General features: G+C 71.2%; 106 protein-coding genes (1 of these 106 cut by a window edge). 83 read left to right on the plus strand and 23 right to left on the minus strand.

Annotation, left to right across the window (positions count from 1 at the left end; translation table 11 throughout):
- Positions 1-320: 320 nt before the first annotated feature.
- Positions 321-992 (minus strand): ATP-binding cassette domain-containing protein, encoded by a 672-nt coding sequence (locus ABH920_RS39580; RefSeq protein ID WP_370354445.1) that lies wholly within the window; start codon positions 990-992, stop codon positions 321-323.
- Positions 989-1,774 (minus strand): GNAT family N-acetyltransferase, encoded by a 786-nt coding sequence (locus tag ABH920_RS39585; RefSeq protein ID WP_370354446.1) that lies wholly within the window; start codon positions 1,772-1,774, stop codon positions 989-991. Before ABH920_RS39585 ends, ABH920_RS39580 begins: the two co-directional genes overlap by 4 nt.
- A 65-nt stretch (positions 1,775-1,839) precedes the next feature.
- On the opposite strand from ABH920_RS39585, the gene ABH920_RS39590 reads away from it, so the two are divergent.
- The 7 genes from ABH920_RS39590 to ABH920_RS39620 all read left to right on the plus strand — a co-directional run bounded on the left by ABH920_RS39590 (position 1,840) and on the right by ABH920_RS39620 (position 10,525).
- The gene (locus ABH920_RS39590; RefSeq protein WP_370354447.1) at positions 1,840-3,231 is read left to right on the plus strand and encodes a replication-associated recombination protein A; all 1,392 of its coding nucleotides are present in this window, start codon (positions 1,840-1,842) and stop codon (positions 3,229-3,231) included.
- A gap of 121 nt (positions 3,232-3,352) precedes the next feature.
- On the plus strand, positions 3,353-3,778 hold the full coding sequence (locus ABH920_RS39595; RefSeq protein ID WP_194907910.1) for a DUF948 domain-containing protein: 426 nt from the start codon (positions 3,353-3,355) through the stop codon (positions 3,776-3,778).
- 7 nt (positions 3,779-3,785) lie between these two features.
- On the plus strand, positions 3,786-4,085 hold the full coding sequence (locus ABH920_RS39600) for a hypothetical protein (protein ID WP_370354448.1): 300 nt from the start codon (positions 3,786-3,788) through the stop codon (positions 4,083-4,085).
- A gap of 114 nt (positions 4,086-4,199) precedes the next feature.
- The gene (alaS, locus tag ABH920_RS39605; RefSeq protein WP_370354449.1) at positions 4,200-6,869 is read left to right on the plus strand and encodes an alanine--tRNA ligase; all 2,670 of its coding nucleotides are present in this window, start codon (positions 4,200-4,202) and stop codon (positions 6,867-6,869) included.
- Between the two features lie 245 nt (positions 6,870-7,114).
- Positions 7,115-7,588, plus strand: a complete 474-nt coding sequence (gene ruvX, locus ABH920_RS39610) for a Holliday junction resolvase RuvX (RefSeq protein ID WP_370354591.1) — start codon at positions 7,115-7,117, stop codon at positions 7,586-7,588.
- Positions 7,588-9,678 carry an endolytic transglycosylase MltG gene (mltG, locus tag ABH920_RS39615; RefSeq protein ID WP_370354450.1) on the plus strand — a complete coding sequence of 697 codons (2,091 nt, stop codon included), beginning with the start codon at positions 7,588-7,590 and terminating at the stop codon, positions 9,676-9,678. Before ruvX ends, mltG begins: the two co-directional genes overlap by 1 nt.
- Complete coding sequence (locus ABH920_RS39620) at positions 9,650-10,525, plus strand: shikimate dehydrogenase (RefSeq protein WP_370354451.1); 876 nt, start codon at positions 9,650-9,652, stop codon at positions 10,523-10,525. Before mltG ends, ABH920_RS39620 begins: the two co-directional genes overlap by 29 nt.
- Positions 10,526-10,642: 117 nt before the next feature.
- On the opposite strand, the gene ABH920_RS39625 is transcribed toward ABH920_RS39620, so the two are convergent.
- On the minus strand, positions 10,643-11,452 hold the full coding sequence (locus ABH920_RS39625; protein WP_370354452.1) for a class I SAM-dependent methyltransferase: 810 nt from the start codon (positions 11,450-11,452) through the stop codon (positions 10,643-10,645).
- A 49-nt stretch (positions 11,453-11,501) separates the two neighbouring features.
- Here ABH920_RS39625 and ABH920_RS39630 point away from each other — a divergent pair, with 49 nt between their 5' ends.
- A complete protein-coding gene (locus ABH920_RS39630) occupies positions 11,502-12,083 on the plus strand; it encodes a TetR/AcrR family transcriptional regulator (RefSeq protein WP_370354453.1) in 582 nt (193 codons plus the stop codon).
- A gap of 8 nt (positions 12,084-12,091) precedes the next feature.
- On the opposite strand, the gene ABH920_RS39635 is transcribed toward ABH920_RS39630, so the two are convergent.
- The 4 genes from ABH920_RS39635 to ABH920_RS39650 form a co-directional block, all read right to left on the minus strand.
- A complete protein-coding gene (locus ABH920_RS39635; protein WP_370354454.1) occupies positions 12,092-13,990 on the minus strand; it encodes a serine/threonine-protein kinase in 1,899 nt (632 codons plus the stop codon).
- Between the two features lie 62 nt (positions 13,991-14,052).
- The gene (locus ABH920_RS39640; RefSeq protein WP_370354455.1) at positions 14,053-15,015 is read right to left on the minus strand and encodes an ATP-binding cassette domain-containing protein; all 963 of its coding nucleotides are present in this window, start codon (positions 15,013-15,015) and stop codon (positions 14,053-14,055) included.
- A gap of 5 nt (positions 15,016-15,020) precedes the next feature.
- Positions 15,021-15,917, minus strand: a complete 897-nt coding sequence (locus ABH920_RS39645) for an ABC transporter permease (RefSeq protein WP_370354456.1) — start codon at positions 15,915-15,917, stop codon at positions 15,021-15,023.
- On the minus strand, positions 15,910-16,704 hold the full coding sequence (locus ABH920_RS39650) for an ABC transporter permease (protein ID WP_370354457.1): 795 nt from the start codon (positions 16,702-16,704) through the stop codon (positions 15,910-15,912). Before ABH920_RS39650 ends, ABH920_RS39645 begins: the two co-directional genes overlap by 8 nt.
- A gap of 1,065 nt (positions 16,705-17,769) precedes the next feature.
- Between ABH920_RS39650 and aroC the strand changes: the two genes are divergently transcribed.
- From aroC to nusB, 7 genes are all read left to right on the plus strand, one after another.
- Complete coding sequence (gene aroC / locus ABH920_RS39655; protein WP_370354458.1) at positions 17,770-18,999, plus strand: chorismate synthase; 1,230 nt, start codon at positions 17,770-17,772, stop codon at positions 18,997-18,999.
- Positions 18,996-19,511, plus strand: coding sequence for a shikimate kinase (locus ABH920_RS39660; protein WP_370354459.1), 516 nt, complete (start codon positions 18,996-18,998; stop codon positions 19,509-19,511). Before aroC ends, ABH920_RS39660 begins: the two co-directional genes overlap by 4 nt.
- Positions 19,508-20,635, plus strand: a complete 1,128-nt coding sequence (gene aroB / locus ABH920_RS39665; RefSeq protein WP_370354460.1) for a 3-dehydroquinate synthase — start codon at positions 19,508-19,510, stop codon at positions 20,633-20,635. Before ABH920_RS39660 ends, aroB begins: the two co-directional genes overlap by 4 nt.
- On the plus strand, positions 20,632-21,111 hold the full coding sequence (aroQ, locus tag ABH920_RS39670) for a type II 3-dehydroquinate dehydratase (RefSeq protein WP_370354461.1): 480 nt from the start codon (positions 20,632-20,634) through the stop codon (positions 21,109-21,111). The genes aroB and aroQ overlap by 4 nt, the downstream gene beginning before the upstream one ends.
- 24 nt (positions 21,112-21,135) lie before the next feature.
- Entirely contained in the window at positions 21,136-22,275 is a 1,140-nt protein-coding gene (locus ABH920_RS39675; RefSeq protein ID WP_194907958.1) for an aminopeptidase P family protein, read from the plus strand.
- Between the two features lie 61 nt (positions 22,276-22,336).
- Positions 22,337-22,900, plus strand: a complete 564-nt coding sequence (gene efp, locus ABH920_RS39680) for an elongation factor P (protein ID WP_370354462.1) — start codon at positions 22,337-22,339, stop codon at positions 22,898-22,900.
- Positions 22,900-23,337 carry a transcription antitermination factor NusB gene (nusB, locus tag ABH920_RS39685; RefSeq protein WP_370354463.1) on the plus strand — a complete coding sequence of 146 codons (438 nt, stop codon included), beginning with the start codon at positions 22,900-22,902 and terminating at the stop codon, positions 23,335-23,337. Before efp ends, nusB begins: the two co-directional genes overlap by 1 nt.
- A gap of 76 nt (positions 23,338-23,413) precedes the next feature.
- Here the strand turns inward: nusB and ABH920_RS39690 are convergent, their stop codons facing one another.
- Both ABH920_RS39690 and ABH920_RS39695 read right to left on the minus strand, forming a co-directional pair.
- Positions 23,414-24,337, minus strand: coding sequence for a phosphotriesterase (locus tag ABH920_RS39690; protein WP_370354464.1), 924 nt, complete (start codon positions 24,335-24,337; stop codon positions 23,414-23,416).
- Entirely contained in the window at positions 24,334-24,726 is a 393-nt protein-coding gene (locus ABH920_RS39695; RefSeq protein ID WP_370354465.1) for a carboxymuconolactone decarboxylase family protein, read from the minus strand. The genes ABH920_RS39690 and ABH920_RS39695 overlap by 4 nt, the downstream gene beginning before the upstream one ends.
- 87 nt (positions 24,727-24,813) lie before the next feature.
- Between ABH920_RS39695 and ABH920_RS39700 the strand changes: the two genes are divergently transcribed.
- Together ABH920_RS39700 and ABH920_RS39705 are read left to right on the plus strand one after the other, a co-directional pair.
- Positions 24,814-25,380 (plus strand): ABATE domain-containing protein, encoded by a 567-nt coding sequence (locus ABH920_RS39700; protein ID WP_370354466.1) that lies wholly within the window; start codon positions 24,814-24,816, stop codon positions 25,378-25,380.
- Between the two features lie 118 nt (positions 25,381-25,498).
- Positions 25,499-26,350, plus strand: coding sequence for an alpha/beta fold hydrolase (locus ABH920_RS39705; protein WP_370354467.1), 852 nt, complete (start codon positions 25,499-25,501; stop codon positions 26,348-26,350).
- 135 nt (positions 26,351-26,485) lie between these two features.
- On the opposite strand, the gene ABH920_RS39710 is transcribed toward ABH920_RS39705, so the two are convergent.
- On the minus strand, positions 26,486-27,040 hold the full coding sequence (locus ABH920_RS39710; RefSeq protein WP_370354468.1) for a transcriptional regulator: 555 nt from the start codon (positions 27,038-27,040) through the stop codon (positions 26,486-26,488).
- 332 nt (positions 27,041-27,372) lie between these two features.
- Between ABH920_RS39710 and pyrR the strand changes: the two genes are divergently transcribed.
- From pyrR to pyrF, 8 genes are all read left to right on the plus strand, one after another.
- Complete coding sequence (pyrR, locus tag ABH920_RS39715) at positions 27,373-27,942, plus strand: bifunctional pyr operon transcriptional regulator/uracil phosphoribosyltransferase PyrR (RefSeq protein WP_194916489.1); 570 nt, start codon at positions 27,373-27,375, stop codon at positions 27,940-27,942.
- A complete protein-coding gene (locus ABH920_RS39720) occupies positions 27,939-28,949 on the plus strand; it encodes an aspartate carbamoyltransferase catalytic subunit (RefSeq protein ID WP_370354469.1) in 1,011 nt (336 codons plus the stop codon). The genes pyrR and ABH920_RS39720 overlap by 4 nt, the downstream gene beginning before the upstream one ends.
- A complete protein-coding gene (locus ABH920_RS39725) occupies positions 28,946-30,238 on the plus strand; it encodes a dihydroorotase (protein ID WP_370354470.1) in 1,293 nt (430 codons plus the stop codon). Before ABH920_RS39720 ends, ABH920_RS39725 begins: the two co-directional genes overlap by 4 nt.
- A complete protein-coding gene (locus tag ABH920_RS39730; protein ID WP_370354471.1) occupies positions 30,235-30,789 on the plus strand; it encodes a hypothetical protein in 555 nt (184 codons plus the stop codon). Before ABH920_RS39725 ends, ABH920_RS39730 begins: the two co-directional genes overlap by 4 nt.
- Entirely contained in the window at positions 30,786-31,934 is a 1,149-nt protein-coding gene (carA, locus tag ABH920_RS39735; protein WP_370354472.1) for a glutamine-hydrolyzing carbamoyl-phosphate synthase small subunit, read from the plus strand. The genes ABH920_RS39730 and carA overlap by 4 nt, the downstream gene beginning before the upstream one ends.
- A gap of 1 nt (position 31,935) precedes the next feature.
- Complete coding sequence (carB, locus tag ABH920_RS39740) at positions 31,936-35,235, plus strand: carbamoyl-phosphate synthase large subunit (protein ID WP_370354473.1); 3,300 nt, start codon at positions 31,936-31,938, stop codon at positions 35,233-35,235.
- A 153-nt stretch (positions 35,236-35,388) separates the two neighbouring features.
- Positions 35,389-36,519, plus strand: a complete 1,131-nt coding sequence (locus ABH920_RS39745) for a quinone-dependent dihydroorotate dehydrogenase (protein ID WP_370354474.1) — start codon at positions 35,389-35,391, stop codon at positions 36,517-36,519.
- 24 nt (positions 36,520-36,543) lie between these two features.
- Entirely contained in the window at positions 36,544-37,389 is an 846-nt protein-coding gene (pyrF, locus tag ABH920_RS39750) for an orotidine-5'-phosphate decarboxylase (protein ID WP_370354475.1), read from the plus strand.
- 18 nt (positions 37,390-37,407) lie between these two features.
- On the opposite strand, the gene ABH920_RS39755 is transcribed toward pyrF, so the two are convergent.
- Positions 37,408-38,553 (minus strand): serine hydrolase domain-containing protein, encoded by a 1,146-nt coding sequence (locus ABH920_RS39755; protein WP_370354476.1) that lies wholly within the window; start codon positions 38,551-38,553, stop codon positions 37,408-37,410.
- A 172-nt stretch (positions 38,554-38,725) separates the two neighbouring features.
- Here ABH920_RS39755 and ABH920_RS39760 point away from each other — a divergent pair, with 172 nt between their 5' ends.
- Complete coding sequence (locus tag ABH920_RS39760) at positions 38,726-39,910, plus strand: sensor histidine kinase (protein WP_370354477.1); 1,185 nt, start codon at positions 38,726-38,728, stop codon at positions 39,908-39,910.
- Complete coding sequence (locus tag ABH920_RS39765) at positions 39,907-40,602, plus strand: response regulator (RefSeq protein WP_370354478.1); 696 nt, start codon at positions 39,907-39,909, stop codon at positions 40,600-40,602. Before ABH920_RS39760 ends, ABH920_RS39765 begins: the two co-directional genes overlap by 4 nt.
- Positions 40,603-40,604: 2 nt before the next feature.
- Here ABH920_RS39765 and ABH920_RS39770 read toward each other — a convergent pair whose 3' ends face one another.
- Together ABH920_RS39770 and ABH920_RS39775 are read right to left on the minus strand one after the other, a co-directional pair.
- On the minus strand, positions 40,605-41,036 hold the full coding sequence (locus ABH920_RS39770) for an SRPBCC family protein (protein ID WP_370354479.1): 432 nt from the start codon (positions 41,034-41,036) through the stop codon (positions 40,605-40,607).
- On the minus strand, positions 41,029-41,394 hold the full coding sequence (locus ABH920_RS39775) for an MmcQ/YjbR family DNA-binding protein (RefSeq protein ID WP_370354592.1): 366 nt from the start codon (positions 41,392-41,394) through the stop codon (positions 41,029-41,031). The genes ABH920_RS39770 and ABH920_RS39775 overlap by 8 nt, the downstream gene beginning before the upstream one ends.
- A gap of 158 nt (positions 41,395-41,552) precedes the next feature.
- Here ABH920_RS39775 and ABH920_RS39780 point away from each other — a divergent pair, with 158 nt between their 5' ends.
- Positions 41,553-42,197, plus strand: a complete 645-nt coding sequence (locus tag ABH920_RS39780; RefSeq protein ID WP_370354480.1) for a TetR/AcrR family transcriptional regulator — start codon at positions 41,553-41,555, stop codon at positions 42,195-42,197.
- Positions 42,198-42,316: 119 nt separating this feature from the next.
- On the opposite strand, the gene ABH920_RS39785 is transcribed toward ABH920_RS39780, so the two are convergent.
- Positions 42,317-42,826, minus strand: coding sequence for a dCMP deaminase (locus ABH920_RS39785; RefSeq protein ID WP_370354481.1), 510 nt, complete (start codon positions 42,824-42,826; stop codon positions 42,317-42,319).
- Positions 42,827-43,152: 326 nt separating this feature from the next.
- On the opposite strand from ABH920_RS39785, the gene ABH920_RS39790 reads away from it, so the two are divergent.
- Positions 43,153-43,818, plus strand: a complete 666-nt coding sequence (locus ABH920_RS39790; RefSeq protein ID WP_370354482.1) for an HAD family hydrolase — start codon at positions 43,153-43,155, stop codon at positions 43,816-43,818.
- A 566-nt stretch (positions 43,819-44,384) separates the two neighbouring features.
- Here ABH920_RS39790 and ABH920_RS39795 read toward each other — a convergent pair.
- Positions 44,385-45,335, minus strand: coding sequence for a RecB family exonuclease (locus tag ABH920_RS39795; protein WP_370354593.1), 951 nt, complete (start codon positions 45,333-45,335; stop codon positions 44,385-44,387).
- A gap of 144 nt (positions 45,336-45,479) precedes the next feature.
- Between ABH920_RS39795 and ABH920_RS39800 the strand changes: the two genes are divergently transcribed.
- From ABH920_RS39800 to ABH920_RS39830, 7 genes are all read left to right on the plus strand, one after another.
- Positions 45,480-46,757, plus strand: a complete 1,278-nt coding sequence (locus ABH920_RS39800) for a site-2 protease family protein (RefSeq protein WP_370354483.1) — start codon at positions 45,480-45,482, stop codon at positions 46,755-46,757.
- Positions 46,758-46,798: 41 nt separating this feature from the next.
- A complete protein-coding gene (locus tag ABH920_RS39805) occupies positions 46,799-47,875 on the plus strand; it encodes a tRNA (adenine-N1)-methyltransferase (protein WP_370354484.1) in 1,077 nt (358 codons plus the stop codon).
- Between the two features lie 201 nt (positions 47,876-48,076).
- Positions 48,077-49,033, plus strand: coding sequence for a carbohydrate ABC transporter permease (locus tag ABH920_RS39810; protein ID WP_370354485.1), 957 nt, complete (start codon positions 48,077-48,079; stop codon positions 49,031-49,033).
- Between the two features lie 87 nt (positions 49,034-49,120).
- Positions 49,121-50,464: an extracellular solute-binding protein gene (locus tag ABH920_RS39815; RefSeq protein ID WP_370354486.1), complete on the plus strand. Its 1,344-nt coding sequence runs from the start codon at positions 49,121-49,123 to the stop codon at positions 50,462-50,464.
- Entirely contained in the window at positions 50,461-51,333 is an 873-nt protein-coding gene (locus ABH920_RS39820) for a carbohydrate ABC transporter permease (RefSeq protein WP_370354487.1), read from the plus strand. The genes ABH920_RS39815 and ABH920_RS39820 overlap by 4 nt, the downstream gene beginning before the upstream one ends.
- Entirely contained in the window at positions 51,326-52,090 is a 765-nt protein-coding gene (locus tag ABH920_RS39825; RefSeq protein WP_370354488.1) for an HAD family hydrolase, read from the plus strand. The genes ABH920_RS39820 and ABH920_RS39825 overlap by 8 nt, the downstream gene beginning before the upstream one ends.
- Positions 52,091-52,109: 19 nt before the next feature.
- Entirely contained in the window at positions 52,110-53,402 is a 1,293-nt protein-coding gene (locus tag ABH920_RS39830; protein ID WP_370354489.1) for an MBL fold metallo-hydrolase, read from the plus strand.
- A gap of 138 nt (positions 53,403-53,540) precedes the next feature.
- On the opposite strand, the gene ABH920_RS39835 is transcribed toward ABH920_RS39830, so the two are convergent.
- Positions 53,541-53,843 (minus strand): ferredoxin, encoded by a 303-nt coding sequence (locus tag ABH920_RS39835; protein WP_370354490.1) that lies wholly within the window; start codon positions 53,841-53,843, stop codon positions 53,541-53,543.
- A 334-nt stretch (positions 53,844-54,177) separates the two neighbouring features.
- On the opposite strand from ABH920_RS39835, the gene arc reads away from it, so the two are divergent.
- The 9 genes from arc (at position 54,178) to ABH920_RS39880 (ending at position 63,891) form a co-directional block, all read left to right on the plus strand.
- A complete protein-coding gene (arc, locus tag ABH920_RS39840; protein ID WP_370354491.1) occupies positions 54,178-55,962 on the plus strand; it encodes a proteasome ATPase in 1,785 nt (594 codons plus the stop codon).
- A gap of 208 nt (positions 55,963-56,170) precedes the next feature.
- Entirely contained in the window at positions 56,171-57,682 is a 1,512-nt protein-coding gene (gene dop, locus ABH920_RS39845; protein WP_370354492.1) for a depupylase/deamidase Dop, read from the plus strand.
- A gap of 172 nt (positions 57,683-57,854) precedes the next feature.
- Complete coding sequence (locus tag ABH920_RS39850) at positions 57,855-58,064, plus strand: ubiquitin-like protein Pup (protein WP_370354493.1); 210 nt, start codon at positions 57,855-57,857, stop codon at positions 58,062-58,064.
- 75 nt (positions 58,065-58,139) lie between these two features.
- Positions 58,140-59,006: a proteasome subunit beta gene (gene prcB, locus ABH920_RS39855; protein WP_370354494.1), complete on the plus strand. Its 867-nt coding sequence runs from the start codon at positions 58,140-58,142 to the stop codon at positions 59,004-59,006.
- Between the two features lie 67 nt (positions 59,007-59,073).
- Positions 59,074-59,934, plus strand: a complete 861-nt coding sequence (prcA, locus tag ABH920_RS39860; RefSeq protein ID WP_370354495.1) for a proteasome subunit alpha — start codon at positions 59,074-59,076, stop codon at positions 59,932-59,934.
- A gap of 72 nt (positions 59,935-60,006) precedes the next feature.
- A complete protein-coding gene (gene pafA, locus ABH920_RS39865) occupies positions 60,007-61,368 on the plus strand; it encodes a Pup--protein ligase (protein ID WP_370354496.1) in 1,362 nt (453 codons plus the stop codon).
- 260 nt (positions 61,369-61,628) lie between these two features.
- Positions 61,629-62,645, plus strand: coding sequence for an FKBP-type peptidyl-prolyl cis-trans isomerase (locus ABH920_RS39870; protein ID WP_370354497.1), 1,017 nt, complete (start codon positions 61,629-61,631; stop codon positions 62,643-62,645).
- 78 nt (positions 62,646-62,723) lie between these two features.
- Positions 62,724-63,098 carry an FKBP-type peptidyl-prolyl cis-trans isomerase gene (locus ABH920_RS39875; protein WP_370354498.1) on the plus strand — a complete coding sequence of 125 codons (375 nt, stop codon included), beginning with the start codon at positions 62,724-62,726 and terminating at the stop codon, positions 63,096-63,098.
- 163 nt (positions 63,099-63,261) lie between these two features.
- Positions 63,262-63,891, plus strand: a complete 630-nt coding sequence (locus tag ABH920_RS39880) for a LysE family transporter (protein WP_194915876.1) — start codon at positions 63,262-63,264, stop codon at positions 63,889-63,891.
- 47 nt (positions 63,892-63,938) lie between these two features.
- Here the strand turns inward: ABH920_RS39880 and ABH920_RS39885 are convergent, their stop codons facing one another.
- A complete protein-coding gene (locus ABH920_RS39885; RefSeq protein ID WP_370354499.1) occupies positions 63,939-64,538 on the minus strand; it encodes an anti-sigma factor domain-containing protein in 600 nt (199 codons plus the stop codon).
- 73 nt (positions 64,539-64,611) lie between these two features.
- Entirely contained in the window at positions 64,612-65,661 is a 1,050-nt protein-coding gene (locus ABH920_RS39890; protein WP_370354500.1) for a DUF3866 family protein, read from the minus strand.
- A 201-nt stretch (positions 65,662-65,862) separates the two neighbouring features.
- On the opposite strand from ABH920_RS39890, the gene ABH920_RS39895 reads away from it, so the two are divergent.
- From ABH920_RS39895 to ABH920_RS39935, 9 genes are all read left to right on the plus strand, one after another.
- Positions 65,863-66,978 (plus strand): helix-turn-helix transcriptional regulator, encoded by a 1,116-nt coding sequence (locus ABH920_RS39895; RefSeq protein ID WP_370354501.1) that lies wholly within the window; start codon positions 65,863-65,865, stop codon positions 66,976-66,978.
- Entirely contained in the window at positions 66,975-67,946 is a 972-nt protein-coding gene (locus ABH920_RS39900) for a helix-turn-helix transcriptional regulator (protein ID WP_370354502.1), read from the plus strand. Before ABH920_RS39895 ends, ABH920_RS39900 begins: the two co-directional genes overlap by 4 nt.
- Positions 67,943-68,644 (plus strand): hypothetical protein, encoded by a 702-nt coding sequence (locus tag ABH920_RS39905; protein WP_370354503.1) that lies wholly within the window; start codon positions 67,943-67,945, stop codon positions 68,642-68,644. Before ABH920_RS39900 ends, ABH920_RS39905 begins: the two co-directional genes overlap by 4 nt.
- Positions 68,645-68,653: 9 nt before the next feature.
- Positions 68,654-68,863 carry a hypothetical protein gene (locus tag ABH920_RS39910; protein ID WP_370354504.1) on the plus strand — a complete coding sequence of 70 codons (210 nt, stop codon included), beginning with the start codon at positions 68,654-68,656 and terminating at the stop codon, positions 68,861-68,863.
- A 75-nt stretch (positions 68,864-68,938) separates the two neighbouring features.
- Entirely contained in the window at positions 68,939-69,163 is a 225-nt protein-coding gene (locus tag ABH920_RS39915) for a translocase (RefSeq protein WP_370354505.1), read from the plus strand.
- Between the two features lie 15 nt (positions 69,164-69,178).
- The gene (gene tatC / locus ABH920_RS39920) at positions 69,179-70,144 is read left to right on the plus strand and encodes a twin-arginine translocase subunit TatC (RefSeq protein WP_370354506.1); all 966 of its coding nucleotides are present in this window, start codon (positions 69,179-69,181) and stop codon (positions 70,142-70,144) included.
- A 90-nt stretch (positions 70,145-70,234) separates the two neighbouring features.
- Positions 70,235-71,191 (plus strand): diacylglycerol kinase, encoded by a 957-nt coding sequence (locus ABH920_RS39925; RefSeq protein WP_370354507.1) that lies wholly within the window; start codon positions 70,235-70,237, stop codon positions 71,189-71,191.
- Between the two features lie 64 nt (positions 71,192-71,255).
- Positions 71,256-74,129 (plus strand): DEAD/DEAH box helicase, encoded by a 2,874-nt coding sequence (locus ABH920_RS39930; RefSeq protein WP_370354508.1) that lies wholly within the window; start codon positions 71,256-71,258, stop codon positions 74,127-74,129.
- A 29-nt stretch (positions 74,130-74,158) separates the two neighbouring features.
- On the plus strand, positions 74,159-74,986 hold the full coding sequence (locus ABH920_RS39935) for an alpha/beta fold hydrolase (protein WP_370354509.1): 828 nt from the start codon (positions 74,159-74,161) through the stop codon (positions 74,984-74,986).
- Between the two features lie 1,403 nt (positions 74,987-76,389).
- On the opposite strand, the gene ABH920_RS39940 is transcribed toward ABH920_RS39935, so the two are convergent.
- Positions 76,390-77,313 carry a 5'-3' exonuclease H3TH domain-containing protein gene (locus ABH920_RS39940; protein ID WP_370354594.1) on the minus strand — a complete coding sequence of 308 codons (924 nt, stop codon included), beginning with the start codon at positions 77,311-77,313 and terminating at the stop codon, positions 76,390-76,392.
- A gap of 191 nt (positions 77,314-77,504) precedes the next feature.
- Here ABH920_RS39940 and ABH920_RS39945 point away from each other — a divergent pair, with 191 nt between their 5' ends.
- The 9 genes from ABH920_RS39945 to ald all read left to right on the plus strand — a co-directional run bounded on the left by ABH920_RS39945 (position 77,505) and on the right by ald (position 88,519).
- Entirely contained in the window at positions 77,505-78,938 is a 1,434-nt protein-coding gene (locus ABH920_RS39945) for an alanine/glycine:cation symporter family protein (protein ID WP_370354510.1), read from the plus strand.
- A gap of 171 nt (positions 78,939-79,109) precedes the next feature.
- On the plus strand, positions 79,110-80,297 hold the full coding sequence (locus ABH920_RS39950; protein ID WP_370354511.1) for an ABC transporter substrate-binding protein: 1,188 nt from the start codon (positions 79,110-79,112) through the stop codon (positions 80,295-80,297).
- Positions 80,294-83,818 carry an ATP-binding protein gene (locus tag ABH920_RS39955; protein WP_370354512.1) on the plus strand — a complete coding sequence of 1,175 codons (3,525 nt, stop codon included), beginning with the start codon at positions 80,294-80,296 and terminating at the stop codon, positions 83,816-83,818. The genes ABH920_RS39950 and ABH920_RS39955 overlap by 4 nt, the downstream gene beginning before the upstream one ends.
- A 13-nt stretch (positions 83,819-83,831) precedes the next feature.
- Positions 83,832-84,329, plus strand: a complete 498-nt coding sequence (locus ABH920_RS39960) for a roadblock/LC7 domain-containing protein (RefSeq protein WP_370354513.1) — start codon at positions 83,832-83,834, stop codon at positions 84,327-84,329.
- Positions 84,326-84,751 carry a DUF742 domain-containing protein gene (locus ABH920_RS39965; protein ID WP_370354514.1) on the plus strand — a complete coding sequence of 142 codons (426 nt, stop codon included), beginning with the start codon at positions 84,326-84,328 and terminating at the stop codon, positions 84,749-84,751. The genes ABH920_RS39960 and ABH920_RS39965 overlap by 4 nt, the downstream gene beginning before the upstream one ends.
- Positions 84,744-85,328, plus strand: a complete 585-nt coding sequence (locus ABH920_RS39970) for an ATP/GTP-binding protein (RefSeq protein ID WP_370354515.1) — start codon at positions 84,744-84,746, stop codon at positions 85,326-85,328. Before ABH920_RS39965 ends, ABH920_RS39970 begins: the two co-directional genes overlap by 8 nt.
- Positions 85,329-85,560: 232 nt before the next feature.
- Entirely contained in the window at positions 85,561-85,686 is a 126-nt protein-coding gene (locus ABH920_RS39975; protein WP_370354516.1) for a hypothetical protein, read from the plus strand.
- A 200-nt stretch (positions 85,687-85,886) separates the two neighbouring features.
- Positions 85,887-87,095 carry an RtcB family protein gene (locus tag ABH920_RS39980; RefSeq protein WP_370354517.1) on the plus strand — a complete coding sequence of 403 codons (1,209 nt, stop codon included), beginning with the start codon at positions 85,887-85,889 and terminating at the stop codon, positions 87,093-87,095.
- A 308-nt stretch (positions 87,096-87,403) separates the two neighbouring features.
- Positions 87,404-88,519: an alanine dehydrogenase gene (gene ald, locus ABH920_RS39985; RefSeq protein WP_370354518.1), complete on the plus strand. Its 1,116-nt coding sequence runs from the start codon at positions 87,404-87,406 to the stop codon at positions 88,517-88,519.
- A 91-nt stretch (positions 88,520-88,610) separates the two neighbouring features.
- Here ald and ABH920_RS39990 read toward each other — a convergent pair whose 3' ends face one another.
- A complete protein-coding gene (locus tag ABH920_RS39990) occupies positions 88,611-89,276 on the minus strand; it encodes a hypothetical protein (RefSeq protein ID WP_370354519.1) in 666 nt (221 codons plus the stop codon).
- A 194-nt stretch (positions 89,277-89,470) separates the two neighbouring features.
- On the opposite strand from ABH920_RS39990, the gene xerD reads away from it, so the two are divergent.
- The 7 genes from xerD to ABH920_RS40025 all read left to right on the plus strand — a co-directional run bounded on the left by xerD (position 89,471) and on the right by ABH920_RS40025 (position 96,337).
- Positions 89,471-90,382: a site-specific tyrosine recombinase XerD gene (gene xerD / locus ABH920_RS39995; protein ID WP_370354520.1), complete on the plus strand. Its 912-nt coding sequence runs from the start codon at positions 89,471-89,473 to the stop codon at positions 90,380-90,382.
- Positions 90,383-90,789: 407 nt separating this feature from the next.
- Positions 90,790-91,809 (plus strand): ParA family protein, encoded by a 1,020-nt coding sequence (locus tag ABH920_RS40000; protein ID WP_370354595.1) that lies wholly within the window; start codon positions 90,790-90,792, stop codon positions 91,807-91,809.
- Positions 91,810-91,811: 2 nt separating this feature from the next.
- The gene (locus ABH920_RS40005) at positions 91,812-92,402 is read left to right on the plus strand and encodes a hypothetical protein (RefSeq protein WP_370354521.1); all 591 of its coding nucleotides are present in this window, start codon (positions 91,812-91,814) and stop codon (positions 92,400-92,402) included.
- Positions 92,403-92,418: 16 nt separating this feature from the next.
- Positions 92,419-93,432: a ScpA family protein gene (locus ABH920_RS40010; protein ID WP_370354522.1), complete on the plus strand. Its 1,014-nt coding sequence runs from the start codon at positions 92,419-92,421 to the stop codon at positions 93,430-93,432.
- A 368-nt stretch (positions 93,433-93,800) separates the two neighbouring features.
- Entirely contained in the window at positions 93,801-94,355 is a 555-nt protein-coding gene (gene scpB / locus ABH920_RS40015) for an SMC-Scp complex subunit ScpB (protein ID WP_370354596.1), read from the plus strand.
- A 127-nt stretch (positions 94,356-94,482) separates the two neighbouring features.
- Positions 94,483-95,196, plus strand: a complete 714-nt coding sequence (locus ABH920_RS40020; RefSeq protein ID WP_370354523.1) for a septum formation family protein — start codon at positions 94,483-94,485, stop codon at positions 95,194-95,196.
- 130 nt (positions 95,197-95,326) lie between these two features.
- A complete protein-coding gene (locus ABH920_RS40025) occupies positions 95,327-96,337 on the plus strand; it encodes a pseudouridine synthase (RefSeq protein WP_370354524.1) in 1,011 nt (336 codons plus the stop codon).
- Between the two features lie 100 nt (positions 96,338-96,437).
- Here the strand turns inward: ABH920_RS40025 and ABH920_RS40030 are convergent, their stop codons facing one another.
- Positions 96,438-97,994: an MFS transporter gene (locus tag ABH920_RS40030; RefSeq protein ID WP_370354525.1), complete on the minus strand. Its 1,557-nt coding sequence runs from the start codon at positions 97,992-97,994 to the stop codon at positions 96,438-96,440.
- A 101-nt stretch (positions 97,995-98,095) separates the two neighbouring features.
- On the opposite strand from ABH920_RS40030, the gene ABH920_RS40035 reads away from it, so the two are divergent.
- The 8 genes from ABH920_RS40035 (at position 98,096) to ABH920_RS40070 (ending at position 108,381) form a co-directional block, all read left to right on the plus strand.
- Positions 98,096-99,025: a helix-turn-helix transcriptional regulator gene (locus ABH920_RS40035; RefSeq protein ID WP_370354526.1), complete on the plus strand. Its 930-nt coding sequence runs from the start codon at positions 98,096-98,098 to the stop codon at positions 99,023-99,025.
- Positions 99,026-99,083: 58 nt separating this feature from the next.
- Positions 99,084-99,446 (plus strand): chorismate mutase, encoded by a 363-nt coding sequence (gene aroH, locus ABH920_RS40040; RefSeq protein ID WP_370354527.1) that lies wholly within the window; start codon positions 99,084-99,086, stop codon positions 99,444-99,446.
- 30 nt (positions 99,447-99,476) lie between these two features.
- On the plus strand, positions 99,477-100,562 hold the full coding sequence (locus ABH920_RS40045) for a prephenate dehydrogenase (RefSeq protein ID WP_370354528.1): 1,086 nt from the start codon (positions 99,477-99,479) through the stop codon (positions 100,560-100,562).
- Between the two features lie 51 nt (positions 100,563-100,613).
- On the plus strand, positions 100,614-101,804 hold the full coding sequence (locus ABH920_RS40050) for an exonuclease SbcCD subunit D (protein ID WP_370354529.1): 1,191 nt from the start codon (positions 100,614-100,616) through the stop codon (positions 101,802-101,804).
- Positions 101,801-104,707 carry an AAA family ATPase gene (locus ABH920_RS40055; protein ID WP_370354530.1) on the plus strand — a complete coding sequence of 969 codons (2,907 nt, stop codon included), beginning with the start codon at positions 101,801-101,803 and terminating at the stop codon, positions 104,705-104,707. Before ABH920_RS40050 ends, ABH920_RS40055 begins: the two co-directional genes overlap by 4 nt.
- The gene (locus tag ABH920_RS40060) at positions 104,685-105,962 is read left to right on the plus strand and encodes a DUF445 domain-containing protein (protein ID WP_370354531.1); all 1,278 of its coding nucleotides are present in this window, start codon (positions 104,685-104,687) and stop codon (positions 105,960-105,962) included. The genes ABH920_RS40055 and ABH920_RS40060 overlap by 23 nt, the downstream gene beginning before the upstream one ends.
- An 81-nt stretch (positions 105,963-106,043) precedes the next feature.
- Positions 106,044-107,075, plus strand: a complete 1,032-nt coding sequence (locus ABH920_RS40065; protein WP_370354532.1) for an NAD-dependent epimerase/dehydratase family protein — start codon at positions 106,044-106,046, stop codon at positions 107,073-107,075.
- Positions 107,076-107,181: 106 nt separating this feature from the next.
- Positions 107,182-108,381 carry a DUF6183 family protein gene (locus ABH920_RS40070; protein WP_370354533.1) on the plus strand — a complete coding sequence of 400 codons (1,200 nt, stop codon included), beginning with the start codon at positions 107,182-107,184 and terminating at the stop codon, positions 108,379-108,381.
- Between the two features lie 164 nt (positions 108,382-108,545).
- Here ABH920_RS40070 and ABH920_RS40075 read toward each other — a convergent pair whose 3' ends face one another.
- Together ABH920_RS40075 and ABH920_RS40080 are read right to left on the minus strand one after the other, a co-directional pair.
- Complete coding sequence (locus tag ABH920_RS40075; RefSeq protein WP_370354534.1) at positions 108,546-109,601, minus strand: lactonase family protein; 1,056 nt, start codon at positions 109,599-109,601, stop codon at positions 108,546-108,548.
- Between the two features lie 36 nt (positions 109,602-109,637).
- The gene (locus ABH920_RS40080) at positions 109,638-110,846 is read right to left on the minus strand and encodes a permease (RefSeq protein WP_370354535.1); all 1,209 of its coding nucleotides are present in this window, start codon (positions 110,844-110,846) and stop codon (positions 109,638-109,640) included.
- 60 nt (positions 110,847-110,906) lie between these two features.
- Here ABH920_RS40080 and ABH920_RS40085 point away from each other — a divergent pair, with 60 nt between their 5' ends.
- From ABH920_RS40085 to ABH920_RS40105, 5 genes are all read left to right on the plus strand, one after another.
- Positions 110,907-111,299, plus strand: a complete 393-nt coding sequence (locus tag ABH920_RS40085) for a DUF6153 family protein (protein WP_370354536.1) — start codon at positions 110,907-110,909, stop codon at positions 111,297-111,299.
- 54 nt (positions 111,300-111,353) lie between these two features.
- Positions 111,354-112,211, plus strand: coding sequence for a hypothetical protein (locus ABH920_RS40090; RefSeq protein WP_370354537.1), 858 nt, complete (start codon positions 111,354-111,356; stop codon positions 112,209-112,211).
- 92 nt (positions 112,212-112,303) lie between these two features.
- On the plus strand, positions 112,304-112,630 hold the full coding sequence (locus ABH920_RS40095) for a heavy-metal-associated domain-containing protein (RefSeq protein ID WP_370354538.1): 327 nt from the start codon (positions 112,304-112,306) through the stop codon (positions 112,628-112,630).
- 139 nt (positions 112,631-112,769) lie between these two features.
- Complete coding sequence (locus ABH920_RS40100; RefSeq protein ID WP_370354539.1) at positions 112,770-113,549, plus strand: electron transfer flavoprotein subunit beta; 780 nt, start codon at positions 112,770-112,772, stop codon at positions 113,547-113,549.
- 32 nt (positions 113,550-113,581) lie between these two features.
- Positions 113,582-114,490: the 5' portion of an electron transfer flavoprotein subunit alpha/FixB family protein gene (locus ABH920_RS40105; protein ID WP_370354540.1), read on the plus strand. Its footprint extends 300 nt past the window's final position; the window shows 909 of its 1,209 coding nt (coding positions 1-909); it begins with the start codon at positions 113,582-113,584; its stop codon lies off the right edge, out of view.

The raw sequence follows: 114,490 nt of genomic DNA on the forward strand, positions 1-114,490 counted from the left end.
CGCTGCTGTGGTCCGGTTTCGTCCGGCTTGACCCCGCCAGTCCGGGATGGTTGTGCAAGCACCGCCGACAGCGACGAGGGATCCGGGACAACCCCGCCTGTGGGAAGGATTCCCGCGCCCTTGGGCGCGCCACGTCACCACCCGCAGGTGTGCGCAGTGACTCGGACCCGCGTGCGGTCGTGCCCAGCAACACCCGCCGGTCGCCAGCGCGTCGCCAGGCAAAGAAAACGCCTTTGACTGTCAGCCCACAAACAAACCGCACCCGCCGCACCCACACATCAAGCAGGAGCGCCTAAAAGCCCGACCCACCGCCGCTCGCACTAAGCATCCGTGTTCACATACTCGACCCCTGCGACCGGCCCGCTCTCCACCAACTGCCCCTTGCGCAGCACCAGCGCGTCATCCGCCATCCGCCGCACCTGCGCGGCGCTGTGGCTCACCAGGATCGCGGTCAGCCCGCCGCCGAGCAGCCCGCACAGCGTCTCCTCCACCGCGGTCGCGGCCTCCGGGTCCAGCGCGGATGTCGGCTCGTCCAGCAGCAGTACCTCCGGGCCCACCGCCAGTGTGCGGGCCAGGCACACGCGCTGGCCCTCGCCGCCGGACAGGCCCTCGGTCGGCCGGTCGTAGAACTCCTCCGCCAGCCCGACTCGCTTCAGCAGCCCCAGTGCCTCGTCGTCGGTCAGTGCCGGGGCGCCGACCCGCAGTTCCTCCGGCACTGTCGCCGTCACCAGGACCGGACGCTGCCCGACCAGGCCCACCCGCCGGCGCAGCGCGAGCACGTCGAGCGTCTCCAGCGGGGCGCCGTCCAGCAGCATCGTGCCGCTGCTGGGGTCATCGAGGCGGTTGAACAGTCGCAGCAGCGTCGTCTTGCCCGCGCCGCTGGGACCGACCAGGGCCGTGCAGCGCCCCGGGGCGATGGTCGCCGTCACCCGGTCGATGATCAGGTGCCCGTCGCGCTCGACGGACACCTCGCGCAGATCGAACCGGCTCACGCCTCGAACCTCCCGCTCGTCATCTGGTGCGTGGTGCGGAATCCGAGGCGTGCGTAGACGCGCCGCGCGGGTTCGTTCGGGTGCCAGTGGCCGAGGGCGCAGAAGCCGTCGCCGTTCGCCAGCGAGCGGCGGGTCAGCCAGGCCGACACCGCCTTCCCGAGGCCCTGGCCGCGCGCCTCCGGCCGGGTACCGATCGACGCCAGGTAGCCGTTGCCGCCGTCGCGCCGGCAGTACGCGCCGCACGCCAGCAGGGCCCCCTCCGCGTCGCGCACCACGCCCCAGGCCTGGATCGCCTCCCAGCCCGGCTTCGCCGAGTGCGAGGGGTTCGCGACCTTCAGGAAGCCGGCGATCTCGGCGTCGGCGGCGGGGGAGGGCAGCATCTCCGTCACCCGCTCCTCGCCGGGGACCGCCGGCAGCTCGACGCCCCAGGCCGGGTCGAACGCCATGAAGTCCCACGTCTCCGGCTCCGAGAAGGCGAACGCCGCCAGGTCCGTGCCGCGCGGCACGGAGAAGCCGTACGGCCGCCGCGGCAGCGTCTCCAGCGCCTGCCGCAGCAGTGCGCCGGCGGTCTCCGGCGTGCCGATCACGGTCAGCCAGTCCACCAGGCCGGGGCCGTCCGCCGACCCGCCGAAGGCGAAGCCGCCGTCGGATGCGACCCAGCCCACGCCCTGCTGCTCCAACGACTCCTCCGGGGCGGCGTCGGAGCGCAGCAGGTAGTCGCCCCCGGCGACCGCGAACAACTCCTCGGCCGACTCCACGCGCCGTATCACGGGTTCCGTCATGGCGATCATTGTGACGGACTGGTCTGACGGACGGCGCTGTCAGACCGGGGCGCTAAGGTCGTGACGTGGAGCAGCTGGACTTGTTCGAGGAGGCGGGCACCGAGAAGGCCAGGATCGCGGCCCCGCTCGCGGTGCGCATGCGCCCGCGCGTGCTGGACGAGATCGTCGGGCAGAAGCACCTGCTGCGCTCTGGCTCGCCGCTGTGGCGCCTGGTCAAGGCCGGTGACGGGGTCACCGTGCCGGCCTCGATCCTGCTCTGGGGCCCGCCCGGCACCGGCAAGACCACGCTGGCCTACGTCCTGGCCAACGCCACCGACCGCACCTTCGCCGAGCTGTCCGCGATCAACGCGGGCGTCAAGGAGGTCCGGGCCGTGGTGGACCGGGCCAAGCGCGAGCTCGGGATGTACGGCCGCGAGACGCTGCTGTTCCTCGACGAGATCCACCGCTTCTCCAAGGCGCAGCAGGACTCCCTGCTGCCCGCCGTGGAGAACCGCTGGGTCACGCTGGTCGCCGCGACCACCGAGAACCCGCACTTCTCCGTCATCTCCCCGCTGCTGTCCCGCTCGCTGCTGCTGACGCTGCAGCCGCTGACCGAGGACGACGTCCGCGAGGTCGTCCACCGCGCGCTCGCGGACGAGCGCGGCCTGGCCGGCAAGGTCACGCTCCCGCCGGACTCCGAGATCCACCTGCTCCGGGTCGCCGGCGGCGACGCCCGGCGCGCGCTGACGGCCCTGGAAGCCGGGGCCGCCGGGGCGCTCGCGGCGGCCAAGGGCGAGGTCCCGGCCGAGCTCACGCTGGAGATCCTGGAGCAGGCGGTCGACCGGGCCGCGGTCCGCTACGACCGCGACGGCGACCAGCACTACGACGTCGCCAGCGCCTTCATCAAGTCCGTGCGTGGCAGCGACGTGGACGCGGCGCTGCACTACCTGGCGCGCATGGTCGACGCCGGCGAGGACCCGCGCTTCATCGCGCGCCGTCTGGTGATCTCCGCCAGCGAGGACATCGGCATGGCCGATCCCAGCTCGCTCCAGGTCGCGGTGGCCGCCATGCAGGCCGTCTCCTTCATCGGCTGGCCCGAGGCGCAGATCACGCTGGCGCACGCGGTCATCCATCTGGCCCTGGCGCCGAAGTCGAACTCCGCCGTGAAGGCCATCGGCGCCGCGCTCGGGGACGTGCACAAGGGCCTGGCCGGCCCGGTGCCGCCGCATCTGCGTGACGCTCATTACTCCGGTGCCCAGTCCCTCGGGCACGGGAAGGGCTACCTCTACGCCCACGACGTCCCCGGCGGCGTGGCCGCGCAGCAGTATGCGCCCGACGCCGTGAAGGACCGCCGCTACTACGAGCCCACCAGGCACGGCGCGGAGGCCCGCTACTCCGACGTCTACGACCGTGTCAGGGCCATGCTGGACGGCACCGGCTCCGGCAGCGATCCCGCCCCCGGCGGCGAAGCCTCCTGACACGCCGACGGGGCGACGCCGTCGAGCCCCGTGCCGCAGAGCTGCCGCCGCGCGATAGGGTGCTGTCTCCAAACGTAAAGCGTTTCGTCAATACCTATAACAAACTTTCAGGGAGTCCCTGGTGTCCGCTGGCGCGATTGTCGGACTGGTGTTCGCGATCTTCTTCGCGATCGGAGTGTGCTTCTTCGCCTTCGTCCTGGTCCGCGTGGCCGAGGTGCTGAAGGAGACGACCAAGCTGGTCGCCGGCATCACCCAGGAGACCGTCCCGCTGTTGAACGAGATCACCGACACGGTCAAGAACGGCAACGCCCAGCTGGTGAAGGTCGACCACATCACCGACAACGTCGAGACGATGTCGAAGAACGTCTCCGGACTGGTCTCCACCGCCACCTCGGCGATCGGCGGACCGCTGGTGAAGGTGGCCTCCTTCAGTTATGGGGTGCGCGCGGCCATCACCTCGCGCAAGAATGAGGACGTGGCCAAGCGGGTCAAGGCCGAGCTGAAGGCGGACCGCAAGGCCCGTCGCGCCGACAAGAAGAAGGGATGACGGGCCGATGTTCACAGGAACTGTGCGCCGCCTCTTCTGGGTGTCCATGGGCGCGACCGCGGGTGTGCTGGTGTTCCGCAAGGTCACCGCGACCGCGAAGGAGCTGACACCGGCGGGCATCGCCGACCGGGCCGCGGTCTCCGGCGGCGGTCTGCTGGACTCGGTCAAGGAGTTCTTCGAGGACGTGCGCGAGCGGGCGCACGACCGCGAGGAGGAGCTGAACGTCGCGCTGGGCATCGACGTGCCCCCGACCACCGACCGTGACCCGGAAGGCGACGGTTTCTCCAAGAAGGCGCGAGCTATCTAGGGCCGGTCGCCGCCCTGCTCGGCCGAACCGGCCCACCCCGACGCCCCGTCATCACTCGCGGCGCCAGGGTCGTTGCCCGACTCGCGCCGCATTTCCTAGAAGGCTGACAAGCTCATGGAATCCGCGGAGATCCACCGCCGCTGGCTCGACTTCTTCCAGAAGAAGGGCCACACGGTCGTCCCGTCGGCGTCGCTCATCTCGAACGACCCGACCACCCTGCTCACCATCGCGGGCATGGCCCCGTTCAAGCCGTACTTCCTCGGCGAGCAGCCGGCGCCCTGGCCGCGCGCGACCTCGGTCCAGAAGTGCGTGCGCACGCTGGACATCGAGGAGGTCGGCAAGACCACCCGGCACGGCTCGTTCTTCCAGATGTGCGGCAACTTCTCCTTCGGGGACTACTTCAAGGAGACCGCCATCCCGATGGCGTGGGAGCTGTGCACCACGCCGGTCGACCAGGGCGGCTTCGGCCTGGACCCGGACAAGATCTGGGTCACCGTCTACCTCGACGACGACGAGGCCGAGGAGATCTGGAAGAAGGCGGGCTTCCCGGCCGAGCGTATCCAGCGCCTCGGCATGAAGGAGAACTACTGGTCGATGGGCGTGCCCGGGCCCTGCGGCCCGTGCTCGGAGCTCTTCTACGACCGCGGCCCGGAGTTCGGCGAGCCCGGCGGCCCGGCGGTGAACGACGAGCGCTACATGGAGTTCTGGAACCTGGTCTTCATGCAGTTCGAGCGCGGCGCGGGCGGCGACAAGGGCGGCTTCCCGATCCTCGGCGAGCTCCCCAGCAAGTCCATCGACACCGGCCTCGGCCTGGAGCGCCTGGCGACGATCCTGCAGGGCGTCAACAACCTCTACGAGATCGACACCTCGCGGGCGATCCTGGACAAGGCGGCGTCGATCGCGGGCGTCACCTACGGTGCCGAGACCAAGAACGACGTCTCGCTGCGCGTGGTCACCGACCACGTGAAGACCGCGACCATGATGATCGGCGACGGCATCACGCCGGGCAACGAGGGCCGCGGCTACGTGCTGCGCCGCCTGATGCGCCGCGCGATCCGCAACATGCGGCTGCTCGGCGCGCACGGCGCGACCATCAAGGACCTGACCGAGACCACCATCGAGGCGATGGGCCCGGCCTATCCCGAGCTGATCGCGGACTCCTCGCGCATCATCGCGGTCGCGGTCGCGGAGGAGACCTCCTTCCTGCAGACGCTGCGCACCGGCTCGGCGATGTTCGAGACGGTCGCGGAAGAGGCGAAGAAGTCCGGCAGCGCGGTGTTCTCCGGCGACCAGGCGTTCAAGCTGCACGACACCTTCGGCTTCCCGATCGACCTGACCCTGGAGATGGCGTCCGAGGCGGGCCTGAGCGTCGACGAAGAGGGCTTCCGCCGCCTGATGAAGGAGCAGCGGGACCAGGCGAAGGCGGACGCGCGGGCGAAGAAGACCGGCCACGCGGACATGTCGGCGTACCGGGAGCTGCTGGACGCGGCGGGCCCGTCGGCGTTCACCGGCTACCACGAGGTGTCCTCCGAGGGCCTGCTGAAGGCGATGCTGGTCAACGGCCAGGTCGGCAGCTCGGCGCAACCCGGCGACGAGGTGGAGCTGGTCCTGGACCGCACCCCCTTCTACGCGGAGGGCGGCGGCCAGCTCGCGGACCACGGTCTGATCCGGCTCGGCAACGGCGCGCTGGTCGAGGTCGTGGACGTGCAGAAGCCGGTCGGCGACCTGATCGCGCACCGGGCGATCGTGCGCGACGGCGAGGTCGTGCTGGGCACCGAGGCGTGGGGCGAGGTGGACACCGCGCGGCGCGCGGCGATCTCCCGCGCGCACACCGCGACACACATGGTTCACAAGGCGTTCCGCGAACTGCTCGGCGAGACCGCGACCCAGGCGGGCTCGGAGAACTCGCCCGGCCGCTTCCGCTTCGACTTCGCGTCCCCGGGCGCGGTGCCGCACTCGGTGCTGAACGACGTCGAGCAGCGGGTCAACGAGCTGCTGATCGACGACCTCACGGTCACCGCGCAGGTGATGAGCCAGCCCGAGGCCAAGGCGATGGGCGCGATGGCGCTGTTCGGCGAGAAGTACGGCGACCGGGTCCGCGTGGTCTCGGTCGGCGAGTGGGCGCACGAGCTCTGCGGCGGCACGCACGTGGACAACACCGGCCGCCTCGGCCTGGTGAAGCTGCTCTCGGAGTCCTCCATCGGCTCCGGCGTGCGCCGCGTCGAGGCGCTGGTCGGCACCGACGCGTACCACTTCCTGGCGCGCGAGCACGTCCTGGTGGCGCAGCTCGCGGAGGTCGTGAAGGCGCGGCCGGAGGAGCTGGTCGAGCGGGTCGGCGGCATCATGACCAAGCTGCGGGACGCGGAGAAGGAGATCTCCGCGCTCAAGGCGGGCCAGCTGCTGCAGATCGCGGGCTCGCTCGCGGACGGCGCGACCGACGTGCACGGCGTCGCGGTGGTCACGCACCAGGCGCCGGACGGCGCGTCCGCGGACGACCTGCGCAAGCTGGTGCTGGACGTGCGCGGCCGGCTCGGCACCCGCCCGGCGGTGGTCGCGGTGGCGGCGAGCGCGGGGGAGCGGCCGGTGGTGGTCATCGCGACCAACGAGGGCTCGCGCGGGCTCGGCCTGAAGGCGGGCGAGCTGGTCCGCTCGGCGGCGAAGACCCTCGGCGGCGGCGGAGGCGGCAAGGACGACGTCGCGCAGGGCGGCGGCACCGACGTCACGGCGATCCCGGCGGCGCTGGAGGGTGTCGGCCGCGCGGTGGCGGAGAAGGTGGCGGCGTAGGCTCCGGACACGCCAGTTCCAGGCCCGGGACCGGGATCCGGTCCCGGGCTCTGTCACCGACGGTGATTCGTACCTTGTCATGTGGTGTCCGGCAAATCGGTTTATCGGCGCCGGAGGCGACAGCGGAGGCCGGAACCGGGTACGGTCACGGACGCGTCACGGTTGGAGTGGGCCGTGCCCGGGCGGAAGGAGGACCGCGGATCATGGAACTGCCGGAGGTCCCGGAACCGTCCCCGCAGCGCGAGATGCGCCGCGGCGTGCGGCTGGGGGTGGACGTCGGCACAGTCCGGATCGGCGTCGCCTCCTGCGACCGCGACGGCCTGCTCGCCACCCCGGTGGAGACGGTGAAGGCCGAGCCGCGCCGGGGCTCCCTGGACCGCCTGGCGGCCCTGGCCGCCGAGTACGAGGCCTTCGAGGTCGTGGTCGGCCTGCCGCGCTCGCTGTCCGGCGGCGAGGGCCCGGCCGCGGCCAAGATCCGGGCCTACGCCCGGGATCTGGCCCGCCGCCTGGGTCCGCAGCGTCCGGTCCGGCTCGTCGACGAGCGGCTCTCCACGGTCACCGCGACACAGGGTCTGCGCGCCTCGGGCGTCAAGGCCAAGAAGGGCAGATCGGTGGTAGACCAAGCGGCCGCCGTGGTTATCTTGCAGAACGCACTTGATGCCGAACGGATGTCCGGACGTCCGCCCGGCACGATGGTCCAGCTGGAGGACGGCAACTGATGAGCGACGGCGATTGGCGATACGGGGGCGACGCGCCTCAGGGGCGGGGCCGCCGGAGGGCCGATGCACAGCCGTCGGATCCGTATGGGCAGGATCCGTCGTCGTACGACCAGGAGCAGGACCAGCAGGGTCAGCAGGGCCAGCAGCAGTCCGGTTACGACCGGGGCTACGGCCGGCAGCAGGGTTCGTACGGTCAGCAGGGGTACGGACAGCAGCAGGGTGCTTACGGTCAGCAGCCGGGCTACGGACAGCCGGGTCAGCAGGGCCAGCAGGCCGGGCAGGCCCCGCAGGGCCAGGCCGGCCAGCAGGACCAGTACGGTCAGCAGCGCGGCTACGGCCAGCAGCAGCGCGGGTACGGCCAGCCGGGCCAGCCGGCCGCGCCGATCCCCGGCCAGCAGGGGCAGCCCGGCGGCGGCACGCGCGGCTACGGCCAGCCGCCGCAGCAGGGGCAGTACGGCCAGCAGGCGCAGGCGCCGCAGGGCTACGGCCAGCAAGGGCAGCCGGGCCAGCCGGGCCAGCAGGCCCAGCCGGGTTACCAGCAGCCCGGCTACGGCCAGCAGGCGCCGCAGGGCTACGGCCCGCCGGCCGCGGCGCCGGACGCCGGCGCCCCGCGCGGCGGCCGCCGCGCCGCCCGCCCGGGCCCGAAGGTCGTGCAGAGCGAGGTCATCGACCCCTACGCGCAGCCGTCGCAGGACCCTTACGGCGCCGGCCGCGGGACCACCACGACCGCGGCGGACCCGTACACCGACGACGGCTGGGGCGACACCGGAACCTCGACCGCCGGCTCCACCCCCGCCGACGACGGCTACGCCGAGCACGGCAGCGAGGGCTGGGACGACGGCGGCCGGGCGAGCCGCTCGCGCGGACGCCGGGGCGGCCGGGGCCGTCGCGGCGCCGCCGAGGAGGAGTACGCGCAGAGCGGCTACGAGCAGGGTTACGACCAGGGCGGCGGCGACTGGGGCGACCAGGACGGCTTCTTCGAGGAGCAGCCCCCGCGCCGCCGCGGCGGCAAGCTGCGGGCCTGGGCGCCGCTGTTCGTGCTCGTCGGTATCCTGAGCCTGTTCGGCGGCTGCATGTACGCCGGCTACTCGTACTACAAGGGCAAGTACGGTCCGGCCCCCGACTTCACCGCGGCGGCGAACTGCGCGGCCGCCGCGAAGGTCCCGGTCGACATCCCCCGCGGCGCGACCGGATCGCAGATAGCGAACGCGCTGGTCACCGCCGGCGTGGTCAAGAGCGCGCGGGCCTACGTCAACGCGGCGAACCAGAACCAGGGCTCCTCCGGCATCACCGCCGGGACCTACTCGATCTGTCCGTCGATCTCCGGCTCCAACGCCGTGCTGGAGCTGTTGAAGAAGTCGAACCTGTCCGACGCCTCGCAGATAATCGTGACGTCGCACGAGTGGGCCAAGGACGTGGTCGCGAGCCTGATCGACAAGCGCAAGTGGAAGCAGGCCGACTTCGACGCGGCGGTCTCGGGCAACACGATCGGGCTGCCGCCGTGGTCGGTGGACTCCGGGACGCACCAGTTCACCATCGAGGGGATGCTCGAGCCGGGCACGTACTCGCTGACGTCGTCCGACACGCCCAAGAGCGTGCTGACACAGATGGTCACGAACCGCATGGCGTACCTGAACAGCATCAACTTCGTGGCCAAGTCCGCGACGCTGACCTGTGGCACCGCCAAGTGCACGCCGGAACAGGTGCTGACTGTCGCCTCGATCGCCGAGGGCGAGGTCACCGACCCGACCGACGGCGCCCGGGTCGCCGAGGGCGTCTACGCGCGTCTGAAGGCCAACGACTACCTGGGCGTCGACTCCACGGCGCTGTACATGATCGGCCACCTCGCCGGCGGCAAGCTCCCGAGCGCGGCCCAGGTCCAGGACCCGACCAACCGCTACTCGACCTACGCGCCGCACCACGGTCTGCCGCCGACGCCGGTCTACCTCACGTCGGACGACATGATCAAGGCCGCGCTGGCGCCGACGCACGAGGGCGACTACTACTGGTGCGTCACCGCGACCGGCACGAACTTCTACACCAAGTACGAGCAGTCGCAACGTGACAAGGCCTGCGCCGCTTCGCAGTGAGGACCTTCGCAGTGAGGAACCCGACCTGATCCGCCACGCCGCCGTCCTCGGCAGCCCGATCGCGCACTCGCTGTCCCCGGTCCTGCACCGGGCCGCGTACACCGCGCTCGGGCTGACCGACTGGACCTACGACGCGCACGACGTCGACGAGGCGTCGCTCCCGGACTTCCTGTCCGGCCTCGACGCCTCCTGGGCCGGCCTGTCCCTGACCATGCCCCTCAAGCGCGCGGTGATCCCCCTGCTCGACGAGGTGAGCGCGACGGCCCGCGCGGTCGAGGCGGTGAACACGGTGCTGTTCGCTGCGGACGGCTCCCGCACCGGCACCAACACCGACGTGCCAGGCCTCGTCAACGCCCTGGCCGAACGCGCCGTGACCGAGGCCGCCTCGGCGGCGGTCCTCGGCGCCGGCGCGACCGCGTCCTCGGCCCTGTCGGCCCTGTCGGGCATCGCCAAGAGCGAGGTCGAGGTCTTCATCCGCAACCGAGCCCGCGACGCCGAAATCCACGCGATCGCCGAAGCGGTCGGCACCCCGATCCGCATCCGCGACTGGAAAGACGCCCCGGCGGCGTTCGAGCACGAACTCGTGATCAGCACCACCCCGACCGGCGCGACCGACGACCTCGCCCAGGCGGTCCCACCGACCCCCGGCACCCTCTTCGACGTGCTCTACCACCCCTGGCCCACCCCCCTGGCCGCCGCCTGGACGGCCCACGGCGGCGCGGTCCTCGGCGGCCTGGACCTGCTGGTGCACCAGGCGGTGCTGCAGGTGGAGCTGATGACCGGCCGCGCGCCGGCGCCACTGGCCGCGATGCGGGTCGCGGGGGAGGCGGCGCTTTCGGCTCGCTGAGGGGCGATCGCGGCGGCTGCTCACATCGGTGCGGCGCGATGTTGGTGGGATGGAGCTGATGTCCGGCCGAGTACTGGCGCCGTTGGCGGCGACGCGGAGTACTGGGAAGCAGTGCTTTCAGCTGCTGGCCCGCACAGCGGTCACCGTGACCGTCGCGTACTCCACCACGAACTCCCCGCCGGCCGCGTCCACCTCCGCGCCGATCGCCTTCTGTAGCGCGGCTACCTTCTGGCGCGGCAGCAGCGCGTGGCCGCCGAATGTCGGGAACAGGTCCACCCACTCGGCGCTCGTGTATGTGCGCTGCCATTCGTCGCGCCACTGGTCGGCGGGTTCGAAGCCTGCTTCGTGCAGGCGGTCGGCGGTGCTGGCCAGGAGTGGTGCGTAGATGTCCTTGCTGAACTGGGCGCCGCCGGTCTGGAAGGTCGGCATCTCCGGCCGGAGTTCGGCGTAGACCTTCGCGAACGCCGTCGCGAGGTCCGGCGGCAGCTGGAAGGCGTTCCAGAACAACGCGATCCGGCCGCCGGGTCGCACGACGCGTGCCGCCTGCGCGGCGCCCGCCACCGGATCGACCCAGTGCCAGGTCATTCCGGCGGTCAGCGTGTCGAAGACACGGCCGGCCGGGTCCCAGTCCTCGAACTTCGCGATCTCGACGCGCAAGCCGCGTTCGGCCGCGTATGCCGCCATGCGCTTGTCCGGCTCGACGCCGGTGACCTCGCAGCCGGCGGCCTGGAACTGTCGGGCGGCGATGCCGGTGCCGCAGCCGACGTCCAGCACGGTGCGACCGGTCCGGCCGGCCACGATGCGGTCGATCAGCGCGCGCGGGTAGTCCGGCCGGGCGCGGTTGTAGCGCTCGGGGTCGTCGCCGAACGACTCGGCGATCGGCGTGCTCGGCTGCTCAGGCGGGGTGTCTCCGGCTATAGTGGTCATGCGCCCACTCTAATGGGCGCCCGCCCACTCCGCCAGGAAGGACCCGCCGTTGCCCACCGGCATCGCCATCCGCGACCCCCGCCGGCAGCTCTTCGACGCCGCCGAGCGGGTCCTGCTCGGGGCCGGCCCGGCCGCGCTGACCAGCCGTGCGGTCACCGACGAGGCCGGCGTGGCCAAGGGCGTGCTGCACCGGCACTTCGCCGACTTCGACGCCTTCCTCGCCGACTACCTCATCGAGTGCGCGCGCCGGGTCGCCGAGCAGGACGAGCGCCTGCGGGCCCGCGCCGGGCAGGGCGATCTCGCCGACAACCTGGCCGAGGCGCTGACCGACTTCTTCGGCTCGGTGGCGCAGCACGTGCTGGTGCTCGTGACCTTCCGCGACGGGCTCCGGGCCCGGCTGCGCGCGGCCGGCGTCCCCGGCCTGCCGGTGCTGACCGAGGGCACGCGCATGGTCGTCGGCTACCTGGAGGCCGAGCGCGCTCTGGGCCGGCTGCCGGCCGGGTTCGATCCCGAACTCAAGACGCTGATGCTGGTCGGGTCCACGCAGCTGGCCGCCGCCGGGCGCGACGACGGGCCGCCGTCCTTCGGCGAGGTCCGGCGGTTCGTCGTCGAGGCGTTGGGCCTGGGGTAGTTCAGAGTTCAGCTGGTGGTGCCGGTGCTGTTGCCGGTCGAGCTGGTGGGACCGGTCCCGGTCCCGCCGCCGCTCGGCGTGCAGGCGACGTCGACGGATCCGGCGCTGGTCGTGCCTCCGGACGTGCCCGGCGCGCTCCAGGTGATGTCGACCGTGCCGGACAGCCCTTTCTGGGCGCGCTGGTCGTCCCAGACCTTGAACTGATCCGACACGGAGCCGTCGTGCGCGGTGATCGTCGCGCCGCCCCCGACTGTCCCGCCCGCGGCGCCGCCGGCCCCGCCGCCGGCCAGGCGCCAGTGATAGGTGATCGGCACCGTGCCGCCGGCCGGCAGCCCCGCGACGGTGAACGTCACCGTCCCGGTCGGCAGATCAGCGGGCGGACACGGCCCGTGGTACTTGCCGTTCGCTATGGCCGCGTCTGCCGAGACGGTCACCGCGACGCTCGGCGGAGTCGTCGGCCCTGTGCTGCCGGGTGGCGTGCTCGGAACCGTCGTCGACGGCGGCGGCGGATAGCTGGGGCCCGGCCCGGTCGGGCCCGGGCTCGACAACGGCAGGCCGATCGGCGTCGCCGACGACAGTGGCGCCGTGACCGTCGTCGTCGCGGAGGTCGGCGAGGTCGGGCCGCTGGTCGCCGTCTTCGCCGGAGAACTGCTGTCCGCGCTGCTCGAACCGGGTGTCGGCGCGCCTCCCGCAGCCAGCCCCGGCGACGAATCGTCGGTCACCGACGACGAGTCGGTCGGCGTCACGACGAGCTGCCCCGACGGTCCGGTGGCCGCCGCCGCGTGCTTCCCGGGGGCGAACGCCACCGCCGCCACCACCGCGCCGATCACCGCGATCGCGGCCGCGGCGAGCCCGGCCTTGGTGCCGCGCCCCATCCCCTCGCCGTCCTCGTCCGACGAGTCCGACGAGCCGTCCTCCCGGTACCAGATGGTCTGACCGTCCGACGCCCCGGCGACCGCAGCCGCTCCGGCACCAGCCCCGGCCACCACCGGCAGTACGCTCGTCGGCGCCTCGGCAACGGCCTCTTCCTCAGGAATCGTCGCCACCGTCGCCACCGCCGCCACCGCCGCCACCAGCGCCGCCAACTCCCACCGCCCGCGCTCCTCCCACTCCATCCCGAACTCCACGACCGCGGCCGCTTCCAGCTCGGCGAGGAAGTCCGCCGTATCGGCCGGCCGCTCCACCGGCGTCTTGGCCAGCCCCTGCGCCAGCAGCGGCCGCACCGCGGCGGGCACGTCGGCCACGGGTATCGGCGCCGCGCGGTGCAGCGTCTGCAGCTCGAACACGGAATCCGCCGCGTACGGCACCCGTCCCGTCAGGCACTCGTAGAACGTCGCCGTGACCGCGTACATGTCGGTCACCGACCGCGGCGTCGCCCCCTCCCACAGCTCCGGCGCCATATAAGAAGGCGTACCGGCCGCCGGCATCATCGCCTCGGTCCGTACGGCGAGGCCGAAACCGCCCACCGCGCCGACCCCGTCGGTGCCGATCACCACGTTCGACGGCTGGTAGTCGCGGTGTACGACGCCGACCTCCTGCGCCGCGCCGAGCCCGGCCAGCGACGCCTTCAGCACCGCGAGCGCCGCCTCCGGCGTCAGCGGGGCCGAGGTCGCGAGCACCCTCCGCAGTGTCGCGCCCTCCACCGCCTCGCTGATCAGCGCGACCGCGGCGGCGGTCTCCACCAGCTCGCGCACCCGCACCACGTTCGGGTGCGCCAGACTCGCGAGCCGTTCCGCCTCGTCGCGGAAGCGCTCCCGGAACGCCGGGTCCGAGCACAGCTTGGCACCCGGGTACGTGATCGTGACCCGGTCGCCGCTCGCGTCGTGCACGGCCTCGACGATCCGGCCGGTCTCCCCAGTGCCGAGTACCCGGGTTTCGGTGTACCCGGGAACCGTCCATCCGGCCAACGCGCCTCCCAGTTGAATCGCTGCAGTTCACCAGCCACGCCCGAGATTGCGCGGTTACCGTATCAGCCTGTGTACAGGTTGCGAATAACTTCTTCGATGTCTGCGTCCCGGATGGAGACGTCGAGCAACTCGTAGCGCGCCGCGATCGCGGCCACCAGAGCCGCCGCGTTCGCCTCGGCGGGGAACGCCAGCCACTGCCGCGGGCCGTCCACGCGCGTCACCTTCGCCCCCGGCACGTCGATCGCCGGGCCCGGCGCGGCCAGGTCCACGACCAGCGTCCGGTCCGGGGCCACCCGGGCCCGCAGCGCGGCCAGCTCGCCGTCGTAGGCGACGGTCCCGTGGTCGATGACCACCACCCGGCGGCACAGGAGCTCGATGTCGTCCAGGTCGTGGGTGGTGAGCAGGATCGTCGTGCCCTGCTCCCGGTTCAGCTCGGACAGGAACTCGCGGACCACCGCCTTGCTGGTGACGTCCAGGCCGATCGTCGGCTCGTCCAGGTAGAGCACGGCCGGGTCGTGCAGCAGCGCCGCGGTCAGGTCGCCGCGCATCCGCTGGCCGAGGCTGAGCTGGCGCACCGGGGTGTCGAGCAGCGGCTCCAGTTCGAGCAGGCCGACGTAGCGCTTGAGGTTGGCCGCGAAGCGCGCGTCCGGGACGGAGTACATGCGGTGCAGCAGCGCGAAGGAGTCGCGCAGCGGCAGGTCCCACCACAGCGTCGTGCGCTGCCCGAAGACCACGCCGATGCGCCGCGCCAGCTGCTTGCGGTCCCGGATCGGCTCCAGCCCCGCGACGCGCAGCTTCCCGGCCGAGGGGGACAGGATGCCGGTGAACATCTTGATGGAGGTGGACTTGCCCGCGCCGTTGGGCCCGATGTAGCCCAGCAGCTCGCCCTCGGCGACGGACAGGTTCAGGTCGCGGACCGCCTCGACGGTGGTCCGCTCCCGTTTCAGGCGGCCGGCCTTCTTGCGCAGCGTGTAGGTCTTCGACAGGTTCTCGGCTTCGATGATCGGTTTGGAAACACAGATCACGGCGGTCAGCTCCCGGTGGATCGGTGGTGGCGCAGCGCGGCGCGCCAGGCGAGCAGGGCCAGGCCCCACAGGGCGGCGGCGAACAGCGGCCCGGCGAAGCGCAGGACCGAGGGCGTGCCGAGCGGGTCGGCGTGGCCCAGGACGTAGAGCGTGGGCTGCCAGTTCACGTAGGCCAGCGGGAGACCGAAGGTCAGGAACAGCATCAGGTTCCGGCCGTAGAGGGACAAGGGGTAGGAGGTCATGAACTGGCCGCCGTAGGTGACGCTGTTCATCACCTCCGAGGCGTCCGCCGCGACGATCTGGAAGGCCCCGACCAGGATCCACACCGCGCCGAAGACGGCCACCCCGACCAGCAGCGTGTAGGGCACCATCGCGACGCGCAGCAGCGTCCAGTGCACCGGCGCCTCGGCCACCCCGATCGCCAATGCGGCATACGCCGGGACCAGCGGTGCCAGGCGCCGCGGTGTGAACTGGTCGGCGAACACCTGCGGCAGCACTCCGACCGGCCGCACCAGCAGGCTGTCGAAGGTGCCCAGCCGGATGCGGTCGGCCAGATACTCGGTCCCGGTGAACAGCAGGTCGCTGGTGAAGAACGCGGCCTGCGCGGTCCCGTAGAGGTACAGGGCCTCCGACAGCGAGAAACCGCCGATCGAGCTGACGTTGCCGAACACGACCAGGATGCCGAGCAGCTCCAGGCTGGCGGTGACGCCGGAGTTCAGCATCGTCAGCACCATGGAGGCCCGGTACTGGAGCGCGGACCGGGCCCACATGCGCGCGGTCAACATATAGGTCGCCACGACTCCCGGCGGCCTCCGCTCGAAGCGGTTCTCGAACCGGTACTCGGCACGGGCATCGAAGCGCGGCTCCGGCTCCATCCGCGGCTCAAGATGCGACTCAGCCACCCTGGACCACCACCCGGTGCCGGGCCCGCCGCGTGACCAGCCGCCCGGCCAGCAGCAGCGCCACCGCCCACCCGGCCTCGAACAGGTACGCCCCGCCGACCGCGGCCCCGGTCCGCTTGCCGAGGAACACGTCCGCCGGCAGCTGCACCAGCGAGGCCCACGGCAGCATCCGCGCCAGGTGCCCCAGCCACCCGGGAAAGAGCACCAACGGCACGATCATGCCGCCGAGGAAGGAGGTGAGGACGTTGGCCAGCCCGGTCACGCCCTTCTCGTCGAGCAGCCAGAACGCGGACATCGCCGCGAGGTAGCGCAGCGCGAAGCTGACGACCGTCCCCAGGAACACCGCCACCAGGAACGCGGCCCAGACCCGCGGATCCTCGGGCACGTGCAGGTGGAACAGCAGCCCCCCGATCACGAAGGGCACGACACTACGCCCGAGCAGCGCGAACCCCGCACGCCCCAAATCGGTGGCCAACCAGTAGTTCTGGAAGTCGACGGGCCGGAACAAGTCGGTCCCGATGTCCCCGGAGCGCACGCGAGCGGGGATGTCGAGCCCATTGGCGAGCAGCGACATCGGCCCGATCATGGCCTGCGCGAGGAAGACATAGGTGAGCGCGTCGGCCAGGCCATAGCCGCCGATGGTCGCCCGCTGACGCCACACGGCGGTCATGATGAAGGCCTTGATGACACCGAACACAGTGTTGGCGAGCACGCCGCCGAACAACGCGCCGCGGTAGGTGAGGTAGCGCCGGAAAGCTTGTCGGGTGATCAGGGCATAGACGACCAAGGGTCCTGTCCTTCCGAGGGCGAACTTGGCACTGTGCCAGCGCCCGGCTGCGCTACGCAACGGGATTTGCCGGAGCGGAGCTACGGCGCCGGCCGCGAGGCCGCTGGTTTTCGCTTGTAGACCGTCAGCCAGCTGACAACGTCGCGCGGTGACCGGCGCCGCCGGCCCGGCTCCACGGCACCTCGTGCATGGTTTTCACACAGTGGGGGTTGTCCCGGATCCCTCGTCGCTGTCGGCGGTGCTTGCACAACCATCCCGGACTGGCGGGGTCAAGCCGGACGAAACCGGACCACAGCAGCGTGTGATGCGGCTTTACCCCGCCAGGCCGGGATGGTTCCCTTTAGGGCGACGTCAGCGACGAGGGATCCGGGACTCGGCGACCAACATTCGGACCGCCGCCGAGGCGGGGGGTTGGGGATCCCTCAGAGTCTCGAGTGCCCCCGCCGGAGGCGCCTGCTTTTGACTTCAGGCACCCACCACACGCGGCCGCCGCCCGCCCACCTGACGTGTGCGCAGTGACTCGGACCGGTGCGTGGTCGTGGACACGAACACCGCCGGCCGCCAGCGCAACCTGCGGCGCACCACCGAACTGCGTCCCCCCGCGAGGTCATCAAACCTTAGGCGAAGCCGTAAAAAGCCTCTAAAACCAAAGAACTAACCGCCGCCTGCCCACAAACCGCAGCACCGCCCGACCCGCCGGGTGCAAGTTAGACCACAACCACCCCTTCATATATGTATAGCGCGCGCCGCCGGCACCCTCCACCACCCCCGCCGCCTCCGCCCCACCCAACCCCCACCCCCGCCACCACCGCCGCCGACATCACCGCCCCTGCCACCACCGCCTCAGCGGCTCCCGACCCGACCCCCGCCGCGACCGCCACCACCGTCCCAGCGCCTGCCGACCCGACGGCCCCCCCGCCGCGCCCGCTGCCTCCGCCCCTCGCCACTGCCCCCACCACCACCCCAGCGGCTGCCGACCCCACCGCCCCCACCGCCCCCGCCCCACCCCCGTCCACTCCCCGAACCCCGTCCGGCTCGCCAATCGAGACGTGGAAGAATCGGCCCATGTCGCTACGCTGGCTCACCGCAGGTGAATCCCACGGCCCCGCCCTCACCGCGGTCCTCGAAGGACTCCCGGCCGGAGTCCAGACCTCCACCAAGGCCATCACCGACGCCCTCGCGCGCCGTCGCCTCGGCTACGGCCGCGGCGCCCGCATGAAGTTCGAGCAGGACCAGGTGACCATCCTCGGCGGCGTGCGCCACGGCCTCACCCAGGGCGGCCCCGTGGCGATCCAGATCGGCAACACCGAGTGGCCCAAGTGGGAGACGGTGATGGCCGCGGACGCGGTCGACCCCGAGGTGCTGGACGCGCAGGCCCGCAACGCGCCGCTGACGCGGCCGCGCCCCGGCCACGCGGACCTCGCCGGCATGCAGAAGTACGGCTTCGACGACGCCCGCCCGGTCCTGGAGCGCGCCTCCGCGCGCGAGACCGCGGCGCGCGTCGCGCTCGGCGAGGTGGCGCGCGAGTTCCTGCGCCAGGCCATCGGCGCCGAGATCGTCTCGCACGTCGTCGGCATCGGCGGCGCCGAGTCCCCGCGCGACGCCGTCCTGCCGCGCCCGTCGGACGTCGACAAGCTCGACGCCTCCCCGGTGCGCTGCCTGGACCCCGGTGCCGAGGCGGCGATGATCGCCGAGATCGACCAGGCGCACAAGGACGGCGATACCCTCGGCGGCGTCGTCGAGGTGGTCGTCTACGGCCTCCCGCCGGGCCTGGGATCGTACGTGCAGTCCGACCGCCGCCTGGACGCCCGGCTCGCGGGCGTGCTCATGGGCATCCAGGCCATCAAGGGCGTGGAGATCGGCGACGGCTTCCTGCTGGCGCGCATCCCCGGCTCGCAGGCGCACGACGAGATGGAAGCGGTCGCCAACGACCCCCTTGCCGTGCGCCGCCGCACCGGCCACAGCGGCGGCACCGAGGGCGGCATGTCCACCGGCGAGCTGCTGCGGGTCCGGGCCGCGATGAAGCCGATCGCGACCATCCCCAAGGCCCTGGGCACCGTCGACACCGCCACCGGCGAGTCGGCCGTTGCCCACCACCAGCGCTCGGACGTCTGCGCGGTCCCGGCGGCCGGCGTCGTCGCCGAGGCGATGGTCGCGCTGGTGCTGGCCGACGCGGTGCTGGAGAAGTTCGGCGGCGACTCGGTCAAGGAGACCCGCCGCAACTACGAGTCCTACCTCGCGAGCCTGCCGGTGCAGATCGCCGGCCCGCAGCACGGACCGGGGGCGCAGGCGTGAGCCCGGTCGTCGTCCTGGTCGGGGCCCCGGGCTCCGGCAAGTCCACCGTCGGCCGGCTGGTCGCCGACCGGCTCGGCGTCGCCTTCCGGGACTCCGACGAGGACATCGAGACCGCGGCCGGCCGGCAGATCTCCGAGATCTTCGTCGACCACGGCGAGCCGCACTTCCGCGCGCTGGAGAAGGCCGCGGTGCGGGAGGCGCTGGCCGCCCACGACGGCGTTCTGGCCCTCGGCGGCGGCGCGATCCTCGACGCCGACACCAGGATCCTGCTCAAGGAGCACCGCGTGGCCTTCCTGGAGGTGACGCTCTCCGACGCCGCCTCCCGGGTCGGCCTCAACCGCGACCGCCCGCTGCTGCTGGGCAACGTGCGCGGCACCCTGCTCAAGCTCATGGACGAGCGGCGTCCCCTCTACGAGGAGGTCGCCGTCCTGACCGTCCGCACCGACCGCGAGCCCGAAGAGGTCGCGGCGGAGATCGTCGACAGCCTGGAAAGCCTGGGGAAGCAGCAGTGAGCTCCGAAACGGCGGGCCCCGAGACCCGCATCAAGGTCGCCGGCGAGGCGCCCTACGACGTCGTCGTCGGCCACGGCCTGCTCGGCGAGCTGCCCGGCATGATCGGTCCCAAGGCCGCGCGGGTGGCGATCGTGCACCCGCGCGCGCTGGCGGCCACCGCCGAGGCGGTCCGCGACGACCTCATCGAGCACGGCGGCTACCAGGCGCTGACCGTCGAGGTCCCGGACGCCGAGGAGGCCAAGTCGGTCGAGGTCCTGGCCTACATCTGGGAAGTGCTCGGCAAGTCCAACTTCACCCGCACCGACGCCGTCGTCGGCCTCGGCGGCGGCGCCACCACGGACCTGGCCGGCTTCGCCGCCGCGACCTGGCTGCGCGGCGTCCGGGTGGTGCAGATCCCGACCACGCTGCTGGGCATGGTGGACGCCGCGGTCGGCGGCAAGACCGGCATCAACACCGCCGAGGGCAAGAACCTGGTCGGCGCCTTCCACCCGCCGGCCGGCGTGCTGTGCGACCTGGACACGCTGCAGACGCTGCCCGCCAACGACTTCGTCGCGGGCATGGCCGAGGTCGTCAAGTGCGGCTTCATCGCCGACCCGGAGATCCTGCGGCTGGTCGAGTCCGACATCGAGGGCGCCAGGCGCTTCGACGGGCCGCACACCCGCGAGCTGATCGAGCGCGCCGTCGCGGTCAAGGCCGACGTGGTCTCCTCCGACCTGAAGGAAGCCGGCCGCCGCGAGATCCTGAACTACGGCCACACCCTGGGCCACGCCATCGAACGCAACGAGCGCTACCGCTGGCGGCACGGCGCGGCGATCAGCGTCGGCATGATCTTCGCCGCCGAGCTCGGCCGGGTCGCCGGCCGCCTCGACGACCCGACCGCGGACCGCCACCGCGAGATCCTGACCGCCCTCGGCCTGCCGACCGGCTACGACGGCCACGCCTGGCCGAAGCTGCTGGAGACCATGCGCGTGGACAAGAAGTCGCGCGCGGACATGCTGCGCTTCATCGTGCTCGACGGCCTGGCCAAGCCCGGCGTGCTGGAGGGCCCGGACCCGGCGCTGCTGGTCGCGGCGTACAGCGAGGTCGCCGAAGAGCCGAGCGCCGGGGGAGTGATCGACCTGTGAGCGAGCAGAGCGAGCACAGCGCGCGACACGAGCCGAACCAGCCCCGCAAAGTCCTGGTCCTCAACGGCCCCAACCTCGGCCGCCTCGGCAGCCGCGAGCCCGACGTCTACGGCTCGGTCTCCTACGCCGGTCTGGTCAAGGCCTGCGAGGCGGCCGGCGCGGAGCTCGGCTTCGCGGTCGAGGTGCGCGAGACCAACGACGAGGGCGAGATCGTGCGCTGGCTGCACGAGGCCGCCGACGGCCGGCTGCCCGTCGTCATCAACCCCGGCGCGTTCACGCACTACTCCTACGCCATGCGCGACGCCGCCGCGCAGCGCACCGCGCCGCTGATCGAGGTGCACATCTCGAACCCGTACGCGCGCGAGGCGTTCCGGCACACGAGCGTCATCGCGCCGGTGGCCAGCGGGACCGTCGCCGGGTTCGGGATCAACTCCTATCTTCTGGCGCTAAGAGCCCTGTCTGAGCTGCCGGAGTGAACGGAGCTTCGTACTGTAGAGGGCATGACCGCTGACCGTACCGCCGCCGGACCCGCCGCCATCGCACCCGAGGCCTACGCCACCCGCCGCGAGCGGCTGCGGGCCCGGCTGGAGGCGGTGGACGCGGACGCCGCGCTGGTCACCAAGCTGGTGAACGTGCGCTACCTGACCGGCTTCACCGGGTCCAACGGCGCGGTGCTGGTCACCCGCGGCGGCGCGGTGTTCTGCACCGACTTCCGCTACGACACCCAGGCCGCCTCCGAGGTGCCGGACGTGGAGCGGATCATCGTCCGGCACTGCGCCCCGGCGCTGGTCGAGCGGGCGGCCAAGGACGGGCTGCGGCGGATCGCGGTGGAGGAGCACGAGATCACCGTCGAGGAGCACCGGCAGCTGTCCGCCGAGCTCACCGCGGCGGCGCCGAGCGCGCGGCTGGTCGGGCTCGGCCACGCGGTCGAGGAGCTGCGCCGGGTCAAGGACGAGAGTGAGATCGCGCTCATCCGCGAGGCCTGCGCCATCTCCGACCGGGCGCTGGCCGAGCTCACCGAGTCCATCCTGATCGGGCGCACCGAGCGGCACATCGCGCAGGAGCTGGAGCGGCGGATGACCGACCACGGCGCCGACGGCCGGGCCTTCGACACGATCGTGGCTTGCGGCCCGAACTCCGCGGTCCCGCACCACCGGCCCGGGGAGCGCCGGGTCGGCGAGGGCGAGTTCCTCAAGATCGACTTCGGCGCGCTCTACCAGGGCTACCACGCCGACATGACCCGCACCTTCGTGGTCGGCCGGGCCCCGGCGGACTGGCAGGTCGAGGTCTACGACCTGGTCTTCGCCGCGCAGAAGGCCGGCCGGCAGGCGCTGGCGCCGGGCGCGCGGTGCGCCGACGTGGACGCCGCGGCGCGCGCCGTGATCGAGGCCGCCGGCTACGGCGAGTACTTCGGCCACGGGCTCGGACACGGCGTCGGCCTGGAGATCCATGAGGACCCGAGGCTGGGCGCGGGTCTGCCGGGTACACTGGATGATCGCACTCCGGTGACCGTCGAACCCGGGGTCTATCTGCCGGGCCGCGGCGGTGTCCGCATCGAGGACACCCTGGTGGTCCGGCCGAAGGCCGAGGGCGGTCCGGAGCTGCTCACCATTACCACCAAGGAACTGCTGGTGCTGTAGGCCGCCGGAAGCGGTCTGACTCGCCGGGGCCGGCAGTCGGGAAGCAGGAGTACACACCGACGTGGCGTCCACAAACGAACTCAAGAACGGCATGGTCCTCAAGATCGACAACCAGCTCTGGTCTGTCGTGGAGTTCCAGCACGTCAAGCCCGGCAAGGGCCCCGCCTTCGTGCGCACGAAGCTCAAGGCCGTGCTCTCGGGCAAGGTGGTCGACCGGACCTTCAACGCCGGCATCAAGGTCGAGACGGCCAACGTCGACCGCCGCGACATGCAGTACCTCTACAAAGAGGGCAACGAGTTCGTGTTCATGGACACGGACACCTACGACCAGCTGCACATCTCCGGCGACACCGTCGGGGACGCGGCCAACTACATGCTCGAGGGCACCATGGCTCTGGTCGCCACCAACGAGGGCACGCCCCTGTACGTGGAGCTCCCGGCCGCGGTCGAGCTGGTCATCCAGTACACCGAGCCGGGTCTGCAGGGCGACCGCTCCACCGGCGGCACCAAGCCGGCCACGTTGGAGACCGGCCACGAGATCCAGGTCCCGCTGTTCCTGACCACCGGCGAGAAGGTCAAGGTCGACACCCGCGACGGTTCCTACCTCGGCCGCGTCAGCAGCTGATGGCCTCACCGCGCAGCAAGGCCCGCCAACGGGCCCTGGAGATCCTCTTCGAGGCGGATCTGCGGGGCATCGACCCGCGCACGGTACTGGCCGACACCCAGGCGCGGGTGCGCGCCCAGGGGCCCGAGGGCACGATCCCGGCCGTGCAGCCGTACGCGGCCACCCTGGTCGAGGGCGTGCTGGAGCACGTGGACAAGATCGACGACCTGCTCGACGAGCACAGCGAGGGCTGGGCTCTGGACCGCATGCCGACCGTGGACCGCAACGTCCTGCGGATCGGCGTGTACGAGCTGCTCTGGCAGGCCGACGTGCCCGACGCGGTGGTCCTGGACGAGGCGGTCTCGCTGGCGCGGCTGATGTCGACCGACGAGTCGCCGCAGTTCGTCAACGGGCTGCTCGCGCGGATAGCCGAGGTCAAGGACAGCTTGAAGCGGTAGGCAGGTCCTACTGCCTGCCGCCCGAACGATGGAGGGCCCGTCTCGCGAGGTTCGCGAGGCGGGCCCTTTCGTGATTTCAGACACGCCAGTCGGCGTCGAAGGCGCGCGCCGGGTTCCTTCGGAAGAAGGCGTCGGCGACGTCGGGGCCGAAATCCCGGAGCACGCGGGCCCTGATATCGGTGAGCAGATACGGGATGCCCGGTCCGCCGCCACTCGCGGCACGGGCCGCGGCGCTGGTGGTGTCGCCGCCGAGCAGGACGCGGTCGGCGTGACCCGCCTCGACCAGCGCGGCGAGGCAGTCGAACAGGCGCCAGTCGGTCGCGTGGTTGGCGCGCGAGGGGCCGTCGAAGCCGAGGAAGGCCCCTGCTTCGGCCGCTTCGCGGTGCGGTCCGAGGTCCGGGAAACGGTTCAGATGCCCCAGAATGAACGATGACGCGGGGACGCCGTCCAGCGCTTTCAACACTCCGAGCGGATGTGTGCCGCCTTCCAAGTGCACTGCGATCGGGGAGCCGGTGGCGTGGTGAGCGGCGGCCGCCGCCTCGAAGGTCGCGGAGGCGTGCCGGTCCACCTGGTGGAAGTCTCCGGCCACCTTGATCAGGCCGGCTCGCGCCGGCAGCGGCGGGCCGTCCGGGTCCTCATCGCGGCGAAGTCCTGCACTGAGCTCTGCGATGAACCGCCCGGCCAGGCCGTCGAGCAGGCGCGGCAGCTTCTCGGGCGGATAGTGCCCGGCCTGGTGCAGCCCGGTGGCGGCGATGATGTGGACGCCGGCCGACTCCGACAGCGCCGGCAGCGCCTCCGCGTGCCGTCCCAGGCCCATCGGCGTCCACTGGGCCAGTGCCTGACCGCCAGCCTTGGCGAACGCCCGCAGCTCGGCGTCGGCCGCCGCGACGTCGTCCAGCTCCTGACCGGGGAGCTTGGCCGAGGCGAAGAACAGATGGTCGTGCGAGTCGGTGATGCCCAGCGTGTCCGGGACGATGTCGCCGAGGACCGTGCGGATCACTTGTCCGCCGCCTCGAACGCCGCCGCGGCGGCCCGCAGCCCGGCCAGCGCCTTCGGCACGCCGACGTACGGCGCCAGGTGCACGAAGACCTCCACGATCTCCTCCCGGCTCATGCCGATCCGCTCGCTGGTCTTCACGTGGCCGACCAGCTGCGGCTCGACGCCGCCGAGCGCGGTCAGCGCGGCCAGGTTCGCGATCTGGCGCTCCCGCAGGCCCAGCGCGGGGCGCTGGTACGTGCCGCCGAACAGCGCCGTCACGATCCAGTCGGTGAAGCCCGGCGCCAGCTTCTCCACGCCGGGCAGTGCGGCGTTCTGCGTCGCCTCGTCCTGGAGCACGTCCAGCAGGGTGTAGCCGGCTTCGCGGTCGAGGGTGGCTGCTTCGAAGTCCATGGGTGGTCCTCCCGAATTCATGTAACGTCTCAAGCGTTACTTGAGCACGGTAGCAGCTGTAACGGTAGGAGCGTTACACTTTTCGGCATGGAGACCGTCCCCTTCCGCCTCGACACCGGCGCGACGTGGCTGAACCTGCTCGCCACGCGCGGCAGCGCCTTCGGCCGCCATCCGGAGGAGCGCATCCCGACGCCGGAGCGCTTGGCGGACTGGCTGGCGGCCGTGGAGCTGGTGCCGGAGGCGCCGGTCACCGGTGCGGATCTGGAGCTGGCCTGGCGGCTGCGCGAGACGCTGCGTCCGCTGGCGTTGTCCGCCGCGACCGGCGAGGATCCGTCCCCTGAGGCGGCGGCTGAGCTGATCGCGTTCCTGCAGGCCCACGACGACCCGCTGCGCCTGGCCGGCTCGGCCGCGCCGCCGGGGCTGGCCCGCGTGGTGCCGGAGAACGCCGCCGCCGCCCTCGGCCGCGTCGCACGCCAGGCCGCCGACCAGCTCACCGGGCCCGAGCGGCACGCGCTGAAGGCGTGCCCGGAGTCCGACTGCCGCGGCGTCTTCGCCGATCCGGACGGCCGCCGCCGCTGGTGTCCGTCGCCGGCCTGCGCCAGCCGCGGCCGGGTGCGGGCGCACCGGGCCCGTAAGGCGGCCGCGGCCGAGTAGCCGCTGAGCAGCCCTGACGGCCCGCTGTCAGCGGCTCGTCAGCGGTCTGCCAGCCGCCGGCGCGAAGCTGTGCCGTGGGACGGGAATCCGTCCGGCGAGCGGAGCGAGGGGAGCTGCCATGGGCGCGTACGTGGACGTCGACGGCCTGACCATGTACTACGAGGTCGCGGGGGAGGGCGAGCCGGTGGTGCTGGTCCACGGCACCGGCGGCTTCGCCGACAGCTGGGCCGCGCAACGGGACCTGCTCCCCGACTGGTACCAGCTCTTCATGCCGGAGTGCCGAGGCCACGGCCGCACCCCGGACGTCGAGGGCCCCTACACCTACGAGAACTTCGCCGACGACATCGCCGGCTTCATCGAAGCACTGGACCTGGGCCCGGTCCGCCTGGTCGGCTGGAGCAACGGCGCCAGCGTGGTCCTGCGCCTGGCGCTCCGCCGGCCCGACCTGGTGCGCCGCCTGGTCCTGCTCAGCGGCGGCGTCCTGGACCTCGCCGGCCAAACCGCCGAAGCCACGGCGCTGTCCGTCGAGCCCGGCCGCACCTGGCTGGCCGAGACCTGGCGCCCCCTCTACGAGGCACTGTCCCCGGACGGCCCCGAGCACTTCCCGGTGGTCGAGGAGAAGCTGAACCGCATGTGGCGCGAGGCGACCCCGGTCACAAGGGCCCAGATAGCGGCCCTGCCGATGCCCCTGCTGGTCCTCCAAGGCGACGACGATTGCGTCGAGATCGCGCACGCCGCAGCCCTGGCCGGCACCGTCCCGGACGGCCGCCTGGCCGTGGTCCCGGGCACCTCGCACATCGCGCCGATGGAGAAGCCGGAGCTGGTGAACCTGATCCTGCTCGACTTCTTCGAGGACAAGCCTGCCGCGCGCCTCTTCCCGCTGGGCTCGCTGCGCTCGGCGGCGGAAGCGGCCGACACGCCCACCGCATCCGCCGACTCCCGCCCCGGCTCGATCCCGCGCGCAGCCTGAGAAAAATGCCTTACCCGCGCCCAGATTCTTAGCTTTCACCTTCGTCCGAACAGCCTAAAGCCCGCCGCGCATCACAGCGTGGCGGGCTTAGAGCTGTATGAAGGTGTCCGAGGCTGTCAGGGCCGTGAAGCCCGCTCAGACCTCGTCGTCCTCGGCGAAGCCGCCCGGGAAGGCGCCGGCCTCGCCGTCGCCCTCCTCGTCGTTGTACGGGCGCGCCGCGGCCGGGTTCAGGACGTCCCACTCGGTGAGCATCTTGACCAGCTCCGACGGGGCCATCTCGTAGATGACGCCGAGGGTGCGCAGGTCCTCGCCGCGGATCGTCATGACGCGGCCGTTCCAGTCGCCGCGCTGGCTCTGGATGCTGCCGACATAGCGCAGCAGCGGGCCGGCCTGGTCGACCGGGAGGGCCTTCAGGCGCTCCAGGTCGAGGACCAGCTTTCCGCCCTGCTCGTGCGCCGACGCCGGGGCGCCGGTGCCGGGCAGCAGTTCGTGGACCGGCACGCCGTAGAACTCGGCGAGCTCGGACAGACGCTGCACGGTGACAGCGCGGTCGCCGCGCTCGTACGAGCCGACGACGACGGCTTTCCAGCGCCCCTGCGACTTCTGCTCGACGCCGTGCAGGGACAGGCCCTGCTGGGACCGGATGGCGCGCAGTCGGACGCCCAGCGCTTTCGCGTACTCGGTGGACATGTAGCTCCCCATAGACACAACTGCGGCCTCACGTGTTCCCCTCGCCACACGGCTTGGCCCAGTTCAGCGGATCGGCAGTTTTCTCGTATGACCCGTTGGTGACTTAGCGTGACGGTACGCGCAGCAGAGATTCTGCGCAAGTCCCGTCGTTGTCAAGGAAACCGATGACTGCCGGTGGTCTGGTCCAATCAGCTTATGTCACTCACAGCAGTGCTCCGCACTCGGATGGCGGAGCGCCCGTGACGATCAAGGGTGATCGTCCTGGTAGAGTCGTTGCCGACCGAGTCCTTTAACGATCTGTCCCGTGAGGCAGAGAAGGGGGTCTTTTTCGTATGTCCGCAATACCGCAAGGTGCGCGGCCCGTTCTCGATGAGGCCGACATCTCCCGGGCTTTGACCCGGATAGCGCACGAGATCCTCGAACGCGCCAAGGGCGCCGAGGACGTCATGCTGCTGGGCATCCCCACCCGCGGCGCCACGCTCGCCAAGCGCTTGGCCGCCCGCATCGCCGACGTCGAGGGCACCACCGTCCCGGTCGGCTTCCTGGACGTCACCATGTACCGCGACGACCTGCGGATGAAGCCGGCCCGCGCGCTGGAGCGCACCGAGATCCCCGACGAGGGCGTCGACGGCCGCCTGATCGTCCTGGTGGACGACGTCCTGTACTCCGGACGCACCATCCGCGCCGCCCTGGACGCCCTGAACGACCTCGGCCGCCCGCGTGCCGTGCAGCTGGCGGTCCTGGTCGACCGCGGCCACCGCGAGCTGCCGATCCGCGCCGACTACGTCGGCAAGAACCTGCCGACCTCCCAGCGCGAGAGCGTGAAGGTCCGGCTGCGCGAGCACGACGGTGTGCAGCATGATGCCGTTTACCTGGGGATTGAGAGCGAGACGGCCATATGAAGCGCCACCTGTTGTCCACCGCCGACCTCTCCCGCGACGACGCGGTGCTGATCCTGGACACCGCCGAGGAGATCGCCCGGCTGGCGGCCCGCCCGATCAAGAAGCTGCCGACGCTGCGCGGCCGCACCGTGGTCAATCTCTTCTTCGAGGACTCCACCCGGACCCGGACCTCCTTCGAGGTCGCGGCCAAACGGCTCAGCGCCGATGTGATCAATTTCTCGGCCAAGGGCTCCAGCGTCTCCAAGGGCGAGTCCCTGAAGGACACCGCGCTCACCCTGGAGGCCATGGGCGCCGACGCCGTCGTCGTCCGGCACAGCGCCTCCGGCGCCGCCTACCGGCTCGCGAACGCCGGCTGGAGCTCCAGCCACGTGGTCAACGCCGGCGACGGCACCCACGAGCACCCCACGCAGGCCCTGCTGGACGCCTTCACCATGCGCCGCCACCTCGGCGGCTTCGACGGCCGCCGGGTCACCGTGGTCGGCGACGTCCTGCACTCCCGGGTCGCGCGCTCCAACGTCCACCTGCTGGCCACCCTCGGCGCCCGGGTGACGCTGGTCGCCCCGCCGACCCTGCTCCCGGTCGGCGTCGAGAGCTGGCCCTGCGACGTCTCCTACGACCTGGACGCGGCCGTCCCGGGCAGCGACGCGATCATGATGCTGCGGGTCCAGCGCGAGCGGATGAACGGCGGCTTCTTCCCCACCCAGCGCGAGTACAGCCGCCGCTACGGCCTGGACGCCCAGCGCATGGCCAAGCTGCCGGACAAGGCGATCGTCATGCACCCGGGGCCGATGGTCCGCGGCATGGAGATCTCCGCCGCGGTCGCCGACTCCGACCGCTCGGTCATCGTCGAGCAGGTCGCCAACGGCGTCAGCGTCCGGATGGCCGTGCTCTACCTGCTGCTCAGCGGCAGCGAGTCCGCGATCGGCAGCGACGAGGGCCAGGGTCAGGGCCAGGCTCAGGGCCAGAACCAGCACCAGAACACCGAATCGAAGGGCGCCGCCGCGTGAGCACCACCTACCTGATCAAGAACGCGAGCGTCCTGGGCGGTGACCCGCAGGACCTGCTCCTGCGCGACGGCATCATCGCCGAGGCCGGGGCCCTGGGCCCGGTCCCGGGCACCGTGGTGGTCGACGCCGGCGGCCTGATCGCGCTGCCGGGCCTGGTCGACCTGCACACCCACCTGCGCGAGCCGGGCCGCGAGGACGCTGAGACCGTCGACACCGGTACCCAGGCCGCGGCGCTCGGCGGCTTCACCGCCGTGCACGCCATGGCCAACACCGACCCGGTCGCCGACACCGCCGGCGTGGTCGAGCAGGTCTGGCGCCTGGGCCGGGAGGCCGGGCACTGCGACGTGTTCCCGGTCGGCGCGGTCACCGTGGGCCTGGCCGGCGAGCGGCTGGCCGAGCTCGGCGCGATGGCCGACTCCGCGGCCCGGGTCCGGGTCTTCTCCGACGACGGCAAGTGCGTCTCCGACGCGAACCTGATGCGGCGCGCGCTGGAGTACGTGAAGGCCTTCGACGGCGTCATCGCGCAGCACGCGCAGGAGCCCCGCCTTACCGAGGGCGCGCAGATGAACGAGGGCGAGCTGTCCGGGATCCTGGGCCTGACCGGCTGGCCGGCGGTCGCCGAGGAGGCGATCATCGCCCGCGACATCCTGCTGGCCGCGCACACCAAGTCCCGCCTGCACGTCTGCCACGTCTCCACGGCCGGCTCGGTGGAGCTGATCCGCTGGGCCAAGTCCAAGGGCTACCCGGTCACCGCCGAGGTCACCCCGCACCACCTGATCCTCACCGAGGACCTGGTGAAGAGCTACGACCCGATCTACAAGGTGAACCCGCCGCTGCGCACCGCCGCGGACGTCGAGGCGCTGCGCGCGGGCCTGGCCGACGGCACCATCGACGCCGTCGCCACCGACCACGCCCCGCACCCGCAGGAGGACAAGGACTGCGAGTGGGCCGCGGCGGCCATGGGCATGCTCGGCCTGGAGACCGCGCTGTCCGTGGTGCAGCAGACCATGGTCGACAGCGGCCTGATGAGCTGGGCCGACGTCGCGGACCGGATGTCCGTGCGCCCGGCCGCGATCGGCCAGGTCGACGACCGGCACGGCCGCCCGCTGGCCGTCGGCGAGCCGGCGAACCTGGTCCTGGTCGACCCGAACGCGAAGCGCACCGTGGACCGCACGGGGCTGGCCTCGCTGTCCCAGAACACCCCGTATCAGGGCATGGAGCTGCCGGGCGCGGTCGTGGCGACGTTCCTGCGCGGGACCGCCACCGTTCTGGACGGGAAGCTCGCATGAACACCCTGATCTCAGCCGCGGGCGAGCACTCGGCCCCGGTCACGCACATCGGCCAGCGGATCGTCTGGACCATCGTCACCCTGGCCGCGATGGGCGGCATCTACCTGCTGATGTGGCGGGGCTGGAAGAAGCGCAAAGCCCGGCAGTCCGACCTGCAGCCGCTGAACGAGGTCCCGGCCGGGGCCTTCTCCGGCGAGGGCTTCGAGACCGTCTACGTGTCCACGACCTCCGAGGGCGACTGGCTGGACCGGATCGCCGTGCACGGCCTCGGCCAGCGCAGCAACGCGCAGGTCCACGTGGCCGAGGCCGGCGTGCTCATCGACCGTGAGCCGACGGCCGTCTTCATCCCGGCCGCCGCGATCCGCGGCATCCGCCTGGCCTCCGGGATGGCCGGCAAGTATCTCCGGGGTGAAGGCCTGGTGGTGATCACCTGGCAGCACGGTGACCGCACGCTGGACACCGGCGTCGACCCCCGGCACGGGACTGATGAACTGATGTCGGCCCTGGAGGCCCACTTCGCAGTAAGCGCAACAGAAAGGCCGTCCGCATGAGCAATCGACCCCCGGCGATCCTCGTCCTGGAGGACGGACGGACCTTCCGCGGCGACTCCTACGGCGCGCTCGGCGAGACCTACGGCGAGGCCGTCTTCACCACCGGCATGACCGGCTATCAGGAGACCCTGACCGACCCCTCCTACCACCGCCAGGTCGTCGTGATGACGGCCCCGCACATCGGCAACACCGGCGTCAACGACGAGGACCCCGAGTCCCGGCAGATCTGGGTCGCCGGCTACGTGGTCCGCGACCCCAGCCGCGTGGCCTCCAACTGGCGCTCGCAGCGCACGCTGGACGAGGAGCTGGTCTCGCAGGGCATCGTCGGCATCTCCGGCGTCGACACCCGCGCCATCACCCGGCACCTGCGCGAGCGCGGCGCGATGCGCTGCGGCGTGTTCTCCGGCGACCTGGCCGCCCTGGACCCGGCCGCGCTGGTCGAGAAGGTCAAGGCGAGCCCGGAGATGGCCGGTGCGGACCTGGTCGGCGACGTCACCACCAAGCAGGGCTACGTCGTCGAGCCGATCGGCGAGCACAGGTTCACCGTCGCGGCCTACGACCTCGGTATCAAGTCCATGACACCGCACCGGATGGCCGAGCGCGGCGCCCGGGTGCACGTGCTGTCCGCCTCCGCGACCCTGGAGGACGTCCTGGCGCTGGCGCCGGACGGCTTCTTCATGAGCAACGGCCCCGGCGACCCGGAGACCACCGAGGAGACGATGGTCCCGATCGTGCAGGCGGTCCTGGACCGGAGGATCCCGGTCTTCGGGATCTGCTTCGGCAACCAGATCCTCGGCCGGGCCTTCGGCTTCGGCACCTACAAGCTCAAGTACGGCCACCGCGGCATCAACCAGCCGGTGCAGGACCGCGCGACCGGCAAGGTCGAGGTCACCGCGCACAACCACGGGTTCGCCGTGGACGCGCCGCTGGACAAGGTCAGCGACACCAAGTACGGCCGGGTCGAGGTCAGCCACGTCTGCCTGAACGACGACGTGGTGGAGGGCCTGCGGGCCCTGGACGTCCCGGCCTTCAGCGTGCAGTACCACCCGGAGGCGGCGGCCGGCCCGCACGACGCCGCCTACCTGTTCGACAGGTTCACGGATCTCATGGCCGAGACGAAGAACAACCAGAAGAGCGAGGCCTGAGATGCCGAAGCGTGAAGATCTGAAGTCCGTCCTCGTCGTCGGCTCCGGCCCGATCGTCATCGGCCAGGCCGCGGAGTTCGACTACTCCGGCACCCAGGCCTGCCGCGTGCTGCGCGCCGAGGGCCTGCGGGTCATCCTGGTGAACTCGAACCCGGCGACGATCATGACCGACCCCGAGGTCGCCGACGCCACCTACGTCGAGCCGATCACCCCGGAGTTCGTCGAGAAGATCATCGCCAAGGAGCGCCCGGACGCGCTGCTGCCCACGCTGGGCGGCCAGACCGCGCTGAACACCGCGGTCGCGCTGGCCGAGAACGGTGTCCTGGACAAGTACAACGTCGAGCTGATCGGCGCGAACATCGCCGCGATCCAGTCCGGCGAGGACCGCGAGAAGTTCAAGCGCATCGTCGAGACCATCGGCGCAGAGTCCGCGCGCTCGGTGATCTGCCACTCGATGGAGGACTGCCTGGCCGGCGTCGACGAACTCGGCGGCTACCCGGTCGTGGTCCGGCCCTCCTTCACGATGGGCGGCGCCGGCTCCGGCTTCGCGCACGACGAGGCCGAGCTGCGCCGCATCGCCGGCACCGGCCTGGCGCTCTCGCCGACCACCGAGGTGCTCCTGGAGGAGTCCATCCTCGGCTGGAAGGAGTACGAGCTGGAGCTGATGCGCGACAAGAACGACAACGTCGTCGTGGTCTGCTCCATCGAGAACTTCGACCCGATGGGCGTGCACACCGGCGACTCGATCACGGTCGCGCCGTCGATGACCCTGACCGACCGCGAGTACCAGGAGCTGCGGGACATCGGCATCGCGGTGATCCGCGCGGTCGGCGTGGACACCGGCGGCTGCAACATCCAGTTCGCGGTGAACCCGGCCGACGGCCGGATCATCGTGATCGAGATGAACCCGCGCGTCTCCCGCTCCTCGGCGCTGGCCTCCAAGGCCACCGGCTTCCCGATCGCCAAGATCGCCGCGCGCCTGGCCGTCGGCTACACGCTGGACGAGATCCCGAACGACATCACCCAGGAGACTCCGGCGTCCTTCGAGCCGGCCCTGGACTACGTCGTGGTGAAGGTGCCGCGGTTCGCCTTCGAGAAGTTCCCGGCCGCCGACAGCACCCTGACCACGACGATGAAGTCCGTCGGCGAGGCCATGGCCATCGGCCGCTCCTTCCCGGAGGCTCTGCAGAAGGCTCTGCGTTCTCTGGAGAAGAAGGGCTCGGAGTTCACCTGGGTCGGCCCGGTCCGCGACAAGGCGACCGTGCTGGCCGAGGCCGCGCGGCCCACCGACGGCCGGATCAACCTGCTCGTCGAGGCCTACCGGGCCGGCGCCTCGATCTCCGAGCTGCACGAGTCCACCAAGATCGACCCCTGGTTCCTGGACCAGGTGCTGCTGATCCACGAGACCGCTTGCGAGCTGCGCGACGCAGAGCGCCTGTCGCCGGAGCTGCTGCACCGGGTCAAGCGGACCGGCTTCTCGGACAAGCAGATCGCCGACATCCGCAGCCTGACCGAGCCGGTGGTGCGCGAGCTGCGGCACTCGCTCGGCGTGCGGCCGGTCTACAAGACCGTCGACACCTGCGCCGCCGAGTTCGCCGCGCGCACGCCGTACCACTACTCGTCCTACGACGAGGAGACCGAGGTCGAGCCGCGCGACAAGCCGGCCGTGATCATCCTGGGCTCGGGTCCCAACCGGATCGGGCAGGGCATCGAGTTCGACTACTCCTGCGTGCACGCCTCGTTCGCGCTGCGGGACGCCGGCTACGAGACCGTGATGGTCAACTGCAACCCGGAGACCGTCTCCACCGACTACGACACCTCCGACCGGCTGTACTTCGAGCCGCTGACGCTGGAGGACGTGCTGGAGATCGTGGACGCCGAGCGCGCCGCGGGCCCGCTGGCCGGCGTCATCGTGCAGCTCGGCGGCCAGACCCCGCTGGGCCTGGCGCAGTCGCTGAAGGACGCCGGCGTGCCGGTGGTCGGCACCTCGCCGGAGTCCATCCACCTGGCCGAGGACCGCGGCGCCTTCGGGCGGGTGCTGGCCGAGGCCGGGCTGCCGGCCCCGAAGCACGGCACGGCGTTCTCCTTCGCCGAGGCCAAGGCCATCGCCGACGAGATCGGCTACCCGGTGCTGGTCCGGCCCTCCTACGTGCTCGGCGGCCGGGGCATGGAGATCGTCTACGACGAGGCCATGCTCCACGACTACATCGAGCGCGCCACCCAGATCTCGCCGGAGCACCCGGTGCTGGTCGACCGGTTCCTGGACGACGCGATCGAGATCGACGTGGACGCCCTGTTCGACGGCGAGGAGCTCTACCTCGGCGGCGTGATGGAGCACATCGAGGAGGCCGGCATCCACTCCGGCGACTCGGCGTGCGCGCTGCCGCCGATCACCCTCGGCGGGCACGACATCAAGCGGCTGCGCGCCTCCACCGAGGCGATCGCCCGCGGCGTGGGAGTGCGGGGCCTGATCAACATCCAGTACGCGCTGGCCGGCGACATCCTGTACGTGCTGGAGGCCAACCCGCGCGCCTCGCGCACGGTGCCGTTCGTGGCCAAGGCCACCGCGGTCCCGCTGGCCAAGGCCGCGGCGCGCATCGGCATGGGCGCCACGGTGGCCCAGCTGCGCGCCGAGGGGCTGCTGCCCAAGGAGGGCGACGGCGGCACGCTGCCCTCGGACTCGCCGATCTCGGTGAAGGAAGCGGTCATGCCGTGGTCCCGGTTTCGGACCCCGGACGGCCAGGGCGTGGACGTCATCCTCGGCCCGGAGATGCGTTCGACCGGCGAGGTGATGGGCATCGACGCGGACTTCGGCAAGGCCTTCGCGAAGTCCCAGGCCGGGGCCTACGGCTCGCTGCCGCTGAAGGGCAAGGCGTTCGTCTCGGTGGCCAACCGGGACAAGCGCTCCATGGTGTTCCCGGTCAAGGCGCTGCACGACCTCGGCTTCGAGATCCTGGCCACCGACGGCACCGCCGACGTGCTGCGCCGCAACGGGATCCCGGCGACGACCGTGCGCAAGCTGTCGCAGGGGACCGGCCCGAACGGCGAGCCGACGATCGTGCAGATGATCGTCGACGGCGCGATCGACCTGATCGTGAACACGCCCTTCGGCGTCGGCTCGCGGCTGGACGGCTACGAGATCCGGACCGCGGCGGTGCAGGCCGGCAAGCCGTGCATCACCACGGTCCAGGGCTTCGCGGCGGCCGTGCACGGGATCGAGGCGCTGCAGCGCGGCGAGATCGGGATCGGCTCGCTGCAGGAGTACGCGGACAAGATCAACGCCTCGCGCGCCGCGGGCTGAACACCTCGGCGCCGAGGTATCTCGTTCGCGAGGTATATCGGCGCCGAGGTATACCGATTCGAAATATATCGACGCCGAGGTATCTCGGCCGCGAGGTACCTCGGAGCCGGTGTCGGCGGCCGTGGCGGTAGGGAATCAAGGAAGGTGCCTGCGATGCGGATCTATCCGAAACTGTTCAACCTGGTGTTCCGTCGGATGGACGCCGAGCAGGCCCACCGTCTCGGCTTCGGCGCGATCAAGGCGGCCGGCGCGCTGCCGGCCGGCGCCGGCCTGGCGCTGCTGGAGCGGCTGTTCCCGGTGCACGACCCGGTGCTCAAGCAGACCGTGTTCGGCGTGGAGTTCCCGGCGCCGTTCGGCCTGGCCGCCGGCTTCGACAAGAACGCCGAGGGCATCGACGCGCTGGCCGCCCTGGGCTTCGGCTCGGTGGAGATCGGCACGGTCACCGGCCAGGGCCAGCCCGGCAACGAGCAGCCCCGGCTGGCCCGGTTGATCGCCGACCGCGCGGTGGTGAACCGCATGGGCTTCAACAACGGCGGCGCCGAGGAGGTCGCGCGGCGGCTCAAGCGGCGGGTGGCCAAGCCCGAGCGCTGGGACAAGGTGCCGCCGGTGGTCGGCGTCAACATCGGCAAGACGAAGATGGTGCCGGAGGACGAGGCCGCGACCGACTACGTGGTGTCGACCAAGCTGCTGGCGCCGTACGCCGACTACCTGGTGGTCAACGTCTCCTCGCCGAACACGCCGGGGCTGCGCAACCTGCAGGCCGTCGAGGTGCTGCGGCCGCTGCTGAAGGCGGTGCGCGCGGCGGCCGACGAGGCGGTCCCGGGGCGGCACGTGCCGCTGCTGGTGAAGATCGCCCCGGACCTGGCCGACGCCGATGTCGACGCGGTCGCCGACCTGGCCCTGGAACTGCACCTGGACGGCGTCATCGCGACCAACACGACGATCGGCCGCTCGGGGCTGAAGTCCTCCGAGGAGAAGGTCTCGGCCGCCGGCGGCGGCGGCCTGTCGGGCGCGCCGCTGAAGACGCGGTCGCTGGAGGTGCTGCGCCGGCTGCGCGCCCGGACCGGGGGCAAGCTGGTGCTGATCTCGGTCGGCGGCGTGGAGACCGTGAACGACGCCTGGCAGCGCCTGGTCGCCGGCGCCGACCTGGTCCAGGGCTACACCGGGTTCATCTACGAGGGACCGGGCTGGGCGTCTCGGATCAATCGCGGGCTCGCCGAGAAGGTGCGGGCCGGCGGATACACGAGCTTGCGCGACGCCGTCGAGGCGGCACGCGTTTCTTAGGACTCATATATAAGGAGAGTTGTCATGGCTGCTCGACCGGATTCCCCGTTCGGCGCACGGTTGCGGACCGCTCTCGACGAGCGCGGCCCGCTGTGCGCCGGCGTCGACCCGCACACCGCGCTGCTGGCGCAGTGGGGCCTCGACGACGACGTCGCGGGGCTGGAGCGGTTCTCGTACACGGTGGTCGAGGCGCTGGCCGACCGGGTCGCCGTCCTGAAGCCGCAGTCGGCCTTCTTCGAGCGCTACGGCAGCCGCGGCATCGCGGTCCTGGAGCGCGTCGTCGACGACGCCCGCTCGGCCGGCACCCTGGTGATCATGGACGCCAAGCGCGGCGACATCGGCTCCACGGTCGCGGCCTACGCCGACGCCTACCTGGAGCCCTCCTCGCCGCTGTTCTCGGACGCGCTGACCGCGAACCCGTACCTCGGCTTCGGCTCCCTGGAGCCGCTGTACGCGCTGGCGGAGAAGAACAACGCCGGCGTGTTCGTGCTCGGACTGACCTCGAACCCCGAGGGCGCGCAGGTCCAGGGCGCGGTCGGCGCGTCGGGCCGCAGCGTCGCGGAGGAGATCATCGCCGCCGCGGCCGCCCGCAACGCCGACGCCTCCCCGATGGGCCCGATCGGCGTGGTGGTCGGCGGCACCGTCGAGACCCCGACCTTCGACCTCGGCCGCCTGAACGGCGCGTACCTGGTGCCCGGCATCGGCGCCCAGGGCGCGACCGCCGAGGACGTGAAGCGCATCTTCGGCGCCGGCGCGCACAACGTCGTACCGGCGAGCAGCCGCGAGATCCTGCGCGGCGGGCCTTCGGTGGCCGGACTGCGGGACGCGGCTGCTCGGGCGGTGGATGAGCTGCAGGGGATCTTGGACTAGGTCCCGTTCCGGCCGGAGCTACCCTGCCCGGCAGAGCTCCTTGTCGACCAGCGCGTTGGTGGCCAGCTGGATGGCCTCGCTGCCGTCGCCGGTGCTGGAGACCACGACGCTGCGGCCGGTGTCCGGCGCGACGGCGTCCCAGGTCTGGTAGCCCGGCACGCCGCCGGGGTGGCCGAAGTAGCCGCCGCCGCAGGAGAGCGGGAACCAGGCCAGCCCCAGGCCGTAGCGGGCGTCGGGCCAGAAGACGCTGAGCTGGGCCGCCGGGATGGTGGTCTCCATGGCGGCGAGTTGGGCCGGGGCCAGCAGGCGGCCGCTGGTCAGGGCCGTGTAGAAGCGGCCCAGGTCGCCGGTGGTGCTGATGATCGAGCCGGCCGCGTCGATCATGCTCGGGTTGAGCACGGTGACGTCCACCGGATCGGTGCCGCCGAAGGTCGAGTAGCCCTCGGCGTGCGGGCCGCGGATGTACGGGACCGTGCCCGGGATCACGGTGTGGCGCAGGCCCAGCGGCTTGATGATCCGGGCCTCGACCTCGTGCGCCCAGGTCTGGCCGGTGACCTGCTTGATGATCATGCCGAGCAGGACGTAGTTGGTGTTCGAGTACGAGATTCCGGTGCCCGGCGCGAAGGTCGGCTCGTGTTTCATCGCCAGCGCCACCAGCTGCGCCGGGGTGTAGACGTCGAAGCGGCCGGTCTGGTAGCCGGCGGCGGTGGCGATCTCGGGCAGGTCGTGGGCGAAGTCGTAGATGCCCGAGGTGTGCTGGAGCAGCTCGTTGACGGTGATCCGGCTGCCGTCGTTGCCGTTGCCGGCGACCACCCCGGGCAGCCAGTGGCCGACCGTGTCCGACAACGACAGCCGACCCTCGCCGACCAGCTGGAGCACGACCGTGGCGACGAAACTCTTGGTCGCGCTGCCGATCCGGAACCGGGCGTCCAGCGGCACCGGCGCTCCGGTGGCGGTGTCGGCCACCCCGGACCGGACGGTCTGCCGGCCGTTCGGCGTGGTCACCGAGACCAGGACGCCGGGCGCCCCGGCGGCGCGGATCGCGTCGGCCTCTTGTTGCAGCCGGCCGGCATGCTGCGGGCCTGCCGGGGTCGCGCCGGTGTCGGCGCTGGCAGGCGCGGCGGCGGCCAGCCCCACTGCCGCCGTGAGGAGGAGCGCGGGCACGGTGTGATTCAGCGTTTTCCAACGCATGGTCGATCTCGCTTTCTGGTTGTCGGCGTCTCGCTGGCAGGGACGCTAGTGAGATCGCGGACCGAGACCGTCCCCCTGTCGGGGACACCGTCCGTACCCCCGTGGGGGGACGGCTGCGGCAGCACAGGTGTTTAGAGTCTGGAGAGTGTTGATCCAGACGGTGGACCCGATGGGTGCCGCGACGCGCGCTCTGCGCAGAGTCCCCGAGGACGTCGCCGACGTGGCGCTCGCCGCCGCGTTCCTGGCCGCGATGGTCGTCGAGCGGGCGCGGATGCTGTCGGGGGAGCGGTTGGCAGCCGCGATCGCGCTGAGCGTGGTCATGGCCGGCTGCGTGGCGCTCCGTCGCCGAGTGCCCTACGCGGGCTACATCGTCGGCTCGACGGCGCTCATGGCGGAGGCGCTGTGGATCGCCCCCAGCCCGATCTCGCCCTACGCGAACCTGGTCTGCCTCTACTCCCTCGGCCTGTACGCGACACGCAGCCGCGCCCGCTGGGGTCCGCTGATCCTGATCCCCGGCGTCGTCGCCTACTTCGCGAAGTTCCCGTCCGCCACCCTCACCATGCCCGCCGGCGTCCTGTTCACCTGGTGGCTCGCCTGGGCCGTCGGGTACGGCGCGGCCCGGCGGCACGAGGAGCAGCGGGCGGCCCGGCAGGCGGTGCGGCGGGCGGCGGTGGCCGACGAGCGGCTGCGGCTGGCGCGCGAGCTGCACGATCTGATCGGGCACACGGTCAACGTGATGGTGGTGCAGGCCGGCGCGGGCCGGCGGGTCCTGGACCGGGATCCGGGGAAGACCCGGGAGATCCTGACCGGCCTGGAGCACATCGGCCGGGACGCGCTCACCGAGCTGGACCGGGTGCTCGGCCTGCTGCGGCGGCACGAGCCGGGCGGGCTCGGCGACCTTCTCGACACCTCGCCCGGCATCGCGGAGCTGCCCCGGCTGGTCGAGCGCATGGCGCAGGCCGGGGTCCGGGTGACGGTCCGGATGGATCCGGCCGTGTCGGACGTGATCCCGAGCGTGGACCTGTCGGCCTACCGGATCGTCCAGGAGGCGCTGACCAACGCGCTGAAGCACGGCGGCGCCAGGTCGGCGAGCGTCACGGTCCGCCACGACGGCCGGGCCGTGGACATCGAGGTCTGCGACGACGGACGCGGCAGCCCGGCCGGCTACCTACCCGGGCGCGGGCTGCTGGGCATCGCCGAGCGGGTCGCGGCGTTCGGCGGCAGCGTCGAGCACGGCAGCGTCGAGCGCGGCGGAGGCGAGCACGGCGGCGAGCACAGCGGAGGCGACCGGGGCGGCTTCCGGCTGCGGGCCGTGCTCCCGGTCCCATGACCGTCCGGGTCCTGATCGCCGACGACGACGCCCTGCTGCGCGCCGGCGTCACCGTCGTCCTCGGCACCGCGGACGGCGTCGAGGTGGTCGGCGAGGCGGCGGACGGCCTGCGCGCCGTCGAACTCTGCCGATCCCTGGAGCCGGACGTCGTCCTGATGGACGTGCGCATGCCCGGCGTCGACGGCATCGAGGCCACCCGCCGCATCGTCGGCGCCGCGCTGCCCACGCGGATCCTCGTGCTCACCACGTTCCACCACGACGAGTACGTCTGGGGCGCGCTCCGGGCCGGCGCCAGCGGCTTCCTGCTCAAGCGCTCCCCGCCTGAGCGGCTGATCGACGCCGTCCACACGGTGGCGGCCGGCGACGCGCTGCTCGATCCGGCGGTGACGCGGGACCTCGTGCGGCGCTTCGTCGAGCTGAGCGCGGCCGGCTCGGCGCGGGAGACGGCTCCGGCTCAGGCGTCGGCGAAGCGGAGGCGGCGCGAACTGGACCGCCTGACCGAGCGCGAGAAGCAGGTCCTCCGGCTCGTCGCCGAAGGCTACGCCAACGCGGAGATCGCCGGCCTGCTGGTGATCGCGGAGTCCACCGCGAAGACCCATGTGAAGCGGATCCTCGCCAAGATCGGTGCGCGCGACCGGGCCCAGGCCGTCGTCATCGCCTACCAGGGCGGCTTGATGAGCCCTTGGACGTGAGATCAGCCGGTCTCGAGAACGCGCTTGAGGCGGTTGAGCGAGACCTTGAAGAAGAGCCTGGTCGTCGGCCCGATCGCCAGCCAGCCGATCTTCCCCAGCACCCCGAGCGGCAGGTCTACCCGCTCCCACCACGTGACCCGGCACCGATCCGCACCGAGCGCCGCCACCTCGAACCCGCCGGTGCCGCGCACCACGTGCCCGGTGTGCAGCACCGCGCAGCTGCGCGGCGGGTCCCACGCGGTGACCGTCATCGTGTCCAGGAAGCCCAGCGGGCCGATCCCGGTCCAGCCCTCCAGCTTCTCGCCGACCGCGCTCGCCGTCCCGCGCACCCGCGTCGCGACCATCCACGTGCCCTGAGACGGCCAGTCGGCGATCGCCGCCCAGGCCCGCTCCGCCGGGACCGCGACGCCGACCGACACCCTCAGCTCAGCCAAGGCGCGCCGCCAGCGTTTTGGGCGCCACCTTCCGGTACGCGTCCCGCACGATCTCCTCGACGTCCTCCCAGTCCGGGTCGTCGTCGAGGTTCACGCCGAGCCAGCCCCGGACGCCCACGTACGGCGGGCTGTAGAACGTGTCCGGGTCCTGCTCGATCCGCATCTCCTGCACGCCGTCGGCGGCCGGGCACCAGAAGCCCAGGCGCTTGCCGTGGTGGTGGTTGCAGAACATCACCAGGGTGCGCTTGCCGCGGATGAACCAGGTCGGCTCGCCGTGGCTCAGCCGCTCCTCGACCTCGGGGAGGTCCAGGCAGATCCTGCGGAGTTCTTCGAGCGCGACGATCTCCTCGGGCAGCATCGCTTCTTCGGGCGGCACGGCTTCTTCCGGTGGCATGGCCTTCTCGCGCGGCATGGCTCCATCCTCACGGTTCGCACTGACAGCGTCGAGCCGGGCCCGGCCGCCGCTCGTTGAGCGAGCGCTCAACGAACCCTTGTGCGATCCGGTAGCGTCGCGGCATGAGCACCGACACCCGGGACCGGCTCCTGCGGGGCACGATCGACGCGCTGCGGACCCAGGGCATCGCCGGGGTGTCGGCCCGCACCATCGGCGCGGCCGCCGGGGTGAACCAGGCGCTGGTGTTCTACCACTTCGGCAGCGTCGACGAGCTGCTGGCCGCGGCCGCCATGTGGTCGACGGAGCAGCAGGTCGCGGAGTACCGGGAGCGGTTCGAGCGGGTGCGCTCGCTGCGGGAGCTGCAGAAGGTGGGCCGGGATCTGCACGCGCGGGAGAGCGCGGCGGGCAACGTCACGGTGCTGGGCCAGATGCTCGCCGGAGCGCAGACGAACCCGGCGTTCGCGACGGCCACGCGGGACGCGCTGGCGCTGTGGACCGTGGAGATCGAGCGGGTGCTGAGCCGGGTGCTCGCGGACTCGCCGCTGGGGGAGGTGGCCGACGTGCCGGGGCTGGCGCGCGCGGTGACGGCCTCGTTCATCGGGATGGAGCTGCTGGCCGCCGTCGACCCCGAGGGCGACAAGGCGGCGTTCCGCGCCCTGGACCAGCTCGGCGCGCTGCTGGAGTATCTGGACGATCTGGGCCCGGCCGCGCGGGCGGCGGCGCGGCGCGCGGTGCGGACCGCGGTGCGGCGGTCGGTGCGCGCTTAGGGCGGTGCTTGCTTAGGGCGGTGCGCGGTGCGCAGTGGGCGAATATGCCTTTCGATGTGCGCGTAGGCGGCGGCGCGGAAGCGGAGCCGCCCAAACGTTTCGCCGATGCGGCGTCCGGGTCAGCCCTCGCCGAACAGGTGCGCGTTGGCGGCCTTGACCAGCGGCTCGAACTCGGGCATCTCCACGACTTCGATGCCGGCGTCCCGGAGCAGTTCGACGCCCCGGCAGTCCTCGACCAGCAGCGCGGGCTCGCGCCAGGCGAACACCACGCGTCGGATGCCGGAGGCGATGATCAGCTGGGTGCAGGTGGCCGGCCGGGACTTGCGGACCGAGCAGGGCTCCAGCGAGGAGTAGATGGTCGCGCCGGGCAGCCGCGGGTGGTTCGGGGCCAGGCGGGCCAGCGCGGACTCCTCGGCGTGCACGTGCTCGTCGGTGTCGCGGGACCAGCCGCGGGCGAGCTCGCGGTCGTCGGCGTCGACGATCAGCGCCCCGACGTTGAACGCCCGCGGCGACGGCGGGCAGCGCCAGGCGAGGTCGACGGCGGTGCTGAGCCATTCACGGTCTTCCCCGCGGGTGCGGTCGGAGAAGGAATGGGAGAAGGAAGCGGAGGCGGCGTCGGTGGTGGTCACTTTCCAAAGCCCTCGGTTCTGATCGGGTCCGGCGGGTGGGTGGTCCGCGCACGGCGCCAGTGGCACTGCCGCGTCGCCGGCGCGGGGGAGGCACGCAGGGTGGGGGAGGCGGGTCGGGCGGAGAAGTCCGGACGGCCGGGACGCCGACGGCGTCCGGGACGGTCCAGGGTGGCCGGGACCGTCCCGCGGCGACGAGCGGAGCCGGAACTGTCTGTGGTCACAAGTCCCAACAGTAGTCGCGGCGGGCCGGCGTTTCTCGGGTTCGCCGCCAAGCCGCCGTCGGAAGGGGGGAAAGAGCCCCCGCGCGGGTTGGTATCTTGATCGGCATGCTCCACCCCATACCGCCGGCCGCTGTGTTCTTCGACATGGACGGTCTGCTCATCGACTCCGAGCCCACCTGGTTCCAAGCCGAAAAGGACATGCTCGCCGGTTACGGGTACACCCTGGGACCCGAGCACTATCCCCACGTGCTGGGCAAGCCGATAGAGGTCTCGACGGCGTACCTGCTGGAACTCACCGGCCACCCGGTCACCGCGGAGCAGTTCGCCGACGGCATCGAGACGGCGATGGTCGAGCGCCTGCGCGACGGCGTCCCCATGATGCCCGGCGCGAAGAACCTCCTGGTGGAACTGGAGGCGGCGGGCATCCCGCTGGCCCTGGTGTCGGCCTCCTCCCGCCGCATCGTGGAAGCGTGCCTGCCGCTGATCGGCCGCGACCACTTCCGCGTCACGGTCTCCGGCGACGACGTCGAGCACAGCAAGCCGAACCCGGACCCGTACCTCCTGGCCGCCCAGCACCTGGCCGTCGACCCGGCGCACTGCGTGGTCCTGGAGGACTCGCCGACCGGCGCCGCCGCAGGCCACGCGGCGGGCTGCCGCGTGATCGCCGTCCCGCACGCCGCCGAGGTGCCGGCCCGGGAGCGGGTGACGGTCGTGGACTCGCTGCAGCGGGTGGACCTGGCCTTCCTGCGGCGGCTGTTCGACGAGAGATAACTGGCCCCAAGGGACACCAATGGCTCGGAGCACGGTGCTCCGGGCCTTGCTGTTTTCCCGGCGCTCGCTTGCGGGATTGTCCCCCCGCACAATGCTCGGGCTCTTGGCCTGCCTGTCACGGCGGACCGACGATCTTCCTGGCACCTGCCGAACCAGCTCATCAGATCGGCGCTGGATATGCCCGAGCACGCGCCAGAGCCAAACGCCTCTTGCCGGACTGGCCCGGCGTGATTCTCCGCCGCTGTGCCGCCGGATTCCCGCCGGATCGGACCTGCGGCGGGGGCCAAGCGCTTCTTGCCGGGCTGGCTGGGCGTGCAAGCCGCCGGTGCTTGTCTCTTGCCGGCTCAGCTCATCGCGGCAGCAGCACAGCCGAGTGGAGTGGCGTGATTCTCCGCCGCTCTGCCGCCGGATCGCACCTGCGGCCGGGGCCAAGTGCTTCTTGCCGGGCTGGCCCGGCGCGCAAGCCGCAGGTGCTTGTCTCTTGCCGGCTCAGCTAATCGCGGCAGCAGCGCAGCCGAGTGGCCCGGCGTGATTCTCCGCCGCCATGCCGCCAGCTCCCCGCCGAATCAGCCCTCTGCCTCGTCTGAGCCAGCTCCAGCCCCGCCCCCAGCCACCACCGCCGCAGCTCGCCCCCGCTGCCCCGGCACCGCCTCCGAAGCCTCGACCACCTCCACCGGCCCCAGCGCCGGCGGCGTCCCGCCGTAGGCCGGGCACAGCGCCTTGTGGTCGCACCAGTCGCACAGGCGCGAGGGGTTCGGGCGCCACTCCCCGCGCTCCGCAGCGGCGCGGATCGCGGTCCACAGTGCGGCCAGTTTGCGTTCGGTGGCGCGCAGGTCGCCTTCGTCGGGGTCGTAGGTGACGATCTGGCTTTCGCCGCCTAGGTACATCAGCTGTAGGCGGCGCGGGACCACGCCTCGGGTCTTCCACAGCACCAGTGCGTAGAACTTCATCTGGAACAGGGCTTTGCCTTCGAAGGCGGGGCCCGGCGCTCGCCCCGTTTTGTAGTCCACCACGCGGATCGCGCCGTTCGGGGCCACGTCGATGCGGTCCACGAAGCCGCGCAGCAGCAGGCCTTCGGTGGTGCGTGCGTGGACGAACAGTTCCCGCTCGGCCGGTTCCAGGCGGTTCGGGTCCTCCAGGCGGAAGTAGCGTTCCAGCAGGTCCACCGCGCCGGCCAGCCAGGCCTCGTCGCCGCCGGCCTCCTCGGCGAGTGCCTTCAGTTCCGGGTCCGCCTCGACCATGCGCTCCCATTCGGGGGACAGCATGCTGCTGGCGGAGGTCGGGGTGCGCTCGCCGGTCGGGAGGTCGAAGAGGTGCTCCAGGACCGCGTGGACCAGTGTGCCGCGGGTGGCGGCGGCGCTCTTGCGTTCCGGGAGCTTGTCGATGACGCGGAAGCGGAACAGCAGCGGGCACGTCATGAAGTCCGACGCGCGGGACGGCGAGAGCGCCATCGGCAGTGTCACCGTCACAGGGCTCGTCGTCGCCGGAACGGGGAGAGCGGTGCCGGGTGCGTCCATCGCGTCCATGGGCCTCGACCCTACTCGGCGGTACCGACATCGCCGCCGAGGGGCACGCGCAAGCCCCCGTGTGGCGCCCCGTGTGATGAGATCGCCCGCGCGGTGAGTGGTCTTGCAAGTTCGCCTGCGCATAGAGTCGAAGACGTGGCGGACGACGAGGGCAGGCAGAGCACCGGTAATGGTGGCTCGGAAGGCGACGGCGGCAAGTCCGGCCGGGCGCAGGTCGTCCGTGGCCCCGGCCTGCGGCTGGGCCGGCCGTTCGGCATCCCCCTGTACGTCTCCCCGTCGTGGTTCGTGGTCGCCGCGTTCATCACGGTGCTGCTCGCCCCGCAGTCCGGCGACGTCACGGACCCCTCCAACGACTTCGGCAACGAGCTCGGCGGCTGGCGTTACGTCCTGTCCCTGGCCTACGCGATCTTCCTCTACGCCTCGGTCGTGGTCCACGAACTCGCGCACTCCGCCCTGGCCAAGAAGCTGGGGCTGCCGGTGCGCCGCATCGTCATCCACTTCCTCGGCGGCGTCTCGGAGATCGAGAAGGAGTCCGACGCCCCCGGCAAGGCCTTCTGGATCGCCTTCGTCGGGCCGCTGACCTCCGCGGCCCTGGCCGGCATCGGCTTCGCGATCTACGAGATCATCCCGCACGACGACAACGTGAGCCTGACGCAGAAGGTCGCCGCCACCCTGGTCTTCGGCTTCTGGGCCTCCAACCTGCTCGTCGCCCTGTTCAACCTGCTCCCGGGCCTGCCCCTGGACGGCGGCCAGATGCTGCGCGCCGCGGTCTGGAAGGCCAGCGGCAAGCCGATGACCGGGACCGTCGCGGCGGCGTGGGCCGGACGCGTGCTGGCGATCGCGGTGTTCATCGTGATGAACCTGGTCTACGTCCGCAACGGCACCATCCAGCCCTTCGGCCTGGGCCTGGCGGTCTTCATGGCGATGTTCATCTGGTTCGGCGCGACGCAGGCGCTGGTCGTGGCCAAGCTGCGGGAGCGCATCCCGGGCCTGTCGGCGCGCAAGATGACCCGCCGCGCGGTCAGCGTCGAGGCCCGCACCCCGCTGGCCGAGGCGCTGCGCCGGGCGCACGAGGTCAACGCCCGCGGCATCGTCCTGGTCGACGGCAACGACAAGCCGACCGGCCTGGTGAACGAGGCCCAGGTGATCGCCACCCCCGAGCAGCGCCGGCCCTGGGTCGAGGCCGGGGACGTGGCGCGCCCCCTGGACCCGAACCTGATAGTGGCCGCCGACCTCACCGGCGAGGACCTGCTGGACGTGCTGCGCGCCAACCCGGCGCCGGAGTACCTGGTGGTCGAGTCCGGCGGCGAGATCGTCGGCGTGCTGGCGGCCTCCGACGTCCAGGCCGCGTTCCTCGGCAAGCCTCCGGGGCCGCCTCCGCCCCCTCCGGCGCAGCGGCGGATGCCGGTTTAGCGCGGTCCGGAGGGCCCCAGCAGCGCCGGTAGGCTGAAGGGATGGACAGCACGCCCTCCCCGACCGCTCCCGAGCACGAGCCGATCGTCCCGCTCGCCGACGACGAAACGGTCGCCGACGAGCCGATCGCCCCGCTCGCCGACGAGCCGGTCGTCCCGACCGGCGCGGAGCACCGCCGCGGCCTCCTCAAGCCCGGCGACCAGGTTCAGCTCACCGACGCCAAGGGCCGGATGAGCACCATCACCCTGCAGCCGGGCAAGCAGTACCACACGCACAAGGGCTCCTTCGAGCACGACGAGCTGATCGGCTCGCCCGAGGGCGTGGTCGTGAAGACCTCCGGCGGCAACGAGTACCTCGCGCTGCGGCCCCTGCTGTCCGACTTCGTGCTGTCCATGCCGCGCGGCGCCGCCGTGGTCTACCCCAAGGACGCCGGCCAGATCGTGCAGATGGCCGACATCTTCCCCGGCGCCCGCGTCGTGGAGGCCGGCGTCGGCTCCGGCGCGCTGACCTGCTCGCTGCTGCGGGCCGTGGGCGATGCCGGCAGCGTGCACTCCTACGAGCGCCGCGAGGAGTTCGCCGAGATCGCGGCGAAGAACGTGCGCTCCTTCTTCGGCGCCGAGCACCCGGCGTGGGAGCTGACCATCGGCGACCTGGCCGAGAAGCTGGTCGACGAGGAGGTCGACCGCGTCGTGCTGGACATGCTGGCGCCGTGGGACTGCGTGGACGCGGTCGCCAGGGCGCTGGTGCCCGGCGGCGTGCTCATCTGCTACGTCGCCACCACCACGCAGCTGTCCCGGACCGTGGAGACCCTGCGCTCGCACGGTGCCTTCACCGAGCCGCAGCCGTGGGAGTCGATGGTGCGCGGCTGGCACGTCGAGGGTCTGGCCGTGCGCCCGGACCACCGGATGATCGGCCACACCGGCTTCCTGGTCACCGCGCGCCGCCTGGCCGACGGCGTCACCCCGCCGCTGCGCCGCCGCCGGCCGTCCAAGGGCGCGTACGCCGCCGACTACGTCGCCGAGGGCGCCACGCCGGCGGCCGGGAGCGTCGCCGATCCGGAGTTCAACGAGGACGGGACCGTGACGACCTCGGCCATGGCGCGCCGCGTCCTGCCGTAGCGGCACGCGCCGCGGACGCGGGCCGTGACCGCCGTCGTGGTGACGACGGCGGGCACGGCCGCTGGGATCGGCCGGTCCACCGGGTTAGGGACTGGCCAACATTTCAGGACATCACAAGATCTCGAATATAAGAAGCCTTGTAGTCGATTGTTCACCGAAACGTCGCGGGAATGACATCCACGCCCGCGACAGTCTCATGCCGTGACCGCAACGACCGACGCCGCCACCGCCGTCGCCGCCCCGCCCGGCCCGGCGCGCCGCAGGCCCACCCGCGACTTCCGCGCGACCCGCTGGGGCTGGGCGTACTCGGCCCCGGCCGTGCTCGTGTTCCTGGCCTTCGTGATCATCCCGACCGGGTACACGTTCTACGTCTCGCTGTGGAAGTGGAACGCGCTGAACCCGGCGCTGTCCAAGTTCAAGGGCCTGGGCAACTACACGCGGCTGTTCCAGGCGAACCAGCCGACGTTCCTGAGCAGTCTGTGGCACTCGCTGTACTTCACCGGCGCGATGGTGATCGGCGGGACCGCGATCTCGCTGGCCCTGGCCCTGCTGCTGCAGCGCGGCGGCGCGCTGCTGAACGGCACCCGGGTGGCGCTCTTCCTGCCGCACGCCACGCCGGTGATCGCCACCTCGATGATCTGGACCTGGATCTTCAACTACAAGTTCGGCCTGGCCGACTGGATCCTGCACAGCCTGCATCTGCCGACCTCGCAGTGGCTCCAGTCCTCGTCCTCGGCGATGCCCGCGGTCGTGATCTACAGCCTGTGGCATGAGGTCGGCTTCACCACCGTGGTGTTCCTCGGCGGGCTGGCGACGCTGTCCAACGAGCTGTCGGAGGCCGCGCGGGTCGACGGCTGCTCGGGCTGGCAGGAGTTCTGGCACGTCACCTGGCACCAGCTCAAGCCGGTCACCGTCTTCGTGATCGCCATCACCGCGATCACCTCGCTGCAGGCCTTCACCCAGTTCTACCAGCTGGCCAGCGGCGGCCCGGCGTACGCCACCACGACCCTGAGCTACCTGGTCTACCAGGAGGCCTTCCTGTTCAGCGACACCGGCTACGGCGCGGCGCTGGCCGTGGTCCTGTTCGCCATCACCGTCTTCTTCACGCTCGTCCGGCGCCGCACCGCGGCCAACGGCGAGTCGCACGCTCTCGTCTGATCCGCAGTACCGCACACCGAGCTCCACCTCTCGTTCCAGTTCCGCACTGCCACCGAAAACCCCTCAAATCGGGAGACCTGAACCATCATGCGCAAGCGCATCACCGCGGCCGCCGGGCTGGCCGCTCTCGCCCTCGCCACGACGGCGTGCGCCGGCGGCGGCACTTCCACGCCGAAGTCCGACGCCGGCACCTCGGCCAAGGCCGGCGGCTCCGGCACCGAGCTCGCCGTCCCCACCGGTCCGGTGACCATCACCTTCGAGGAGGCGATGACCATCGGCACCCTGAAGCCGGCGATGGACAAGCTCGTCTCCGACTTCCAGGCGAAGTACCCGAACATCACCGTCAAGCTCCAGGGCGACCCGGACTACGGCACGATGTACACCAAGGAGAAGGCCGAGGTGCAGGCCGGGAACGCCCCGACCATCGGCCAGGCCTACGAGAGCTGGGCCTCCTACTTCCAGTCCGCCGGCAAGCTGGTCCCGATCAGCGAGCTGGCCGGCACCGACTCCCCGGCCGAGATGTCCACGTTCTACAAGGGCATCCAGACCGACATGAAGCTGCCGGACGGCAAGACCTGGATGTGGCCGTTCAACAAGAGCGTGCTGATCCTGTTCGCCAACGCCGACCTGCTGGCCAAGGACGGCCAGAGCGAGCCCAAGACCTGGGACGACTACGCCAGCGTGATGAAGGCGGTCTCCACCAACGGCGTCACCGGCTCCACCATCGATCCGGGCTCGGCCACCGGCGCCACCTTCGGCACCCAGTGGTTCGAGATCCTGGCCCGGGCCAACGGCGCCACCCTGTACGACACCGACGGCACCCCGCACCTGACCGACCCCGGCGTGGTCAAGGCCCTGCAGTACATGAAGGACCTGAAGGACGCCAACGATCTGGCCACCGGCAAGAACTACCCTGGCGAGACCGCCCTGGGCGCCCAGAAGGGCGTCTTCGACATCTCCTCGGCGGCCGGCTACGGCTTCGAGAACAAGACCGTCGGCGGCAAGTTCAAGCTGGACATCACCGCGCTGCCCTCCGGCCCTTCCGGCGCCGTGAACGAGCTGACCGGCACCAACATCGTGATGTTCTCCGGGGCCAGCGCCGACCAGAAGGCCGCGGCCTGGGCCTTCATGAAGTTCATCACCAGCCCGGCCGAGCAGGCGCAGTGGGCCGCCACCTCCGGCTACCTGCCGGTGACCAGCCAGGCGCTGAGCGACCCGGTCATGCAGGCCTTCGTGGCCAAGAACCCGTACGAGACCGCGGCCGTCTCCGAGCTGGACACCGCCTTCGCGCTGCCCGGCTTCTCCTGGATCTTCAAGTGCCAGGGCTTTGAGTCCACCGCGATCCAGGAGGCCCTGGAGAACGGCAAGCAGCCCGCCGACGCCCTGAACGCCGCGCAGTCCGGCTGCGCCGCCGCGAAGGCGCAGGGGTGAGCAAGCCCTCCGTATCCCGCGGCATGGCGGGAGGGAGCCGCGCCGGGCGTTGGGCCCGGCGCGCGCTCGCCGCCGCCATCGGCCTGGCGTTCGTCTTCCCGTTCTACTGGACGGTGGTGATCTCGCTCGGGCATCCCGGCGAGTTCAGCAACTTCCCGCCGCTGCTGGTGCCGCACTGGGACTGGTCGAACTGGTCGCGGGCCTGGCACGCGGCGCCCTGGGTGCGGCTGTTCGCGAACACCATCCTGATCGCCTCCTGCACCATGGCGCTGTGCCTGGTCACCTCGCTGCTGGCCGGGTTCGCCTTTGGCGTGCTGCGCTTCCCCGGTCGCAAGGTGCTGACGCTGGTCGTGCTCTCCGTGCTGATGATGCCCGGCACGGTGCTGATCATTCCGGACTACGTGCTGGCCAACGACCTGCACCTGCTGAACACCTACTGGATCCAGATCATCCCGTGGGGCGCCAGCGTGTTCGGGATCTTCCTGGTCCGCCAGTTCTTCCTGACCATGCCCTCGGAGATCCTGGACGCCGCGGCGCTGGACGGCGCCTCGCGGCTGCGCTTCCTGCGCTCGATCGGCGTGCCGATGGTGCGCCCGGCGCTGGTCATCATCGCCATCAACGTGTTCCTGGGCTCCTGGAACTCGTTCCTGTGGCCGGTGATCATGACCAGCTCCAACATGGAGTCCTCCAGCACGGTGCAGCCGGTCGAGGTGGGGCTGTCCACGTTCGCCAACGCCGAGGGCACCGACTTCCCCGGCCTGGCCGCGGCGGTCACCTTCACCACGCTGCCGGTCATGGTGTTCTTCCTGCTGCTGCAGCGGCAGTTCATCCGCGGCGCGCTGTCCGCGGCCGGAGGCGTCCGTGGCTGATTCGAGCACGATTTCCACAAGGCCGGACTCCAGGACGCCGGACCGCCGTCCGATCCTGGTCGTGGACTTCGACGGGACCGTCTACCGCGACGACGGTCCGGTCCGCTTCTACGCCGAGCACGCCGCCGGCAGCCTGCCGAACGAGTGGCGCGGTCGGTTCCTGGACCTGTTCGAGGCCTACCTCGAACAGGGCGTCGCCGCCGCGGACCGGGTCGCCGACGAGTCGGCGGCCGCGGTCCTGCGCAGCTCGGTCGACGCCTGGGGCGCGGCGGCCGGGCTCGCGGCGCTGTCCGGGGTCGGCCCGGCCGCGACCGAGCAGGCCTTCCTGGCCAGCCGGCAGTACATGCTGACCGCGTCCTGCCGGGTCACGGCGGTCCCGGCGCTCGTCGAGGCCTTCGAGAAGCTGCGCGGCGACGTGCGCATCGTCCTGGCCACCAACAGCCCCGCCGGCGGCCTGGCGCCGCTGCTGGACCGGCTGGGGGTCACCCCGCTGTTCGAGGAGGTCGTCTCCGGAGCGAACAAGCCCGAGGGACTGCGGCGCTGGATCGCCGCGGAGCTGGCCGACCGGCCGGCCGCCGAGCTCTTCTCGCTCGGCGACCACTACTTCAACGAGATCGAACCCGCGATGGCGGTCGGCGCGTGCGCCGGCTACATCGACCGGTTCGGCCGCGCCGACGGCCCCGCGACGGTGATCGCCCCGGTGGTCGAGGACATCCTGCCCGGCGTCTTCGCCTGGGTTCGTGCGCTTAATTCATAGGAAGAGAACACGTATATACATGGCAGCATCCGTCGAGTTCTGGGGCGGGGTCGGCGTCATCGGCTCCAGCAAGGTCCTGATCACCGAGGGCGACCACCGCGTCCTGCTCGATTTCGGGCTCGACATCCCCCGAGGCACCGACTTGTTCCGGCCCCCTGTCGTGCCCAGGGCGCACCGCTATCTGGCCGACCGGCTGCGGGTCGGCGCGGCACCGAGGCTGCCCGGCGTCTACGACCCGGCGATGGTCGAAATGGGGGACCCACTGGGGGAGGAGGGGCCGGCGACGGCGGTGTTCGTCAGCCACGCGCACATCGACCACTGCGGTCTGGTCGGAACCCTCAGGCCGGGAATTGAGGTTCACGCCTCCCCGGAGACCATCGCAGTGATGCGCGCGCTGAGCGCCGCCGGCGACGGCCTGCCCGGCGGCGACCCGGACTGGCGGCCGCTGGCCGACGAGCAGCCGCTGAGGTTCGGCCCGATGACCGTGGAGCGGATCACCGTGGACCACGACGTGCCCGGGGCCAGCGGCTACCTGGTCACCACCTCCGACGGCGTGCTGGCCTTCACCGGCGACATCCGGTTCCACGGCCGCGCCCCGGAACGTGCCTGGCGGCTGGCCGAGCGTGCTGCGGGCTGTGAGATGTTCGTCACGGAGGGTACGGCTCTGGGGCTGCCGGTGTTCCCGGGGCCGGTGCGCACCGAGGACGACGTCGTCCGGGACTTCGCCGCCGTGCTGGACGAGGCGCGCGGGGACCTGGTGCTGCTCGCGATGTACCCGCGCGACCTGGAGCGGGTCCGGGAGTTCGTCGAGGTGGCCGACGCCGCCGGGCGCCGCGTGCTCTGGGGCGACCCGGTCGCGGCCTTCCTGCGCGAGCTCGGGGTCGAGGGCGTGGTGGCCTACTCCGAGGTCGGCCTGGAGGCTCTGAAGGCCGATCCCGGGGCCTTCGTCTACCAGCCGGACCTGCGGGACCTGCGCGGCATCCCGGACCTGGCGGACCTGCCGGTCGGCGAGCGCACCGTGTGGCTGCACGCCAACGGCGAGCCGCTGGGGCCGTTCGAGTCGCGCTGGGCGCTGTTCATGGAGTGGCTGGAGGTCCTGGGCATCCCGCTGCGCCGGATCGGCTCCTTCGGCCACGCCACCGGCGACGACCTGCACACGCTGGTGCACCGGGTCGCGCCGCGGACCGTCGTCCCGATCCACACCGACGCGCCCGAGCGGCTGCATCCGGTGGCCGGCCCGACCCGGCTGATACCGGTGTTCGCCCAGCGGTACGACCTGGGCGGTCACCCGATTGAGCGAACCTGGGCCTGACCGGCAACCTGGACGGCCGGTCATGCGTCTGGGTTAGCGATTGAGGGAAAGGTTCGATCGGGCCGCGAGGAGCACGACGGCGGCCGAGACTGGTGCCGAGCTGGGGCGGAACTGGTCTCCCGCCGTCCAGCTCGCGCCTCAGGCCGCTTCGGCGTCCGGGCCGGCGACGACCACCTGGTCCGAGGCGCGCCGGACGTGGATGCACTCCCCGGGGCACTCTTGGGCCGAGTCGATCACCGCCAGCACCAGATCCACCGGGACCGGGACCCGGGCCTCCGGTCCGGTCAGCAACTCGGCGTCCGGGCCGTTCTTCACATAAGCGACACCGTCGATGTCGAGTTCGAACACGTCCGGTGCGTACTGGGCACAGATGCCGTCACCTGTGCACAGATCGTGATTGATCCATACCTCTAGAGCATCCGTGTCAGTGGTAACGGTCATAGTTTCCAGACGCTACCAAGCCGCCGCGGCGAACCATCCGGGGCCCCCGGTCGTTGATCGATTGTCCTCGACAAAGCATCACCTGTGGGCAAGGATCGGGATCACAACTCCGGGCCGGCTCCACATAACCAGCCGAGTGAGGGGGAATCGTGATGACGACAGGCCTTGTTGTTCCTACGAAGAGCACCCGAGTTCCGGATACGCGGGGTGTGCCGTGTCCGGACCCGGTGGCGGCAACTGCACAACATTCAGCGGTTTCAAGAACGCTTCCGCTAGGCAGGACAGCAGCAAGGAAGTTCTTGAGCATCGCAGCTTCCGGCGGGAGGTGAGGACCGTGCCAGCACACGACGACGACATCCGCGAGGGCGCCGGCCGCTCGGCGCGCGGGTCGGATGACCTCTCTGCCCAGGTCACGTACCTGGAGCAGGAGATCGCCGTCCTGCGGCGCAGGCTCCGCGACGCCGCGGACGCCCCGAGGGGCGGCCGGGCCGTGGAGGAGCGGATCAACGAGTTGCAGGCCACTGTGGCCGGGCTCACGAGCCAGAACGAGCGCCTGGTGGCGACGCTGCGCGAAGCGCGCGACCAGATCGTGGCGTTGAAGGAGGAGATCGACCGCCTCGCACAGCCGCCCAGCGGCTTCGGGGTGTTCCTGGAGGACGCCGGCGAGGGCAACGCCGACATCTTCACCGGCGGCCGCAAGATGCGGGTGTCGGTGAGCCCGTCCATCGAGCCCGGCACGCTGCATCCCGGCCAGGAGGTGATGCTGAACGAGGCGCTCAATGTCGTCGCCGCGTTCGGCTTCGAGAGCGTCGGGGAGATCGTCAGCCTCAAGGAGATCCTGGAGGACGGCAGCCGCGCCCTGGTCACCGGCCGGACCGACGAGGAGCACGTGGTGCGCCTGGCCGAGCCGCTGCTGGAGCCCGGCGTCAAGCTGCGCCCCGGCGACGCCCTGCTGATGGAGCCGCGCAGCGGCTACGTGTACGAGGTCATCCCCAAGTCCGAGGTCGAAGACCTCGTGCTGGAGGAGGTCCCGGACATCTCCTACCTGGAGATCGGCGGCCTGGACGGCCAGATCGAGCTGATCCGGGACGCCGTCGAGCTCCCGTATCTGCACCCTGACCTGTTCAAGGAGCACAAGCTCCGGCCGCCCAAGGGCGTGCTGCTGTACGGGCCTCCCGGCTGTGGCAAGACCCTGATCGCCAAGGCGGTGGCCAACTCGCTGGCCAAGAAGGTCGCGGAAGTGACCGGCTCGGACAACGTGAAGAGCTACTTCCTCAACATCAAGGGCCCTGAGCTGCTCAACAAGTACGTCGGCGAGACCGAGCGGCACATCCGCCTGGTCTTCCAGCGGGCTCGTGAGAAGGCCAGCGAGGGTGCCCCGGTCATCGTGTTCTTCGACGAGATGGACTCGCTGTTCCGCACCCGCGGCAGCGGCATCAGCTCGGACGTGGAGAACACCATCGTCCCGCAGCTGCTCTCGGAGATCGACGGCGTCGAGGGCCTGGAGAACGTCATCGTCATCGGCGCCTCCAACCGCGAGGACATGATCGACCCGGCGATCCTGCGGCCGGGCCGGCTGGACGTCAAGATCAAGATCGAGCGTCCGGACGCCGAGGCGGCCAAGGACATCTTCGGCAAGTACGTCACCGCCGAGCTCCCGCTGCACGCCGACGACCTCGCCGAGCACCACGGGGACCGGCAGGAGACGGTCACGGCGATGATCCAGGCCACCGTCGAGCGGATGTACAGCGAGATCGACGAGAACCGGTTCCTGGAGGTCACCTACGCCAACGGGGACAAGGAGGTCATGTACTTCCGCGACTTCAACTCCGGTGCGATGATCCAGAACATCGTCGACCGCGCGAAGAAGTCCGCGATCAAGGACTTCCTGGACCACAAGCAGAAGGGTCTGCGCATCTCCCACCTGCTCGGCGCCTGCGTCGACGAGTTCAAGGAGAACGAGGACCTGCCGAACACCACCAACCCCGACGACTGGGCCCGCATCTCCGGCAAGAAGGGCGAGCGGATCGTGTTCATCCGCACGCTGGTCACCGGCAAGCGGGGCGGTGACACCGGCCGCTCGATCGACACCATCGCGAGCACCGGCCAGTACCTGTAAACCCGTCAAGGCCTGTGCGCCGCCCGCGGGCTGTCGAATGCGACAGCGCGCGGGCGGCGCGTGCTTTGTCCGGGCCTGTAACCCGGCGTCCGCCCACGATTCATTGATCACCCCCCGGGTACACACACCGAGTGGCAACCCATCACCCCAGCAAAAACCGTGCACAAGGCACTGCCACACGTCACCCCCGCGGAATAAGGTGGCCGGTATGAGCGTGTGGCGAATCATGGGCACCGAGACCGAGTACGGCATCTCCGTACCAGGGAACCCCGGCGCCAACGCGATGCTGATCTCTTCTCAAATCGTCAACTCCTACGCGGCGGCCATGCACCGGGCCCGCCGCGCGCGCTGGGACTTCGAGGAAGAGAACCCCCTGCGTGACGCCCGGGGGTTCGACCTGGCCCGGGACATCGCCGACGCCAGCCAGCTCACCGACGAGGACGCGGGCCTGGCCAACGTGATCCTCACCAACGGCGCGCGCCTGTACGTCGACCACGCGCACCCCGAGTACTCCTCACCCGAGGTCACCAACCCGCGCGACGCGGTGATCTGGGACAAGGCCGGGGAGTGGATCATGGCCGAGGCCTCGCGCCGGGCCGCCGAGATCCCCGGCACCGCCCCGATCAACCTGTACAAGAACAACACCGACAACAAGGGCGCCTCCTACGGCTCGCATGAGAACTACCTCATGCAGCGCTCCACCCCGTTCGCCGACATCGTCCGCAACCTGACCCCGTTCTTCGTCTCCCGGCAGGTGGTCACCGGCGCCGGCCGGGTGGGCATCGGCCAGGACGGCCGCGCGCACGGCTTCCAGATCTCGCAGCGCGCCGACTTCTTCGAGGTCGAGGTGGGCCTGGAGACCACGCTCAAGCGCCCCATCATCAACACCCGCGACGAGCCGCACGCCGACCCCGAGCGCTACCGCCGGCTGCACGTCATCATCGGCGACGCCAACCTGGCCGAGATCTCCATCTACCTGAAGATGGGCACCACGGCGCTGGTCCTGGCGATGATCGAGGAGCGCTTCATGTCCACCGACCTGTCGGTGGACTCCCCGGTCCGCACCCTGCACCAGGTCAGCCACGACCCGACGCTGCGGCAGCTGGTGACGCTGCGCAGCGGCCGCAAGCTCACCGCGGTGCAGCTGCAGATGGAGTACTGCGAGCAGGCGCGCAAGTTCGTGGAGGACCGCTACGGCGTCGACGTGGACGACGTCACCAAGGACGTGCTGGAGCGCTGGGAGTCGGTGCTCACGCGGCTGGAGTCGGACCCGATGTCGCTGTCCCGGGAGCTGGACTGGGTCGCCAAGTACGAGATCCTGCAGGGCTACCGCAAGCGCGACGGCCTGGAGTGGGACTCCTCGCGGCTGGAGCTGGTCGACCTGCAGTACTCCGACGTCCGGCCGGAGAAGGGCCTGTACCAGCGCCTGGCGGCCCGCGGGCGGTTCGAGCGCATCACCACCGACGCGCGGATCCGGCAGGCGGTGGACCACCCGCCGGAGGACACCCGGGCCTACTTCCGGGGCCGGTGCCTGGACAAGTACGCGGACTCGGTGGCGGCCGCGTCGTGGGACTCGGTGATCTTCGACGTCCCCGGTCGCGAATCGTTGCAAAGGGTGCCGACACTGGAACCGACGCGCGGAACCAAGCAGCACGTCCAAGCGTTGATCGATCGAAGCCGTACCGCGGAGGATCTGGTACGGGCACTGACCGAAGGCTGAGACAGAACGTATCGCGATCTGGGACCAGCGCCTGTCGGCGCTGGTCCCGCAAGTTTCACCGGTTGTAATTAAAGAGCTCCTGGGATCGCGAGTGGAATACCCCCGTTCGGGGGAAGTTGAAGCTAGAGTGAGGAAGATCGGCAACCTTGCCGAGGAGTGGGAGAGGGCTGAGATGGCAGCGGACGAACGCGGCGGCCAGCAGCACGCCAGCCGGGACAAGCAAGAGGTCGAGGAAACCGCCACCGAGGCGAGCAGCGACCTGCAGGAGCGCCAGGAGAAGCTCTCCGAGGACGTGGACTCGATGCTGGACGAGATCGACGAGGTGCTGGAGGCCAACTCCGAGGACTTCGTCCGGGGCTTCGTCCAGAAGGGTGGCCAGTGAGGTTCGCGATCTACTAGGGTCGCACCACATCAAGGTCCGATTGCGTACGAACCTTAATAGAAGGGGATTGCTGAAGTGGAATCCAACGCGGACTGGGGCTCTCGGGGCGGTCTGCCGCAGGCGTTCCTCACGCCGGGCATCTCCTCTTTCAGCGAGTTCTTGAAGGGCTTCGCCCCCGAATTCCTGCCCGGCGGGCGCTCCCTGCCGGCCGGCGCCGCCGGCCCGATGTCCGCTCAGGACATCGCGCCGCACGGCACCACCATCGTGGCCATCACGTTCCCCGGCGGCGTGCTGCTGGCCGGCGACCGCCGGGCCACCATGGGCAACTTCATCGCCCAGCGCGACATCGAGAAGGTGTTCCCGGCCGACGAGTTCTCCGCGGTCGGCATCGCCGGCAGCGCCGGGCTGGCCGTGGAAGTGGTCCGGCTGTTCCAGCTGGAGCTGGAGCACTACGAGAAGATCGAGGGCGTCACGCTCTCCACCGACGGCAAGGCCAACCGCCTGGCCACCATGATCCGCGGCAACCTCGCCATGGCGATGCAGGGCCTGGCCGTGGTCCCGCTGTTCACCGGGTACGACGAGGAGACCGGCGAGGGCCGGATCTTCAGCTACGACGTCACCGGCGGCATGTACGAGGAGCACGACTTCTACTCGGTCGGCTCCGGCTCGATGTTCGCCCGCGGCGCGCTCAAGAAGCTGTTCCGCCCGGACTTCAGCGCCGAGGACGCCGCGGTCGCGGCCGTGCAGGCGCTCTACGACGCCGCCGACGACGACTCGGCCACCGGCGGCCCCGACCTGTTCCGCAAGATCTACCCGGTCGTCGCGGTGGTCACCGAGGACGGTTACCGGCGGCTGCCGGACGAGGAACTCTCCGCGCTCATCGAGGGCATCATGGACGCCCGCCGCGCGGTTCCCGACGGTCCCCGCTCCCCGCTGCGATAGTTTCGGTTCGCAGCACACCGAATCAATTGTCTTGCAGACCTCGGTCCGAAGTCAGGAGTGACCCGTCGTGACGACGCCGTTCTACGTCTCGCCCGAACAGATCATGAAGGACCGGGCCGAGTATGCCCGTAAGGGCATCTCGCGTGGCCGGTCCGTGGCAGTCATCTTCTATGACAAGGGCATCCTTTTCGTCGGGGAGAACCCGTCGCGGGCCCTGCACAAGATCTCCGAGATCTACGACCGCATCGCCTTCGCCGCGGCCGGCCGCTACAACGAGTACGAGCAGCTGCGCATCGCCGGCGTCCGGCACGCGGACATGCGCGGCTACGTCTACGACCGCCGCGACGTCACCGGCCGGGCCCTGGCGAACACCTACGCGCAGGCCCTGGGCACGATGTTCAGCGAGGGCGCGGGCAAGCCGTACGAGGTGGAGCTGGCCGTCGCCGAGGTCGGCGAGAAGGTCGCCGACGACCAGGGCTACCGGGTCACCTTCGACGGCCAGGTCACCGACATCCGCGGCTTCCAGGTGCTCGGCGGCGCCGCGGACGCGGTGAACCAGGTGCTGGAATCCTCCTACGAGGAGAACGCCGCGCTGGAGACGGTCCTGAACGCCGCGGTCGACGCCCTGGGCCGGGACGGCACCGAGCCGCGCACCCTGGCCCCGAACCAGCTCGAGGTCGCGGTCCTGGACCGGAACCGCAGCCAGGTGCGCAAGTTCCGGCGGATCACCGGGCCCGCGCTGTCCCGGCTGCTCGGCGTCGAGGGCGACGGCGCCGACGGCGGCAAGAAGGGCGCCGAGGGCGCCGGCGACAGCGGCGAGACCGGCACCACGAACCCGCCGGCCGCCAAGTCCGTGCCCGCCGACGACGGCGACGTGCTCGGCGCGGTCGACGACATCCTCGGCGAAGAGGACTCCTCGGAGTCCTGACAAAGCGGCAGTCGAACGACGGCGCAAAGGGCTGACGCAGATTAAAGTCCAACGCGGCAAAAGGTGGTCATCATGGACCGGCGGATCTTCGGGCTAGAAAACGAATACGGGGTCACCTGCACGTTCCGCGGACAGCGCCGTCTGTCCCCGGACGAGGTCGCCCGCTACCTGTTCCGCCGCGTCGTGTCCTGGGGGCGCTCCAGCAACGTCTTCCTGCGCAACGGCGCGCGGCTGTACCTGGACGTCGGCTCGCACCCGGAGTACGCCACGCCCGAGTGCGACTCCGTGCGCGAGCTGATCGTCCACGACAAGGCCGGCGAGCGGATCCTGGAGGGGCTGCTGGCCGACGCCGAGCGGCGCCTGCACGAGGAGGGCATCGCCGGGGACGTCTACCTGTTCAAGAACAACACCGACTCGGCCGGCAACTCCTACGGCTGCCACGAGAACTACCTCGTGGGCCGGCACGGCGAGTTCTCCCGCCTGGCCGACGTCCTGATCCCGTTCCTGGTCACCCGGCAGCTGATCTGCGGCGCCGGCAAGGTCCTGGCCACCCCCCGCGGCGCGGTCTACTGCGTCTCGCAGCGCGCCGAGCACATCTGGGAGGGCGTCTCCAGCGCCACCACCCGCTCCCGCCCGATCATCAACACCCGGGACGAGCCGCACGCCGACGCCGAGAAATACCGCCGCCTGCACGTGATCGTCGGCGACTCGAATATGTCCGAGACCACGATGCTCCTCAAGGTCGGGGCGACCGACCTGGTCCTGCGGATGATCGAGGCCGGCACCACCCTGCGCGACATGACCCTGGAGAACCCGATCCGGGCCATCCGCGAGGTCAGCCACGACATGACGGGCCAGAAGAAGGTCCGCCTGGCCAACGGCCGCGAGATGAGCGCCCTGGAGATACAGGAGGAGTACTTCACCAAGGCCCGCGACTTCGCCGAGAAGCGAGGCCTGCGCACCGGCGCCGTCGACCGCATCCTGGACCTCTGGGAGCGCACCCTCACCGCGGTGAACACCGGCGACCTGGACCTGATCTCCAAGGAGATCGACTGGGTCATCAAGTACAAGCTCATCGAGCGCTACCGCGCCAAGAACAACCTGGCGATGTCCGCCCCCCGCGTGGCCCAGCTCGACCTGGCCTACCACGACATCTCCCGCAACCGAGGCCTGTACTACCTGCTGGAGAAGCGCGGCATGGTCGAGCGCACCGCCACCGACCTGGAGATCTTCCAGGCCAAGTCGGTGCCCCCGCAGACCACCCGCGCGCGCCTGCGCGGCGAGTTCATCAAGCGGGCCCAGGAGCAGCGCCGGGACTTCACGGTCGACTGGGTGCACCTGAAGCTCAACGACCAGGCCCAGCGGACCGTCCTGTGCAAGGACCCGTTCCGGTCGGTGGACGAGCGGGTGGAGAAGCTCATTTCGTCGATGTGAGTCCCCGTGACCGGGGACCAGGTGCACTGACGGCACGGCTGGGGCTGGCGGGCTTGGTTGCGCGCGCCGGTGCCGGCCGTGCCGGTTGTCTTTGAGGTGCGACGCCGCCGGCGACCCCCTGTCCAGCCCCACTGTCCTGGTTTTGCGTATTCGTGGCCTGCTCCCGGCTCCGGTCGGGCGCGGGCCGCGCTACTGTGGTGCGGTCCCATGGACATGTGTTCGTCGTATTTCCATCTCTACGTGCCGATTCGAGGTTTCCCGTGCGCCGTCCCGTGGCCACCCGCCGGACCCAGACCGCCCTCGCCGGGCTCGCCGCCGGCCTGGTGCTGTTGGCCGGCTGCTCGTCGTCGTCGAGCAAGCCCGCAGCGCCGAGCGGTTCCTCGGCCGGCTCCACGGCCTCTTCGGGGGCCTCGTCCGGTGCGCCGGCCGCCGCCGCGTTCGGGGTGCGCCCGAGCATCCAGGTGCCGGCCGGGCAGCCGGACGGCAAGCTCGGGGTGAAGGTGAAGATCCCCGGCGACGGGGCGAAGGTCACCGACGGCAGCGCCGTGGTGCTGCAGTACACCGCCAAGCTCTGGCGCGACGGTTCGGACCTGGGCAGCAGCTACGACCAGGGCCAGCACCCGGTCACCGCCGTCGAGGGCCAGGGCCAGATGCTGCCGGGCTGGGAGCAGGGGCTCAAGGGCCAGGCCGCGGGCAGCCGGGTGGAGCTCACCGTGCCGCCGGCGCTCGGGTTCGGCGCCAAGGGCAGCACCGACGGCAAGATCACCATCACCGGCACCGACACGATCATCTTCGATCTGGACATCGTCGGCGTGTACCCGTCGGCGCAGGCCGACATCCCGGCCGGCACCGGCGTGCTGAACGACCCGACGCTGCCGACCGTGGGCACCGCCGTGGGTACGGCCGACCCGAAGGTGACCATCCCGGCCGGCAAGCAGCCGCCGGCCGGCGCCGTCTACAAGCCGGTCATCGTCGGCAAGGGCCCGCAGGTGAAGAAGGGCCAGACCCTCGTGGTCCAGTACGAGGGCCTGGTCTGGCGCACCGGCCAGATCTTCGACTCCTCGTTCAGCAAGGGCAAGTCGATCTTCGCCACCCCGATCGGGGTCGGCGCGGTGGTGCAGGGCTGGGACGAGGGCCTGATCGGGCAGACCGTGGGCTCCCGGGTCCTGCTGGTGATCCCGCCGGACAAGGGCTACGGCGCGCAGGGCCAGCCGAGCGCCGGGATCCAGGGCACGGACACGATGGTGTTCGTCGTGGACATCCTGGACGCCCGGTGACGCGGCGGTGACCGCCGAAGACGCCCTGATAGCGTAACGAGAAGTCCACCCCCGAGCAGGATTGGGAACAGCAAGCCCATGAGTCTTGAAAAGCCTGAGATCGACTTCCCCGACTTCCCGGTCCCCGCGGACCTGGTCATCGAGGACATCACCGTCGGGGCCGGCGAGGAAGCCAAGGCCGGCCAGCAGGTGAAGGTGCACTACGTCGGCGTCGCCTACTCCACCGGAGAAGAGTTCGACGCCTCCTGGAACCGCGGCTCGGCCTTCGAGTTCCCGCTCGGCGGCGGCCGGGTCATCGCCGGCTGGGACCGCGGCGTGGCCGGCATGAAGGTCGGCGGCCGGCGCAAGCTCGTCATCCCGCCGCACCTGGGCTACGGCGACCGCGGCGCGGGCGGCGCGATCAAGCCGGGCGAGACGCTGATCTTCGTGGTCGACCTGCTCGGCGTGAGCTGAGCCAGCCGTTCTCGATGGCCGTCCCGGGCTCCGGGACGGCCATCGGCGTGTCCGGCGGCGTGTCCGGCGGCGGTGCGCCCCACCAGGCCAATCCGCGGCGAGTGGCCCGGGACCAGCCCTCCGACCTGCCCCGCGGCGCTCCCGGCGTGGCAGCATCGTCGGTATGCCTGTCGCGTCCTTCGCCGCGTTGCTGACCGTCTGGACCCTGGCCCTGCTGATCCCCGGCCCCGACTTCCTCGCCGTCTCCCACGCCTCGGTGGCGCGCTCCCGCCGCGACGCGGTCTTCGTCGGCCTCGGCGTCGCCGCCGCGATGGCGGTCTGGGCCACCACCAGCCTGGTCGGCCTGACCGTGCTCCTGGTCCGCTTCCAGCCGGTGTTCGAGGCGGTCCGCGTGGCCGGCGCCGCCTACCTGCTGTGGCTGGCCTTCCAGCTCCTGCGCTCGGCTGCGCGCCGCCGCGTGCACGGCCCGGCCGCCGGCGCCGCCGGCATCCGTCCCCGGGGCGCCGTGTCCGCCTTCCGGGCCGGCTTCCTGTGCAACATCGGCAACCCGAAGGCCGCCGTCTTCTTCTCCAGCGTCTTCGCCGCGCTGCTCCCGCCGCACGTGGACTGGGAGTACCGCACCGCGATCGGCGTCGCGATCCCGGCGATCGGCGTGGCCTGGTACGTGCTCGTGGCCTGCCTGTTCTCCGCCAAGCGCATCGCGGCGGCGTATGCCAGGGCGCGCCGGGTCGTGGACGCGGTGACCGGGACGCTCTTCGCGGTGCTGGCCGGCGACCTGCTGATCGCCGAGTAGCGGCACCGGGCCGCGTCAGCGGCCGGCAGCACCCGCGCGGCCCCGCACTACCCCAGCGTCAGCTCGGCGATCGGCGTCCCCGACAGCGTGTGCGCGCCGCCCGAGGGCTCGACCGACACCACCAGCGAGGCGGCGGGCGCCGGGATCGACACCACGACGATGTCGTTCTGCGGTGCGTCGAAGCGCGAGGTGCCCGCCTCCAGCGGCGGCTGGCCGGCGCCGGTGCGGTACCAGAACTCGTAGGTCCGTCCCGTCTTGAGCGCGGGCAGGTCGTGGCCGGTGATGGCGAACCGGTGGAGCTTGGGGGAGTAGAACGCGGTCACCGAGCCGCCGCCGGCCGCCGCCTGCTCGGAGGTCTGCAGGCCCGGCGTCCCCAGCAGGAACGCGACCGCCTTCTCGTTCGCCTCCGCCGACATCTGGCGGTCGTGCACGCGCAGCGTCGTCCAGGCGAACGCCGCGGCCGCCAGGCCGAACACGACGCAGCTCAGGATGAGGACCGGGACCGCCCGGAGCTTGCGCTCGACCGGCGTCACGCTGTGTTCCTCGTGGCCCGCGCCGCCGGCTTCCCCGATGCTGATACTGACTTCCCCGACGCCTTCTTCGGCCTGATCGTCGTCGATCCTGCCTTCTCCGACGCTCTCTTCCACGGACAACGTCCCTCCCGGGTCTCGCCATTCAGGAGTGCAGCATCCCATAGTGCTGACAGCGCGGTGCAGGTGGCTAGACCGCCAGTCGGCCTGCGCACGCCGAGGCGAGGAATGCCGCGTAGTCCTCGTCCAAGCCACGGCCCATGGTGCTCAGCTTTACCGGACAGGAACGCAGGGCCGCATCCAGTCCGTCGACCGGTACGCGAATCACCGCATGCCTCTGCTCCAACTCCGCAGTCTGCGAAGCGACGCTGCTCCAGAAGGGGTCGTCCAGGTCCGGGAGCGCTACCTCTGCGCGTGCCAACGCGACCTTTCCATACGCGGTGAGACTGTGGTGGCTCAGCCCTTGGTGCCGGTCGCGCTTATCCCCTGAGGACACCCGCAGTGCGGCGATCGGGCGGCCGTCGAGTACCGCCGCGGCATTGATGGCCTCGCCACACGCGATCCCTGAGAACCCCCACTCCGTTCCGGTTCCGAGGTTCCCAGGTCCCTGCGTGACGATCGCGACGTCTGCCTTTAACACGTGGCGCGCCGCGAGGAGGCCGCTGTGCACCGTCACGCACTCCAGATCCCCGCCGAACGCCTGCCCGACCGTGACGGTCCCCGCCGCGAGCCACCCTGCCGAACGCAGTGCGTCGACACTTCGTGAGAACCACAGGGGGAGCGCCCCTCCGTCAGTCATCACATAGGCGACGCGCGCAGAGGGGCGTTCAGCGCGGATCCCTGCGAGTACCGCAGGAAGAGCCGAGTGCAGATCCGCTACTACTACCGGCATCCCCTCCAGAGAAGACGCCGTCGCTAGCTCTGGGTAGCGCTCCTCAGCGCCGTCCGCAACGGTCTGCAACGGCGTATAGCGCGCCTTCACCATGTGTCCCTGTAGAGGGGCGTCCTCAGGGAGCCGTGCCGGGATCGCCACGACCAGCGCATAGCCGCCGGTTCCCAACCCCAGCTCCAGCGCCGTGACCGACAGCAGTACGTCGTCGCCGACCTCAGGCCGTCCGACAAGCGCTGGATAAGCGAGCGCGCGGAACATCTGCCCGTCTGCAGCCGTTACATCTACCTCTAGAGAACCGTGCCAGGCGCGGCCCACTACTGCCACCACCCCACGTCGCCACCGGATCACCCGCCCCACGCTACCTGTCCGGTGACCCTCTGTTAGCCGACCCGTCGTCACCCGCCCACCCGTCGCCCACCACCGCCCGTTGTGGGGACGCTTCGCGTCGCTGGTTCACTCGTTTGTGTTCGTCAATGTGTGCGACGCTGCGCCGTCCCACCGATTAGCGCTACCGTTCACGCGTAGCCGAGTTGTTGTAGGAGAGCGTCGATGCCCGCCACGAAGACCGAGCGGTTGGTGAACCTGGTCATCTGCCTGCTCGCGTCCAAGCAGTACGTGACCAAGGAGCGCCTGCGCGCCACCCTGGAGCCGTATCGGGAGTGCCCCACGGACGACGCTTTCGAGCGTATGTTCGAGCGGGACAAGGACGAGCTCCGCGAGATGGGCATCCCGCTGGAGACCGGCACCAACAGCGCGCTGTTCGAGGACGAGATCGGCTACCGCATCCCCAAGGACTCCTACAACCTGCCCGAGATCCGCCTGGAGCGGGACGAGGCGGCGGTGCTCGGCGTGGCCGCGCGCTTCTGGCAGCAGGCGGTCCTGGCCTCGGACGCCTCCTCGGCGCTGCTCAAGCTCAAGAGCGCGGGCATCGAGGTCGGCGACATCAGCCAGTCCGGCATCGAGCCGCGGGTGCGCACCGAGACCGGCGCCTTCGAACCGCTGCTGCAGGCCATCTGCGACCGGCGCCCGGTGTCCTTCCGCTACCGCAAGTCCGGCGAGGTGGACCCGGCGCTGCGCAGGGTCGAGCCGTGGGCCATCGACTCCTGGCGCGGGCACTGGTACCTGGCCGGCTACGACCGCGACCGCGGCGCCGACCGCATGTTCCGGCTGGACCGGATCGTCGGCGAGCCGGTGCTGATGGCCGGGCACCTGACCGAGCCGGTGCCCGACGACATGGACGTGCACGCCAAGGTCGCCGACTTCGCCTGGAAGCAGAACCGCAACGTCGGCACCGCCCGGCTGCGGCTGCGGGCCGAGACCGGCTTCCTGCTCCGCCGCCGCGCGACCGAGTGCGAGCAGGAGCTGCTGGACGGCGAGCCGACCGGCTGGGACGTGCTGACCGTGCCGCGCAACACCGGCATGGCCGGCTGGCTCGCCGAGTTCGGCCCCGACGTGCAGGTCCTGGAACCCCCGGAGCTGCGCGCCGCGGTGATCAACCGGCTGCGCGCCGCCGTCGAGGGCAACGCGCTGGCCGCCAGCGACGAGATGACGCACCCCGGAGCCCGGATCGGTACCCGTTCCAAGACCAGTACCCATTCCAAAATCGGTGCGCAGGCCGGCGCCGACCGCTCCGACACCGGCGAGATGACGGGAGCCACCCGATGAGCGGCGCCGCGGCCCAGGTCCGCCGGCTGTTGAACCTGGTGCCCTACCTGCTGGAGCACGAGGGCGCGAAGCTGACCGAGGTGGCCGGCGAGTTCAACGTCTCCGAGAAGCAGCTCCGCAAGGACCTGGAGACGCTGTGGATGTGCGGGCTGCCCGGCGGCCTGCCGGACGACCTGATGGAAGCGCACATCGGCGAGGGCGGCACCATCCACCTGGAGAACGCCGAGGCCATCGTCCGGCCGCTGCGCTTCTCGGTGCGCGAGGCGGTGGCCCTGCTGGTCGCCCTGCGCGCGCTGGCGCAGCTCCCCGGCGTCGCCGACCGCGACGCCCTGCTGCGCGCCATCGCCAAGCTGGAGGAGGCCGCCGGCGAGCGCGGCGCGGAGGCCTCGCAGCGGGTGACGGTCGCCTTCGAGGCGCGCGCCACCGTCCTGGACCGCATCCGCCAGGCCCTGGACTCCGGACGCCGCCTGCGGCTGGAGTACTTCGTCCCCTCGCGCGACCAGGTCACCGAGCGCGACGTGGACCCGATGCGCGTGATCCTCTCCGACGGCCACGCCTACCTGGAGGGCTGGTGCCGCCGCAGCGAGGCGGTCCGCGTCTTCCGCCTGTCCCGCATAGTGGCCATCGACGTCCTGGACGTCGCCGCCGAGATCCCGGAGTCCGCCGAGCCCCAGGACTTGGACGACGGCGTCCTCCGCCCGGCCGCGGACGACCCGCTGGTGACCCTGGAGGTCACCCGCTACGCCCGCTGGGTGGCGGAGAACTACCCGAACGAAGGCGTCGAGGAACTGCCCGAAGGCGGCCTGCGCATCGCCCTGCGAGCCCCCGACCAGGGCCGCATCCTGCGCCTGGTGCTCCGCCTCGGCGCCGACGGCCGCATCGTCGACCCCCCGGCCCTGGCCGACCAGGTCCGCAAGACCGCCGCCGAGGCGCTGGCCCTGTACGGAGACGCCGAGGACGCGGCGTGAGCGGAGCGGGGGAGCCGCACGACTGGTTCGGCGGGGCCCGGCCGGAGACGGCCGACCGTGCGCCGACTCCGGTCGCTGAGGCGTTCGGGCACCTGCGCAGGACGGACGAGGACGCGGCCGGCGAGTCGGACTGGTTCGCCGCGAGCGCCGCCGAGCAGCCTCCCGCCGCGAGTGTGCCCGCCGGACTCGCCGAGGTTTCCGCTGCGAGCGCGCCGGAGCGCATGCCCGCCGCCCCGGCTGCCAGCGCGCTCGGTGACTTTGCCGCCGCCGAACCCGCCGCCGAGCCAAAGCCTGAACCGGCAGCCCCGCCAGCTCCGGCCCCCGCTCCCGAAACCGACCCCCGCGTCCGTCTCCGAGCCCTGACCGGCGGCCTGGCCGACCTCTCCGACGCGATGGCCGCCATCGGTATCGAGTCCGTCGCCCTGCGTAGCGGACCCGAGCGCCCCGCCGCGCCGGCCCCCGCCCCGGCCGCCGACTTCCGGGTCCGCTGTCCGGACTGCGGACCGCAGTACGTCGCCGTCGCCGACGTCCGCTTCGTCGAGACCGGCGACGGCGCCGACGCCAACCGCTACCTGTTCACCTGCCCCGCCTGCGGTGCGCGGGTGCGCCGGCCGGCCGGGCCGGAGCTGGCCGAGATCCTGAAATCCGCCGGTGTGGCCACCCTCGCCCTGCGTCGCGGGCCCGGCCAGGCCCTATAGTTTCCTCACATGTACTGGGTCCTGCTGATCACGATCACCGCCGTCGTCGTCCTGGTGATCACCGCCGCGTTCGGCTGGCGGGTGTTCGCCGCGGCCAAGGGTCTGATCCGGGAGCTGAAGAAGACCTCCGCGGTCCTGAACGACGCGAGCGAGACATTGCGCGGTGTTCAGGAAATGGAAGGCGTCAAGGCGATGCGTGCACGGGCCCAGCACGATTAGTCTTCGCATCGTGGCCGTGTTCATATCCGTGACGCCCTTCTGCCCGGGGCGTGTCGCACTGAAGGGGGTCGGCCCGTGTTCATGAGGCTGATCGAGATCGGTCTGATCGTGGTGGCGGCCTGGGCGCTGTTCGGGCGCAAGCGGCTGCCCGATTCGGTGCGCAACATCCGCAAGTCGGCGCAGATCATGAAGTCGGAGATGCAGGCCGCGGCGGATGACGTGGAGCTGCCCGAAGCCAAGGTGATCCCCGGCTCGATCGTCGACGGCGGTGCCAAGCGCGCCGACAACGCCCAGAACTGAAGGACCTCCGAGACCATGACCACGCAGGCCAGCGCCAACGGGACCCGGCCCAAGGGCAAGAGCAAGCCGCCGAAGTCCGTGAAGGTCCCCAAGGACCCCGAAGGCCGGATGCCGCTCGGCGAGCACATCCGCGAGCTGCGCACCCGGCTGTTCCGCTCCTCCGTGGGCATCGCGCTGGGCGCGGTCGCCGGCTGGCTCGTCCACAAGCAGGTCATCCACGCCCTGACCCGCGCGGTCTGCGACACGAACGTCAAGGGCGTCGCCTACAACGTGACGAGCACCTGTAAGAGCGGCGTGCTGACCTCCTCGGGCACCACTTCCGGCATCGCGGTCGACTTCAAGGTCTCGCTGATGGTCGGCATGATCCTGGCCAGCCCGGTCTGGCTGTACCAGCTGTGGGCGTTCATCGCGCCTGGCCTGCACAAGAACGAGAAGAAGTACAGCCTGGGCTTCGTGGCCGTCGCGGTGCCGCTGTTCGCCGGCGGCGCAGCGCTGTGCTACGTGCTCGTCCCGCACGTCATGAGCGTGCTGCTCGGGTTCACCCCGTCCGAGTCGCCCAACGCGATCCCGCTGACCGACTACATCGGCTTCTTCCTGCGGATGGTGCTGGTCTTCGGCGCTTCCATGGAGGTGCCGCTGATCGTCGTGGCCCTGAACCTGACCGGCGTGCTGTCCTCCGAGCGCCTGAAGAAGTCCTGGCGTTACGTGACCTTCGGCATCTTCATCTTCGCCGCCGCCGCGGTCCCGACCGGCGAGCCGCTGGGCATGACGGCCCTGGCCGTCCCGATGTGCCTGCTGTACTACTCGGCCATCGGCATCGCGATCATGAACGACAAGCGCCGCGCCGCGCGCAACATCAACGCGAACCTGTCCCCGGACGAGGCCTCCGACCTCGACCTGAGCCCGGTCCCGGTGGACCAGGCGCGGCCGGTCGAGCAGGTCCGGCGCAGCTTCGACGACGACTACGACGACCTGACGTAGGCCCGGCGGCCGCCACCCGGCGCACGCCCGGGATAACGCGCCGGTCACGGCGCCATGACGGACGGGGCCACGCGCTGCTAGCGTTCGCGCGTGCCTAGCCCTTCCAGCCAACCTAGCCCTTCCAGCCAACACAGACCCGAACACGTCGTCGCCCTGATCAACCCCACGTCCGCCAAGGGCGCGGGCGCCGAAGCCGGCCGGCGCGCCGTGGCCGCGCTGCGGGCCGCCGGGATCGAGGTGACCGACGTCGTCGGCCGCGACGCCTACGACGGCGAGCAGCGGGCGAGCGACGCGCTGCTGAAGAACCACGAGGCGGCCCTGGTGGTGGTCGGCGGCGACGGCATGGTCTCGGCCGGCCTGCGGTTGCTGACCGACCACCCGGAGACCGTGCTCGGCATCATCCCGGCCGGCACCGGTAACGACACCGCGCGCAGCCTGGGCATCCCGCTGAAGGACCCGGAGGCCGCGGCGCGCGTCATCGCCGCCGGCGAGGTCGGCCGCATCGACCTCGGCGAGGCCACCGTCGGCGCCGGCACCTCCGCCGAGGTGGTCCGCCGCTTCTCCACGGTGCTGGCCTGCGGCCTGGACTCCAAGGTCAACGACCGGGCCAACCAGATGCGCTGGCCGCGCGGCAAGCGCCGCTACGACCTGTCGATGCTGCTGGAGCTGCCCCGTTTCAAGGCGCCGCGCTTCGGCATCCGGCTGGACGACCTCGAGCTGACGGACGAGTGCATGCTGATCGCGGTCGGCAACGGCCCCTCATACGGCGGCGGCATGCTCATCTGCCCCGAGGCCCGCATGGACGACGGCCGCTTCCAGCTCACCGAGGTCCGCAAGATCTCCAAGCCGACCCTGCTGACGATCTTCCCGAAGGTCTTCAAGGGCCGGCACGTGAACCACCCCAAGGTCGAGGTGCATCACGCCGCCGAGATCGAGCTGCACGCCGAGGGCGTCAGCTGCTGGGCCGACGGCGAGCGGATCGGCGCGCTGCCGGTGGCGCTGCGGACGCTGCCGGCGGCATTGCGCGTCTTTCGTCCCGCAGGGTGAGCACCGTCCGGACCGCCTCACAAACCTGAGGCGCAGCGATCAAGCTTGCGGTTAGGGTGGAGACATGTCATCGCCCGCTGAGCCCCTGCGGGCTCCCGATGTGCCTGCCCTCTCCGAGTTCCAGCGCTTCCGCGGCGGCTACGACTTCGACCTCGACGGGTTCCAGATCGAGGGCTGTCGCGCGCTGGAGGCCGGGGACAGCGTCCTGGTCGCCGCCCCGACCGGTTCGGGCAAGACCGTCGTGGGGGAGTTCGCCGTCCACCTGGCCCTCGCGCAGGGCGTCAAGTGCTTCTACACCACCCCGATCAAGGCGCTGTCCAACCAGAAGTACACCGACCTGGTCGCCCGGCACGGAGCGGCCAACGTCGGCCTGCTGACCGGCGACAACACGGTCAACGGCGAGGCGCCGGTGGTCGTGATGACGACCGAGGTGCTGCGCAACATGCTCTACGCCGGCTCCGGGACCCTGTCCGGACTCGGCTACGTGGTCATGGACGAGGTCCACTACCTCGCCGACCGCTTCCGCGGCGCGGTCTGGGAAGAGGTCATCATCCACCTGCCGGAGTCGGTGCGCCTGGTGGCGCTGTCGGCGACGGTGTCGAACGTGGAGGAGTTCGCCGGCTGGCTGCGCACCGTGCGCGGCGACACGAAGTCCATCGTCTGGGAGCACCGGCCGGTCCCGCTGTGGCAGCACGTGCTGTCCGGCAAGCGGATGTTCGACCTGTTCGCCAACGGCGCCGACGGCGAGGCGATGCCCGGCGCCAACGGCCAGGGCGGCATCTCGGCGGCCCGCGAACTGCGGGTCAACCCCGAGCTCGTGCGCCTGAACCGCGAGGGCTCGGAGTCCCTGTACAAGCGGGGCGGCCCGCGCGGCGGAGGCGGTGGCGGCGGTGGTGGCGGCAACCACGGCAACCGCGGCCAGCGCGGCCGGGTCAACCGGCGCGGCCGCGGCGGCTGGGTGCCCAGCCGGGTCGACGTGATCGAGAAGCTGGACAGCGAGGGCCTGCTCCCGGCCATCACCTTCATCTTCAGCCGGGCCGGCTGCGACGCCGCCGTCCAGCAGTTCCTGCACGCCGGTGTCAGGCTCCTGAACTCCGACGAGCGGGCCCGGGTCAAGACGCACGTGCTGGAGCGGACCGGCAGGATCCCGTCGGAGGACCTCAACGTCCTGGGCTTCCACGACTGGTTCGACGGCCTCCAGCGCGGCGTGGCCGCGCACCACGCGGGCATGCTGCCGACGTTCAAGGAGATCGTCGAAGAGCTCTTCGTCCAGGGCCTGGTCAAGGCGGTGTTCGCGACCGAGACGCTGGCGCTGGGCATCAACATGCCGGCCCGCACCGTGGTCCTGGAGGCGCTGACCAAGTGGAACGGTGAGAACCACGTCGACCTGACCGCCGGGGAGTACACGCAGCTCACCGGCCGCGCGGGCCGCCGCGGCATCGACATCGAGGGGCACGCGGTCGTGCTGTGGCGCCCCGACCTGGACTCCAAGGCGCTGGCCGGGCTGGCCGGGACGCGCACGTACCCGCTGCGCTCGTCGTTCAAGCCGTCGTACAACATGGCCGTGAACCTGGTCGGGCAGTTCGGCGCGGAGCGGGCGCGCAACCTGCTGGAGACGTCGTTCGCGCAGTACCAGGCCGACCAGGCCGTCGTCGGCCTGACCCGCCAGGTCCGCAAGAACAGCACGGCGCTGGAGGGCTACTCCGAGGCCATAACATGCCACCTCGGCGACTTCGACGAGTACATGGCGATGCGCCGCCAGCTCTCCGAGCGCGAGGCCGACCTGTCGCGTCAGGGCGCTGCGAACCGCCGTGCCGCGTCCCTGGAGTCCCTGGAGAAGCTCCAGCCGGGCGACATCATCGTGGTCCCGGCCGGCAAGCGCGCCGGCGTCGCCGTGGTCCTGGACCCGGGGATACCGGCCTCGACCGCGGGGCGCCCGAAGCAGGTGACCGGCGACGGCCCGCGCCCGGTGGTGCTGACCGTCGACCGCCAGGTCGTGCGGCTGTCGGTGACGGACTTCCCGAGCCCGGCGGAGCCGCTGGACCACATGCGCGTCCCGAAGTCCTTCAACGCCAAGTCCCCGCAGTCCCGCAAGGACCTGGCGGCGGTGCTGCGCAGCAAGGCCGGCGACAAGGAGATCCCGCCGTACCGCAAGACCCGCTACCGCGCCGAGGCGGCGGACGACACCGAGATCAGCCGCCTCCGCAAGGCGATCCGCGCGCACCCCTGCCACGGCTGCCAGGACCGCGAGGACCACGCGCGCTGGGCCGAGCGCTTCCACAAGCTGGACCGCGAGACCAAGCAGCTGGAGCGGCGCGTTGCCGGGCGCACCAACAGCATCGCCAAGGTCTTCGACCGCGTCTGCGGCCTGCTGGAGCAGCTGGGCTACCTGGACGGCGACGAGGTCACCCCGATCGGCAAGCGCCTGGGCCGCCTCTACACCGAGCTGGACCTGCTGACCGCGGAGACCCTGCGCGCCGGCCTGTGGGAGGGCCTGACCCCGCCGGAACTCGCCGCCTGCGTGTCAGCGCTGGTGTACGAGGCACGCCGCGCGGACGACGCGGGCCCGCCCCGCCTGCCGGGCGGCGCCGTCCCGAAGACCCTGGACGAGATGGTCCGCCTCTGGGCCAAGCTGGAGGAGCTGGAGACGGACCACCACCTGGAGTTCCAGCGCGAGCCGGACCTCGGCTTCGCCCTGCCGGCGTTCCACTGGGCCTCCGGCAAGGCGCTGGAGGAGGTGCTGTGGGACGTGGAGATGCCCGCGGGCGACTTCGTCCGCTGGTGCAAGCAGCTCATCGACCTGCTCGGCCAGGTCGCCAACGCCGCCGCGGAGCTGAAGGCCACCGGCGGGAAGACGAGCACGGTACGCGCCGCGGCCCAGGAGGCCATCGACGGCATGCGGCGCGGCGTGGTCGCGTACTCGATGATGAACGGCTGACGCGGGCGGCCGGGGGTGTGACCGAGGCCATGGCGACGGTGAACTCCGTCGACATATGTGTGGAGACATTCGGCGAACCGGCCAGCCCGGCGATCCTCCTGATCGCCGGCGCCGGCGGTTCGATGGACACCTGGGACCCGGACTTCTGCACGGCACTCGCCGCCACCGGCCGCCTCGTCATCCGCTACGACCACCGCGACACCGGCCGCTCCACGCACTACCCGCCAGGCGCCCCCGACTACAGCTTCTACGACCTCCTCGCCGACGCCACCGCACTGATCGACCGCTTCGCCCACGGCCGAGCGCACGTGGTCGGCATGTCGATGGGCGGCACCATCGCGCAGTACCTCGCCGTGGACCACCCGGACAAGGTGGCCGCCCTGGCGCTGGTCTCCACCAGCCCGATCTTCCCCGCAGGCCTGCCCCCGCTGACCCAACGCCTACTCGACGCCTACGGCCACATGCCCACACCGAACTGGGCCGACAAAGAGGCGACACTCGACCACCTCGTCCAAGGCGCCCGCATCCACGCCGGCCGCACCACCTTCGACGAGCACTCGGCGCGCGCCACCGCCCGCCGCATCATCGACCGCAGCCTCGACCTCCGCACCGCGGGCAACCACAACGCGATGAGGCAGGAGGCACGCCCGGAGCGCGACTTTCGGGCCCTGCTCGCCGAGGTGGCGGCACCGGCGCTCGTCATCCACGGCACAGACGACCCGATGCTGCCGCAGGAGCACGCGATAGCCCTGGCCGCCGCCATCCCGCACGCCGAGCTGATGTTGCTGGAGGGAGTCGGGCACCAGGCGCCGCCCCGCTCCAGCTGGGATCAGGTGATCACGGCACTGACCCGCTGACGCGACGCCCGGCAGCCTCGCATTCGCGACGATCGCAGGACTGTGGCACCGGGATGCCGGCGCTGTCGGTGGCCAACGCTATAAATGCGTATAAGGGGCGATAATTCCCTAACAAAATGGGCGCCCTTGCTTGATGTGTGGGTGTGGGTGGCTGGGGTGTGGTGGGTGCAACGGGTGCGGTTTGTTGGTGGGTTTTAGGAGCTTTTTACGGCTTCGCAGGGTTTTAAGAAGGATCCGCTGGGTGGCGCAGTTCGGTGGTGTGCCTGGGGATGCGTTGGCGGCCGGCGGTTGTTCATGTGCACGACCGCGCGCGGGTCCGGGTCACTGCGCACGCGTTTGGTCTGGCGGCTGGCGGCCGCGTGTGGTGGGTGCCTGAAAGTCAAGGGCAGGGCCTCCGGCGGCGCCTGCGCGGCGAGCGGCACTCGCTCCGGGGAGGGGGGCCGCGCTGTCTGCCGGCGGACACTGCTTGTGGTCGCCTATGTCCCGGGTTCCCCGTCGCATCGTCGCCTCACGGAAGCAGACCGGTCCGGTGGTATCAAGTCGGATCACACGCTGCTTGGGTCGGGTTTCATGCGACTTGACACCACCGGCCCGGTCAGCTTGGCTACGCCCGCCGACGCGACGGGGAACCCGGGACAACCCCGGCCTGTGGTGTGGACATGGTCCACTCGGGTGCGCACACCTGCGGGTGGTGACGTGGCGCGCCCAAGGGCGCGGGAATCCTTCCCACAGGTGGGGTTGTCCCGGATCCCTCGTCGCTGTCGGCGGTGCTTGCACAACCAGCCCGGACTGGCGGGGTCAAGCCGAACGAAACCCGACCACAGCAGCGTGTGATCCGGCTTTACCCCGCCAGGCCGGGATGGTTCCCTTTAGGGCGACGTCAGCGACGAGGGATCCGGGACGAGGTGACCAACACTCGAACCGCCGCCGAGGCGGGGGGTTGGGGATCCCTCAGAGTCTCGAGTGCCCCCGCCGGAGGCGCCTGCTTTTGACTTTCAGGCACCCACCACGCCCGACGATCGCCGCCTACGCAACGCATGCGCAGTGACTCGGACCGGTGCGTGGTCGTGCACAAGAACAACCGCCAGCCGCCAGCGCAACCAGCGGGGCACCACCGAACTGCGTCCCCCAGCGAGGTCACCAAACCTTAGGCGAAGCCGTAAAAAAACGCCTTTGACTGTCAACCCACAAACAAACCGCAGCCGCCACCAGCACCCACACATAGGTCAGCAGCGCCACAAAATGCCGCCGCCGAGCTCGCAGACCACGAGCCCCGCGCCACGACGGTCCGGCCAGCCCGCCAAGCGAGTACCGCCGGTCCCAACCGCGCCGCCGACCTCGCACACTGCGAGTCCGGCGCCGCCTCTACCGCCCGGCCATTCCCGACCGCGCCGCGCCGCCCCCTACCGCTCCGCCATCACCCGCGTCACCCGAGCCATCGCCGCCTTCACCCCGAACTTCTCCGCCAGCATCGTCGCCATCACCGGGTCCTTCGGCTCGCGCGGCAGCACGTCGTCGTGCTCCACCACCGGTGCGTCGCGCACGACGCGCACCACCGTCGGTGCCGCGTCCAGGTAGGCCACCGCCTCCGCGATGCGCTTGCGCTGCGCCGGCTTGAGCGTTGACGCCGGGTCCGTCGCCGCCGCGCGTACGCCTGCCAGGTCGCGGTACTGCGAGATCAGTGCGGCCGCCGTCTTCTCGCCGATGCCCTGGACGCCAGGGAGGCCGTCGCTCGGGTCGCCGCGCAGCGCGGCGAAGTCCGCGTACTCGCCGCCGCTGATGCCGTACTTCTCGCGGAGGACCGCGTCCGTGACCGGCTCAAGCTTGGTCACGCCCTTGCCGATGTTCAGGACGCGGATCTCGCGCGTGTCGTCGACCAGCTGGTACAGGTCGCGGTCCATCGTCACGACGTCCACCGGGCCGCGGCCGTCCCAGCGCTCGGCCAGGGTCGCGAGCACGTCGTCGGCCTCGAAGCCCGGTGCCTCGGCGCGGGCGATGCCCAGGGCGTCCAGCGCGGCCTCGATCACCGGGACCTGGGGGCTCAGCAGGTCCGGGACTTCTTCGACGTCCACGCCCGCCTCGCCCGCCGGCGCCTCCTCCAGTACCCGGTGTGCCTTGTACGACGGGATCGCCTCCACCCGGAACGCCGGGCGCCAGTCCGCGTCGAAGCACGCCACCAGCCGGTCCGGCTTGTACGTGGCGATCAGGTAGCTGACGGACTCCAGCGTGCCGCGTACCGCGTTCACCACCATCCCGTCGGGGGAGCGGATGGTGTCGGGGACGCCGAAGAAGGCGCGGAAGTACAGCGTCGGGGTGTCGAGCACCATCAGCCGCTCGGGGTTCTTCGCCATGGGCCGATCCTAGAGGGCCGCGCTGACTTGACCGGCCCGAAACCCGCGCCTCGGCCCGCGCCTCGGCCCGCTCCGATCGACCCGGTCCGATCGACCCGGTCCGATCGGCCCGGTCCGATCGGCCCAAAACATCTTTCAACCCCGCCACCCCGGAACATCACCACCCCATGGACTTCGTCAGGGAGCAGTTCATCGACCCGGTCAGCCACTTCCTGTACACCTACGTCCTCATCTACCTCCTCATCGGCGCCGGCCTCTACTTCACCGTCCGCACCCGAGCCGTCCAAATCCGCCTCCTCAAGCCCGCCCTCAAACTCCTCGTCGGCGACTCCTCCCGCACCCACTCCGAGAACGGCGTCTCCTCCTTCCAGGCCTTCGCCATCGGCCTGGCCTCCCGCGTCGGCACCGGCAACATCGCCGGCGTCGCCGTCGCCCTGACCGCCGGCGGCCCCGGCGCCGTCTTCTGGATGTGGGTCGTCGCCGTCGTCGGCATGGCCACCGGCTTCGTCGAGGCCACCCTCGCCCAGCTCTTCAAGCGCCCCGCCCCCGGCGGCGGCTTCCGCGGCGGCCCCGCCTACTACATGGAGACCGGCCTCGGCTCCCGACGCTCCGGCGCGGTCTTCGCCGTCCTGCTGGTCTTCACCTTCGGCATCGCCTTCACGATGGTCCAGGCCAACACCGTCGCCGACGTCCTGGCCGGCTCGCACGGCGTCTCCGCGCACTGGACCGGCCTGATCCTGGTCGTCCTGTCCGCCCCCGCGCTGTTCGGCGGGGTGCGCCGGGTCGCCAAGATCGCCGGCCTCGTGCTGCCCGTCATGGCCGTCGCCTACCTCCTGCTCGCCGTGGTCATCGTCGCGAGCAACCCGACCCGCGTCGTCGACGCCCTCGGCTGGATCTTCCGCGACGCCTTCGGCTTCGGCCCGGCGGCCGTCGGCGGCGCCTCCGGCCTGGCCGCCGCCATGCTGAACGGCGTCAAGCGCGGCCTGTTCTCCAACGAGGCCGGCATGGGCTCGGCGCCGAACGCCGCCGCGACCGCCGACACCACGCACCCGGCGAAGCAGGGCCTGCTCCAGTCCCTCGGCGTCGCGGTCGACACGCTGGCCGTCTGCACCGCGACCGCCATGATCATCATGCTCGCCGACCGGAGCGTCTACGACCCCGCGCACCCCGGCGCCGCCACCGGGGCCTCGCTCACCCAGGCCGCCGTGGTGAACCAGTTCGGCGACTGGAGCAAATGGCTGATGACCGTCATGGTCTTCGTGTTCGCCTATTCCTCGGTCCTGGGCAATTACGTCTACGCCGAGGTGAACCTGGACTACCTGCGCGTCTCGCGCACCGCCGTCCAGGGCTTCCGGGTCGTGGTCCTGGCCGCGGTCGGCCTGGGGTCGCTGCTGAGCCTGCAGCTGGTGTGGGAGTTCGCTGACGTCGCCATGGGCGTCATGGCCTTGATGAACCTGGCCGCGATCGCGCTGCTCGGCCGCTGGGCGTTCGGGGCGCTGCGTGACTACGAAGCGGGCGCCGCGCGCGGCGTGGATCCGACGTTCCACGCCCCCGGCAACGCTTACCTGCCAGAACCCCTACGCACTGATGTTTGGGTCTGAGCGGATCCAGCCCTTTTCATACGCTCCCTGATTCTCTACTGACCATGCGATCGTGTAGTGTGCAGCGCGTCGCGTACGGTCGCGTGCCGTCCGTGTCCCCCCACGCAAGGCTCTGGCATGACAAGCGACGAGTGACAGAAAGCGCCCCGGTCTATGGCGATAGTGCGGTCGGTGTCCCCTGGACGTCGATACGGGTCCATCACGGCGCGCCTGGCCGCGGTGACCGCCGCCGTGGCGCTGGTCGCCGGCTGCTCCTCCGGGCCGGGATCCGGCACCGCCGGCGCCTTCGTGCCCCCGCCGGTGCCGATGGCCGAGCCCGGCGCGGTCTCCGAGGGCGACCTCTACATGGTGGTGTGGGACGGCTACGCCGAGCCCCAGTGGGTCCAGCCCTTCGAGCACCAGACCGGCTGCACCGTGCACGCCGACAGCGCCGGCAGCTCCGACGAGATGGTCGCCGACGTCAAGTCCGGCCGCTACGACCTGGTCTCCGCCTCCGGTGACGCCAGCCTGCGGATGATAGCCAGCGGAGACGTGGCCCCGGTCGACGTCTCCAAGGTCCCCAGCTACGCGCAGATCAACACCACGCTGGAGAACAAGCGCTGGAACTCGGTGAACGGCGTGCCCTACGGCATCCCGCAGGGCCGCGGCGCCAATGTCCTGATCTACAACAAGGACAAGGTGGCCGCGCCGACCTCGCTGGGCGCGGTGTTCGAACCCGATCCCTCGGTGGCCGGCCACCTGTCGGTGTACGACTCCCCGATCAGCATCGCCGACGCCGCGCTGTACCTCATGCACAGCCAGCCGTCGCTGGGCATCAAGGACCCTTACTCGCTGCACCCGGCCCAGTTCCAGGCCGCCGTCGCCCTGCTGACCAAGCAGCGCGCCGCGGTCGGCGACTACTGGCCGAACACCGCGGCCCAGCAGGCCGCCTTCGCCAAGGGCGCGGACAGCATCGGCATCGGCTGGCAGGCGGTGGTGAACGGCCTGCAGAAGTCCGGGCACGCCGACATCGCCACCGCCAAGCCGGTCGAGGGCAGCACCGGCTGGTCGGACACCTGGATGGTCACCTCCACGGCGAAGAACCTGTCCTGCGCCTACAAGTGGCTGGACTACATCACCTCCGCCCCGATCAACGCCGAGGTCGCGGAGTACGTCGGCGAGGCCCCGGCGAACACCCAGGCGTGCACCAAGACCGCCGACCCTGGGTTCTGCGCCACGTACCACGCCGATGACCCGTCGTACTGGGCCAACGTCTACTACTGGGCCACGCCCACCGCGCACTGCCTGGACGGCACCGGCGACGACTGCGCGTCCTACCCGCAGTGGGTCGCGGCTTGGAACCGGATCAAACAGCAATGACCGCTCGGGGCAAGGGAGGCGGTGCGGACGTGACGCAGGGCTCGGGCGCCGATGTCGCCAACACCGGCACCACGGCCGGCACGACGGCCGGCAGCACAGCCGCGGCCACGGCCAAGCCGGTGGCGTTCCGCGGCCGGCTGCCGTTCCGCCGCCGCATGGACCTGCTGGTCGTGCTGCCCACCGTGGCCATGGCCGCGCTGATGACCCCGGTGGCGGTCCACGAGGTCAACGTGGCCGGGCAGTGGAACTCGGCGGCGGACTTCCTGTCCTCCTCCAAGTCCGTCAGCCAGCTGATCCAGGACCTGTCGCTGGAGCGCGACAAGGCCCAGGCGGCGATGAGCGGCGACCCGGACAAGGACCGCGAGTACCAGAGCGCCATCGCGGCCACCGACGCCCAGGTCGACCAGGTCACCCGGGACTTCGGCCAGACCGCCACGCCGACGCTGAAGGCCGCGCTGGCCGCCGTCTCCGACCTGAGCTATGTGCGTGAGCTGCCGGCCAGCGAGGGCATGTCGCAGAACTATGTGCTGCAGGCGCACGTCCAGCAGCTCGTCGACACCGTGTACGGCGCCATCGACTCGCAGATGGTCTCGGCCCTGGACTTCGGCGGCCACGCGGCCGCCGGGGGCCCGGCCGCCTCGCTGGAGTCCGAGCTGTCCGCGCTGTACTCCGGCGACATGGCCGAGAGCCAGCGCGAGGCCTCGCTGACCGCCTTCGCCTCCGGCCCCACCGAGTACAACGCCGGCGAGCAGTACGCCACCGCGCTGCGCTGGGACCAGGTCGCGCAGGTGCAGTTCGGGCTGGTGCAGCAGTCCACGGCCGCCTCCGACCGCGACGCCATCGCCGCGCTGCTGGACTCCACGCAGGCCCAGGTCTTCCGGAACTACCAGGGCAAGGCCGAGGCCCTGTACGGCCAGGCCTTCGACCCGGTCCGCGGGGTCAACGGCAACACCCAGGTCAACCTGCAGGACATCCAGACCCTGAGCGACCGCACCTCGCTGACCGCGGCCTTCGAGACCGCGAGCAACCAGCGCGAGGCCGCCGAGGCCCAGATCACCGACCGCATCATCGGCCTGGCCCGGGACAACGCCCGGCAGGCCGAGTTCACCGTCGGTCTGCTGATCGGGGTCGGCGTGCTGGCCGCCGGGGCGCTGATGGTGCTCTCCGCGCTGATCCGGCGCTCGGTGGTGCAGCCGGTGGTGGCGCTGACCGCGGCCGCCACCCGGGTGGCCCGGGCCGCCGCGGCCGACCTGGAACGCGTCACCGACGAGGACCTCGGCGCCAACGGCGAGCTGCCGGACTTCGAGGCCATCCCGGTGCCCACCGACGACGAGCTCGGCGACCTGGCGCTGGCGTTCAACAAGGTGCAGGAGACCGCGCTGCTGATGCTGGAGCGGCAGGTTACCATCCGGCGCAACACCGCGGAGATGTTCGGCAACGTAGGGCACCGGATCCACAACCTCACCGGGCGCCAGCTCTCGATCATCGACCAGGTGGAGCGCACCGAGACCGATCCGGTGCTGCTGGACCGGCTCTACCGCATCGACCACCTCGCGGTGCGTCTGCAACGCGGTGCCGACAGCCTCATCCTGCTCTCCGGCGAGCGCGAGGCGAACATCTCCGGCTCGCCGATGCGCCTGACCGACGTGGTCCGCTCGGCCGTCGGCCGGGTCGAGGGCTACCAGCGCGTGGTGCTGATCGCCGAGGACGACGCCATGGTCGCGCCGTCCGCGGTCGGCGACATGACGCTGATGGTCGCCGAACTGGTCGAGAACGCGGTGTCGTTCTCCCCGGCCAGCCAGCGGGTGGAGATCGCGGTCGGGCTGTCCGCGCGCGGGTTCGTGATCGAGATCGTGGACCGCGGCATGGGCATGTCCCCGGAGCAGATGGCGCAGGAGAACGCGCGCCTGGTGCGCCGCGAGCGCCTGGACCTGGCGCCGACCCGGGTGCTGGGGCTGTTCGTGGTGGGCCGGCTGTCGGTGCGCACCGGCGCCGCCGTGGAGCTGTCGCCGACCACCGGCGGCGGGACCACGGCGCGGGTGTACGTGCCCGGATTCCTGCTGGCCGGGCCGGTCACGGAGTCGGCCTCGACGCGGGCCCCGCGCGGGGACGCCGCCGAGGCCGCCGCGACCGGGGTGCCGGCCGCGGCGCCGGCGCCGCCCGCCAACGGGGTGCCGGCGCTGCCGTCCAGCCCGGCGCAGGCCCATGCTCAGGCCCTGGAGATGCGCGGGCGGCCGCCGCTGACGCCGGCGCAGCCGTTGCACGCGCCGCCGCCTTCGCGGCCGCGCGCGAATCCGGGCCCTGCGGCCGCGCTGCCGCCGGGGGCCGAGGGGCTGCCGCGCCGGGTGCCCGGGGCGTCGCAGCCGGGGGAGGCTTTCAGCCTGCCCACGCCGACTTCGGAGTTCGACGCTTACGCCACGCCGGGGAGTGCTGCCGGTTCGCCGGCCGCTCCCACCGCTCCCACTGTGCCCTTCGGGCCCGCCGGATACGCCGCCGACCAGGCCGGGCCGTACGCGGCTCCGTCGTATCAGCCTGCTCCCGTCGACTCTGCCGAGGCCGCCGCAGCTGCGGCCGCAGCCGCTGAAGGTGCCGCCGGATTTGTTGACGGCCAGCCAGGCGAGTTCGGCCAGAACAGCCAGCCGGGCCAGCCCGGGCAGCCCTCGTTCCAACGCTTCGAGCGCCCGGCGAACCCTGCCGAAGGCCAGTCGAAGTCGCCCTCGTTCCAGCAGTTCGACCGGACCCCGAACGCCGCCGAAGGCCAGTACGCACCGCCTTCGCCGGCGCCGGCAGCGTCACCCTCGCCCGCACCCTCGTATCAGCCGATCCAGCCCCAGGCGCCGGCGGGCCACCAGCCCCACCAGCCGCCGGCCGCCGGACCGGACGGCTCGTCGCTCCAGGCGTCCGGACTCGACGCGCTCGGCCGGCCCGGCGCGCCGGACGCCCCCGGAGCCCGGTACTCGCTCGGTCCGCTGGCCCCCGTGCCGCCCGAAGGCCTCGGCCGCCGGCGCGCGCTGGCCGGCGGCGAGACGCAGCACCTGCCGCACCAGCCCGTGCCCGAACCGCGCCGGGAGACCGGGATGCTGCCGGTGCGCCGGCCGCCCACGGTCCCGGCGCCGCCGCCGGCACCCGCTCCGGAAGCGCCTGGAATGGTTCCTCCCCACCAGCCGGCGCCGGAGCCGCCGCGGTTCGCCGCCGGCTCCGCCCCGGCCGCCCCGGCTGCCCCGCCCGGCGCCGTCACGCCGCCGAGCGCCACCACCCCGCAGCCCGCCGACGGGGCCCTGCCCCGCCGGGTCCGCAAGACGCCCTCGCATCCGGACTGGCCGACCAGCCAGATGCCGGTCGTGGGCGCCGACGGACCGGCCCAGCCGCAGGACGCGCGGGCCGTGCGGGACGCTTTGGAGGAGTTCGAAGCGGGCGTGGAACGAGCGAACCGCGACAGCGCCGACCAGATTCCGACCCGACGGCAGGCGGCCCGCCACGCGGGCCCGACCACGCCGGAGCGGGACGGGGAAGACCAATAGGAGGACGACACTCATGATCGGTTCTAACAGTGCCGCCCCGTGGGAGAGCGATGAACAGCGGCTCGCGGCCGACGCCGCGGACTTCACGTGGATGGTCGCCCGCTTCGCCAACGAGACCGCCGGCGTGGTCGACGCCATCGCGGTGTCGTCTGACGGGCTGTTGATCGCCGTCTCGCGCCCGCAGGACCCGGGGTCCTCCGAGCGGCTGGCCGCCGTGGTCTCCGGGATGACCTCGCTGGCCGCCGGCGCCGGCGGCAACTACGGCCTGGGCGCGCTGAACAAGGTCATCATCGACATGGAGGGCGGCTACCTGCTGATCACCCGGATCGGCAACGGCGCCGTGCTCGGCGCGGTCACCACGGCCGACGCCAAGCTGGCCAACGTCGCCTACGAGATGACGCTGTTCGCCAACCGCGTCGGCGCCGTCCTGAGCCCGGCGCTGATCATCGAGCTGAAGAACACCGTCGGCATGGGCGTCCCCGCGCGCAGACCGGGCGGTGGGCAGGGGTGACCGAGGCAGGCGGGGCGGGCCCCGCCGAGCAGCAGCAGGGCGACGCCGCCGAGCAGGTCTCGGCGGTGCGCCCGTTCCTGCTCACCGAAGGACGCGTGGTCGCCGAGGAGCAGTCGCTGCCGATGGAGACCCAGCTGGTCGCCACCCCCGAGGCGCTGGCCCAGCTGGAGGAGCCGCACCTGGCCTTCGAGCGCCGCGCCATCATCGAGACCTGCCGCGTCCCGGTCTCCCTGGCCGAACTGGCCGCCCGGCTGCGCCTGCACCTGAACGTGGTCCGCGTCCTGGTCGGCGACCTGCACACACGACAGCTGCTGACCGTCCACGTCCCCCGCGCGGCAGGCGGCTCGGATCTGGACATCTTGAGAAGGGTGATCGATGGCCTCCGCGCAATCCACACGTCAGGCGGACCCGGCCATGACTGAAGCCGCCACCACGGCGACCGCCACCCGCCCCCCGCAGCCGGTGAAGATGGTGATCTCCGGCGGCTTCGGCGTCGGCAAGACCACCGCCATCGGCGCGGTGAGCGAGATCGAGCCGCTGACCACCGAAGCCGCGATCACCGAGGTGGCGGCAGGCGTGGACGACACCAGCCTGACCCCCCGCAAGACCACCACCACCGTCGCGATGGACTTCGGCTGCCTGACCCTGGACCCCACCCTGAAGCTGTACATCTTCGGCACCCCGGGCCAGGACCGCTTCGGCTTCATGTGGAAGGACGTCACCGCCGGCGCCCTCGGCGCCCTGGTGGTCGTCGACTCCCGCCGCCTCGACGAGTGCTTCCCCGCCGTGGACTACTTCGAACGCGACGGAACCCCCTTCGCCATAGCGGTGAACGCCTTTGACGGCGTGCTGTCGCACTCCCTGCCCGCGGTGCGCTCGGCACTGGACGTCGCCCCGGAGGTCCCGGTCGTGGCTTTCGACGCGCGCAGCGCCGACTCGGTGCGGGAATCGCTGATCGTGGTTCTGGAGCATGCTCTGACGCGGGCTCGGGGGTATTAGGCGCGGGGCTGGGTGCGGTTCGGTCACTCGTTCGGGCGGAAAACCGGCCGGTATGCCCGGTTCGATGGTTTTTCCCCGAACGGGGGGATCGTGGCGCTATGTAGTGTCCCGATATGAGCTTCCGTTGGTACTACGTTGATGATTCCGGCTCACCTCAGAGCGGCTGGATCTGAAGTCTGAGCGCCGGATCATCGAGGACCCGGCACATCAACAAGCTCATCAGAGCTACCTCGTGCAGGCTGTCGACCTCGTGTCCTACGTGGCATACCAGGCGGTGCTGCGGGACCCGGTCCGGATGGCGGTGCACGACTGGTTCTACGACTACCTCGGGTCGGTCGGCGCGATTGTGCGGGTCTGATTCGAGGTTCGCGAGGCAGAAAAAAGCCGGAGCAGTTCCCAGGAAGTCCTGGCCGCCCCAGCGCGGCCACTATACGCACATCCCCCGAAACCGTACAACTGGTATCCCATCGCAAATCCCGTTGCCCCACCCCTATCGCGCATGGCCTCATAGTTCTCGTCTTCCAACGAACACGAATGCGAAAGAGGCAGGGTAGAAGCATGTACACGACAGTTCCCGGATCGACCGAGCAGAGCTCGCCGATCCGGATGTGGGCCGACCCGGAGTCTGTCGAACCGCAGGCGCTGGACCAGCTCCGAAACGTCGCGGCCCTGCCCTGGACGCACGGCGTCGCCGTGATGCCGGATGTGCACCTCGGGATCGGGGCGACGGTCGGGTCGGTCATCGCGATGAAGGGGGCTGTCTCGCCGGCGGCGGTGGGGGTCGACATCGGCTGTGGCATGTCCGCGGTCAAGACGACGCTTGTGGCCGATCAGCTGCCTGACAACCTCGGCAAGCTGCGGACGCGCATCGAGCAGGCGATTCCGGTCGGGCGGGGTGTGCACCACAAGGACGTGCGCCTCGACGCCGTGCAGGAGCCCGGTGCCAAGAAGCCGCTGCGGGGGTGGCACGACTTCTGGGAGGGCTTCGACGAGCTTGAGCCCTCCGTCACCCGGGGGAAGCGGGGGCGGGTGTCCGAGCAGATGGGGACGCTCGGCGGCGGCAACCACTTCCTCGAGGTGAACCTCGACGCGCAGGGCGGCGTCTGGCTCATGCTGCACTCCGGCTCCCGGGGCATCGGCAACCAGCTCGCCGCGCACCACATCGAGGTCGCGCGGACGCTCCCGCAGAACCAGGACCTCCCCGATCCGGACCTCGCGGTCTTCCTCGCGGACACGCCGCAGATGGCGGCCTACCGGCGCGATCTGTTCTGGGCGCAGGAGTACGCGCGGCGCAACCGGGCCGTGATGCTCTGGCTCTTCGCGGAAGTCATACGTAAGGAGTTCCCTAAGGTCGGCTTCGACAAGGCCATCTCCTGCCACCACAACTACGTGGCGGAGGAGACCTACGACGGTGTCGACGTCCTCGTCACCCGCAAGGGTGCGATCCGGGCCGGCGGCGGGGACCTGGGCATCATCCCCGGCTCCATGGGCACCGGCTCCTACATCGTCCGGGGGCTGGGGAACGACGCCGCGTACAACTCCGCCTCGCACGGTGCCGGCCGGCGCATGAGCCGGAACCAGGCGCGCAAGCAGTTCACCGTCGAGGACCTGAAGAAGCAGACCAAGGGTGTCGAGTGCCGGAAGGACCCCGGGGTCGTCGACGAGATCCCCGGCGCGTACAAGGACATCCGGTCGGTCATGGCGCGGCAGACCGACCTGGTGGAGATCGTCGCGGAACTCAAGCAGGTGGTCTGCGTCAAGGGCTGACCACCCGGCTGACCACCCGGCTGACCACCGAACCCGCCTGCCTTCCCCAGGCCGATGACCTCGGCCACCTTCGAACGGAAGGCAGGCGGCGCGTCAACCCGTACGATTTCCGGCTCTCAGCTTGACACGCTGTCACCGATCCAACCGCTCGCTCGGAGATACACTCGCCACATCGCCTTTGGCGCGAGTCGGTCACTCGATCACATTCACCACCATATCGAGTGCATCTGGCATTTCTGTATCGAGCACCGGCGGAGCCGACAGCGAGGTCGGTTCCGTTTTCGAACCGAACGAAGGATCTGGTCGCCATGAAGGTCGGCGTTCCCCGCGAACTCAAGAACAACGAGTACCGCGTCGCGATCACCCCCTCCGGGGTCCACGAGCTGGTCCGCAACGGCCACGAGGTCTTCGTCGAGAAGGACGCCGGCGCCGGCTCGTCCCTGTCCGACGAGCAGTACGTCGCCGCCGGCGCCACCATCCTGGCCACCGCCGACGAGGTCTGGGCCACCGGCGACCTGATCCTGAAGGTCAAGGAGCCGATCGCGGCGGAGTACCACCGCATGCGCCGGGACCAGATCCTGTTCACCTACCTGCACCTGGCAGCCTCCCGCGAGTGCACCGACGCCCTGCTGGACTCCGGCATCACCGCCATCGCCTACGAGACCGTGCAGCTGCCCGACGGCTCGCTGCCGCTGCTGGCCCCGATGTCCGAGGTGGCCGGCCGGATGGCGGCCCAGGTCGGCGCGGCCACCCTGCAGAAGGCCAACGGCGGCCGCGGCGTGCTGATGGGCGGCGTGCCCGGCGTGCAGGCCGCGAACGTGGTGGTCATCGGCGGCGGCGTCTCCGGCATCAACGCCGCGGTCATCGCCAAGGGCATGGGCGCCCAGGTCAAGCTGCTCGACAAGAGCATCGCCCGGCTGCGCCAGGTGGACGCCGACCAGTTCGGCTCGATCCAGACCCTGGCCTCCAACGCCTTCGAGATCGAGCAGGCCTGCCTGGAGGCAGACCTGGTCATCGGCGCGGTCCTGGTCCCCGGCGCCAAGGCGCCCAAGCTGGTCAGCAACGACCTGGTCTCGCGCATGAAGCCGGGCTCGGTGCTCGTCGACATCGCCATCGACCAGGGCGGCTGCTTCGAGGACTCGCACCCGACCACGCACGCCGAGCCGACCTTCCAGGTCCACGACTCGGTCTTCTACTGCGTGGCCAACATGCCCGGCGCGGTGCCCTACACCTCCACCTACGCGCTGACCAACGTCACGCTGCCCTACGCGGTCGAGATCGCGAACCTGGGCTGGAAGGAAGCCTGCCAGCGCGACCACGCCCTGGCGCTGGGCCTGAACACGCACGCCGGCCAGCTGACCTACCCGCAGGTCGGCGAGGCGCACGGCCTTCCGTCGCTGAAGCTGGACGAGGTCCTGGCCTGACGGCTGACGCTCCGAGCCAACTGAAAACGGCGCCGAAAAGGGCCCTGGCAAAGCGCCAGGGCCCTTTCAAGCTTGCCCGAAAGGCCTTCGGTCACTGCTGGTTGTACGGCGGCTGCTGCTGTCCCTGGTACGGCTGCTGCTGCCCCTGATAGGGCTGCTGTCCCTGGTAGGGCTGCTGCGCCTGGTACGGCTGCTGGGCCTGGTACGGGGCCTGGTTCGGGTCGAACGCCGGACCCGAGGGGCCGGCCGGTCCGCCCGGACCGCCCGCGCCGCCCTGGAACACCGCGGCCAGGTTCTTGATGTCGCCGCCCTTGGCGGTGAAGTCCAGGTAGGCGAACACCGCGACGATGACCGCCAGCACGACGCCCACGTACGTGCCCCACAGCGCGCCGACGCTCACCCCGACGCCGGAGGCGCTCGGGTAGGTCATCCAGCGCAGCAGCAGGACGACCACGGCCAGCACGCTGCCGGCGGCCTCCACGAACCCGACCATCAGCGGGGCGAGCGGCAGCCGGCCCATCGCCCCCAGCACGGCCACGGCCGCGACCGCGACGATCAGCAGCACCGAGAACCAGGCCCCGAACCCGGCACTCCACCCGCTGACGCTGGTCTGCACGCCCATCGCCTTCAGCTGCGAGCTGTCGCCGCCGCTGAGGCCGTACCAGCCGAAGAAGCTGTCGATCAGCATCAAAATTCCGCCGGCCACGATGACCTGGCCGTTGCGGCCCAGTCTGGCCTGGAGTTGCTTGAAGTCCATTGTGCCCGAAACCCCCACAAATTCAGTGCGTGACGAACGCACGTCCGGCACAGTGCCGGAACGACTGTTTTACGCCATGGGACCCCCACAAGTAAGGTCCCGCCCACAAAGCCCCGAGCAAACATCAGCCGAACGACACCCGACCTGCCGACCCATCAGAAACCTGATGGATCGCCGCGGGGTACGGTGACCCCGTGTCCGACGAGCTTGAATACCGTGTCAAGGCCCATCTGGAGCACCTGTCGGTCGAGCGGGGCCTGAGTTCCAACACCCTCGCCGCCTATCGGAGAGACCTCGCGCGGTACAGGGTTTTCTTGGATACGCGCGGGCGTGCAAATCTCAGCGATGTCGACCGTTCGGACATCGGCGCGTTTCTTGCGAGCCTCCAGGGCGGCGCGGCGTCGTCCGCGGCGCGGACGATGTCGGCCGTACGCGGTCTGCACCGCTTTGCGTTGTCCGAAGGCTGGGTCGGCGTCGACGTCACCGACGACGTGGCGCCGCCGCAGGTGCCGCTGCGGCTGCCCAAGGCGCTGCCGCTGGACGACATTGAGCGGCTGCTCGCGGCGACCGAGATCGACGAGCCCCTGGCGCTGCGCGACAGAGCCCTGCTGGAGTTCCTGTACAGCACCGGCGCGCGCGTCAGCGAGGCCGTGGCGCTGGACGTGGACGACGTCGACCGCGAAGACCGCACGGTCATCCTCGACGGCAAGGGCGGCAAGCAGCGCCTCGTCCCCGTCGGCTCCTACGCCTGCCGCGCCATCGACGACTACCTGGTCCGGCTGCGTCCCGAACTCGCGCGCAAAGCCAGATCAGGGACCGCGGGCGCGCTGTTCCTCAACGCGCGCGGCGGACGGCTGACACGTCAGGGCGCGTGGACGATCCTCGGCGCCGTGGCCGAGCGCGTGGGCCTGGCCGGCAAGGTCTCCCCGCACACCCTGCGGCACTCGTTCGCGACCCATCTGCTCGACGGGGGAGCGGACATCCGCACCGTGCAGGAGTTGTTGGGTCACAGTTCGGCCACGACCACCCAGATCTACACACGCGTGACCGTCGATCGGCTCCGTGAGGTGTACGCCACCAGCCATCCCAGAGCTCTGAACGGCTGATCGCGGTACGCTGACCGCTCGGGAAGCGCAGTCGCGCGGGGTGTCACGGGTACTCGGATGTGTACTGTGACACACCCGTGACCAACCATCCTGATATGAGATGACAGATAGCGGCCGCGCATACCGGTTCGGGTGATTTATCTCCTGTTTTCCGCCAGGAACCGGGTTGAAACGACCCCTGTGTGTCTCATTGCCTTGCTGTAATGACACCGTGCCCATAGAGTCACTCCAGCGATGAGAGTGGGCAAGTCGGTAAGGAGGTAGAACGACTTGTGAATGAGTCGACATTTGCCGCCGGTCAGGTGGTAGCACCGACCTCCGCCGCCCAGGGCGGCTCCGCCGGCGCGATGGCGTCTCAGACGGGGATCACGCCTGCTCCTCGTAATCCACAGCGTTCCGAGGACATGATGAACACGACTGACAAGACCTCCGACGCCGCTCGCGCCGGAGTGGAGTTCGACGATCCCTACGGCATCATCGAGGACGAACTCCGCTACCAGGACGGGTTCGACCCGGACGCGGAGATAGAGCCGGACCCCGACTACGCCGCCACGCTCGCGCCGGACCCGGCGACGCAGCGCCGCGAGCGGGTGGGGCCGACCGGCCGTCCGATGCCGCGGTTCCCGGTGCCCCGCCCCCCGGTCGAGCACGGCCCGGCGCGCATCATCGCGATGTGCAACCAGAAGGGCGGCGTCGGGAAGACCACGTCGACCATCAACCTGGGCGCCGCGCTGGCCGAGTACGGGCAGAAGGTGCTGCTGGTCGACTTCGACCCGCAGGGCGCGCTGTCGGTGGGCCTGGGCGTGAACCCGATGGAGCTGGACCGCACGGTCTACAACCTGCTGATGCACCGCGGGGTGAACGTCGAGGACGTGCTGCTCAAGACGGTGACGCCGGGCATGGACCTGCTGCCGTCGAACATCGACCTGTCGGCCGCCGAGGTGCAGCTGGTCACCGAGGTCGCCCGGGAGTCGGCGCTGGCGCGCACGCTCAAGCCGGTGATGCAGGACTACGACTTCATCATCATCGACTGCCAGCCCTCGCTGGGCCTGCTCACCGTCAACGCGCTGACGGCCGCGCACAGCGTGATCGTCCCGCTGGAGTGCGAGTTCTTCGCGCTGCGCGGCGTGGCGCTGCTGACCGAGACCATCGAGAAGGTCCGCGAGCGGCTGAACCCGGAGCTGGAGCTCGACGGCATCCTGGCCACGATGTACGACGCCCGCACCGTGCACGGCCGCGAGGTGCTGGCCCGCGTGGTCCAGGCCTTCGGCCCGCAGGTGTTCCACACCGTGATCGGCCGCACCGTCCGCTTCCCGGAGACCACCGTCGCCGGCGAGCCCATCACCTCGTACGCCTCGGCATCGGTCGGCGCCGCCGCCTACCGCCAGCTGGCGAGGGAGGTTCTGGTCCGGTGCCACGCCGGGTGAGGATGCCCGCGGCTGACGAGCTGTTCCGCACCACGGCCGGCAACGGCACGCTGGTGCGCGAGGGCCGGGAGGCCCGCGAGGACGAGAGCGCCGAGCGTCCGCCGGGCCGCGACCGGGGCGACCGGGGCGACCGGGGTCACACTCCGGTCGCGCCGCCGGCCGCGTCCGACGCGGCCGGGCCGAAGGCGCCGGGCAAGACGGTGCCCGCGCCGGCGGTCTCCGCCGAGGAGGCGGCGGCCGCGGTACAGGCTTCAGCGACGTCGGCGACTTCAGCGGCATCGGCGGCATCGGCGGCTGAGCCGGCGGTTCCGGCACCGGAAGTCGCCCCGCCGGCCCCGCCGGCTCAAACCCGCAAGGTCACGGCCCCGCGCCGGCCGAGCGGCCGCGAGCGCCACGACGAGAAGATCACCGTCTACGTGTCCCCGGACGAGCTCATCGGCTTGGAGCACGCGCGCATCATGCTGCGCGGCGAGTACGGCCTGGCGGTGGACCGCGGGCGCATCGTGCGCGAGGCCGTGGCCGCGCTGCTGGCCGACCTCGACGCGCGCGGGCGGGACAGCATCCTGGTCAAGCGGCTGTCGGCCGGCGGGTGACCGCTAGAGTGCAAGCGTGACTCTGGAAGTGGACCAAGCCGCGGCGGATGCGGATGCGGCGAGTGCGGGGGACGTGGCGGACGCGTCCAGCACTCCTGGCACGTCCGATGCCGCTGCGGCCGAGGCTGCTCCCGCCGAGAAAGCCCCGGCCGGCACCGAGGACACCGCGGTCCGCGTCGAGGGCTTCCAGGTCAGCCTCCCGGAGTTCGAGGGCCCCTTCGACCTGCTCCTGGGCCTGATCGCCAAGCACAAACTGGACGTCACCACCCTGGCGCTGTCCAAGGTCACCGACGAGTTCATCGCCTACATCCGCGCCATGGGCGACTCCTGGGACCTGGACCAGGCCTCGGAGTTCCTGGTCATCGCCGCGACCCTGCTGGACCTGAAGGCAGCGCGTCTCCTCCCGGCCGCCGAGGTCGAGGACGAAGGCGACCTGGCCCTGCTGGAAGCGCGCGACCTGCTGTTCGCCCGCCTGCTCCAGTACAAGGCCTACAAGCAGGTCGCCACCGACCTCGGCCGCCGCCACGCCGCCGCCGGCCGCATGTTCCCGCGCTCGGTGAAGCTGGAACCGTCCTTCGCGGACCTGCTCCCCGAAGTGATCATCAACCTCACCCCCGAGCAGTTCGCCGCCCTTGCGATCAAGGCCATGACCCCGAAGACCCCGCCGGAGGTCTCGGTCACGCACCTGCACGGCAGCAAGGTCAGCGTCCGCGAACAGGTGGCGGTCCTGATCGCGAAGATGCGCGAGTTCCGCAAAGCCTCCTTCGAAAAGCTGTGCGAAGACGCCCCGGACACCCTGACCATCGTCGCCCGCTTCCTCGGCCTCCTGGAACTCTTCCGCGAAGCGGCGGTGATGTTCGACCAGCCCGACGCCTTCGCCGAACTGACCATCTCCTGGACCGGCACCGAGGAAGGCGACCTGAAGGTCGCGGTCGACGAGTTCGACCGCAGCGCCCCGGCGGACGAGGAGACGGCCGAGGCGGAGCTGGAAGCGGTGGACGAACAGTGGGAAGCGGGAGAGCTGGAATGAGCGACGACTGGGAGTACGAGAGCCCGGAGTACGCCGCCGAGGGCGACGACGGCGCTGCTGCCGAGACGGCTTCCGCTGCCGCCGAATCTTCGGCTGCCGGCGAGCAGGCCGCCGGGCCCGCTGCTGCCGCCGCTGCCGAGTCTTCGGCCGCCGACCAGGTTGCTGAGCCTGCTGAATCGCCCGCTGCCGAGGCTTCTGCTGGCGCCGATCAGGTCGCTGAGCCTTCTCTGCCGCGCGCCGAGCCCGCCATCACCACCGCCTTCCCCGCCCCGCGCAGCGAATCCAAGTCCCCGCTGCCGTCCCCGCGCACCGAGGCCGAGCCCTCCCTCGCCGCCCTCGACGAAGCCACCTGGCAGCTCTCCACCGACATGGCGCCCCTCCCGCCGCTGCGGCAGTGCCTGGAGGCGATCCTCCTGGTGGTCGAGGAACCGGTCGCCGACGTCGTCCTGGCTCAGATCACCGAGCGCCCGCGCGACGAGGTCGTCCAGACTCTCCACGAGCTTTCCGCCGAGTACACCGAGCAGCAGCGCGGCTTCGACCTCCGGCAGGTTGCCGGCGGCTGGCGCCTCTACACTCGCGCGGCGTGTGCGCCGCTCGTCGAGAAGTTCGTTCTCGACGGTCAGCAGGCCAAGCTCAGTCAGCCCGCGCTGGAGACCCTCGCCGTCGTCGCGTACCGCCAGCCGGTCAGCCGGTCGCGCATCTCTGCGGTGCGCGGCGTGAACTGCGACGGCGTCATGCGCACGCTGCTCACCCGCGGCCTGATCGAGGAGGCCGGCACCGACGTGGACTCCGGCGCCATCCTCTACCGCACCACGCTTCTCTTCCTGGAGAAGATGGGCATGCGCACGCTCGACGAGCTGCCGGAGCTGGCACCGTTGCTGCCCTCGGTGGAGTCGATGGAGGAAAACGAGTCGCTGGCCTGACACGCCGGCCTCATCCGCGCTGGTGGCGGCATTTCGACCCACGCCGAAACCGGGATGAATCAGGCATCGATCATCTCTGTGTCAACTGAGCAATACGTTGTCGGCGCGGCCCACTACTCTTCCCGCCATGACCGAACCTCAAACCAACCAGCCGCCCTACCAGGGCATATCTGGTCCCGGCGGGAGCTACGCGCCGGTTCAGGACCAGATGCCCTATGGTGCGCAGCCGCAGAACCCCTATGGCCAGCAGAACCCGCATGGCCAGCAGCAGAACCCTTACGCCCAGGCCCCGCAGAACCCGTACGGCAACGGCGGCCCCGCCAACTACGGCCCGGCCCCCAAGCGCAAGCGCCGCCCGATCCTGCTGTACGTCCGCCTCGGCGTGGTCGCCGTCATCGTGATCGGTGGCGGCATCAGCTACCTGGTCAACAACGCCCACAAGTCCCACCGCGACGCCTCCGGCACCATCAGCAAGGCCGGCACCCTGGACGCCGTCAGCCTCCACGCCGGCGACTGCTACGAGAAGCCGACCGACGCCGCGACCGGCTTCGCCTCGGTGAAGGCGATCCCCTGCACCCAGCCCCACGACGCGCAGGCGTTCTACAGCTTCACCTACCCCGGTGCCACCTCCGTGGCCCCGACCGACGACGAGCTGACGACCAACGCCCAGCCGCTCTGCGAAAGCGCGGCCAAGACCAAGGTCGACGAGTCCAAGCTGCCGCAGAACGCGCAGCCGAGCATGCTCTTCGCCGACGACAGCACCTGGGCGCAGGGCTACCATGACATCACCTGCGTCTACGAGAACGACACCGACTACACCGGCTCCATCATCAAGAGCTGAACGGCCAGAGCTGAACAGCCAGAGCTGAACGGCCAGAGCCAGACGGCCGCCGGCCCGCACACATCGGGCGTGTAGCCCGGCTGAACGAGGGCGGACGAGCGGGGGTCCCAGATAGGGGACAATGGTTGCCATGAACACCCCCGCTCGCCGTTCCCAGCCCAGTAAGTCCGGTGGAGGCCGCGGCTCCGGCTCCGCCGGTGGATCCCGGGGATCCGGCTCCGGCGGCTCTGGCGGCTCCGCGGGCTCCCGGCAGACCGGAGCGGGATCCGGCGGACGCAAGCCCGCCCCCGCCGGCGGACGTTCCCCCGGCAAGTCCAGCGCCCGCCCCGCAGGCGCCGGTTCCGGCTCTGCATCCGGTGCCGGAGCAACCTCCGGCGGCCGCGACTGGCGCGACTACGACCCCTTCGCCGACCCCAACGAAGAAGGCGTCCGCCTCCAGAAAGTCCTGGCCCAGGCCGGCGTCGGCAGCCGCCGTGTCAGCGAGGACCTGATCGCCGCCGGCCGCGTCGAGGTCAACGGCGAGATCGTGCGCCACCAGGGCATGCGCGTGGACCCCGAGACCGCGGTGATCCGCGTGGACGGCATGCGCATCTCCACCGCCGAGGGCATCGTCCACTTCGCCTTCAGCAAGCCGGTCGGCGTGGTCTCCGCGATGGACGACCCGGACCGCCCCAACCTCGGCGACTACGTCCGCGGCCGCAACGAGCGCCTGTTCCACGTCGGCCGCCTCGACATCGACACCGAGGGCCTGATCCTGCTCACCAACGACGGCGAGCTCGCGCACCGGCTGGCGCACCCCTCCTACGAGATCCGCAAGGTCTACCGCGCGCAGGTCTACGGCACCGTCCCGAAGGACCTGGGCCGCCGCCTGCGCGAGGGCGTGGACCTGGAGGACGGCCTGGCCCGCGTGGACCACTTCCGCCTCCTGGACTCCGTGGGCCGCAACGCGCTGGTGGAGATCACCATCCACGAGGGCCGCAACCGCATCATCCGCCGCATCATGGAGGCCGTCGGGCTCCCGGTGCGCGGCCTGGTGCGGACCAAGTTCGGGCCGATCTCGCTCGGCGACCAGAAGCAGGAGCGGCTGCGTCCGCTCAACAAGGAAGAGGTCGGCGCGATCTACAAGGCCGTCGGGCTCTAAAGAGCACTACAGAAAAGCGCCACAGAAAAGCACCACCAACGCGAAGCGCCCCCGGATCATCCGGGGGCGCTTCGCGATTTACTTCAGTACTTCAGGCACCTCACGCCGCAGCAGCCACAGCCTTCGCGGCCCGCTCGTGCTTGTCCAGCCGGTACAGGTGGAAGGAGAACACCACCGCCACCAGCGTCACCACCACGCCGGCGCCCGACAGGTAGGCCATGGCGTGGCCCGCGGAGTGCACCGCGTGCCCGGCGGCGATCGTCAGGTACAGCGTGCCCAGCGAGGCGATGCCCACGACCTGCGCCAGCTGCGCGTTCGTGGCCAGCGTGCCGGAGGCGTCGGCCGCGTCGGTGACCGGCACCCGCATCAGGGCCAGCGTCATCGTCGGGGCGTTGCCCAGGCCGATGCCCAGACCGAAGACCATCTGGTTCAGGTAGAACCACAGGCCGCCGTAGCCGCCGTCCTTGAACATCCAGATCTGCGCCGCCATGCTGGCCGCGCCGACCAGCAGGCCGAGCACCGACAGTCGGCGGACCAGGTGCGCCGGGATGTTCCGCCAGAAGTAGCTCACCAGGCCGAACGAGGCCGCGCACGGGGCGAAGGCCAGGCCGGTCTTCAGCGCGCTGAAGCCCAGCGCGCCCTGCAGGTGGATCGCGGTGGCGAACAGGTTGCCGGCGTAGACCGTCATGACCAGGAAGATCACGACCAGCGAGGGCTTCATCCCGGACATCGACAGGATCCGGCCCGGCAGGATCGGCGGGGTGCCGCGGCGCGCCACCCGGCGCTCGACGGCCAGGAACAGCGCCAGCAGCGGCACGGTCAGGGCCAGCAGCACCCAGCCCCAGACCGGCCAGTGCTCGTCGTGGCCCAGCACCAGCGGCACCACCAGGGCCAGGATGGTCGGCGACAGGGTCAGCACGCCGGCCAGGTCCACCTTGTTGCCGGCCGCGGTGTTCTGCGGCTTCACCGAGGGCAGCGAGCGCATCGCCGCGATGTACAGCACGATCCCGATCGGCACGTTCACCAGGAACACCGGCCGCCACGACCACCCGAACAGGTTCGCGGTCACCAGCACGCCGCCGAGCACCTGCCCGACCACGATCCCGGAGGCCAGCACCGCGGTCCAGGCGCTCATCGCCTTGGCCCGGGCCTCGCCCTGGAAGTTCTGCTGGATCAGGCTGAGCACCTGCGGCAGCATGATCGCCGCGGCTATGCCCTGGATCACCCGGAAGACGATCAGCTCGCCGCTGTTCTGCGCGACGCCGCAGGCCAGCGAGGCGATGGTGAAGCCGGCCAGCCCGGCCTTGAACAGCCGCTCGTGGCCCAGGATGCGGCCCAGCCGGGCCCCGGTCACCAGCAGCACCGCGTAGGCGATGATGTAGCCGGCGGCGACCAGCTGCAGGCTGGCGCCGTTGGCGTGCAGCTTCTCGCGGATGCTGGGCAGTGCCACGTTGACGATCGAGCCGTCCAGCAGGGCCATGAAGTAGCCGACCAGGATGGTGGCCAGGATCAGCCCCGACCGGCGGTTGCCGGCCGGGGCGTCCGCAGCGCCCGGCGTACGCTGGTGTCTTGGCGGGTTTAAGGTCGCGGCGCCCGCGCCGGCGGAGGTCGTCATCTGGTTCGGTCCGGTCCCGGACGCGCTCAAGGTCTTGGTCACAACACCAGGATGCGCCGGACTTTATGGGGGTACCAGGAGTCCCGTTATCCTATTACCAGCAGTACCTGGCACCAGGATGTCCGAGGATGCATCATGGTGGTGTGAGCATAGACGTTTCCCTCCCGCCGCTGTCCCCGGTTCGTGCCCCCGCCAAGGACGCCGCGCCGCGCCGCTCGGAGCTGGCCTCGTTCCTGCGCAGCCGGCGCGAGCGGCTCGACCCGGAGGTTCTGGGCCTGCCCACCGGCACCCGGCGCCGCACCCCGGGCCTGCGCCGCGAGGAGGTCGCGCAGCTCGCCGGCGTGGGGGTGACCTGGTACACCTGGCTGGAGCAGGGCCGGCAGATCAACGCCAGCGTCCAGGTCCTGGACGCGGTGGCCCGCACGCTGCGCCTGGACCCGGCCGAGACCGAGCACCTGTACCAGCTGGCCGACGTCCCGGCGGTCCCCGCGGTGAGCGGGTGCCGGCGCCTGGACCCGGAGGTCCAGGAGATCCTGGACGGCCTGGACCCGCTGCCGGCTTCGGTGATCAACGGCCGCAACGACATCCTGGCCTGGAACCGCCCCTACGCGCTGCTGTTCCCGTTCCTGGTGAACCTGCCCGAGGACAAGCGGAACTCGCTGTGGTCGTGCTTCACCAGCCCCAAGTGCTGCCACCCGTTCGTGAACCGCCAGGAGGACCTGGCCCGGATGGTCGCGAACTTCCGCGCCCGCTACGGCCGGCACGTCGGCGAGCCGGCCTGGGACGAGTTCGTGAAGCGGCTGTGCGCGGCCAGCCCGGAGTTCGCCGAGCTGTGGGCCGAGCACGGCGTGGCCGACGGCGGCGTCCGGGTGAAGGTCTTCCGGCACCCGGCGATCGGCGAGCTCAACGTCGTGGTCACCACGTTCGACGTGGCCGCGACCCCGGAGACCCGGATGACCGTCTACACCCCGAACGACGCGGGCACCCGCGAGCGCTTCGAGCTGCTGCGCAGCGAGAGCCTGCCGACCGGCATGACCTACCCCTGCGGCCACAGCTTCGACGCTCCGGCGTAGGCCGCAGATTTTCATAGGGTGCAGATCTTCGTGGGGTACAGATCAGTAAAGTGGTCGCATGGCAGTCCGGGCGGTACGAGGCGCGATCCAGTTGGACCACGATGACCGGGACCACCTGTTGGCCGGCACCACGGAGCTGGTCAAGGAGGTGATGGAGCAGAACGGCTTCGCCGTCGACGACCTGATCAGCATGCTGTTCACGGCTACCCCGGACCTGCACAGCGAGTTCCCGGCGCTGGCCGCGCGCGAGCTCGGCATCGTCGACGTGCCGCTGATGTGCGCGCAGGAGATCGACGTCGCCGGCGCGATGCCGCGTGTGGTCCGCCTGCTGGCGCACGTAGAGACCCTGCGTAGCAAGCATGAAATTCAGCACGTTTACCTCGGTGGCGCGGCGGCTTTGCGCAAGGACATCGCGCAGTAGTTCGCCTGTCGGGCCGATAGGGTTGCTTTTATGCGCTCCGCCCTCGTCGTCGGTACCGGACTCATCGGCACGTCCATCGCCTTGGCGTTGGCGCGTCGCGGTATCGAGGTGTACCTGAGCGACACCGACGAGGCCGCCGCGCGGACCGCGGCCTCCCTGGGCGCCGGCCACAACGGCCGCCCGACCCAGCCGGTGGACGTCGCCATCCTGGCCGTGCCGCCGGCGCGCATAGGGCGCGTCCTGGCCGAGGCGCAGCGCGAGGACTGGGCCCGCGTCTACACCGACGTGGCCTCGGTCAAGGCGCTGGTGCACGGCTCCGCCGAGGAGGCCGGCGCCGACCTGAGCCGCTTCATCGGCGGCCATCCGCTGGCCGGCCGCGAGCGCTCCGGCCCGCTGGCCGCCCGCGCCGACCTGTTCGAGGGCCGTCCCTGGGTGCTGACCCCCGGCCCGACCACGTCCCGTGACGCCCTGAACCAGGCACTGGAGCTGGTCTCGCTGTGCGGCGCGGTGCCGGTGGTGATGGATACCGAGGAGCACGACCACGCCGTGGCGCTGATCTCGCACGCGCCGCACCTGGTCGCCGCGCTCATGGCCGCGCGCCTGGAGAACGCCCGCGAGGAGTCGGTGCGCATCTCCGGTACCGGTATCCGGGATCTGACACGCATCGCCGGCGGCGCCCCGGAGCTGTGGGAGGACATCCTGTCGGCCAACGCCCCGGCGATCGCCGAGGTCCTGGCCGCCTACGCCGCGGACCTGAACGAGGCCGTCGACGCGCTGCGCGCGGTGGCCGGCTCCGATGCCGACGCCGCCAAGCGCGGGGCCACCGACCTGGCCGAACTGCTGCGCCGCGGCAACGCCGGCCACGCCCGCATCCCCGGCAAGCACGGAGCGGCTTCGGCCTCTTACACCGCGGTACCGGTGCTGATCTCCGACCGTCCCGGCGAGCTGGCGCGGCTGTTCGCCACCGCCGGCAGCCTGGGTGTGAACATCGAGGACGTCCGCATCGACCACTCCCCGGGCCGCGAGGCCGGCCTGGTGGAACTGCTGGTCGACCCGGCCGTGGCCGACCGCCTCTCGGCGGATCTGGCCGCGTCCGGCTGGCGGGTCCAGTCCTGACCGCGCCGATCCGCCACGGGCTGACGGTCCCACCGTCTACGGTGGACCTCTATGCGATTCCTGCACACCGCCGACTGGCAGCTCGGCATGAGCCGCCGGTTCCTGGACCCCGAACGCCAGGGCCAGTTCGACGCCGCGCGGCGTGACGTGCTCGCCACGCTCGGCCGCCTGGCGGTGTCCGAGGGCTGCGAAGCGGTGGTGGTCGGCGGGGACGTGTTCGAGACGAACGCCGAGTCAGCGCGCACGGTGCGGCAGGCCATGGAGAAGCTGAAGGACCTGCCGCTGAAGGTGTTCCTGCTGCCGGGCAACCACGATCCGCTGAACGCGGCGTCGATCTGGGACTCGGAGCGCTTCCTGCGCGCGTGCCCGGAGAACGTGGTGGTGCTGCGCGACGAGAAGCCCGTCGAGGTGCGTCCCGGCTTCGAGGTCGTGGGCGCGCCGTGGCGCTCCAAGCGGCCGACGTCGGACCTGCTCGGCGACCTGCTCACCGCCCTCGACCCGGCCTCGCCGGGCGTGGTGCGCGTCGCCGTCGGCCACGGCGCGGTGGACGCGGTCGCCCCGCAGTCCGACCCGGTGGCGCTGATCCGGATCGCCGGCGTGCGCGCGGCGCTGGAGGCCGGGAAGGCACACTACGTCGCGCTCGGTGACCGGCATTCGACCACTGAGGTCACGCCCCGGGTGTGGTACTCGGGGGCGCCGGAGCCGACGGACTTCGACGAGGTGGACGCCGGCAACGTCCTGATCGTGGAGATCGACGAGGCCGACCTCCAGGGGCCGCCGACAGTGACCCGGCACCGGGTCGGGACCTGGCGGTTCGAGCCGGTCACGGTCGAGGTCTCCGGCGCGGCCGACGTCGCGGCGCTCCGCGACCGGCTGGCGGCGCGGCCGGACAAGGACCGGACGATCCTGAACTTCGCGCTCCGCGGGACCCTGTCGGTCGCCGAGAAGGACGCGCTCGACGCGGTCCGGGAGGAGGCCGCCGACCTGTTCGCCGGCTTCCGCGACTCGTCGAGCCGCACCGACCTGGCGATCCGCCCCGCCGACGACGACTTCGACGCGCTCGGCCTGACCGGCTTCGCGGCGCGGGCGCTGGAGGACCTGCGGGAGCTGGCGGCCGCCGGCGATGAGGCGACCGCGCGGCAGGCTTCGGACGCGCTCGGGCTGCTGGTGCGGCTCTCGGGCTCCGGTTCCGGTTCCGGCTCCGGTTCTGTCGTCGGTTCCGTCTCCGGGAGGGCTTCGTGAGGCTGCTGCGGATCCGGCTGACCGACTTCCGCGGCGTCGCCGACCGGGAGCTGACGTTCGCCGAGCACGGTGTGACCGTGGTCGAGGGCCCGAACGAGTCCGGCAAGAGCAGCACCATCGAGGCCTTCGGCCTGCTGCTGGACGAGCTCGACTCCTCCCGCAAGGAGGCGGTGCGCGCCGTCAAGCCACGGCACAGCGACGCCAGCCCCGAGGTCGAGGCCGAGTTCCGGGTCGGCGGGTACCACCTGGTGTACCGCAAGCGCTGGCTGCGTCCGCTGACCGAGCTGCGGATCCTCGCGCCGTCCCCGGAGACGCTGACCGGACGCGAGGCGCACGAGCGGGTCCTGGCGATCCTGAATCAGGCCACGGACTACGACCTGTTCAAGGCCCTGCGCGTGTTGCAGGACAAGCCCTTCGACGTGGACCGCATCGCCGGCAGCGCCTCCCTGCGCGCGGCCCTGGACACGGCCGCCGGCGGTGCCTCGGGCCCCGGCGCGGCTGACGAGGACACGCTGGTCCAGCGCGTCGAGAAGGAGTTCGCGCGCTACTTCACCGCGAAGAACCGCCAGCCGACGGGGGAGTACCGGACCAAGCTGGACGCGTCCGCGACCGCCACGTCCGAGGCCGCCGAGCTGGCGGCGACGCTGGCGCGCGTCGAGGCCGACACCGAGCGCCACGGCGAGGTCACCGCGCGCCTGACCGACCTGCAGCAGCGGCTGCTGACCGACCGCGGCGACGTCGAGAAGTACGGCCGGCGCGCCAAGCACGTGGAGACCCTGCGGGCCCGCCGCGACGGCGCCGACGCGCTGGTGGACCGGGCCTCGCGCGACGCGGAACTGGCCGCCGGCGCCTGGGAGGCGCGGCAGGCGCTGGTGCAGAGCGTGAGCGACTACCAGGGCGAACTCGCCACGCTCACCACGCAGATCGCCGCACACGCCGAACTCCGCACCGAAGCCGACGACCGCCGCACCGGCGCCCTGGCGATGCACCGCACCGCCGACGAGGCACACCGCCACGCGCTGCGCCGCTACCAGGAAGCCGACGCCGACTACCGCTGGATGCGCGACGCCTACGAACTCGAACGCGTCCGCGCCGACCGCGAAGCCCTGTCCGAATCCGACCGCGAAGTCGAGCTCGCCGCCGCCGAGACCGCTGCCACCGAGATCGACGACCGCGCGGTCGACGCGATCGACAAAGCCGACCGTAGCGTCCGCGACGCCCGCACCACGATCGAGGTCGCCGCCGCGACGGTCCGCGTCGAGCGGCTCGGGAGCGCGGTGGTGACGGTGTCGGCGGCCGACGCGCTGGCGGCCGGCAGTTCAGGGATGCTCGGCACCGAGCAGACCAGCCAGTCCGCCGCCGCAGCGCTTCCTGAAGCGCGCGCAGCAGGCTCGCTGGCGGCCGAGCAAACCGGTGCTACTGCGGTGCTCGCGGCGCATGCTGGTCTGCTTGATGCCGAGCAAGCAGGCGCTTCTGTGCCTGAAGCCCGCGCCGGCGCGGCGGCATCGCTGATCCCCGAAGCCCGCACTGTCGCCGCGCTCGCCGACCCCCTCGTCCGCCGCATCACCGACCACCTCGTCATCGAAGCCGAAGGCGTCCTGCGCGTCACCCTCGCCCCCGGCGCCAGCGAGCGCGAGCTCCGCGCCGAGCTCGACACCGCCGAGGCCGCCCTCGCCACGCTCTGCCTCCAGGCCGGCGTGCGCGACCTCGCCTCCGCCCGCGTGCGCCTCCAGCGGCACGTCGAGGCGCGGGCCGCGCTGGCCGCCGCCGAGTCCGCGCGCAAGAAGCTGAGCAAGGACCCTGCCGCGCTCGCCGATGAGCAGGCTCGGCTTGAGGCGCGCATCGCCGACCACCTCGATCGTCGCGATCCCTCCGTCCTGCCGCCGGTCGATCGCGACGAGGCCGACACCGTCGCCGAGCTCCGGCGCGCCGAGTCCGAGGAGACCGCCGCCAACCTGGAGCGCGCCTCCGACGCTCTGCGGCTGGCCGAGGTGCGGGCCAACGAGCTCGCCGCCGAGGCCCAGAAGCTCGCCGGGCGCGCCGAGCACCTGGCCGCCGAGTACGAGGCCGCCGGGGCCCGGCTGGCCCAGGCCCGGCTCGCCGCCGCCGATCCGGTGGTCGAGGAGCGCGACGCCGACGCGGCCAAGGCGCTCGCCACCGCCGTCCAGGACCGGGCCGCGCACGAGGCCGCCTACCGCGAGGCCGAGCCCGAGCAGGTCGAGCTGCTGCTGCGCAATGCCCGTGACGTCGTGGGCCGTACCGAGTCCGAGATCAAGGACACCCGCGAAGCCCTCCAGCACCTCGCCGGGCGCCTGGACGCCGTCGGCGACGACCTCGCCGACCGGCACCGCGAAGCCGAGGCCCGCCGCGACGCCGCTGAGCGCGACCTGGCCTCGGTCACGGCCCGCGCCGAGGCCGCGCAGCTGCTCCACGAAACCCTCCTGCGCCGCCGCGACGAGGCCACCCGCGCCTATCAGGGCCCGTTCAAGGAGCAGGTCGAGCGCTTCGGCCGCCTGGTGTTCGGGGCCTCGTTCGGCGTCGCCGTGGACGCCGACCTGCGCATCGCCTCCCGGACCCTCGACGGCCGCACCGACCCCTACGCCGAGCTCTCGACCGGTGCGCGCGAAGCCGTCGCGATGTGCGTGCGCCTGGCGTGCGCCGCGCTGGTCGGGCCGGACGGCGGCGTCCCGGTGATCATCGACGACGCGCTCGGCGCCGCCGACCCCGGCCGCCGCCGCATGCTCGGCGCGCTCCTCAACCACGCAGGCGGCGCCGGAAGCACGCCCGAACCCACCCAAATCATCATCTTCACCTGCGACCCGGACCGCTATCGAGCCGTTGGCTCGGCGCAAGTCCGCTCGCTGGGCCACAATAACGATCGTGACGAAAGCGCGGCCCAGTGAACCGCTGACCACCAGCGAACTGCAGAAGCGCCACGGGATGCGCCGCATGAAGAGCGTGGCGACCGGGTTCCTGCTGGGAGCCGCGGTCGTCTACATCACCATGAAGATCCTCCAGAACCACGGCGTCACCGGCTGGACCGGCTACATCCAGGCCGCCGCCGAGGCCGGCATGGTCGGCGGCCTGGCCGACTGGTTCGCCGTCACGGCCCTGTTCAAGCACCCGCTGGGCCTGCCGATCCCGCACACCGCGATCATCCCCAAGCGCAAGGACGCGTTCGGCGAGGGCCTGGGCGAGTTCGTCGGCGAGAACTTCCTGTCCGAGGACGTCATCCGCGGCCGGCTGTCCGCCCTGGGCATCTCCCGCCGCACCGGCCAGTGGCTCTCGCAGCCGGAGAACGCCGCCCGCGTCACCAAGGAGCTGGCCACCGCGGTGCGCGGCGTGCTGACCGTGCTGCGCGACGAGGACATCCAGAAGATCCTCGGCGAGGCCGTCACCACCCGGCTGGCCAAGGCCGACCTCGCCACCCCGCTCGGCGGCCTGCTCCAGCGCGTCACCGAGTCCGGGAACCACCACCAGGTCGTCGACATGATCGCGGTGCGCGCCCACGACTGGCTGGAGGCGCACCCCGAGGCGATCAACAACGCGGTCTCCAACGAGGCCCCGCTGTGGTCCCCGCGCTTCCTGGACGACGCCGTCGCCCGCCGCATCCAGCGCGAGCTGGTGAAGCTGGCCGGCAGCGTCCGCGACGACCAGAACCACCCGGTGCGCGGCGCGCTGGACCGCTTCCTCGCCGACTACGCCCAGGAGCTGAAGACCGACCCGGCGACCCGCGCGCGCGTCGACAAGTTCAAGACCGAGCTGCTGGACCACCCCGCGTTGCAGGGCCTGGTCGGCTCGGGCTGGACCGCCATGCGCCAGGCGGTGATAGAGGCCGCCGAGGACCCGGGCAGCGACCTGCAGATCCGGGCGCGCGAGGGTCTGCAGAGCCTGGGCCACCGCCTGGAGACCGACACCACCATCCAGGAGAAGGCCGACGGCTGGGTCCGCGAGGTGGCGGTGCATCTGGTGACCACCTACCGCCAGGAGATCACGTCCCTGATCACCGACACCGTCGCGGCCTGGGACGGCCCGGCCACCTCCCGCAAGATCGAGCTCCAGGTCGGCCGGGACCTGCAGTTCATCCGGATCAACGGCACGGTGGTCGGCGCGCTGGCCGGGCTGCTGATCTACACGATCACGCAACTCACGCTGTAGGCACTCCTCCGCTGTAAGCACTCCTACGCTGTCGGCAGACAGAGGTGGCCCCCGCCCTCCGCCCCCTGCGAGGGTGGCCCCATGCGACTTCTCATACTCGGCGGCAGCGCGTTCCTCGGCCGGGCCGTCGCGGCCGAGGCGCTGGCGGCCGGCCACGAGGTGACCGTCTTCAACCGCGGCCGCACCGCCCCGGACGTCCCCGGGGTCGAGTCCGTGCGCGGCGACCGCGAGTCGAAGGAGGACCTGGCCCGCCTGGCCGACCAAGGCCCCTGGGACGCGATCGTCGACACCTCCGGCTACGTCCCGCGGGTGGTCGGTGACTCCGTCCGCGCCCTCGCGGACCGCGCCGCGGCCTACGTGTTCATGTCGACCATCAACGTCTTCCCCGCCTGGCCGACCGAGGCCGTCGCCGACGACTCGCCGCTCCACGACTGCTCCCCGGACGCCGGCCCCGACGACGGCGACTACGGCACCCTCAAGGCCGGCTGCGAACGCGTCGTCGAGCGCGACTTCCCCGGCCGGGCCCTGTCCCTGCGCCTGGGCCTGCTGCTCGGCCCGCACGAGGACGTCGGCCGGCTGCCCGCGCTCCTGCTCCGGATGGCCGCCGCCGGCACCACGCGCGATCTGCGAACCCTGGCTCCCGGCGAGCCCGGCTACCTCATCAACCCGATCGACGTCCGGGACATCGCACGGTTCACCCTCGGCGCCATCGACCAGGGCCTGACCGGCGGCTACATCGTCGCCGGCACCCCCTCCAACGCCTCCACCTACGGCGAACTCCTCGAAGCCTGCATCGACGCCACCGGCTCCCCGGCCCAGCTGGAGTGGGTCGACGGCGCGTTCCTGGAGACGCAGCCCGACGTCGGCTTCTGGAGCGAGCTGCCGATCTGGATCCCGCCGGGCGACGTGCCGTGGGACGCGGACACCTCCCGGGCCGAGGCGGCCGGCCTGCGCTGCCGTCCACTGCGCGAGACGGTCCGCGACACTTGGACCTGGATGGCGGCCGACGGCGGGACCGTCCGGCGTACCTACCAGCCGCGCCGGCCGCACGGGCTCAGCGAGGACAAGGAGCGTGCCCTGTTCGCCGCCTGGGACGCCCGGCGAAGTTCGTAACGGAGGTCGTGACGGAGGTCGTGAGCGAACTCGCGACAGGAACCGTGACAGACGCGCGGCAAAAACACCGTCATCGCGGGTATCGCAGTGTTCGTACGCTCACGGCGTGGCGGATCAGATCGAGCAGACCATCCGGTCGCTGCGCGAGCTCGGCCGCACCCACGGCGCCGAGAGCGAGAAGGTCGTCCGCTGGGTCCGCGGCGAGTCCGAGCGGCGCTGCGCCGACGGCGACAGCTGGTACCTCGGCGACCTCGGCGTCGCGCTGCTGGCGGCGCACCGCGCCGAACCGCGGGCCTGGCAGTACCTGTACATCTTCGACCACCTGATGAAGCTCCTCGTCGAGGTGTCCGGCAAGGGCGACCTCCCGCAGACGCTCCGGCTGATCGCGGCCAGCCGCGCGGCCGGGCACGACATCGACCGCATCGCCGCCGCGCGCCTGGCCGCGCACCGGCGGCGTGCGACCTTCGCCGACGCGTTCATCGGCCAGGGCCTGGCGGACGACGTCGGCGACACCTTCCGCGCCTGCCTGGTGCACGAGATCGTGCTCCGCGAGGGCACGGCGCGCGGCCGGTCCTGGATCACCGAGTGGGCCGCCACGGCCGCGATGCGCCGCCATCCGCTGGGCTGGCTGCCGCTGGACCTGGCCGGGTTCGAACGTGGCTGGGACCGGGGCCCTTCGGTCCGTGGCACAAGCGGTACCAGGGCCGGCGGCGCCCTCAGCGGCGGCTTCAGCGGCACGGTCAACGGCACCGTAGGCCGCGAGATCACCCTCCATCCCCGCGCGCACCGCAGGCGCTTCGCCGCCGACCTGACCACCCCGATGGCCTCGATCAGGTTGTCCGCCGCCGTCATGAACTGGGTCGAGGACTCCCACGGCCGGATCGAGGCGAGGGTCTTCGACCTCGGCGGGCCGGTCCCGCCGCCGAACGTTCCCGAGACCCTGGCCACGCTCGGCCTGCGGTGCATCGAACCCGGCGACATGCCGGTCCGGCTGTCGGTCTCCGGCATCGCCGTGGACGAAGCCTGGTGGTCTCTGTTCCATGCGGCCCTGGACGGAGGCGCCCACGGCCGGGGCCGCTTCGGCGCCTACAGCCGCCTGTTCGCCTGGCGCTCGCTGGCCGCGCTCGCCGGAGCGCCGGAGGATGCCGGCGCGCTGGACGTGGTGCTGTGGGCCCAGCGCTGCGCCTGGTATCGCTTCGACGCGGACGCGCCTTGGTACTCCGGGATCATCTGCGACATCGGGCTGGTCGCCGTCCGGCCCGACGGCCGCAGAATGGCCGTGCTCGCCGCGACTGATTCGGAGTGAGGTCGGTCCTCTTCGGGATCGGGTTCTTTTTGAGCTCCGATTTCCGGAAGAGAACACCCGCTCGATCGAGTTGAAGTCCCCGGAGGGGAGAACCGCGGTGGTGGTGTCATCACTGCCGCCGCGGTTCCCCTTGTTCGTTCTCGCCGTGCGTAGAGCGCCGCGCGTCAGGCCGAGATCGGCAGCACCGACGCCGGGGTCTTGACCGGGTACGGCGCCCCGACCGGCGTCAGCCGCCCGCTCTCGTCGTCCACCCGGAACACCGTGATCGAGTCAGAGTGCTGGTTCGCGCTGAACAGCAGCGTCCCGTCCGGGGACAGCACGATGTCCCGCGGCCAGGCCCCGCCGGCCGGCACCACCTCGACCGGGACCAGGCCCGCGCCGTCCTCGACGATCGCGAACACCGCGATGGTGTCGTCGATGCGGTTGGACGCGTACAGGAAGCGGTCGTCGGCGGACACCCGGATCGCCGCGCACCAGGCCTCGTCGGACTTCACGCGGTCGACCTCGGCCCGGCTCTGCACCTCCGGGCCCGCCTTGCCGACGCCGGTCGCCTCGTCCCAGGAGCACACCGCGATCGTCCAGGAGACTTCGTTCAGCACGTAGAAGTGGTTCCCGGAGCCGTGGAACGCCAGATGGCGCGGACCCGAGCCGCCGGGCAGCGTGACGTGGCTGTGCGCCGAGAGGCGGCCGTGCTCGTAGGCGTACACGTAGACCGTGTCCGTGCCGAGGTCCACGGCCAGCAGCCAGCGCCCCGACGGCGACACCACGACCTGGTGCGCGTGCGGGCCCTCCTGCCGGTCGGCGCGCGGCCCGGAGCCGCTGTGCTGGATCACCTGCGCGGGCTCGGAGCCGGTGACCCGGCCCTCGGCGTCCAGGGGGAAGACGCCGACGGTGCCGGAGACGTAGTTGGCGACGAACAGCGTGTTCCGGTCCGGGTGCAGCGCCAGGTGGCACGGCGCCGCGCCGCCGCTGGCGGTCTGGTCGCGCACGTCGGCGCCGCCCTCGGCGACGGTGAAGCGCGCCGAGGCGACCCGGCCCTCGGGCTCCTGCTCCACCACCGCCGTCAGGACGCCGCGTGCGTCGTCGTAGACGACGTAGGAGGGATCGGCGATGTCCACCGACGTCACCGGGGACAGCGTGCCGTCGGCGTCGTAGCGCAGGCAGTGCACGCCCACGCCGTAGCCGCCGACCAGAAGATAGGAGTTCGCAGAGTCGACCATGGTCGGTATTCTCGCCCAAACGCCGGTGACGTGCCTCTAGTGTTCGCCGTGGTGCATCGCGCCGTGCTCGTGCTCGTCTCCTGCCCCGTCGCCGTGGGCATGCCCGGCCATGTCGTCCGGACCGCCGCCCATCATCCGCATCATCGCCATCCCCCCGCTGCGCACGAAGCGCACCACCAGAACAAGCGCCAGCACCAGGAACACGATGTTCAGCCACGACGTGTAGTTCCACTTCACGCCCTCGCTCATCACCGCCATCCCCCCGCGTCCCGGCACCCACCCGAACGCGTCGAACAGCAGCTCCACCACGTACCCGGCGCCGGCCATCGCGATGAAGAACGTCCACAGCAGGAACCACGCGGCCCGCCGCCCGTAGTACTTCTTGTAGATGTTCAGGATCGGCAGGATCAGCAGGTCCGCGAAGATGAACGCCGTCACCCCGCCGAAGCTGATCCCGCCCTTCCACAGCACCAGCGCGAGCGGCACGTTCCCGATCGAGCACACGAAGCTCACCACCGCCACCAGCGGTCCGACCAGCGGCCCCCACACTCCGGCCAGCACAGGGTGCCCGGCCAGGAAGAAGTGCCGCCAGAACGAGTCCGGCACCCACGCGGCGATCGCCCCGGCGATGAACAGCCCGACCACCAGGTCCCGCAGGATCGCGGCCCACTCCATCACGAACACGTGCGACACCGACGTGAACCCGGCGCGCGACAGCAGCCGCCGCAGGAACGGGCCGTCCCCGGCGACCGACATGTCCATCGCCGCGTGCCCCTCCATGGAGCCCGCGATCCCGCGGTCCGCCTGCTCCCGCGCCTCCCGCACCAGCCCCGGCGTCAGGAACCGGCGGAACAGCACGGCCAGCACCACGATCATGACCGGCCCGCCGATGAACTCGGCCAGCGTGAACTGCCAGCCCAGCAGCAGCCACAGGATCACGCCGAGCTCCAGCACCAGGTTCGTGGAGCCGATCTCGAACGCCATTGCCGCGGTGAAGTTCGCACCCTTGCGGAACAGCGAGCGCGCCAGCGCCACCGCCGCGTACGAACACGACGACGACGCCGCCCCCAGCAACGAGGCCACGGCCAGCGTCCGCGGCCGGTCGTCGCCGAGCAGCCGCACGATCGTGGACTTGCGCACCACCGCCTGGATGATCGCCGAGAGCGTGAACCCCAGGATCAACGCCCAGGTGATCTCCCACGTCATCGAGCCCGTGATCTTCAACGCGTGCGTGATCGCACCCATGGTCTCCGCCTCCCGAGGGTTACCCTATACCGGTAGCTGGTATCGAGCGCGGGAGGAACGATGGCCGCAGGGGCCGGGCGGCGGCGCGCGATGCTGCTGTTCACGGTGCTCGCGGGGCTGTTCCTGATGCACGGGCTCAGCGCCCCGTCGATGCACGGGATGCCGATACCGGCGTCTTCGCATATGGCTTCAGTCATGCCGCCGCACGCTGACGCACCCGCCACGGACGGCGATCCGGGTCCGATGTCTGACCACATGCAGGCCGACATGACCTGCGTCCCGCTCCGTCCGGAAGGTCTGTCCGGCCTGTTCCTCGCGCTGTTTCTCATCGTCATAGCGCTGTGGCGACCCCGGCTCGCCTTCCGCGTGTGCCTCATCGGCCCCCGCTGGCCGCATGGCCCACCGCGGCACGGCATCCAGATCCTGCGCGAACTGAGCGTCTCCCGGACGTGACAGACGGCTTCCTCCGCCGTCAGTTCACGTATTCACCGGAAGGCTCCCGTTCTCATGCGTTCGACCAATCGTGTCCGTTTCCTCGTGCTCGTCCCGGCACTGGCAGGCATTCTGCTCGTGACCGCCTGCGGCTCCGGTTCCGCCGGCCACCACTCCTCGATGGCCGGCATGGCCCATACCGACGACGACCCCATGTACATGGGCGACGGCCTGGCCACCACCGCGCAGGGCTACACCTTCGCCCCGACCGCCGACTCCGTCGCGACCGCCGGCTTCGGCTTCCGCATCCTCGGCCCCGACGGCAAGCCGGTCACGGCCTTCGAGGCCGAGCAGACCAAGCTCATGCACTTCTACCTGATCCGCTCGGACCTGTCGGGCTTCCAGCACGTGCACCCGACCATGGCCCCGGACGGCACGTGGACCGCGCCGACCGAGGCCGCCGGCCCCGGCACGTACCGGGTCTACGCGCAGTTCATCGCCAAGGGCGCCGATGGCAAGGCGGTGCCGCTGGTGCTGTCCAAGCAGGCGACGTCCGCGGGGTCGGCTCCGGACCGGCCGCTGCCTGCCGCATCCGCCACGACCACGGTCGACGGCTACACCCTGACCGTCGACTCCTCGCAGCTCATGGCCGGGATGGCGATGCCGCTGAAGGTGTCGGTGGCCAAGGACGGCAAGCCGGTGACCGACCTGGAGCCGTACCTGGAGACCTACGCGCACCTCTCCGGTTTCCACGCCGGGGACCTGGCGATGGCGCACCTGCATCCGCAGGGCGGGGTCGCGACCACCCCGACCGGGGGTCCGGACCTGACCTTCGAGGCGACGCTGCCGAAGGCCGGGTTGTGGCGGATGTACCTGCAGTTCCAGACCGGCGGCGTGCTGCACACGGCGGCGGTGACGCTGGACGTCCGCTGACGGTCGCCGACCGACGCCCCGGAGCCCTGCTGTGAGTGAGATCACAACAGGGCCCCGGGGCCGCAATACCCTAGGGGGGTATAGTTGCCGTCATGACCGAGCTGACCGTGATCCAGGACGAGGCGACCGCCGCCTCGGGCTGTTCTTGTTGTGCCGCCCCTGCCGCCGAAGCCGTCGCCGCCGAGCCGAAGGAGACCATCGTGTCCGAGAACGTGACCACCGCCGTCTACACCGTCTCCGGCATGACCTGCGGCCACTGCGTCAACTCCGTGACGGAGGAGGTCGGCGCGATCGACGGCGTGCGGAACGTGGACGTGGTGCTGGAGACCGGCGAGGTCACCGTCACCAGCGCCGCGCCGCTGACGGTCGAGGCCGTCCAGGCCGCCGTCGACGAGGCCGGCTACACGCTGGTCCACTGACCGCCGGGGGCGACCCTGCCGCCAGATTCACCATTTGACACAGATTCACCAGACCCCTGACGCACGTTCGCGTGAGTCAGGGGTCTTCTCCATTGGTCATCAGCCCTCTACACTCCCGCAGCAGGTTGCGAGGTGTGGGATGAAGATCGTCGTTTTGACCAAGCATGTCCCGCGGGCCATCGGGGAGGTGTCGTTCGCCCAGGACCTGACGGTGGACCGCGCGGCGGTGCGCTGCCGCCTGCAGGACGCCGACGAGTACGCGGTCGAGCAGGCCGCGCGCATCGCCTGCCGTCGTCTCGACGTGCAGGTGACCGCCCTGACCATGGGGCCGTCCGGCGCCTCCGCCGCTCTGCGCACGGCCCTGGCGCGCGGCGCGGACGAAGGCGTGCACGTCCTGGACGACGCCCTGCACGGCAGCGACGCCCCGGCCACCTCCCTGGTCCTGGCCGCCGCCTGCCGCCGCCTCGGTTTCGACCTGGTGCTCTGCGGCACCGCCTCCACCGACTCGGCCATGTCCGTGATCCCCGCGATGCTCGCCGAACGCCTCGGCGTCCCGGCCCTGTGCTACTGCGACACCCTGCGCACCGACGAGGACATGCTCCACGCCACCCGCGACGACGGCGACACGATCGAGGACCTCACCGCCGCCATGCCCGCAGTGGTCTCGGTGACCGCCCGCAGCGGCGAACCCCGCTACCCCCGCTTCGAGGCCATCGCCGACGCCCGCCAGAAGCTGGTCCGCACCTGGTCCCTCCCGGACCTGGGCATCGACCCGGCCGAGGTCGGCCTCACCGCCGCCGCGACGAAGGTCACCCGCGCCACCCGCACCGAAGACCACATCAAGGCCGTCCACGACGAAGACCCCGCCGGCGCCGCGACCCGCATCGCCGACTTCCTGACCCGACGACAGTTCCTCTGACAGCACAACCGACATCACGGCAAGGAGGCCGGATGGCGAAAGTGGCGGCGCTCGTCGATCACGACGCGCGCGAGGGCACGGTGCGCCGCTCGACGTGCGCCCTGCTGACGCTGGCCCGCCGGCTGGGTGAGCCGATCGCGGTGTGCTCGACGGTGCCGGACGAGGCGACGATCAGTGTTCTGGGGCGCTACGGGGCGACGGAGATCTGGTACCCGGACAGTTCTCCCACACAAAACACCGAAACCGATCTCGTGGCCGCCGTCGCGCGGCGCCTCACTCCAGCGGCCATCCTCATAGCCTCCACTTACCGAGGCCAGGAAACCGCCGCCCGCCTGGCGATCCGCCTCGACGCCGGCATCATCACCGATGCCATCGACATCCGCCCCGGCCCAAGCTCCAGCCTTGCTTCCGGCTCCGGCTCCGCTTCCGGCTCCGGTTCCGGCTCCGGTTCCGCTTCCGGTTCCGGCTCCGGCTCCGGTTCCGGCTCCGGTTCCGCTTCCGGTTCCGGCTCCGGTTCCGCTTCCGGCTCCGGTTCCGGTTCCGGCTCCGGTTCCGCTTCCGGCTCCGGTTCCGCTTCCGGCTCCGGTTCCGGTTCCGGTTCCGGTTCTGTTTCTGCTTCTGGTTTTGCTTCCGGCCCGGTCGCCACCCAGCGCTGCCTGGCCGACTCCCACCTCGTCGAATCCACCGTCGTCCGCGGCACCCCGATCATCACCGTCCGCCCCGAAGCCGCCGTCCCCGAAGCGGCTCCGGCGACCCCGGCCCTCCGCGGCATCACCGTCGCGCCGTCCACAGCCCGCACTCCGCGAATAGCCGCGACCCCCAAGCCCCGCCCCGCGCACCCCGCCCTCGACCACGCCGACATCGTCGTCGCCGGCGGCCGCGGCGTCGGCTCCCGCGCTGTCTTCGCCGTCCTCGCCGACGTCGCCGAAGCCCTCGGCGCC

It is taken from the genome of Catenulispora sp. EB89, from assembly GCF_041261445.1.
Lineage (GTDB): Bacteria > Actinomycetota > Actinomycetes > Streptomycetales > Catenulisporaceae > Catenulispora.

What these genes read in the sequence shown, in the direction of transcription:
- ABH920_RS39585 (WP_370354446.1), bottom strand. Translation starts at nt 1,774, where the DNA reads ATGACGGAACCCGTGATACGGCGCGTGGAGTCGGCCGAGGAGTTGTTC.
- ABH920_RS39600 (WP_370354448.1), top strand. Translation starts at nt 3,786, where the DNA reads ATGTTCACAGGAACTGTGCGCCGCCTCTTCTGGGTGTCCATGGGCGCG.
- alaS (WP_370354449.1), top strand. Translation starts at nt 4,200, where the DNA reads ATGGAATCCGCGGAGATCCACCGCCGCTGGCTCGACTTCTTCCAGAAG.
- ruvX (WP_370354591.1), top strand. Translation starts at nt 7,115, where the DNA reads ATGCGCCGCGGCGTGCGGCTGGGGGTGGACGTCGGCACAGTCCGGATC.
- mltG (WP_370354450.1), top strand. Translation starts at nt 7,588, where the DNA reads ATGAGCGACGGCGATTGGCGATACGGGGGCGACGCGCCTCAGGGGCGG.
- ABH920_RS39625 (WP_370354452.1), bottom strand. Translation starts at nt 11,452, where the DNA reads ATGACCACTATAGCCGGAGACACCCCGCCTGAGCAGCCGAGCACGCCG.
- aroC (WP_370354458.1), top strand. Translation starts at nt 17,770, where the DNA reads ATGTCGCTACGCTGGCTCACCGCAGGTGAATCCCACGGCCCCGCCCTC.
- ABH920_RS39675 (WP_194907958.1), top strand. Translation starts at nt 21,136, where the DNA reads ATGACCGCTGACCGTACCGCCGCCGGACCCGCCGCCATCGCACCCGAG.
- nusB (WP_370354463.1), top strand. Translation starts at nt 22,900, where the DNA reads ATGGCCTCACCGCGCAGCAAGGCCCGCCAACGGGCCCTGGAGATCCTC.
- ABH920_RS39695 (WP_370354465.1), bottom strand. Translation starts at nt 24,726, where the DNA reads ATGGACTTCGAAGCAGCCACCCTCGACCGCGAAGCCGGCTACACCCTG.
- ABH920_RS39700 (WP_370354466.1), top strand. Translation starts at nt 24,814, where the DNA reads ATGGAGACCGTCCCCTTCCGCCTCGACACCGGCGCGACGTGGCTGAAC.
- ABH920_RS39705 (WP_370354467.1), top strand. Translation starts at nt 25,499, where the DNA reads ATGGGCGCGTACGTGGACGTCGACGGCCTGACCATGTACTACGAGGTC.
- ABH920_RS39710 (WP_370354468.1), bottom strand. Translation starts at nt 27,040, where the DNA reads ATGTCCACCGAGTACGCGAAAGCGCTGGGCGTCCGACTGCGCGCCATC.
- pyrR (WP_194916489.1), top strand. Translation starts at nt 27,373, where the DNA reads ATGTCCGCAATACCGCAAGGTGCGCGGCCCGTTCTCGATGAGGCCGAC.
- ABH920_RS39720 (WP_370354469.1), top strand. Translation starts at nt 27,939, where the DNA reads ATGAAGCGCCACCTGTTGTCCACCGCCGACCTCTCCCGCGACGACGCG.
- ABH920_RS39730 (WP_370354471.1), top strand. Translation starts at nt 30,235, where the DNA reads ATGAACACCCTGATCTCAGCCGCGGGCGAGCACTCGGCCCCGGTCACG.
- carA (WP_370354472.1), top strand. Translation starts at nt 30,786, where the DNA reads ATGAGCAATCGACCCCCGGCGATCCTCGTCCTGGAGGACGGACGGACC.
- carB (WP_370354473.1), top strand. Translation starts at nt 31,936, where the DNA reads ATGCCGAAGCGTGAAGATCTGAAGTCCGTCCTCGTCGTCGGCTCCGGC.
- ABH920_RS39745 (WP_370354474.1), top strand. Translation starts at nt 35,389, where the DNA reads ATGCGGATCTATCCGAAACTGTTCAACCTGGTGTTCCGTCGGATGGAC.
- pyrF (WP_370354475.1), top strand. Translation starts at nt 36,544, where the DNA reads ATGGCTGCTCGACCGGATTCCCCGTTCGGCGCACGGTTGCGGACCGCT.
- ABH920_RS39765 (WP_370354478.1), top strand. Translation starts at nt 39,907, where the DNA reads ATGACCGTCCGGGTCCTGATCGCCGACGACGACGCCCTGCTGCGCGCC.
- ABH920_RS39775 (WP_370354592.1), bottom strand. Translation starts at nt 41,394, where the DNA reads ATGCTGCCCGAGGAGATCGTCGCGCTCGAAGAACTCCGCAGGATCTGC.
- ABH920_RS39780 (WP_370354480.1), top strand. Translation starts at nt 41,553, where the DNA reads ATGAGCACCGACACCCGGGACCGGCTCCTGCGGGGCACGATCGACGCG.
- ABH920_RS39790 (WP_370354482.1), top strand. Translation starts at nt 43,153, where the DNA reads ATGCTCCACCCCATACCGCCGGCCGCTGTGTTCTTCGACATGGACGGT.
- ABH920_RS39795 (WP_370354593.1), bottom strand. Translation starts at nt 45,335, where the DNA reads ATGGACGCACCCGGCACCGCTCTCCCCGTTCCGGCGACGACGAGCCCT.
- ABH920_RS39805 (WP_370354484.1), top strand. Translation starts at nt 46,799, where the DNA reads ATGGACAGCACGCCCTCCCCGACCGCTCCCGAGCACGAGCCGATCGTC.
- ABH920_RS39815 (WP_370354486.1), top strand. Translation starts at nt 49,121, where the DNA reads ATGCGCAAGCGCATCACCGCGGCCGCCGGGCTGGCCGCTCTCGCCCTC.
- ABH920_RS39830 (WP_370354489.1), top strand. Translation starts at nt 52,110, where the DNA reads ATGGCAGCATCCGTCGAGTTCTGGGGCGGGGTCGGCGTCATCGGCTCC.
- ABH920_RS39835 (WP_370354490.1), bottom strand. Translation starts at nt 53,843, where the DNA reads ATGACCGTTACCACTGACACGGATGCTCTAGAGGTATGGATCAATCAC.
- dop (WP_370354492.1), top strand. Translation starts at nt 56,171, where the DNA reads ATGAGCGTGTGGCGAATCATGGGCACCGAGACCGAGTACGGCATCTCC.
- ABH920_RS39850 (WP_370354493.1), top strand. Translation starts at nt 57,855, where the DNA reads ATGGCAGCGGACGAACGCGGCGGCCAGCAGCACGCCAGCCGGGACAAG.
- pafA (WP_370354496.1), top strand. Translation starts at nt 60,007, where the DNA reads ATGGACCGGCGGATCTTCGGGCTAGAAAACGAATACGGGGTCACCTGC.
- ABH920_RS39875 (WP_370354498.1), top strand. Translation starts at nt 62,724, where the DNA reads ATGAGTCTTGAAAAGCCTGAGATCGACTTCCCCGACTTCCCGGTCCCC.
- ABH920_RS39880 (WP_194915876.1), top strand. Translation starts at nt 63,262, where the DNA reads ATGCCTGTCGCGTCCTTCGCCGCGTTGCTGACCGTCTGGACCCTGGCC.
- ABH920_RS39895 (WP_370354501.1), top strand. Translation starts at nt 65,863, where the DNA reads ATGCCCGCCACGAAGACCGAGCGGTTGGTGAACCTGGTCATCTGCCTG.
- ABH920_RS39900 (WP_370354502.1), top strand. Translation starts at nt 66,975, where the DNA reads ATGAGCGGCGCCGCGGCCCAGGTCCGCCGGCTGTTGAACCTGGTGCCC.
- ABH920_RS39910 (WP_370354504.1), top strand. Translation starts at nt 68,654, where the DNA reads ATGTACTGGGTCCTGCTGATCACGATCACCGCCGTCGTCGTCCTGGTG.
- tatC (WP_370354506.1), top strand. Translation starts at nt 69,179, where the DNA reads ATGACCACGCAGGCCAGCGCCAACGGGACCCGGCCCAAGGGCAAGAGC.
- ABH920_RS39930 (WP_370354508.1), top strand. Translation starts at nt 71,256, where the DNA reads ATGTCATCGCCCGCTGAGCCCCTGCGGGCTCCCGATGTGCCTGCCCTC.
- ABH920_RS39935 (WP_370354509.1), top strand. Translation starts at nt 74,159, where the DNA reads ATGGCGACGGTGAACTCCGTCGACATATGTGTGGAGACATTCGGCGAA.
- ABH920_RS39940 (WP_370354594.1), bottom strand. Translation starts at nt 77,313, where the DNA reads ATGGTGCTCGACACCCCGACGCTGTACTTCCGCGCCTTCTTCGGCGTC.
- ABH920_RS39945 (WP_370354510.1), top strand. Translation starts at nt 77,505, where the DNA reads ATGGACTTCGTCAGGGAGCAGTTCATCGACCCGGTCAGCCACTTCCTG.
- ABH920_RS39955 (WP_370354512.1), top strand. Translation starts at nt 80,294, where the DNA reads ATGACCGCTCGGGGCAAGGGAGGCGGTGCGGACGTGACGCAGGGCTCG.
- ABH920_RS39960 (WP_370354513.1), top strand. Translation starts at nt 83,832, where the DNA reads ATGATCGGTTCTAACAGTGCCGCCCCGTGGGAGAGCGATGAACAGCGG.
- ABH920_RS39970 (WP_370354515.1), top strand. Translation starts at nt 84,744, where the DNA reads ATGACTGAAGCCGCCACCACGGCGACCGCCACCCGCCCCCCGCAGCCG.
- ABH920_RS39980 (WP_370354517.1), top strand. Translation starts at nt 85,887, where the DNA reads ATGTACACGACAGTTCCCGGATCGACCGAGCAGAGCTCGCCGATCCGG.
- ald (WP_370354518.1), top strand. Translation starts at nt 87,404, where the DNA reads ATGAAGGTCGGCGTTCCCCGCGAACTCAAGAACAACGAGTACCGCGTC.
- ABH920_RS39990 (WP_370354519.1), bottom strand. Translation starts at nt 89,276, where the DNA reads ATGGACTTCAAGCAACTCCAGGCCAGACTGGGCCGCAACGGCCAGGTC.
- ABH920_RS40000 (WP_370354595.1), top strand. Translation starts at nt 90,790, where the DNA reads ATGAACACGACTGACAAGACCTCCGACGCCGCTCGCGCCGGAGTGGAG.
- ABH920_RS40005 (WP_370354521.1), top strand. Translation starts at nt 91,812, where the DNA reads ATGCCCGCGGCTGACGAGCTGTTCCGCACCACGGCCGGCAACGGCACG.
- scpB (WP_370354596.1), top strand. Translation starts at nt 93,801, where the DNA reads ATGGCGCCCCTCCCGCCGCTGCGGCAGTGCCTGGAGGCGATCCTCCTG.
- ABH920_RS40020 (WP_370354523.1), top strand. Translation starts at nt 94,483, where the DNA reads ATGACCGAACCTCAAACCAACCAGCCGCCCTACCAGGGCATATCTGGT.
- ABH920_RS40025 (WP_370354524.1), top strand. Translation starts at nt 95,327, where the DNA reads ATGAACACCCCCGCTCGCCGTTCCCAGCCCAGTAAGTCCGGTGGAGGC.
- aroH (WP_370354527.1), top strand. Translation starts at nt 99,084, where the DNA reads ATGGCAGTCCGGGCGGTACGAGGCGCGATCCAGTTGGACCACGATGAC.
- ABH920_RS40045 (WP_370354528.1), top strand. Translation starts at nt 99,477, where the DNA reads ATGCGCTCCGCCCTCGTCGTCGGTACCGGACTCATCGGCACGTCCATC.
- ABH920_RS40050 (WP_370354529.1), top strand. Translation starts at nt 100,614, where the DNA reads ATGCGATTCCTGCACACCGCCGACTGGCAGCTCGGCATGAGCCGCCGG.
- ABH920_RS40065 (WP_370354532.1), top strand. Translation starts at nt 106,044, where the DNA reads ATGCGACTTCTCATACTCGGCGGCAGCGCGTTCCTCGGCCGGGCCGTC.
- ABH920_RS40075 (WP_370354534.1), bottom strand. Translation starts at nt 109,601, where the DNA reads ATGGTCGACTCTGCGAACTCCTATCTTCTGGTCGGCGGCTACGGCGTG.
- ABH920_RS40080 (WP_370354535.1), bottom strand. Translation starts at nt 110,846, where the DNA reads ATGGGTGCGATCACGCACGCGTTGAAGATCACGGGCTCGATGACGTGG.
- ABH920_RS40085 (WP_370354536.1), top strand. Translation starts at nt 110,907, where the DNA reads ATGGCCGCAGGGGCCGGGCGGCGGCGCGCGATGCTGCTGTTCACGGTG.
- ABH920_RS40090 (WP_370354537.1), top strand. Translation starts at nt 111,354, where the DNA reads ATGCGTTCGACCAATCGTGTCCGTTTCCTCGTGCTCGTCCCGGCACTG.
- ABH920_RS40095 (WP_370354538.1), top strand. Translation starts at nt 112,304, where the DNA reads ATGACCGAGCTGACCGTGATCCAGGACGAGGCGACCGCCGCCTCGGGC.
- ABH920_RS40100 (WP_370354539.1), top strand. Translation starts at nt 112,770, where the DNA reads ATGAAGATCGTCGTTTTGACCAAGCATGTCCCGCGGGCCATCGGGGAG.